Raw genomic sequence first — 103,448 nt, 5'->3', positions numbered from 1 at the left:
ATCCGCTCGTGTTGATTGAGATCTTGGTCGTGATCAATCAACAGGATACGCCACCCTTCCTACCTCCTCCCGTACACCAGAAATCACCATAGCTCCGCCGCATGGCCCTTGAAGCGCGTGATTATCCGACATACCGCCTTGGCCAACCCCAGCTCCGTCGTCTCCTGGAGCGTTACCTCACGCACCAGGTTGTATTCATGGAACTGCTGCAGGGAAAGCTGCCGGAGACGCAACAGGTTGCACACTCGGGCACTGAGTTCCGCCCGGGTGGTTGGGATACGCAATATATCGGCTGCCGTGGTGCCGAGTTCACGACTGATCTGGGTGGATGAGGTCAACTCACTCTTCGTCAACAACAATACCGGGAACACCACCGGCGAGGCCTCGGTGTGCAACTGGTCGATGCGTTGGCGCAGGCGATCCAGGGAGGGGGGATCGACGATCAACAGGTCGGCCTCGCGGCCGGCCGTGCCCTCGGCATCAAAGCCCTCGACCGCATAGCCTTCGGCCCCCAGGGAGCGTGCCAGAAGTTCGCGATCGGAGGCATTACCGACCGCAACCTCGATTCGCAGGCCGCTACCGATCACCCTGGCTGGAACATCGACCATCAGATCAACGAGCCTGCGTCCGTGGAGGAGTCGCCTCGGGCACGCCGCGCAGGATGCCCCGCAGGCCGGTCATTGGCTCCCCGACCCTCAGCCCCTGCGATGTGATCTGGAATTCGCGCAGGGTCTTCTCGAAATCACCGGTGCGCTTCTTTAACATGCCGATGGTCTTGCGCAGTTCACCGTCCAGTTCGATATAGCGCAGCAGCACCACCGAGTCGGCCAGGTAGCTGATGCCATGCTCGGACACGCGCAGCTCGCCTCCGGCGATGGAACCGACCTCGTTGACCAGTAGCACCGTGACGCCCATGTTGCCCAGATAGCGACACAGGGCGTGCACATGGGGCGCCACGTCCTGACCGAACACCGACTGGCGATAGCCGGCCAGGCTATCCAGCATGACGATTCGTGCCCCCTGGGTCTCTACTTCGTGCCGCACCAACCAGGCAAACTCGTCGGGGCCGTAGCGCAGCGGCTCGACCTCGCGAACCGCCAGCGTTCCCTGGTCGATCATGTCGTCGAGCGGAATGCCGATGCCCTGGCAGCGATAGCGCAGGGTCTCGAGTCGCTCCTCGAAGCTGAAGATCACTGACCGCTCGCCACGAGTGGCGGCCTCACGCATGAACTGCACCCCGAGCGATGTCTTGCCGACCCCCGTCGGGCCCGAGAAGATCGTCACCGTGCCCCGTTCGATGCCACCGCCCATCAGCGTATCGACCTCCGCCACACCGGAAGCGATCGACTCGGTGATGAAATCCCGGCGATGATCGGTGGGAATCAGCCGTTCATACACCCTCATGCCGTGATCACTCAAGCGCACCGAGTGCTTCCCCTCGGCGAAGCCGGAACCGCGATACTTGACTACCGACAGGGTCCGCCCGAACTCCGTCGCCTCCAGAGTCAGGATGCCATCGCCGAGGTACTGGAGATCTTCCTCGGCAGAGGACCCCCGTTCCGCGGAATACAGCACGGTAACTCCGCCACTCTTCAGGTACTCCATCAGGGCCATGACCTGCTTACGGAACTGGAAGGAGTCGGGGAACAGGTGCCGCAGCTGGCTCAAGGCATCGACAAAGACCCGCTTGGGCGGCCGATCCGGAAAGAGTTCATGGATCCGCGCATGCAGGTCCGGAGACTCGGCCTCCCACGGCTCCAATAGCGTGTATGCATCCGCTGTTCCGCTCGACTCTGCCGGTGACAGGTCGATGCTGACTACATCGCTGATATCGAGGCCGATACCGCGCGCGTCTTCGCCAATCGTCCGGCGTGCTTCACCGAGGCTGATCAGCAGGGCCTCGCCGGGCTCTGCCTCCGCCAGGAAGTGTAGCCCTAGCGTGGTCTTGCCCGCCCCCGGGCCACCGGATACCAGATAGGATCTGCCCGCCCGGAAGCCGCCATGGAGTATATGATCGAGACCCGGCACGCCACTCGTGACGCGGGTTGACTTGTCTTGACCATGATTCGGCAAAGGGAATATTTCCTTCTATTGAAACCACCATTTCAATCAGCATTTACATGCTGATAGTCTTGCGCCTCAGTGCACTGAAGGCGATTGGCGAAAGGGGTGCCCCTTTATCATTCATTACCGAACAGGTTGTCCTTCCGAAGAGAAGCGGCTGTTAATATCAGCCTATGGTGACCGTTGATATCAGACTATGGTAGTTGTCCCGTCGCCTCTTTTCCAATCGCTCACATCTGATCCTCCACTCAGACAAATGCTATACCACTGTAGGATATTTCTTACAAGGACCTCACCAGTCTGTTCATCTGCCCCCGCAAACCATCTTCTTGCGAGCTTGAAGAGCTGACACTTCGGACAAACGCCGTTCGTTGCCGCCCCTTGCGGCTTGCCAGCTCCCCCGACTTCAACAGAAAAAAGTGTAACCTACTGATTTTCATGAATACGCGTTGCCAAAACTGGCACTAGCAAGCGCGATGCGGCAGGTGCCGGCAGACCGATGGCCTCGAAGAGTGATCATGCCCAGCAGCATAGGTGAAGCATGGCAGGACGCTACGAGCTATCCGAGCACAGCTGGTCGCTGACCAAGGACATCGTCTCGCCGCCCAGACGATGGACCGGCCACGGCAAGTTGATCAGCAGGTCTTGAACGCGAGAGTGTCCTGACACGCCTGCTCCGAGCAGGCGGTTCTGCCCACCTCATAGTAAATCTATCGTTATGCTACCGCCGCAACTTTCTCCTCCCCTCGGCGATTGATAGCCGAGGGTCGAGGGAGTTCGGGCACCGGTCCCATTTATTTAAACCTATAGCTTAACTCAATCATGTGAAAATCGGCTCCGGTCGTGTCAGATCCATTAACCCCGGCATCGGAATAGTGAAGAAACCGATAGCCGATCCCCAGTTTTTTATATAACGGAACACCGACGCCCGCGGTCAGGGCAAACTGGAAAGGCCCGCCATAATCCTGCGTCCCGAATCGATGCCGACTGAACAGTGCTCCACCTGCTCCCAAATCCAGGATAAAGCGCCCGTCTTCACTCCCCAGCGTCAATTCAGGGATGAGAGAAACGACGAGAGCCTTTTCCCCCGCTCCCCGCAATATCCCGCTACTCGCCATCAAACGGGTGCCCATGCCCCAGCCTGAAGTGGAATAGCGCTGCCATGGCAACTCGAAGTTGGCCGACACGTCGTACTCCTGAAAATCTTCCGGCGCCTCTTCTCCAAGCAAGGTCTTCTCTGACACTCGTGCGCGCATGCTGAGACTCTGTAATCTCAAGTCTTCAGCGTAGCTCAGGTCAGGAGCGAGAAGGCCACAGATGACGATCGGCAACAGTCCGACATAAAACGAACGGTGAGAAAAACCGATGACTGTCAACATATATCCATTTAGAAGAAAGGTTTTCCGGTTATGCTCATGTCAATGCCAGCCATCACGCGCTTGTCGCGTGCGTGGCATGGTCATGCCATGATTCCCGTTGCTCGCAGGTCATTCGGTACAGCCTCACTGGACGGCCACGGAATTCGAGGGCATCAAACTTGGAGAGCCCAGCCTTGTCAACGACCTTCAGGGATGCCACATGCTCAGGCTCCATGATTACGAACACCGAATGGAACGATCTCTTCCCGAGAGCATAATCCAATACTGCTTTCGCCGCCTCAGACACCAGACCACTCTTCCGATACCGCGTGGCGAGTCGGTAGCAAGGTTGATTTCCTCGACATCATCGACCATTTCTGGCCCAACACCACACAACCCTATGAGGGCACCATCATTTTTTCGATGAGTACTATTGTATCGCAAACATCGCCAGGCGCTGGATAAGGCTTCCATGATTCCTTGGTAATATCTTCGGGAACTCGGTCACCGGCACACGACCCGGTTCCGCCCGGTGTCCTTCGCGCGGTAGAGGGCCTGATCGGCCGCTTCCACCAACTGTTGACCGGACAGCTCAGCAACCTCATCGAACTGATCGCTGCCGGCGACGCCAATGCTCATGGTTGGCGAGACCGTTTCGCGGCCAGCCGTGAACTCGAGTGCGGCGATTTCCCGCCGTAAACGCTTGGCGATCACTGTCGCGCCCGGCGCCGGGGTGTCGCGGAGAATCATCGCGAACTCCTCGCCGCCGTAGCGACAAGCCACGTCGCTTTCCCGGGAAAGGCGGTTGATCACCCGCCCAATTCGCTGGATGACCAGGTCCCCGAACGGATGCCCATGGGTGTCATTGATGGCCTTGAAATGATCGATGTCCATCATGAGCAGCGAGACGGGCTGCCCGTGTCTGTGCCACAGCGATAGCTCGGCACTCAACTGCTCGCTGAGGTAGCCCCGGTTCCAGAGCCCACTCAGGGCGTCGATACGGGCCTTGGTGGTGAGCAGGTCATGATACCCCTTGGTTTTCAGGGCCGCGCGAACCCGTGCCTTGAGCTCGATGGCGTCAAAGGGCTTGGTAACGTAGTCCACCGCGCCCAGTTCAAACGCCTTGACCTTCGTGTCCACGTCCAGCGTGGCGGTGAGGAAGATGACCGGGATATGCACCAGCTCGTCCTGGTTCTTCAGGAGGCGACAGAGCGTCAGGCCGTCGGTACCGGGCATGTCCAGATCCAGCAGAATGAGGTCCGGCAGATTCTCGCGGGCGATGTTGAGACCTTCCTCCGCGTCATAGGCATGCAGCAGGTTTACCCGTTCGGATTTGAGGCGGGCGCCGACCAGCGCATGGATATCCTGCGAGTCGTCGACCACCAGCACCGACTGCTGTTCGCTATTGACCACCATGACCTCACTCCGGCCCAGCATGCGTCACCCGGCGACAGACGCGGACCAACTGACTCACGGCCTCGGTGACCTCGCTGGCTTGATCGGCCTCCCGCACCTTGGTTTCGAGCTTCGCGGCGGCCCGGCTGACCGGTTGAAAGCCGTAGCCACCGGCCGCGCCCTTGAGCTGGTGCGCGAGCCGACGCAGGCGATCCAGCTCGCCGATGTCGGCCGCGGTACGGATATCCTGAACATGGATCGGCAGCCGCTCGACGAACTGATGCACCAGGTCTGCCATGTCCGGATCGTCGCTGTAGCTGCTGTAGATTCGACCTTCCCCGTCCGTCTCCCCGCTTTCACCCGCCGTCGTCGCGGCTTCCTCCACCGGCGGTGGCTCGCCGCCGCGGATGCGAAGCAAGTAGGACTGGACGGCCGTCAGCAGTACCGTCCGGGCAATCGGCTTGCTGAGGTAATCGTCGCAGCCTGCGGCCAGGCAGCGTTCTCGCTCGCCCGACATCGCATGCGCGGTCAATGCCACCACCGGTCCGGAGTAGCCCTTGCGGCGCAGCTTGGCGGTGGCCCCGTAACCGTCCAGCCGCGGCATCTGCATATCCATGAGGACCAGGTCATAGGGTGTCTCGGCGTTCATCGCGGTGAGCGCCTTGTCGACCGCCTCCTCGCCATCGCCGGCGATGTCCACCTTCAGCCCCTCGCGCTGTAGGATGGTCGAGACCAGAACCTGATTGTCATGGCCGTCCTCGGCCAGCAGGACCCGCCCCGACAGGTCTCGGGAAGTGAAGGGCTCCGCTTCGGCTTCCAGTTCGCTCTGGTGCAGCATATGGCTTTCAACCATCTCGGCCCGGTCATCGATCGGCTGATCCAGCACCAGGATGAAGGTGCTGCCCTGCCCCGGACTGCTGTCGACGCGGATATCGCCGCCGAGCGCGTCGGCCAGCGAGCGGCAGATCGCCAGACCGAGGCCGGTGCCGCCATATTCCCGGGTAGTCGCGGGATTCGCCTGATTGAATGGCTGGAACAGCCGGTCGATGTCATCCGGATGCATTCCGATGCCGGTGTCGGTGACCGCCAGTTCCAGCCTCGAGGATTCGGTACCTGGATCCAGGCAGCGGCAGGTGAGCACCACTTCGCCTTCTCGGGTGAACTTGATGGCATTGCCGAGCAGGTTGAGCAGGATCTGGCGAATCCGCATGACGTCGTTGTCGATCTCGCGCGGCATGGGCGTTGTGTAACGCACATCGAAATCCAAGCCTTTTTCGTAGGCACGAACCTGCATGATCGAGGCGACTTCGTGCAGCAACTGGTGCAGGGAGAAGGTCGCCCGCTCGATCTGAATCTTGTCGGCCTGGAGTTTCGAGAGATCGAGGATATCGTTGATCAGGCTGAGCAGATGCTGGCCATTGCGCCGGATGGCCTGGAGGTAGTTCAGACGATCGCTTTCGTTCAGCTTCGGATCCAGTAACAGGTCGGCAAACCCGAGCACTGCCGTTAACGGCGTGCGGATTTCGTGGCTCATGTTGGCCAGGAACTCACTCTTCGCCTGGGAGGCCTCTTCGGCCCGGTCGCGCGCTTCACGCAGCGCCCGATCCACCCTTCTGAAGCCGGTGATGTCGTGAAAGACCACCACGCCGCCGAGCTGCTGCCCGTCGGCCGCCCACAGCGGACGGGCATTGCCGCTGACGTGTATGGCTTCCTGGCGCTCGGGCGCAAGGATGACCACTTCCTGGTCATCCATGGCCTGGCCCTGCATGGCCCGAGTCAAGGCCAATTCTTCCGGTGGGAAGCGTGTCTTGCCATCCGGGTAGAACAAGCCATATTGATCACTCCAGCCTTCCGGGCCGCTATCGGTCTCGTCCTGGCCGAGCATCGCCCGGGCGGCGGCGTTGAAGACCAGGAACTGGCCATTCATGTCGGCGACGATCACCCCCTCGACCATGGACTCCAGGACCGTGCGGAAGATAGCCTCTTGCTGGAAGCCGTTGGACGCTTCCTGGCCGTGCCTCCCTTCTACGTGAAAGAGCGACTCGAGCGCTGATTCCAGCGACAGGATATCGGCATCGAGCCCGGCCAGAGTTCCGGACGCCGTTGGCGACGGGCTCGTACGCAGCCAGCGCCGGATCCGCTCCTGCATGTCGGCGATTTGCTGCTCGTATGGCATGTCAGCCTCCTGAAAGGGTGACTTTCGCCACCTATCAATCCCTGATTTGTGCCACCAGCGTAGCCGTTAACGGCCTGCCTCGCAGCGATCCCCGCGACGTCGGATCATCGTGGGCAGTCCCCGATCATGAAGACTCCGGCATGATCAAGACGGCCTGGTTCAGGCGGTGCTCGCAGTCGTCCAGCGCCTCCGGAGCCGTGATCGGCTCGCTGAAACGACAACGGTCGGTTTCGACCAACCCCGCGTCGCTCAGCATGATGGCGCTCACACTCGCCCGACGCCCGTCGGGCACCAATAGCTGCATGCACCCGTCGATCCGCGCGGGCCTCGACAGACCCAGCTCAGGGGAGCCATAGGCATGGTTCGAGAAGCCGCTCAGCGAGTGGATCTCCACCAGGCGCTCACCGCGGCGTCGGTAGACCCTCAGCACGCCACCCAGGTGGGGTGTCGTCACCGCGGCGATCTCCGCCTCACCGTTGCCGTTCAGGTCGGCGACGCCGACCGGGTTGAGCCAACGGTTCGGCCTACCGATCGGGGCCGACTGCGCCACGATCTCCAGCCGATTGCCCTCGAGGCCAACCAGCGCCAGCCGCGACCCGCCGTCACGCGAGCTGACGATGGCGAGCAATTCCGCCGGCGCCTGATCCGCCAGTCGCACGAGGCGCGGTGCAAGGTCCTCGAACACCTCCTCCCTGGGCAAGTCCAGCCCCACGTCTCGCGCGGCGTCGGTCGTCGCGACCAAGCGCGCGTACTCATGCGGCCGACCCAGGGCATAATGCCCGTACCGCTCGACCGGCTCGACATACCTGGCAGCGACGATCTGCTCCGCATGAGCGGCAGGCGCCATCATCACGAACAGGGCACACAGCGAGAGAAGGTGACGTTTCATCGTCCTGATCCTCTGAGGCGGTTGAGCGCTAGCCCGGATATGGTGGTGCATGGGGTGTGGGAGAAAAGGGAGCTGTTCGCGATTGCTGCTGGCAAACGGGGAGGACTCCATGTACAAACGGCGATCTCCCTTCGCGAGTGATCAATCACGGTTAGTGATCGCTGCTCGCTGACAGGATAGGTGTCTGAACTCAGCAGAGTCGCAACGTGAGGTTATCGATATTACCGAGGCTTCCTCGAACGCCAATAGCGAGCAATAGTGGGTTTTACGCTGACCCCGTGAACCACGATCGACAAGGCCACCACCACCAGGGTCAAGTGTATCAATTCCAGTGCTATATCCTCTGGCAGCCCGTGTTGGATGGCGTACATTAGATAGTACAACGAGCCAATACCACGGACACCAAACCAGCCCACGAGGTGGCGCATGCGCATGGGTGCCCTGCTTCCGAGCAGGCCAAGGTGCACGCTGATGGGGCGGGCGACAAAAAACAGAAACGCCGCGAAGCCAGCGGCTCGCCAGCTCCATGAGTCCCAGAACAGCGAACCGCCGATCAGTAAAACAAGTACGATTTCTGCCAGCCGCTCAAGGTGTTCGTTGAAGACCAAGGAACTTTCGCTCACGTGCACGTGCGCTATGGCTTTCGGCTCATCGTCCTGGCGAGTCTCGATACGTTCCGAGTACTCTTGCTTTAAACCGGCCAATTTCAGTTCGGTATGGCGTAGAGCCACCGCTGCACTAAACACAGCTAAAAAGCCCCAAGCATCCACTAACAAGCTGACCCCGTAGGCGAGCGCTATCAGTCCCAGGCCGAGAAAGCTCTCCAGAAAGGCGGTATCCAAAAAGGTAGTGCGTATCTTGTTTACCAGCCAACCTACACCATAGCCTGCCAGAATACCGATGCCGATACCTGCACCGCTGGCCCAGAACACATCCACTGCCAGCCAACGCCAACCGGCGTCGCCAAGATCGTGCAGACCCAGCAAGCCCAGGCCAAGCATCACGAACGGGAAGGCGCTGCCGTCATTCATTCCGGCCTCGCAGGTCAATGCAAAGCGTAGATGGTCAGGATCATCGGCATGGCGAACCTGAACTTCGGTCGCCAGAACCGGGTCTGTCGGTGCGACGACGGCACCCAGCAAGACGGCAGCCCCAAGGGGCAAAGCGAGCCAGTAGTAGCCGAACAGCGTCACCAATCCGACGGTAATCGCCATCGAAACAACCGCCAGTTGCAGGGGGTTCTGCCAGCGCTTGATGGTCACCGGCGCTGGCATTTTCACGCCGGCGCAATACAACGAAATAAGCACTGCTATCTCGGTGAGAAACTCCAATAAAGCCGATTCTTCCAATGAGTTAAAGTGAAACAACCCAAAGCCCATCGGTCCAAAAATGAATCCGATCATGAGATACAAAATGGCAGAGGTAGCGGGCACCCTCTTGAAATAGGAGAAGGTAAAGCCCACTACCAGCAGCAGCGTTCCAATCAATATGAACCAGGTCGCGGCAGTCATAGGTTACTCATTAACCTCCTCCCCGCCTGAAGCCGGGAGATTTCCACGGCGCTCAGGCGCGGCATTCAGCCGCTCCGGTGAGTTCCTTCTGCTGGCGGCATCAATGCGTATTTGAAGGCTTTCAGGCGTTGCATCACCATGACCTGTTCACTCAGACAGTTCAGGCATTATTGGACGGCTGCGACGTCCACGCTACTCATCTCCCCCCTGAATGAGGGCGCTGCTCGCGCAACTTGGTAAGCCTGCGTTCACTGGCAAGATCACAGTCAACCGCACGCGACCCGAAAGGATCGGACCAACGTGATCGCGCTCGTTCGTGAACTTGCCTCACCCCGCTAGCCTCGACCCCCTCCCTCGGATACCCAGCACGTCAACGTCCCTGCGCCCCCCGACGCAGCCAGTCATGCACGAAGGCGAGCTTACGGCGCGCGGCTTCCGACAGCACGAAGGGATAGAGGTCCGGCAACCCCATCGAGCGGTTGACATGATTGACCCCCACTGTGAGAGAGGCCGCAACATGGATCAGGCGCTCGGCATCCGCTTCCGAATACGGGTCCCAACCCCGGCTCGGCAGCTCAGGCGAGGACAGGCTCGTCGCGACGAAGCTGTCGGTAAGATCGGTCAGGTGCAACAGATGCGCGGCAGTTTCGGCCCAGTCCTCATGCGGATGCGAGGAAGCGTAGGTGGTCAGGAAGCGTTGCCGCCAATCGGGCGGAGGACCCTCATGGTAGTGGCGCTGGAGAGCGGTGGGATAATCCGCGCGTTCGTCGCCGAACATGGCGCGGAAGGCGTCGAGGAAATCGTCGCGCAGGCTGAGCCGCCACCAGAGCATATGTGCGATCTCGTGGCGCATATGGCCGATCATGGTGCGGTAGGGCTCGTGCAGTGCTTGGCGGCGAGTGGCGCGCAGGACCGGGTCCGCCTCAGCCACGCTGATCGTCACCACACCCTCGACATGCCCCATCAACACAGGCGTCGGACCCTCGGCGAGCAGGTGGAAAACGGGGGGCGCGCCCGGATCCTCCGGCCGGAACCAATGCCAGCGGCCGAGATTGTCAAGCGCCCAGCGCTTGGCGGCTTCAGTTTGCGCCCAGTTGGGGATGGCGCCGGGTATGGCGGGGTCTGGGGCCAGCGCCGTCATGGCGCAGGACCGGCAGAGGGCGCCCTGCGCAGGAGCAATCCAATTGCAACCGATGACTTCCCGGTTGGCGCAGAAGGGCGGCATCGGCAGGAAGGCCCGCGCCTGCGGGTCGTAAGCAACGGGGGTGCCGTCGGCGGTGGTGAGGTTGTCAAACCAGAGTGAGCCGGAACCGACTGGGTTTGCAAAAACGCGCATACAGTAGGGACTCCGGAAGAACAACGGGGCACAGGGCCCGAAACGTCACGAATTCATACTTCGCTTCTCCCGGTCGTGTGTCAACTCGTTTGGAGCGCGGCCGGATATTTGCCCCCCCCCCCCCCCCATGCTGACCACCCAATCCGGCGAGAGGCGTCGTGGCGGTGGCTTTCCGCAGAATCGCTTATCATGCATGTGGCTGAACCACTGGGGTGGAAGGTATGAGCTACATCGCGTTCCTGGCGGGACTCTGCTTCCTGCTGGTCGGTGCCGAGATGCTGGTTCGCGGCGCTTCACGGCTGGCGGCACGCCTCGGCGTCTCGCCGCTGGTCATCGGCCTGACGGTCGTGGCGTTCGGCACCAGCTCGCCGGAGCTGGCGGTCAGCATCAAGGCCGCGTTCGCGGACCAGGCGGGCATCGCCATGGGGAACGTGGTGGGCAGCAACATCTTCAACATCCTGTTCATCCTCGGGCTCTCGGCCATGGTCACGCCGCTGCTGGTCGCCCAGCAGCTGATCCGCTTCGATATCCCCTTGATGGTCGCCCTCTCGGCGGCCCTGTTGCTGCTCGTGCTGGATGGGCAGCTGAGCCGCCTGGATGGGTTCCTGCTGGCGGCGGGCCTCGTTGCCTACCTCGCCTTCCTGCTTTACCAGAATGCCCGGTCTCGCGCCCAGGCCGCCGCCGGCAGCGACAGCCTGCCTTCGGACAGCAATGCCTGGGGGATCAACCTGCTGCTGGTGGCGGCGGGGCTGGTCCTGCTGGTGCTTGGCTCGCGATGGCTGGTCGAGGGAGCGGTGGCCTTCGCCAGCTTCCTGGGGGTCAGCGAGCAGGTGATCGGCTTGACCATCATCGCGGCGGGCACGTCCCTGCCCGAGGTCGTGACCTCGCTGATCGCCGCCCTGCGCGGCGAGCGCGATATCGCCGTGGGCAACGTGGTCGGCAGCAACGTGTTCAACATTCTCGGCGTGCTGGGACTGAGCAGCCTGCTGGCGCCGTCCGGCCTCATGGTGACGCCCGCCATGATCAGCTTCGACATCCCCGTGATGCTGGCCGTCGCGGTGGCCTGTCTGCCAATCTGCTTCACCGGTGGCATCATCAATCGGTGGGAAGGGGCCCTGCTGCTGGGCTACTACGTCGCCTATACCCTCTACCTGATCCTGGCGACGGCGCAGCATGATGCGCTGGCCGGGTTCACTGGGGTCATGATGTACTTCGTGCTTCCCCTCACGGCCCTGACACTGGCGGTGCTGAGCCTTCAAGAGCAGAAGCGCCGCTCTGGCCGGGCCCGCTGACCCACCGCTCGCTATCGCTCGGCGCTACCGCTTTCTGGGCGACCACGGGAAGCCGCGGGCATCGTGCCGTCGGGCCACTGCCCGCGGGTTCCCTGCCCCAGGGCGAGGGGTGAGGGGCGAATCACACGCCAGCATCCGGGGCCGGCATCCCCTCCTCGGTTCGTTGGGCGATGGGCGGCACGGGCGTCGCCTGGCGGGTATCGCTGGCTCTATCGCCGAGGCGACGGTCGATATAGTGCAGTGCAGCCAACTGGGCGACGAGAAAGGCAAAGCAGAGAACAATGCCTGGGATCATGGTCGGATTCCGGGCGTGTGGCTGCCCATGTCGAAACTCGAGGCGCGATGGGGGGCCGATCAGGCATCACGCCCGTCGTCAGCTCACTTCGCTTGAGCCGCCAGAAACCCGGCGATGGCCTCGTTGACCTGGGCCGGCCGCTCGATGGCCGCCAGATGCCCGGCACCCGGGATCACCGTGAGGGTGGAATCGGGCAGCCGCGCATGAATCCGCCGGGAGAGCGCCACCGGCAGGGAGCGATCCTCCTCCCCCACGAGCACGAGCGCCGGCACGCCGATCTCATGCAGGCGATCGAGCACCGAATCCCGCCTGATCAGCGCATCCAGGCCCAACAGCATGGAGGGCACGTGGTTCTCGGCAACGCGCGCCTTCCATTCATCGACCAGGGCACGATTCTCGCGCCGAGTGGTGGCGCCGAACATCAGCCCCGCGATAGACGGCAGCAGCGGGCGAAAGCCGAAGGCGCGAGCCGTGGCGCCCATGGCGCGATACTTCACCTTGTGCCAGGCGGTTTCCGCGCCGGCATCCGTATCCATCAGGATGAGGCCGGCGACCCGATCCGGGTGGCACAACGCGCCGCGAAGCGCCACCATCCCGCCGATCGACAGGCCACACCAGATCGCCCGCTCGATGCCGAGCTCATCCAGCACGGCAATGACGTCGGACACGGCATCGTACAGCGTGAACGGCTCCGAGATGCGGCCGGACCGGCCATGCCCGCGGAAATCGGGATTGATGACCCGGTAGTGCTCGGCCAGCACGGGGACCTGCTCGCGCCACATCTCGCCCGAGCAGAGAAAGCCGTGGCCGAGGACGATGGGCAACCCCGCGCCGCTGTCTGCGAAGGCGATCCGGAGGCCCTGGTGGTCGACCACGGTCATGGGTGTCTCCAATGGATAAGGATGAATACGTTATGGCTCGTCAGGGCAACGCAGAGCTAAGCCGCTGACCGGAGCGACGCGTAGGCCAGTCGGCTTGAGCGCCGTGTTAGAGGATGGAGCCGGTCGCCGGTGCGTGCAATTGCCAGCAAAAGTTTCGATTTAGGCACCGCCGCCATCGCCACCGCCGCAGCCAGTTCCGTCGCCACCCCCACCGGATCCAGCATCCTCAGCATTGATCGCGAGAAGAATAGGACCACCTGCTAGTAGGTACTTGCCAAAATCGTGGAATCCCATTGCCAACAGAATACCTCCCGCGACAACTGCAGTGAGGGCCAATCGCTTCTTCCACGCGGCTACGTGTGGATCAAAAAGCCCTTTTATTGCAAGGAACAGTATCCACAGGCTAAGGAGAAACAAAAGAAATCGAGCTAACCCTTCGTCCATATATCCTCCTGCCTCTACCGTGCGGTCCAAATGGCCCGGGGCTTCGTCTTCTCGAAACGTGCCGCCTGCGTGTACGGGATATCGACTTCAAGCGTCAGATCCTTACGATCAGAGCCGGCAAAGGCGATAAGGATCGCACCACATTGCTGAGCCAGGGCACGGATATTCGCACGGTCCAGGAGTTGTTGGGGCACAAGAGCGTGGAAACCACTCGGATCTACGCGCACGTGCTGGGCAAGGGCTTTGCCGGCGTGCGCCGTCCGCTGGGGGAATGGACTGTCGGAGACGTCGGGCACGCTACCGCTCCTACCTGGCACACCGTGATGCTCCCTGCCATCCGTGCGGTAGTCCCTTCGTTCCGCGTTGCTGCGTTCCTCCCGGCTGTCTTCAGCGGCCTTTGGACAAGCCTAGGCAGGCGTAACGTTGGATGCAAAACGGCCGTTGGGCGAAGCCAGGAGAAGAGCGGCCACCAAGGGAACAGGAGTAGCGACATGTCGAGCCGCAGCAATCGCTTCTGGCTGGCCGAGGCGAGGGAGGCGGTCGCGGATCCCCATCACCTATGTCGACGGCATACACGCCCGCTGGGAGCCGGCGACGGCGTTCCATGCCCACCGGCAGCGTCGCCACGCACGGCAATTTCGTTCAATACCAGGCTCGGCCGTCAGCGCAGACTCCGGTCAACGTCTCGACCGGAGGATGACCATGAACCTGTCGCTGTTGCTGCCGATGTCGGCCTTCGCCCTCGCCGCCTCGATCTCGCCGGGGCCCGTGAACCTGGTGTGCCTGAGCAGCGGTACCCGCTATCCCCTCGTCCGGGGGCTGGTGTTCGTCAGCGGCGCCACCCTGGGCTTCATCGCCCTGTTCATCGCCGTGGGCCTGGGGCTCTATTCGCTGCTGGCGATGGCGCCGGGCATCAACGAGGCCCTGCGCTGGGCCGGGGTGGCCTTCCTGCTCTACCTGAGCGTACGGCTGTTTCGCGACGATGGTCGCCTGCCGGAGGGCGACGCCCAGCGTGCGCCGGGCTTCATGACCGGCGCGCTGATGCAGTGGCTCAATCCCAAGGCCTGGCTGGCCTCGGCCTCGGGGATCGGCGCCTACACCAGCGGCCATGACCTGCAGCAGGTGCTGCTGTTCGCCGCCCTCTACCTGCCCATCTGCTGGCTGTCGCTGGGGAGCTGGGTCTATGCCGGGGCCTTCCTGCGCCGCTACGTCCATCGCCCCGCGGTGCTGGTCACCCTCAACCGGAGCCTGGCGGTGCTGCTCGCCGCCAGCTGCGTCTACCTACTGCTCGGGTAACGAGCGCCGGTACTGGTTCGGCGTGGCGGCCACCCGCCGCCTGAAGGTGCGCTGGACGTGCGGCGGATCGCTGAAGCCGAGGTGCGGCTCCAAGGCATACGTTCCCCCGCAGGCCGCGAGCACCGCCTGGCACCTGTCCACTCGCGGCGAGCGAAGCGGACCGCAGGGCCAGAGCCTTCCACTCCCCCTGGCAGTGCTAGGCTAGTTAGCAAGTTCGAATGAAACGGTGTCATACCCAAGACGCATCAGCGTCGCGCAAGCCTGCCTGGGCAGGCGAGGCGCCCACCGCCGAGGATGCTGAAAATCAAGTCGCTTCCGCTTCGGGCACTGCAGTCTGTCAAACGCCCCCATCGTCTCGCCCTGGCGACGCTGGGCCCACGCGCCTTCGCCTTCTGGCATACCTTTGGGCTCACGGTATGGATCGCCCTGGTGGAGGGTAGCGGCTGGGCGCTGATTCTGCCGGGCCTGCTCCTGCTGCTGTGGCCAGGGGTGGCATACGCCCATGCCGCCCTGGCGATCGACTCGAAGCGCGCCGAGTTCAGGAACCTGCTTTTCGACAGCCTGCTGTACGGTATCTGGAGCAGCGTGCTGGACTACTACGTCTGGGCCACCCTGACCATCGGCCTGGCCTGCTTCATGAACAACATGGTCGTCGGCGGCCTGCGCCGACTGGGCCTCTCGGTTGCGTTGTTCACCGGCGGCAGCCTGGGGTGGGGGGCCTTGACGGGGTTCGAGTTTCGTCCCTACCTCGGCGTCGGGGTGGATATCTACCAGGGCGCCGGTGCGGTGATCTACTTCTTCGCGCTGGCCTACGTGATGCACGGCCAGAACCGGATGATCGGGCACAGCATCGCCGAGACCCAGTACAAGAACCGGGTCATTCATGCCCTGCTCGACCTCGGCGCTGTCGCCAATCGCGCCTCGAACATCAATACCCTGCTCGATGACTCCTTGAAGCATCTGCATGCCGACTTCCCCGAGTACGGGTTTGCCGTGTTCCTCCAGTTGCACCAGCGCCGCGAGGTAACGCGTTACGCCGCCGTCGCCGGCCTGCACCTCGGCCCTGAGGAGGAACGCCGCCTGGGCAGCCTGCTGGCCAGGCAACACGAGCCCTATGCCAGCACCATCAAGCTCAGCGAGAAGCCCGAGGGCGAGCAGCTGTATGCCACCTCCATGACGGGGCGCTTGAGCCGGTACGAAGGCTGGCTGATCGTGCGTGCCCCCAGGCTGGACGCCGCACTGGAAAGCATGCTGGCCCTGTTCGTCGACCAACTGGCGGCGGCCACCGAAAACAAGCTGCTGCACCTGGAGCTGAAGAAGACGGCCGAGCGCGACGGGCTGACCGGGCTTTACAATCGCGGCTTCTTCGAAGCGGCGCTTCAGTTGAGCATCGAGGGCAAGGCCCAGCCGCCGGGGCTGGATTTTGCTGTGCTGATGATGGATGTCGACGGGCTCAAGGAAGTGAACGATCGTTATGGGCACGTCGCGGGCGACCAGTTGATCACCACGGTCGCCGAGCGGCTGAGTGGGCAGTGCCGGGAAGAGGACATCCTCGCGCGCTACGGCGGCGATGAGTTCGTCATCCTGTTTCCTTCCGGGGACTTGTCGGCCCCCAACCGCATGGCCGAGCGGATCCGGACACGGCTGGAAGGCCAGCGCTGCGTGATCACCCCGGCACTCGGCAAGAATGTAGTGGTAGAGGTTCGCTTAAGCATGGGAAGCGCCAGTTCCACCGAAACGTCCGCCCAGGAGGTACTCAGCCTCGCGGACAAGCGCATGTATCACGACAAGACCCGGCGCCACCAGCAAGGGGCCCGCGGCTGAGCGTCCCCTACGGCTCGGGTAGCGAGCGCCGGTACTGGTTCGGCGTGGCGGCCACCAGCCGCTTGAAGGTGCGCTGGAAGTGCGGCTGGTCGCTGAAGCCGGCATTCAGCGCCGCCTCGGCGATGGGCGTGCCCTGCTTGAGCTCCCGCTGCCCGAGCTGGATGCGGCGATTGATCAGGTAGGCATGAGGCGTGAGGCCGAAGTGCTGCTTGAAGGCGCGGATGAGGTGGCCGGAGCTGTAGCCGGAGCGCCGGCACAGGGCGTCCAGCGAGACGTCTTCCGCGGCATGCGCGTCGAGGTAGGCGGCCAGTTCGCGCAGGAGGGCCGGGGGCATCGGCAGCGGCTGGGTCGGCTGGCCCGCCACGCTGTGCATCAGCGCCGAGAGGTACTCGACCACCTCGCTCTGCTTGTCCAGCAGGTCGCGCCGCGGATCCAGCAGGCAGGCGGCCATGCGGCAATAGCCGTCATACCAGGCGGGCTCGTCGATCACCGCGGTGGCGATGTCCTGCCAGCGCGGCGCCGCGAGCAGGCCCGCCGCGTAGCGCAGGCGCGTCAGCCAGTCGGCCGACACATACAGCATCAGGTAGGCCCAGGGCCGGTCGTCGATGGGATTGCAGGCGTGCACCCACTCCGGGTTCATCATCACCAGGCTGCCGGCACGGATCCGGTACTCGTCGTCACGATAGCGAAAGGTGCTCTCGCCCGCGGTGATGGCGCCCAGCGACCACTGGGTATGGCTGTGGGGCGCATAGCAGACCTTGCGGCCGTCCTCGACCTTGCGCAGCTCCACATGGGGCATGCGCGCATCGCGCCAGAACAGGGGCTTGCCGGGATCGGTCATGGCCGCGGTCCTCCGGAGTACGGGATCGGTCGATGGGAGGGGGCGCAGGCGCGCCGGGGCGAGGGCCGCGCGAGCGTCTCCCCCATGGTAGCGGAATGCCGCAGGCAGCGCTGCCGCCCCCCGTCCCCGCCGGTTTCCCGTTGCGGCACTCGAGGGTAGGGTGGGAACCACCGACCGAACCGGACGGGACACGCCATGACACGACCGCTCGATCGCCAGGCCCCCGCGCGGCAAGGCGAGCCCACCGATGACGACGCCGGCTCCTCGGCCCCCCGGCTGTGCCTTGTCTACGATGGCGCCTGCCCGATGTGCCGTCGCTATGTCCGCTTGCAACGCCTTCGCCGCGAGGTCGGCGAGCTCGAACTGATCGACGCGCGGCAGGATAGCGAGGTCCGCCGTGAACTCGCCGCGCGGGGCCTCGACCTGGACCAGGGATTCGCACTGCGGATCGGCGATCGCTGGTATCACGGCGGCGACGCCCTGCATAGGCTTACCCTGCTCAGCACCCGCAGCGGCATCTTCAACCGCCTGATGTATCGCCTGTTCGCCAATCCACGACGCACCGCCCGCCTCTACCCGCTGCTCAAGGCCTGCCGCAACGGCCTGCTGCGCCTGCTCGGCATACCGCCCATCGACAACCGTCGAGGCTGACCGGCCAGCGTGCGTCGCTCATGTCGTCGACGACCAGGCTGGCCATGCCCACCGGTTGCTCGCCTTGCAGGGTGGCGAACACAGAGGGCACTCCGGCCGGGCCGCAGTTGGCACGGAAGACCTCGATGGCGGCTTCGAGGCGGCGGCCAAGATGCAGGTGCCCCCACTCGTCATGGGCCCAGCCGGCCAGGGTGGCGACATGGGGAGAGTGAGCGTCGATGCGGCTGATACGGAGGCCGGTGTCCATGGCGCGGGTATCCCGTGTCGTAAGGTAGATGAAGCACCGAAGGGATAAGCGTGAGGGTATCGCCGTCGGTCATCGAGAAGGCAAGGTGCCATCTTCCTGATCCCCCGAGATCGGTGACTACTGCGCACCGTGCCTGCCTGAACCATACTGGACAGGCGCCTGATTCGTGAATATTGCGGGCTATTCGACTCATCCGATCGATCGTCGTGTCTCGACATGGGTGTCGCTCGCGACGATCGGTCGGGTCCGACAGGCACCTTTCGTGAATGGTGATCAAGGGACGCTATACAGTGTGGTTGCTGGTCATGGCGGTGTTGCTGTCGGCGGCACTGGCAGGCGGCTACCGGTGGATCATCCACATGCCGGGCAGCAGCTACCGGGGCACACCGCCGCCCCGGGATGCGCAGGGCGAGGCGCTGCGCGGACAGTTGCGGACACACGTGCGCGCGCTGGCGGAAGAGATCGGCGAGCGTCATGTCTGGCGCCCCGAGGCGCTGCGGGCGGCCGCCGACTACATCGAGCAGGCCTTTCGCGACGCCGGCCTCGAGCCGCGGCGCCTGCCGGTGCCCAGCGGCGGCCAGGTATTCCACAATCTCGAGGTGCGCTTGCCGGGCAGCGGGGCAACGGACGAGATCCTGGTGGTCGGTGCCCACTACGACACCGTGCGCGGGACGTCCGGGGCCGACGACAACGCCTCCGGCGTGGCCGTGCTGCTGGAGCTGGCGCGGCTCCTGCGGGGGGCCGAGTTCGCGCGGGAGATTCGCCTCGTCGCCTTCGTCAACGAGGAGGCGCCGCACTTCGGCAGCGACGCCATGGGCAGCCTGACCTACGCCCGCGAGGCCCGGGCGCGGGGCGATGCCATCCTCGGCATGCTCTCGCTGGAGATGCTCGGCCACTATAGCGATGAGCCCGGCAGCCAGGCGTATCCGCCGCTGCTTGGCCTCGTCTATCCCGACCGCGGCAACTTCGTGGCCTTCGTCGGCAACCTGCGTTCACGACGCCTGGTGCGTCGGGTGACGGGCGTCTTTCGTCGGCATGCCGAGATGCCCTCGGAAGGGCTGGCCGCCCCGGAATTGCTGCGCGATATCTTCCGCTCCGACCACTGGGCGTTCTGGGAGATGGGCTGGCCGGCGATGATGCTCACCGACACCGCCAATTTCCGCAATCCCCACTACCACGGCCCGGGCGACACCTGGGACAAGCTCGACTACGCCCGCATGGCGCGGCTGACCCCGGCGCTGGCCGAGACGCTGGCGCAGCTGGCGCGCTGAGCCGAGATAAGGTGACGTGGTGGATGCGCTAACGCTTATCCCCCCTACCTGTCATCCGGTTACACCGGCCACTTCCCGGTGAAATGCGATGAATCGAGAAAATGAGGGCCTGTCCCGGATGGCCGAACTCGCCTAGGGTGAAGGGAGACGCAGGCAACCGGGGGTAGTCGCCGACGGTGCACCGATGAGACGTCTGTTGCTGGTTGGCGCGACACTGATCCTGGTGGGCGTGGTCGCGGTGGCCCTGCGTCAACCGGCACCGTCGACCGCGCCGGCCATGGGCCAGGACAGCGCGGAGGCGGATCTCCGCTCCCGCCGCGGGGCGCTGGTGGATCAGGTCGTGTTCACCCGCGAGGACGAGGCGGGCCGGGTCACGGGGCTGATCGAGGCGGGCACCCATCAGGTCTTCACCCAGGGCATCTCCAACCCCGGCATCTTCCGCCGGCTGCGCGATTCGCTCGCCACCGGCTACGACCTCTCCTACGGCACCTCCAGCGAACTGACCCTGAACCCGGCCGGGCCGGAGCTGGCCGACGGCACCCTCAATCCCTTCCATGTGCCGGCCATTCGCGAGGCGCTCAACCGCCTGGTGGATCGCGAGTACATCGCCCAGGAACTCTATGGCGGCCTGGCCGAGCCGCGCTTGCTGCCGCTCTCCACCGCCTTTCCCGACTATGCGCGCCTGGCCGCCGTGGCCCGCGAACTGGAGCTGCGCTACGCCCATGACCCCGACGCCGCCCGCGAGGTCATCCACCGCGAGATGGCGGCGCTCGGGGCGCGTCTCCGCGGGGGCGTGTGGCACTACGAAAACGAGCCGGTGCGCCTGATCGTGCTGATCCGCACCGAGGACCAGCGCCGCCAGGTCGGCGACTACGCCGCCAACCTGCTGCAGGCGCTGGGCTTCGTCGTCGAGCGCCGCTATCGCACCGCCGAGGAGGCCTCGCGCATCTGGATCGCCACGGACCCCAGGGCCGGGCGCTGGCACCTCTATACCGGTGGCTGGATCAGCATCGTCATCCAGCGCGATCAGGCGGAGGTCTTCAGCTTCTACTACACCCCCCGCGGGCGTGCCGAGCCCCTATGGCAGGCTTACGAGCCGGCCCCGGCGTTCGACGAGCTCGCCGACCGCCTGCAGCGCCGTGACTACCGTAACTGGGAGGAGCGCCAGGCGATGATGGCGCGGGCGCTGGAACTGGCCATGCAGGATTCGGCGCGGATCTGGCTGGTCGACCAGCTCAACGCCTCGGCTCGGGCCGCCAACGTCGAGGTGGCCGTCGATCTCGCCGGGGGGCTCGCCGGCTCGGCGCTATGGCCCTACACCCTGCGCTATGCCGATCGGGTGGGCGGACGCATGGTGTTCGGCACGCCGGGGCTGCTGACCGAGCCGTGGAACCCGGTGGCGGGCAGCAACTGGATCTTCGACCAGATGATCATGCGCGCGACCCAGGACCCGGTGGCGCTGCCCGACCCCTTCACCGGGCTCTACCGTCCCCAGCGCATCGCGCATGCCGCGGTGACCGTGCAGGAAGACGTGACGATCGCGCGCACCCTCGACTGGTTGAGCGTCTCGACGGCGGAGGAAATCGTCGTGCCGGAAGCGGCCTGGATCGACTGGGACGGCGAGGCGGGGCGCTTCGTCAGCGTCGGCGAGGCGCACGACGCGCCCGTCACCGCCCGCACCCGGGTCCGGGTGCGCTACGACGAGGACCTGTTCGCGCAGCGCTGGCACGACGGCTCGCCGCTGTCGCTGGCCGACTTCGTGCTGCCGTGGATCCTGGCCTTCGCACGGGCCGACGAGGCGAGCCGGCTCTTCGACCCGGCCTACCTGCCCACCTTCGAGGTCTTCCAGCGCCACTTCCGCGGCTGGCGCATCGTCTCCCGCGACCCGCTGGTCATCGAGGTCTACAGCGACCAAGGCTTTCCCGATGCCGAGACCCTGGTGGCCAACCGTGCGCCCGCGCCGCAGCCGTGGCACACCCTCGCCCTGGGGATCTTCGCCGAGCGCCAGGGGGAGCTGGCGTTCTCCTCCAACAAGGCGGACCGACGGCGGGTGGACTGGATGAGCCTGGTGGCCGGGCCCAGCGTGCCGATCCTGGCGCGCCATCTCGAGCGGGCCCGCGAACGCACGGCGTCGCCCTTCCCCGGCGTGCTCGACGAGCTGCTCGACGAGGACGAGATCGCCGCCCGCTATCGGGCGCTCGCCGACTGGCATGCGAAGCGCGGTCATTTCTGGGTCGGCAACGGCCCCTTCCTGCTCGATTCGGTGCACCCCGTGGCGGGCAGCCTGGTGCTCGAGCGCTTCCGCGACTTCCCCGACCCCGCCGACAAGTGGCTGGGCTTCGCCCGTCCCGCCATTCCGGAACTCGACCTCGACGGCCCCCTGGTCACCGAGCTCGGCACGGCGGACGAGGGCGGTGCGGCGACGTTCCGCCTGGCGGTGACCCTCGAGGGCGAGCCCTACCCGCCGGCGGCGATCGACCGGGTGCAGTTCCTGCTCTTCGACGGCCGCGGGACGCTGGTCGAGCGCGGCGAGGCCGAGCCGCGCGCCTCCGGACATTGGCGGATCGCCCCGTCGCCGGCGACGCTCGCCGCCCTGGGCGTCGGCGCCAACCGCCTGGAGGTCGCCGTGACCAGCCACCGCGTGGCCCTGCCGGCCTTCGCCTCGCACGTCTTCGCCACGGTGCCGCCCGGCGGCACGGAGGCCTCGCCATGAGAGCCCGGCCGGCAGCGGCCGTCACCGAGCCCTCCGCCCGCCGCGGCGGGTGGCGCGACCTGCGCCGCCTGTTGCTCTACACGGTCAAGCGGCTGCTGGCGCTGTTCGTCACCGTGCTGGTCGGGGTCTACCTGACCATCGTCATCGCCAACATGGGGGGCCAGGTGGACGAGCTGCGCCGCGTGCAGATCCGCAGCGAGGCCGCTGAGGCCGTGCGGGCCGACCCCGCCTTCCAGGACATGCCCGCCGAGGAGCGCAACGCCCTGATCGAACGGCAGGTGGCGCTCGAGGTGGAGCGGCTGCGCCTCGACGAGCCCTTCCTGGTGCGCAGCGTCGACTACCTGCAGCAGGCGCTGCGCCTCGACCTGGGGCGTGCCGAGCAGATGCACAGCGACCGGGGGTCGCGCGACGTCTACGACATCATCGTCGAGCGCCTGCCGGCGACCCTGCTGCTGTTCGGCACCGCCAACCTGCTGGTCTTCTTCGTCTCGGTGTTCGTGGCGCTGTTCCTGTCGCGGCGCTACGGCAGCGCGCTGGACCGCAGCGTGGTCGCCCTGGCCCCGACCTCGGCGGCGCCAGGCTGGTTCTACGGCATCTTCCTGATCCTGGTCTTCGCCTTCGTGGCGCCCCTGCTGCCCGCCGGCGGCATGGTGGCCGTACCGCCGCCGGAAGAAGGCTGGGCCTACGCCGCCAGCGTGGTACGGCACATGTTGCTGCCGGTGGCGGCCATGTTCCTGTCGCAGATCTTCATCTCCATCTATTCCTGGCGCACCTTCTTCTTGATCCACGCCAGCGAGGACTACGTGGAGATGGCCCGCGCCAAGGGCTTGCCGTCAGAGCTCATCGAGCGGCGCTACATCCTGCGCCCGACCCTGTCGCCGATCGTCACCAGCTTCCTGCTGATGCTGATCGGGCTGTGGAGCGGCGCCATCATCCTCGAGCAGGTGTTCAACTGGCCGGGCCTCGGCTCGCTGCTCTTCCGGGCCATCGGCTACCGCGACACCCCGGTGATCATCGGCGGCGTGGTGATCTTCGCCTACCTGCTGGCCGCGACGGTGTTCGTGCTCGACATCCTCTACGCGCTGCTCGACCCGCGCGTGCGCCTGGAAGGAGGACAGCGATGAGCGGCGCACGCTGGCGGGAGGGGTGGCGGGAACTGCGCCGCTACCCCTCCGCGCTGCTGGGACTGACGATCATCGCCGCGCTGGTAGCGCTGGCGCTCTACACGCCGATCGCCATCCCCTACGGCGAGGCGCTGGCCAAGTGGCGCGGCAGCGAGGCGTGGCAGGGCAATCCCGTCAATGCGGCCCCCGTGTGGCTCGACCGCCTCACCGGCGGCGAGGCGCCGCGCACCCTGGTCGTCGAAAGCGAATCGGCGCCGGTCGAGGAGCACGCCTTCGAGGGCGGGCGCCGCCTGCGGATCCCGCTCGCCTTCGACTTCGATGCCGGCGGCTTTCCCAGCGAACTGAACCTCTTCCTGCGTGCCCCGGGCCATGCGCAGCCGCCCTTCGCGCGGCTGAGGTGGCAGACGCCCGACGGGCGCGAGCTGGCGTTGGGCGGGTATCGCATCGGCGCGCGGGAGCGCATCTCGCTGTCCCAGGACCGGGCGCTGGAGCGTCGGCTGGGCGGGCTGGTACCGCACATCGGGCTGCTGGCCGAGCCGGGCACGGCAAATGCGCCCGACGCCGAGCCGCGGGTGCTGCCCGGGCGTTATACGCTGCTGTTGGACGTGCTGGTCTTCGACGAGGAAGCGGCCTTCGACGCCGAGCTGGTGCTCTACGGCCGGGTGCACGGCATCGCCGGCACCGACCACCAGCGCCGCGACCTCAGCCTGGCGCTGATGTGGGGCATCCCGGTGGCGCTCGCCTTCGGCCTGCTGGCGGCCGTGGGCACCACCGTCACCACCCTGGTGATCGCCGCCGTGGGGGTGTGGTACCGCGGCTGGGTCGACGCCACCATCCAGCGGCTCACCGAGGTCAACATGATCCTGCCGATCCTGCCCATCCTGGTGATGGTCGGCACCCTCTACTCGACCAGCATCTGGCTGATGCTCGGCGTGGTGGTGGTGCTGGGCATCTTCAGCGCCGGCATCAAGATGTACCGGGCGATGCTACTGCCGATCCGCGAGGCGCCCTACATCGAGGCGGCCCAGGCCTACGGGGCGAGCAATGCGCGCATCGTGCTGCGCTACCTGATCCCGCGCATCCTGCCGGTGTTGATCCCCACCTTCGTCACCCTGATCCCCACCTTCGTGTTCCTGGAGGCCTCGCTGGCGGTGCTGGGCCTGGGCGACCCGCTGCTGCCCACCTGGGGCAAGGTGCTCAACGATGCCCAGTCGCAGAGCGCGCTCTACAACGGCTACTACTACTGGGTGGTGTCGCCGGCGGTGCTGCTGATGCTGACCGGGCTGGGCTTCGCCATGCTCGGCTTCGCGCTGGACCGTGTCTTCAACCCGCGGCTGAGGAGCCTGTGATGCGCGACCGGACGCTGCTGCGCGTGGAGGCGCTGGAGCTACACTACCAGACGCGGCGGGGCGCGGTGCATGCCGTCGACGGCGTGAGCTTCGACCTGTGCCAGGGCGAGGCGCTGGTGGTGCTCGGCGAATCCGGCTGCGGCAAGAGCTCGCTGGCCAAGGCGCTGATGCGCCTGCTGCCGCGCAACGTCCACCACACGGCGGGGCGGGTCACCCTGGACGGCGTCGACATCACGACGCTGCCCGACGAGCGCTTCCGCCGCGAGGTGCAGTGGTCGCGCATGGCGCTGGTCATGCAGGCCTCGATGAACGCCCTCAATCCCGTGGTGCGGGTCGGCGAGCAGGTCGCCGAGCCGTTGCGGGTGCTGCGCGGCTGGCCGCGGGGGAAGGCCCTGGCCAGGGCCGCGGAGGTGTTCGAACTGGTGGGGGTGCCCACGGACTTCCTGGCCCGCTATCCCTTCGAGCTCTCCGGCGGCATGCGCCAGCGCGCCGTGCTGGCCATGGCGCTGGTCGCCGAGCCGGCGCTGGTGATCCTCGACGAGCCCACCTCGGCGCTCGACGTGCTCACCCAGGCGAGCATCATGAACGCCCTGAAGCGGGTCAAGCGCGAGCTGGGCACCAGCTTCATCCTGATCACCCACGACGTGGCCACCTCCAGCGAGCTGGGGGACCGCGTGGCGCTGATGTATGCCGGCCAGTTCGTCGAGGTGGCCGATGCCGCGCGCTTCTTCACCGCACCGGCGCACCCCTATTCGCAGATGCTGATGGCCAGCGTGCCGCGCCTGCGCCAGCGGGCCCGCCCGGAGGCGATCCCCGGCGAGCCGCCGAGCCTGGTCGCCCCGCCCGGCGGCTGTCGCTACGCCGAACGCTGCCCGTATCGCTTCGCGCGCTGTGCCCAGGACCCGCCCGCCTTCCGGCTCGGCGAACGCCACCGGGCGCGCTGCTGGCTGCACGCCGACGACGCCCCGGCCGGAGGTGGCGCATGAGCTCGTCCCCCGCCCATGGCGCCGATGACAAGGCGCCGCTGATCGCCGCCCGCGACCTGCACACCTGGTTCGAGCTGCGCCAGTGGGGTTTCCTGCGGGTGGGCGCGGTGCGGGTAGTGGACGGCGTCGAGTTTGCCCTGGCGGCTGGCGAGGCGGTGGCCTTCGTCGGCGAGAGCGGCTGCGGCAAGAGCTCGCTGGCGCGCACCCTGCTCGGGCTGCACCGCCCCACCCGCGGCGAGGTGCGCTTCGCCGGCCGCTCGCTCGGCGACCTCCAGGGGCGCGCGCTCAAGGCCTACCGGGCCGAGGTGGGCTACGTGCAGCAGGATCCCTACGGGGCCCTGCCGCCCTTCCTGGACGTGCGGCGCATCCTCGCCGAGCCGCTGATCGTGCACGGCGTGCGCGACCGGGCCGAGCGTGAGCGGCGCATCCGCGCGGCCCTGGAGGAGGTGCGCCTGTCGCCGGCCGTGGCCTTCCTCGGCCAGTTCCCGCACATGCTTAGCGGCGGCCAGCAGCAGCGGGTGGTGATCGCCCGGGCGCTGATCCTCGCCCCGCGGCTGCTGATCGCCGACGAGCCGGTCTCGATGCTCGACGCCTCGGTGCGGGTGGAGATCCTCGAGCTGTTGCGGCACATCCAGCGCGAGCGCGGGCTGACCCTGGCCTTCATCACCCACGACCTCTCCACGGTGCGCCACTACGCCGAGCGGATCTTCGTGATGTACGCCGGGCGCGTGGTGGAGTGCGCGCCGGTGAACGACCTGCTCGATCACCCCCAGCATCCCTACACCCAGGCGCTGCTCGCCGCCATCGCCGACCCCGACGCCACCAACGCCACCCGGCAGCGCGAGGTGCCCGCCGGCGAGCCCCCGAGCCTGCTGCATCCGCCGGCGGCCTGCCGCTTTCACCCGCGCTGCCCGCACTTCATGGCCGGGCTGTGCGACGTCGAGGATCCCCCCGACTTCGAGCCGCGCCGCGACCACCGCTCGGCCTGCTGGCTGCATCGCTGAGCGTTGGAACCGGGATCGTCGCGGCGAGGCCGCCCCGTGGTCTGTGGCGACGACACGATAACATCGACAAGGGGCCAGCCGTTGTCGGAGATCTCGTAACGTCCTGCCATAGGCCACCTATGCGGATAACTTACTGGTGAGAATGACGATTTCGAGTTCTCAGACAAAACCGACACCACCTGACTATACTGGGGACTGGCCGGCAGCCTCGCTGATTGCGGCCGGCTATCAGGCAAGGATTGACAGCAAACCCACCAGTGACCGTTTTCGGAAGAATGGTACGAAAGACCAGGGCGTGAAGTGCCTGGGTCTGCCATAACACGCGATTGCGTGATTGAACGGTGACGTTGATTCGAGGTGTTGTCATGAAAAGGTTAAGAAAGGCTTCGCTGGTCGCGCTGATAAGCGTTTCGCTTCTGCCCGCCTCCTATGCCATGGCCCAATCTTCCATGGGAGGACACGGCACGATAGGCCCACAAGCAGGCGACCAGGAGTTTACTCTCTCCGGTACTGGCAGCAGCGACAAGGACTTCGATAACAGCAGCTTTGGTGCTTCCGTCGACTACGGCTGGTACCTGTCCGGTCGCACATTGGCAGGTGTTCGTCAGAGCGTCAACTTCGCTGACGTGGAGGGTGAGGGAATATCTGACGACTTTTGGAACGGCAGCACGCGTGGTTTTGCCGATTACCACTTCGGCCAGCGTGCGGCTCGGCCCTTCGTAGGCGCTTCGCTCGGCGCGATCTATGGTGACGGCGTCAAGGACACCGGCATCGCCGGCCTGGAAACCGGCCTCAAGTACTATCTGTTGCCCACTACCTTCATTCAGGCAAGGGCCGAGTACCAGTTTCTGTTCGAGGACAGTGACAGTGCTGAAGATAACTTCGATGATGGTGTCTGGGCCTATACCTTCGGCATGGGCGTTAACTTCTGAGAGGCCAGGCTGACTCCGTGAAGAACAAGCAGCCCCGTCGTCGGGGCTGCTTGTTTTTTTATTTGCTTTCAAAAGCCGATGCCTCGCCCATTAATGCCCCCTGGTTTCTGCACACCCCACGCGGCTAACGCTGAAGCTCAGCCGAAGCAAAACCGTCGGTGAAGCTCTTGGTTAGGATTCCCCTAATGCTACATAACTTGCCTGAGATCAGAGGGCTCCTTCCGTCGTTTTCCTGTCCCACCGGACGAGCTTATCCTCTGGCCAGCTCGTCGCGAATTCTTTGACCTTAGGCACATCATCGAGAGACGCCACAAGCATGTCCCAGCGCTCTTTCGTTAAGTCCCAGGCAGTAGAGGGCAAAAAGAAAACCTTTCGACCAAACGACGGCAATACAAATTCTGACACCCAGTAGGAAGGCACGATAAATACTCGCGGCTGTCGTTCTGTTTCGTCCCGTAGGTCAACCAATGCGTACCAAAAGTCTGGGTTGTGCTTACCAATTACTCCGGCTCCAACATCCCACTCGCACCCTTCCCTGCCGTACCGCTTGCGGCGATAAGCATTCCGCGAAGTCTTTACCTGTATGGAGATACTTCGTGGCCCATCGGCCTTAGCCGCAACAACATCAACTACCGGTGCGTTGCCCAAAGTGGGACTCGCATGAATATTTCGACGTGCAAGCGCGTAGGACACGTAGTACTGGCCAGTTGCGCCCACAAACTGACTTCTTCCCTTTGCCAAACTACCTCCTATGCTATTTCGCAGCTTCGTTTTGATTCCTAACGCCAGTGGTAATGCGCGCCAACGGAGCGCAGCGTAGTTGGCGTCGCGTTGACCACCTTGTTAAAACTCATAGCTCGTGGACCATAAGATGCTCGGGTTTGAAGATGTTGGATTGCCCGGTCTCATACTCTTTAAGTCTCCAGCGATAACCACCCTTCCGCATGTAGTCAATTGCCTCGGCAACTTCGGTGATTCCGGGAACTTTGTTCTCTGCTTTCTGAATCTTATCGCTTCCGTTTTTCCGATACAGTTCTTCAGAAAAAATGGGGAAGCTACCGTCTCGCTCCCGGTAAGGAACAAAGACTTTATCAATCACTTGGCCCTTCATGCCGAGAGCATAGATTATGTAGTTGATCGCCATACGCATCCTTGTGTTTTAACGCCGTTGTTAAAAATTCTCTCAATACCCGGTCGCATGTCGCTGTCGAATAGCTTCTTCCGGTTCCCCGATGATTTCGCTTAGGATCTGAAAATCCGGATCTGGTGACTTTTCAAGCAACTCGAGTATGAACGGATTTTCGTTGTTGGAATGCATCAGAATCGATCCATACCGCTTCAAACGCTTGGTTTGGATTTTAGTCTTCGCATATTTAGGAAATTCCATCAAAAAATTATCGAGTTCTTGAATAATGTCGTCGGTTAAACGAATCACACGCTCATTTAAGTCGGTAAATGTGGCCAAGAAAGCTTGGCCAACGGCCTGAAGAATCCCGTCTTTTGACAACATCATTCTCGCGTTATCTCCGTGCACTTCAAAGACGCGCGATTTAAATTGTTCATTGAGGGTGTTCCGTTGCTCCCATAGCTCTAGCAGATAATTGTAATTGGAAACCATGGTCCTAATCCTGGGGATCTGGCTCCACTTAGGGATCTCATCTTCCGTATCGATCCCCACAGGAACAATAAACGAAAGCCCCTGGAAATCTTCTGTCAAAGGTTTGGCTTTGAACAGAATACTTGGAATAGAGGTTATGCGCTGGAGGGGGTTTTCGTTAAGCTCGCCATGATAATTTCCCTTCACTGCAAATAGAGTACTTCGCGCTTCCTCGGCATTTAATGTCCACTTGTTCGTCGCATCCATTTTTTCTTTTTCGATCTGAACACCTTCCTGGTGCCTCAATGTCAAATAGGCTATTGCTGCACCAAGAATCGACGTAAAAAAAGCGCTTGCGATGGGAAAAGCATAGTCTTTGAAATAATTGGGCTCAGATTTCAGGCTGGCGATTGCCTCTACTTGTCGGGTCCCGCATGCTTGATAACACGTTTCTGGAATAGCGCCGGCCGCTTCGTCTGCCAGTCTTTCATCGCTGAGATGGGCGGCTGATGACCCAGTGCCTTTTGCGGGATGTGGTGATTATAAAGCCAACAATAGCGTTTCAGCGTCTGTTCCAGATCTTCACCGGACTCATACCTTCGGGTCGCCAGCACGTCGCTGATGCGGCCGTTGAAGCGCTCGACCATCCCATTGGTTTGTGGTCGCCCAGGCTTGATAAGTCGATGTTGGATGCCATGTGCTTGGCATTCCCGATCAAAGGGGTGACGACCACTCGGTTGCCGTTCTCCCGCGCGCGTGAAGCGATCGGTGAATGATTTCCCATTGTCGGTCAGGACCTTCTCGACCTTGAACGGCGCTTTCTCAACCAAGCGCTTCATGAAGGATCGCGCATCCTCGGCAGACTGGCTGTGTCGCACCTCCAGGTACACCCAGCGGGTCGCACGGTCGATGGCCACGTAGAGGTAGCGTTTCTGCTGCTCGTCAGGCATCTGCGGCAGGTGCTTGATATCGACATGCACGAAGCCAGGGTCATAGGCCCGGAATCGCTGATGTGTTGGTTGCTCGCGATCACCCGCGTCCTGTCGGGCCAGCTCCGCCAAGGTCGGAACTTCGCGTCGCTTCAACATGCGGTGCAGACCTGACCGGGACAGCCGGGGGTTCAGGAACTCACGAGCGACCACCAGCAAGTCATCCAAGCCCAGACGCAGGAACTCCCTCGCGGCGATCAATACGGCTTCCTGCTCGGAGGTCAGCGTCGCCAGCAGGTTGTGCCGGGTATGCGAGCGATCTTGCACATCATCCCGATACCGCCAGCGGCGAATGGTCGCGTCGGCGACGCCGTACTGGCGTGCCAGCTCGCTGTCGCTGATGCTGGAAGGCGCTGCCTGGATCTCGGCGCGAATCTTCGGTGTGGTGGTCGCCTGTTTATGTAGCTTGATGTCCATATCCCTGCTCCCGGATGAACTGCTGAAGAAGCTCCTTGGCGGCCAGCAAAGGATAACTCCTATAGCTCATCTGATCATCCGGGACCCTACATCTACTAAAAGCTCAGTCTCTTGATCCATGTGTGCCCTTGTGTTTTAACAGTGATTAAGTGGAACGCTCTGATATTGGATGAACGCGCCGGCGCGTTCAACAATGTTATCTAGCGTGCCATTCCTTACGTAACCCATTGATATAAAAAGGTCCTAAGAATAGATCGGCTATCTATGCAGGATTCGCGCGCTTGCGCGTTTTGCCGGCGCCAATAATACTGTACGCATATCCATGCATCGAGAGGACAACCGTATGGATACGCAGAGTAAGTCGCCGAAGCTGATGGATCGAGTGAAGGCTACCATGCGGGTGAAGCGCTATAGCCCACGTACCGAGAAGACCTACTGCTACTGGATACGCTACTTCATTCGCTTCCACGGCGTACGGCATCCCGGCAGCATGGGAGGCCCCGAGGTGCGCGCCTTCCTGGAACACCTTGCGGTGGAACGCCATGTGGCGTCGGCTACACAAAACCAGGCCCTGAATGCCCTCGTCTTTCTCTACCGCCATGTCCTCGAACAGCCCTTGGGAGACATCGGTGAATTCTCACGCGCCAGGCGCCCTTGCCGGTTGCCGGTGGTGCTGTCCCACGAAGAAGCAATGCGAGTGCTGAGCCAACTGTCAGGCCCTATGCGCTTGATGGGAGCCTTGATGTACGGTTCAGGGCTCCGGCTTCTCGAAACCTGCCGTCTGCGCGTACGAGATATCGACTTCGATCGCCAGATTGTCACGGTGAGAGCCGGCAAAGGCGATAAGGACCGCACTACCTTGCTCCCGGCCACTTGTATCCCTTGCTTACAGCAGCAGATTTCCTCGGCCCAGCGCCAACTTGACTACCGGCTCGCTCAGGGCCGCGTGCCGGTGACTCTACCCCATGCGCTTGATCGCAAGTACCCGAATGCGGGGGTCTCCCTGGCCTGGCAATGGCTCTTTCCAGCCAGCCGCCCCTGCTTCGATGACACTGGCAAGGTTGTTCTTCATCATATCCACCCATCCGCGGTACAGAAGGCCGTCAAGCATGCAATGAGAACGGCATCGCTGACGCGGCCCGGTTCCTGCCATACCCTGCGACACAGCTTCGCCACCCAGTTGCTGAGCCGAGGCACGGATATCCGCACGGTTCAGGAGCTGTTGGGGCACAAGAGCGTGGAAACCACGCAGATCTACACCCATGTGCTGGGAAATGGGTTCGCCGGTGTGAAAAGCCCTCTGGGTTAGCCACGGTATCGTCATGCGCGGGCACGCTACCGCCTGACCCACCTGCTTGAGGCGACGGCGCTCCGGCCATCTCCTGCGGTAGTCCCTGCGTAATCCCTTCGTGGCCATCTGTCGCGGCCTTATCAGGCCAGACTAATCAAGGACCGGCGCCAGCGCAAAAGTCGCCTGCAAAATGTGCCAAAAGGGGCGTGCGAGGCACGGAAGCGTGTCATTCATCTTCAACTTTCGGCGAATCCCTGCTGGCTCGGCCAGCCTAGGAAACGGGTGGGCGAGTGGTGATCGGGTATCCGGTATCCATTGGCCCCCGGGCAGCACGGAGCGCCTTTCGCGCAACAAGTTGCGCTCCCACGAAAACCGATTCGGTGACAGCGTCCCTCGCGTCGAGGTCAGGGCGAGGACGCGAGGTCGCGGTGCATGATGGTTACCGCCTCGCCGCGGTAGTGGCGATCCTCCAGGTCCTTCCAGCCCAGGCGCCGGTATAGGGCCTGCTGATCCGGCGTGTAGAGGTAGAAACGGCCATGGCCGTGGGCCAGGGCCTCTTCCTCCACGCGGCGCACCAGCCGCGAGGCGATGCCCCTCCCCCGCCACTCGGGGCGCACGTAGACCGAGGCCAGCCAGGGCGTCAGATCCCGGCGGTCGCTCATGTCGTCGGCCACCAGGCTGGCCATGCCCACCGGGCGCTCGTCGGCCATGGCGGCAAACACCGAGGGCACCCCGGCCGGGCCGCAGTCGGCGCGAAACGACGCGATGGCCGCCTCCAGGTCACGGCCGGGATGCAGGTGCCCCCACTCTTCATGGGCCCAGCCGGCCAGGGTGGCGACATGGGGCGAGGCGTCGTCGATGCGGAGGAGGCGAAAACAGCCGGTGTCCATGATGCGGGGTCCCGTGTCAAAGGTGGAGGGTCGATGCTGCACATCCTGGCCCAATATCGGGGCAGGCGCATCCCGTGAAATGGCCTTCCCCGGTTTTCAGCCGCCACCGGCGCGCCGGCGATGGCCGGCGGTGCGGCGCAGCCAGAGCTTCTCCAGTTCCAGCACCGCGAACAGGCCGACGCCGACCAGGACGATCTCGACGCCGTGGCGACATCCACCGGCCGGGTGTCGAAGAAGCGCTCCATGAAGGGCGTATAGGTAAACAAGAGTTGCAGCAACCACGGCGACGGCGACGGCGACGGCGATGACGCGGGCATACACGTCCCCGACGCGCCGGGCCAGCGCCGCTTCCTCGATCTGCAGGCCACAGGCGCATGTCGGCCGGCACCCGGTGCCGGCCTGCAGCAGCACGCAGTCACCGGGCACCAGCTCCTCCACCGGCACGGTGTACTGAAGCCCTTCGCGAACTACCATGGCCCGGGCAGAGAGCATGTCACGAATCGCGCGTAAGGCGTCCTCGCCCTTATCCATCCAGTGGCCCGAGCAGGGCCGTGATCAGGGCGGCCCTGCTCGGGCCAGGGTGACCGGTGAGACGAAACCCGGCGGCTTCAGCGCCAGCACCGAACACTGCAATTGATGGAGCACCGCCTCGGCCATGTTGCCGATGATGAAGCCGGGGATCCCGGTTCGCGCCACCGTCCCCATCACCACCAGATCCGCCTTCAGCTTCTCAACTAACTGGGGAATCTGTTTTCGCGCCGACCCCATGGGCAGGTGGACCCGGGGAGACAGGTAGTCATAGGCTTCCGAACCGATGCGCTCGCGAAGTCGAAACGTCAGTCTGTCCATACCGACCTGGTGACGGGACTCTTCCATCTCGACGATGTGTCGCTCCGTCGTGTCGGGATCGTTGGCCCAGATGCCCACGAAACCGGCTTCCGGCGCGTCCCAGGCATGCACGAGATGAAGCTCGGCGAAGTCCGACAGTGCCAGAGAGAAGGCGATATCCAGGATGCTGTCGTTCAGCGCCTGTTCGTCGGGCACGGTACGATGGACATCGACATCGACGGCCGCGACGATGCATCGGTAGTTGGGCTTGTTCTCCGGCTTCATCAGCCAGACTGGACAGGGACACTTGCGCATCAGGTGCATGTCATCGCTGCCGAATAGCAACCGGCTCCATTCCGGGTTTTCCGCCGTCTTGATCAAGAGATCATGGTCATCCCGCAGCACGGCCCGGGTGACCTCGATGAAGGTGACCCCGGTCAGCACCTCGATATGGCAGGCGACCCGGTCGGCATGGGGGACGATCAGCGGCTGGCGCAGCAACTGCGCCAGTGCGCCCCCTAGCACGGCCAGACCGAGAACCATCCCGATCTGGGCAAACACGCTGTCGAGCATCACGGTCGCCTTCGCAGTAAATCAAGCAACATGCTGATTGTGAAAGCTTTTCATGGAGCACCTTGGCCAGCACCCGCGAATACACTCTAGCTTCTCGGCAACGATTTAACCCGCAGCGAACGAGATAGCGGCGGAATGGCGCATCCAGGCCAACCCTTGCCGACGGCTCGTGGCGAGGGGCCCCTGCCGATCCGTCCCCTTGATTTGACCAGAAGCTCGCCACGAGCCAGATGACGGCGATCGTATCGATGACTTACTCCTCGACGAAGGGAATGCCTTCCACCTCGAGGAAGTCCGCGGCGAGCTCTCGAAGCGCCCGATCCCGATAGTCGTACCAGTCCTGCGCGATGCCTTGGATCTGAATCGCATCCTTGAAGCGGCGAAACGCCCCCCGGCCGCGGATGGCAGTGAGCAACTCGTGTTGGAGCTCCATATCCTCCTGCTGCCGGCAGAAGTCTTCCATGACCCGATATTCATGGAAGTCGAATTGCCCTGGCAGCTGAACGTAAGCCTCGGAGTCGAGCACTTCCCTCACCTTGGGCAGAAACTCCTCTAGCCACTCGGGCGCATCCTCCGCGCCTTCCTCGGCGAACTGCGCCTCTTCCTCGGTGAAGCTCACCAGCTCCCCGGTATGCCGATGGATAAAGGCCTGCCACTCTTCGCTGAGTGGCTGCATCGCCTCGACGACCTCTTTCAACGACACCGGAAGCGGCATGGCTACCTCCCTATCATGTTTTCGAGAAAGCTAATGACGTCACAGAGCCGATGCAAGCCCGCGCAGCCGCTGAGCGACCGGCAAGCCCCACCGATCAGACGAGTCCACGCCGGCATCGTGACCACGCCTCCTCCAGGCTCGAGGCGCCGGTCCTGCGGAGGATCTCGCGTTCGTAGCCTGGCATCAGAGGGGTCGTGATGCCTTGCTGCTTGAGGGACATCAGATAGCTGATGCCGTCCCTGCCGATGCGCCCGGCCCCGGCTCGGGCGCTCTGGATGGCCAGGTCCGCCAGGGTCGCGGCGCCAGGGTCCGTGAGATTCGCGCCGAACCTCGCATAGAGCACCACCTCGATGCCCTGGAAGCGGCTCAGCCTCTCCACCACCATCTGGTCTGGGTGTGGCCGAGCGGGAGGAGAGTAGCGCTTTCCCGACGCCTCGTTCCGGGTCTCTCGCCGCCACAGCATGTCTTTGGCCGTCGCCAGACTCACCCCCACTTCCAGGACGAGAAGCGCCCCATCGACGGGACAGCCACCGCTCTCGACGGGAACCACGGTGGGGGCGCCATCCCGTGTGGGGCTCGAACGGGCAAACTCGATGGAAAATGGTGTTCTGACCCTTGGTCGCCGCTCGCTAATGAGTGGCGCCAGTTCTTTTCCTGGATCTTCTATCAACGATCCGTAGGCGAGAATCCCGACGCGGCTCATCGAACGGCCCTCTTCCGCTATTGCCTCAAGGATAGCGCCTGTGCCGAGGCGCCTCGCTCGGCTTCGGTGGCAGCGTCGAGGATGACGTCTCCGGTCACCTGCCCGCCCCTCGCCCTCGCCCTCGCCCGAGAAATGTGGCTAGACTCGAGGCTTCGGTCATCAGGGAAGATCGCCATGTCCGCCGCCCTCGAACAGCGTGCCTTGAAAGTCTCCATCGCCATGACCCTGGTCGTGGCGGGCCTCGGCGTGGTCTTCGGCCTGCTCGCCGGCTCCCGCTCGATCCTCTTCGATGGGGTCTTCTCCAGCCTGGATGCGGCGATGTCGGGGCTCGCGTTGGGGGTCTCGCGGCTGGCGGGGCGCGAGGCCAGCCGGCGCTTCCAGCACGGCTACTGGCACCTGGAGCCGCTGGTGGCGGCGCTCAACGGGTCCATTTTGCTGTTGCTGTGCTTCTATGCCTTCCTCAACGCGGTGCAGGGCCTGATCGACGGCGGCCAGGACCTGGCCTTCGACGTGGCCATCGGCTATGCCGTGGTGGTCACCCTGGTGTGCACGGCGATGACGCTCCATCAGCGGCGGCTCAACCGCGAGGCGGACTCGGAGTTCGTGCGCATCGACATGCACGGCTGGCTGATGGCGTCGCTGATCACCGGCGCCCTGCTCGTCGCCTTCGCCATCGCCCTGGGCCTGCAGCGCACAAGCTATGCCCACCTCACCCCCTACGTGGATTCGCTGCTGCTGGCGGTGCTCACCCTGGGGTTCCTGCCGGTGCCCGTCGGCATCGTGCGCCGCGCCATGCGGGAGGTGTTCCTGATCGCGCCGAGCGCCGTCGACCGCGAGGTGCAGGCCGCCATGGCCCCAGTGATGCGCCGCGAGGGGCTGCTCGACTATAACAGCCACGTTGCCAAGGCCGGCCGCGGCCACTTTATCGAGATCCATATCGTCACCCGGGGGGATTTCGCCGCCGGGCGCGGCATGGCCGAACTCGACGAGATCCGCGAGGCGATCGCCGCGGGGCTGAGCATCCCGCCGGAACGGCGCTGGTTCACCGTGTCGTTCACCGCCGATCCGCGCTGGGCCTGAGCCGACCGGAACCATGCCTGGAACATCGGCGCCGCCAAGCCTGTCGCAAGAAGTGACGGCCAAGCGACAAGGAGGACGTCGATATGCCGAAGTTCCACAATGATTCGACCCTGCCCACCCCCAACTTTCCCGGCAGCCACGTGGTGCTCGACGAGGACTACGTGTACCTCTCGGGCCTCACCGCGGCGGATATCCAGGGCGGCGAGGCTGTGCTCGGCGATGTCGCCGAGGAGACCCGCTGGGTGATGCGCCGCCTGGTGCATATCCTCGAACAGGTGGATTGCCGGGCCCAGGATGCGGTGCGTGTCGACGTGCACCTCACCGACATTGATCTGGTGGAGGAGATGGACGCGGCCTACGCGGAATTCTTCACGGCGCCGGACTTCCCGGCCCGCACCTGCACCGAGGCGCCGCGGCTGCTCGGCGGTGCCAACGTGGAGATCACCCTGGTGGCGCGTCGCCCGCCCAGCCCCGAGGCCGAGGACGGCGACTGAGCCCCCCGGGCCGACACCCGGGCCTACTGCAGGCGCAGCCGCAGGCTGCGAAAGCGCCGACGATACTGGCTCGGCGTCAGGCCCACCCGGCGGCCGAACAGCCGCCGGAAGAAGCTCGGGTCGGTATAGCCCACCTCCTCGGCCACCGCGTCGATGAGAGCATCATTGCTCTCCAGGCACTGCTTGGCCTCCTCGAGGCGCAGGGTATGCACATAGTCCATCGGCGTCATGCCGGTGGCCGCCTTGAAGCGCCGCTTGAAGGAACGCTCGGTCAGGCCGCTGACCGCCACCATGCCCGCCACCGGCGAGGACGTGTCGTAGTGCTCGGCCACCCACACCTGGCAGCGGGCGATGCAGGCATCCTCCACCTGGCGCGAGCTGGTCAGGGTGGCATAGGGCTGCTGGCCCTCCCGGTGCCAGTCGATCAGGTTGAGCCGCGCCAGGTGCATGGCCTCGTCCACGCCCACCAGCCGCGCCACCAGGAACAGCGCCAGGTCCTGCCAGGTGGTGCCGCCGCCGGCCATGATCAGCCGCTGCCCCTCGCCGCTGACCACCAGGGAGCGATGGGCATGTACCCGCACCCGGGGGAAGCGCTTTGCCAGCACCTCGCAGTAGGCCCAGTGGGTGGTGGCGTCCTGGTCGTCGAGCAGCCCCGCCTCGGCGAACAGCAGGGCCCCGGTGCAGGCCGCCGCCATCAGCGCCCCGCCTGCCTGGCAGTCGCGCAACCAGGCCATCTCGGGCACATAGCTCGCCAGGCTGGCGCCGGGGGCGATCATCAGGTCCGGCACGCACACCGCCAGCGGCATGGGGCAGTCGGCCAGGGCGACATCCGGGGCAATCCAGGCGCCATTGGCGGTGCGAAAGCCCTGGCCGTCCCGGGAGACGATCAGCGGGTCGAGCAGCGGCTCGCCCGGCCGGCCATGCATCAACAACTCCCAGTCGCGGCCCGCCGAGCCGAAGATGTCGTACATGCCGAAGAGGGTCGAGGCGGTCACGTCGGGACCGGCCAGCAGCGCGATGGTCGCCTTGTTTCGTGTCTCGGGCTCACCCATGGCAGAAACCCCTCGTTTGCGGCGCGATGCGCCTGAGTGTCGGCGGGGCCCCGGTCGTATCGTGACCCTGGCCCCAACGCCGACACGACAACGACAGGAGGAGCCCGCTCATGTGCGATATCGACATCCCAACACGCCCGACGACCCACGCCGATGACTTCGAGTCACGGATGGTCCAGGCCCTCAACCACGGCGGCCTGCTGCTGCTGACCTCGATCGGCTACCGCACCGGGCTGCTGGAGGCCCTGGCCGGCCAGCCGCCGCTCACCAGCCAGGCCCTGGCCGAGCGCACCGGCCTCCAGGAGCGCTACGTGCGCGAGTGGCTCGGCGGCATGGTGGCGGCCGAGGTGGTCGAGACCAACCCGGCCGAGGCCAGCTACTGGCTGCCGGACGAGCGCGCCGCGCTGCTCACCGACCGGGGCGAGGCGAACCTGGCCGTCTATGCCCAGTTTATGCCCTTGCTGGGCAGCGTGGAGGACGAGGTGCTGCGCTGCTTCCACGAGGGCGGCGGCGTGCCCTACTCCCGCTATCCGCGCTTCCAGGAGGTGATGGCCAGCGACAGCGGCCAGACGGTGCTGCCGGCGCTGTTCGACCACATCCTGCCGCTCGCCCCGGGGCTCACCGAGCGCCTGGCGGCCGGCATCCGGGTGCTGGACTGCGCCTGCGGCCGCGGCCGAGCCCTGCTGGCCATGGCCGAGCGCTTCCCGGCCAGCCGCTTCATGGGCTACGACCTCTCCGAGGAGGCCATCGGCTGGGCGCGCGACCAGGCCGAGCGAGCCGGGCTGAGCAACCTGACCTTCGAGGTGCGCGACCTCAGCGACTTCGACGCCACCGCCGAGCCCGGCGCCTTCGAGCTGGTCACCACCTTCGACGGCATCCACGACCAGGGCCAGCCGCGCCGGCTGCTCAAGGGGATTCACCGCAGCCTGACCGCCGACGGCGTCTACCTGGTGCAGGACATCCACGCCTCGAGCCACCATCACCTGGACCGCGAGCACCCGCTGGGCGCGATGCTCTATGCCGTGTCGCTCAGCCACTGCATGACGGTCTCGCTGGCCCAGGGCGGCGAGGGGCTGGGCACCATGTGGGGTCGCGAGCGTGCCCTGGCCTACCTGGAAGACACCGGGTTCCGCGATATCCATGTCCACCAGTTGGAGCACGATATCCAGAACGACTACTTCGTCTGCCGGCCCTGATCCGCTGCAGCAACGCCCGAACTTCCGGCCCGGAGACGCCTGAGGCGCCTCCGGACCGGCATCGATGCGCCCTGAACAGCCACCGGCTCAGCCGCCATCCGCCGCTTACTACCGATCGGCAATGCTGGCCGCTCGGTCGCTTCTGCCGGGATTCACCGCCAGCACGCAGTAGCCCTCCTCCAGGTCCACCACGCGTGGATCGGCGAACCCCGCCGTGGTGAGCGCTGCCGTCACATTCTCCTTCGTTTGTCCCGATTGGGGAGTAAACCCGAGTACCACTCTCCCCCCTGGCCTCAACACACGCCGTGCCTCCCGCAACCCTGCGACGGCATCGGGCCAGACCTGCAGCGAATTGATCGCCATGACGCCGTCAAAGGTCGCATCCTCGTAGGGCAAGGCGTCGGCAGCGCCGCGCCGAAGCTCGACCCTGCCGGCCCGAATGTCGGCTGCGTTGCGCGTCCTGGCCTGTTCAAGCATCTTTTCCGAGGGGTCGATTCCGGCGATCCACCCCGAGGCAACGGCACGGGCCAGCAGTTGAATCCCCACGCCCGGCCCAAAGCCCACCTCCAACGTTTTGTCGCTCGGCTGAATGTCGAGCAATTCGCTGGCCCGCTGGGCCATCCGCCGGTTCATGCGCGCCATGAGGGTGCCACCGAGGCTTCCCAGGACGCCCTGTGGACACCCGAATGCACGCATCAGGATGCGCTTTACGACGTTCATTCCCCTTACCTGTTGATTAATCCAAGGTGATGCCGCCACCTCGAATAGCGAGTCGTCCGTACGTGCGAGTACCGGGGCATCGTGCCGGCTCGCCTGCCCCCGAGGGATCATGGACGACCATGACGTCTGCCAGCCGGGGCGGAGCGCCACGGTCCTCCAGGGCGGGCACCGGCTCAGCCGCCATCCGCGGCGCGCTCCAGGTCGGCGATGACGAGCTTGGTCATCCCCATCATCGCCTCCATGGCCCGTCGGGCCCGCTCGGGATCGGGGTCGCGCAGCAGCTCGTGCATGCGGGTGGGCACCACCTGCCAGCGGAGCCCCCAGCGGTCCTGGAGCCAGCCGCACTGGATCTCGCGGCCGCCCTCGGCCAGGGCCGCCCAGTAGCGATCCACCTCGGCCTGGTCCGCGCAGTCGATGTGCAGCGATACCGCCTCGGTGAAGGGCACGCCGGGGCCGCCGTTCAGGCCGACGTAACGCGACCCGGCGAGGGTGAACTCCACCAGGAGCACCGCGCCGACCGGCACGCTCGGCGTGTCGGTCGGCGCGTGCACCACCCGCTCGATGCGCGAGTCGGGGAACAGGGAGACGTAGAAGCGGGCCGCTTCTTCCGCCTGGCCATCGAACCACAGGAAGGGGGTGATCTTCTGCATGGGACTTCCTCCCGGCAGGGGGTGCCTGCCGCCGCCTGGGGAACCTGGCCGGCGTCCGCGGCACGCCATTGCGCACCGCGGGCGTCGGCCACCGTCGGGTGGCTACTCGTCCACCACCGTCTCGAAACCCCCGTAGATCAGCCGCTTGCCGTCGAAGGGCATGGGATTGACCTCCGGCGACAGGCGCGGGTCCTCCATGATCCGGGGCATGGCCTGGTCACGCACCTCCCGGGAGGGCCAGACCAGCCAGGCGAAGATCACCGTCTCGTCGGGGCGGCACTGCACGGCCATGGGAAAGGAGGTCACTTCGCCTTCCGGGACGTCGTCGCCCCAGCACTCCACCACCTTGAGGGCACCGTATTCCTTGAAGACCTCCGCCGCCTGTCGGGCGTGCTCGATATAGGCCTGCCGGTTGGCGGTGGGCACGGCGGCCACGAAACCATCCACGTAGCTCATGATGTCTCTCCGGTATCGTCTCTGGGAGGCAACTCCCGCACCGGGCGCACCTCGATGGTGCCGAAGCGCGCCGGGGGGATGCGGCCGGCCAGCCGCAGGGCCTCGTTGAGGTCACGGGCCTCCAGCAGGTAGAAGCCCGCCAGCTGCTCCTTGGTCTCGGCGAAGGGGCCGTCGGAGACCAGCAGTTCGCCGTCGCGCAGGCGCACGCTGGTGGCGCTCTCCACGGGTTGCAGGGCCCGGCCGGTCACGAAGTGCCCGGCGTCCGTCAGGCGCTCCACCCCGGCCACGCACTCCTGGTTGAGCGCATGCCACTCCGCCTCGCTCATGGCGTTGATCAACTGCTCCTGGTAGTACACCAATGCAACGTACTGCATGCTTCCCTCCTCCCTGGTATCAGGGGCACTGGTCGTTCGGGGTGGCGACCATCCAGTGCACGCCGAAGCGGTCGGTGGCCATGCCGAAGCCCTGCGCCCAGAAGGTGGCCTCGAAGGGCATCAGCACCTGGCCGCCCTCGGCCAGCCGCCGGAACACCGCCTCGGCCTGGTCGACATCCGCATAGTCGAGGAACACCTGGGCCCCCTGGGGCGCCCGGTAACAATCGCCCAGCATGTCGGCGCCCATCAGCCGATGGCCGCGGATATTGAGCGAGGCGTGGATGACCCGGTCATGCCAGTCGGGCGGCGTGTCCTCGGCGGCGGGGGTCTCGCCATAGGTCAGCACCGCCTCCAGGTGGCCGCCGGTGACCTCGGCGTAGAAGGCCATCGCCTCCCGGCAGGTGCCGGGAAAATTGAGGTGCACCTGCAGTGCCCGGGGCAGGCGCTGCTGGTCGATGTGCCGCTCCAGGCCGGCGCCGGGGTCGAAGTCCTCCATGGTGAAGTAGCGCCGCAGCTCCAGGGTGACGTTGCCCTCGCCATCCTCGCGAGGCCAGCCCTTGGCCCATTCGATGGCCTCCTCGAGCGACTCCACCTCGAGCACGCTGTAGCCCGCCAGCAGCTCCTCGGTGGCCGGGAAGGGTCCCTGGATGACCCGGGGCTCGCCGCCGCGAAACTCGAGGCGACAGCCCTCCCGGCTGGGGCGCAGGCCATCGCCGTTGACGAAGACTCCGGCGCGGATCAGCCGCTCGTTGTAGTCGCCCATGGCCTGCAGCAGTTCCTGGCTGGGCAGTATGCCCTGCTCGGTGTCCGCATCGGCCTTGCGCATCAGCATGTATCGCATGACATCACTCTCCTTGGTGGGGGGTATTCAGGAGTCGTGCGGCGCCGACGGGAATCGACAGGCCGAGACGATTTTTTTCATTCGGCGGCCGCCAGTCCGGCGTAGGCCGGATAAACGAGCCTGCGAGTGCATCCGGCAGGCCTCGAGCCGGGACTACTGCGGACATGTCTACGTGACTCATTTCCCGGTAACAATGTGATGCACCATGTTTTCAGTCGGCGTCCTCCAGTTCCGCCAGGCGGCGCGCCAGGAAGCGGCGCTCCGGGGCCTGAACGGTCAGCGCCAGGGCCCGCTCGTAGGCCTGCCGGGCCGCCTCAAGGTGGCCGGCGCGCCGGTGCAGGTCGGCCAGGGCGGCATGGTAGAGGTGGTAGTTGACGATGGCCTTCTGCCCGGCGAGTTCCTCGAGCAGCGCCAGGCCGGCCTCCGGCGAGTCGCGCATGGCCACGGCGACCGCCCGGTTGAGAGCGATCACCGGGGTGGGCTGCCGGCGATAGAGGCCTTCGTAGAGCACCACGATGCGCCGCCAGTCGGTGGCCCCGGCGCTGGGGGCCTGGGCATGGACGGCGGCGATGGAGGCCTGCAGGGTGTAGGGGCCGGTGGGGCTCTGCGCCAGGGCCCGTTCCAGGCAGGCCACCCCGGCCTCGATCTGAACTTGATCCCAGAGCCGGCGGTCCTGCTCCTCCAGGGGCACCAGCTCGCCCCGGGCGTCCTGGCGCGCCGCGCGGCGGGCGTCGTGGAGCAGCATCAGCGCCAGCAGGCCGAAGGCCTCGCCCCGGGGCAGCAGGTCCGTCAGCGCCTCGGCCAGGCGGATGGCCTCCTCGGCCAGGCGCACGTCCACCACCGTCTCGCCGTCGCTGCGGGAATAGCCCTCGTTGAAGATCAGGTAGATCACCCCGAGCACGCCGGGCAGGCGCTCCGGCAACTCACGGGCATCGGGAACCTCGTAGGGAATGCCGGCCTCGCGCAGCCGTCGCTTGGCCCGCACGATCCGCTGGGCCAGGCTGGCCGGGCGCTGCAGCAGCGCGCTGGCGACCTGCTCGGTGGTCAGCCCGGCCATCTCGCGCAGGGTCAGGGCGACGCGATCGGTCATCGCCAGGTGGGGATGGCAGCAGGTGAACAGCAGCCGCAGCGGGTCGTCCTCGATGCCCGAGTCCGCCGGATCGGCGGCGTCCTCGGCGGCGAGCAGATGGGCATGCTGGCGGGCGGTCTGCCGACGGCGGATCTGGTCGATGCCCCGTCGGTGGCCGACCCGGATCAGCCAGGCCACGGGGTCGTCGGGCACCCCTTCCGCCGGCCAGCGGCTCACCGCCGCGGCGAAGGCCTCGTGCAGCGCCTCCTCGGCCGGGTCGAAGTCGCCGAGCAGGCGAATCAACGTCGCCAGCACGCGCGGGGCGTGCTGGCGATAGAGTGTCGAGATGGAGACCTGGACCTGCATGGCGATAGCGCTCCCGGGCCGTTCCCTGGCATGACGCGCCGGGCGTCAATCTCCAGCATAGTCGCTGGGACACGCGGCGCGAGTCGCCACGGGACGTCACTGCCGGTGCGCCTGCCGTCAGGCGGCGAAGGCGAGATCGGCCACCTTGATGACATCGCCGCTGACCCGGACATCCGCCAGCTCCATGCCGTCGATGACCAGCTCCACCTCGATGCGGCTCGGCCGGCCCACGAAGCGTCCCTGCGCGATCGACAGCGTCTTGCCGAGCGCGATCCCATGCTTGTGGAGATAGGCCGCCGCGGGGCCGGCGGCGCTGCCCGTGGCCACATCCTCGACCCGCCCGCGGTTATCCCAGGTACGCCCCTCGAAGCCCTGCACATCGAGGACATAGATGAACTTGGCCCCGTGCGAGGCGAGCAGCGGCGACAGGTCCGCCACCTGGAAGGCGACCCGCTCCAGGCCGCCGGCAACCGGCAGGATCAGGTAGGGCAAGCCGGTGGAAACCACCTCGGCCGGATAGTTGCGTCGCCCGCCGGCGTCCAGCCCCAGCGCCGCATAGACCTCCCCGGCTTCGTCACGCGTCAGCGTCCGAAGGAAGGCGGGACGCCCCTGAGCCAGGGTCGCCGTGAAGCGGCCGTCCCGCCAGGCGCTGGTCAGCTCGACCGTGCGCCGGTTCAGCCTCACCCGCCATGCGTGCCGATCCCGATCGCCGAACGTCTGGTGCAGGTAATAGGCCAGCCCCAGCAGCGGGTGCCCGGCGAAGTCCAGTTCCTCTTCCATGGTGAAGATCCTCGCCGTGAACCCGTTGGCTTCCCGGAACACGAAGATGGACTCGAACTGACCCGCCTCCCGCGTCAGCGCCTGCATTTCCCCCGTCGACAGGCCATCGGCCTCGGGGAAGACCGTCAGGCCGTTGCCGCCGAAGCGCTCGGCGCTGAACACATTCACCAGCTTGGCTTTCATGTCACCCTCCCGATTCTTGACTGTGAGCTCCCGGGTCGTCGCCGCGCCTGGCGTCAGCCGAGGATGAAGATCACGCAGGCCGCGGTCAGCGCGCCCATGGTGCCGTTGAACACCCGCCAGGAGCGCGGCCCCTTCAGCCAGCGGCCGATGGCCATGCCGAAGCCCGCCCACAGCGAGATGCAGGGCAACGCCACCAGCTCGGCCACGCCGGCCAGCACCAGGGCGTTGACGAAGGTGTTGCCCTCCTCGGGCAGGAAGCTCGCCATCAGCGTCAGCCCCATCACCCAGGCCTTGGGGTTGGCGAACTGGAAGGCGGCGGCCTGCCAGAAGCTCAGCGGGCGTCCCTCGGCGTTGCCGAACTCCGGCGGCGGCGCCGTGGCGATGCCCCAGGCCAGGTACAGCAGGTAGAGGCTGCCGACGATGCGCAGCAGGATCTGCACGATCGGGAAGCGCTCGAAGACCATGCCCAGGCCCAGCGCGATGGCCCCGAACAGCAGGAAGCAGCCGCCCATGATGCCCAGCAGGTGCGGCAGGGTGCGGCGGAAGCCGTAGTTGGCCCCGGAGGCGGTGAGCATCACGTTGTTGGGCCCGGGAGTGAGGGTCATGGAGATCATGAACAGGGACGCGGGTCCGAGGAAGGCCAGGGTTTCCATGGTATTGTATCCCTACAATTTTGGATTGATCGCTGGATATTGCGCGTCTTTCAGAGCATAATAGGTACAATACCGGCGTCAAAGGTTTTATTGTCACCATGACAATCTGGACACCGACCCTCCCCGACGATGGTCCCCGCTATCGCCGCATCGCCGAGGCCATGGCCGAGGCGATCGGCCGCGGCGAGCTGGCCCCGGGCGAGAAGCTGCCGCCCCAGCGCCAGCTCGCCGACCGCCTCGGCGTCACCGTCGGCACCATCACCCGCGCCTATGCCGAGGCCCAGCGCCAGGGCTGGGTGGCGTCCCGGGTCGGCAGCGGCACCTATGTGCGCCGCTCGGCCGAGGATGACCACGTGCCCTTCTTTCGCGCCGGCCAGCCGGCGGGCGACGGCGTCATCGACATCAGCATGAGCCTGCCGCCGCCCCACCCGCTTCGCGCGCAGGGCCTGCAGCGGGCGCTGCGCACGATCACCGAGGATCCCGAGGCCCTGCAGGCCGCCACCGACTACCAGCCGGAGGCGGGCAGCGAGACCCAGCGCCGGCGGATCGCCGCCTGGCAGGGCAGCCTCGGCCTCCCCGACGACCCCTCGCGATTGCTGATCACCCAGGGGGGCCAGCACGGCATTCACCTGGTGGCGCGCACCCTCGCCCAGCCGGGCGACCTGGTGGCAGGCGACGCCCTGACCTATCCCGGCTTCGTCTGCGCCGCCCAGCAGGCTCACCTGCGCCTGGCGGCGGTGCCGATGGACGAGGACGGCATGGACGTCGAGGCCCTGGCCCGGCTCTGCGCCCGCCAGCCGCCGCGCCTGCTCTATGTCACCCCGGACCTCAACAACCCCACCGGCGTGCGGCTCAGCGAGGCCCGCCGCGAGCGCCTGGCGGCCCTGGCCCGGGAACACGACATCTGGCTGGTCGAGGACGCGGTGCAGTACCTGCCCGAGGCCGAGCGCGGCACGCCGCTGATCGAACTGGCGCCGGAGCGCACCCTGCATATCTTCAGCACCTCCAAGGTGATGGCCGGCGGGCTGCGCATCGGCAGCCTGACGGTGCCTGAGCAGTTGCAGGAACGCCTCTGCTCGGCCCTGCGCTCCCAGAGCTGGATGGTGCCGCCGCTGATGGTGGAGGCGGCCTGTCGCTGGATGGAGGATCCCGGCAGCCGCGAGCTGCTGCGCTGGCAGGTCGAGGAGCTCGCCGCTCGCCGCGCCCTGGCGCTGGAACGCCTGGCCGCCTACGGGCCGCTGAGCCGCGAGGGCTCGTCGCTGATATGGCTGCCGCTACCGGCGGGGCGACGCAGCAGCGAGGTGCAGGCACTGCTCGCCCGGCGAGGGGTCAAGGTCTCGACGCCGGAGCCCTTCTGCATGGGCAGCGAGCCGGCCCCCCAGGCCGTGCGACTATGCCTGGGCCCGGCCGAGACCCGCGAGATCCTCGATCGAGCGTTGACGATCGTCGACGAGCTATTATCGGAGCCGCCCACCTCGCCCTGGCAGACCCTCTGAGGGCCTGTCCGCGAAGCGTGCACAATGGCGCCGGCCGGCACCACGACGGTGCGCCGGCGCCGACCTGAGCATCCACCGCATCGGCGCCACCTCGCTGGACTGATCCCGCCCGCGGGGCATTTCGTGCCCCGCTATTAACCTGGCAATCCAATAGGTCGTCCTGACCTATTGGATTATCGCCCGCGCCACACTGGCGCAGATGCGTGAATCTGCTGGTGTGGCACGGGCTCGCGCCGGCCTGGCGGCCGGCGGCGGCACCTCCCTGTGCCGCTATTCTTGCAGGCGCTCCCCGCCGCACCTACACCTTGAACATGGGCATGCCACAGGCAGGGGACCGCGCGGTGCAGGGTCCGGGGGGCGTCATTCGCTTCCTGGGCCTGGTGCTGCTGGGCGCCCTCATCGGCGGCCTGGCGGCACTGGCGGCCGTGGGGTTCGTGGCCGCCGTGCTGTGGCTCAACGACCTGCTGCTGATCTCGCCCCGCGGGCGCATGATGTTCGCCCACCCCGAGTGGCTCGTCGTGGCCACCGTGCTGGTGCCGGCCCTGGGCGGCCTGGTGGTCGGCCAGCTGCACCGGGCCATTCCCGAGCGTCGCCCCCATACCCCCGCCGACGTGATCGCCGCGGTCCAGACCCGGCGCGGCCGGCTGCCCGCCCGGGCCGGGGTGCTCTCGGCGCTCTCCGGGCTGGTCTCCCTGGGCGCCGGGGCCTCGGTGGGCCAGTACGGCCCGCTGGTGCACATGGGCGCGAGCCTCGGCTCGGCGGCGGCGCGGCTGCTGCGCCTGGGCCGCTCGGAGGACAACATCACCATCGCCTGCGGCGTCGCGGCGGCCATCGCCACCGCCTTCAACGCGCCCCTGGCGGGCATCGTCTTCGCCCACGAGGTGGTGCTGCGCCACTATGCCCTGCGCGCCTTCGCCCCGGTGGCCGCGGCGGCCCTGGTCGGCCACGTGATCGCCACCAACGTGCTGGCCCGCGGGGCCCTCTTCCACGTGGCCGAACCCGCCCTGCCCCGGCCCTGGGAGTTCGCCGTCTTCCTCGCCATCGGCGGCCTCGGCGCCCTGGTGGCCGGCGCCTACATGCGCAGCATCCTGGCCGTGGGCCGCCTCGCCGGGCGCCTGCCTTTGGCGCCCCCGCTGCGCCCGGCGCTGGCCGGGGCCATGCTCGGCGTGGTCGCGCTGTGGGTCCCCGACATCCTGGGCATGGGCCAGGAGACCCTGCGCTTCGCCACCATCGCCGGGGCCTTCGGCGGCTTCGAGTTGGGCGTGGTGCTGGTGCTCAAGCTGGCGGCCACGGCGCTGTGCCTGGGGATGGGCTTCGGTGGCGGGGTGTTCAGCCCGGCGCTGGTGATCGGCACCCTGTTCGGTGCGCTGTGCGGCACCCTGGTGGCCGCGGCCGGCGGCGCCCAGGACACCTTCGTCTTCTACGCCGTCTGCGGCATGGTGGCGGTGACCGCGCCGGTGATCGGTGCCCCCCTGACCAGCCTGCTGATCGTCTTCGAGCTCACCGGCAGCTATGCCCTGACCACCGCGGCCCTGGCCAGCGTGACCCTGGCGAGCCCCATCGCCGCCCAGCTGTTCGGTCGCTCGCTGTTCGACATCCAGTTGGCCGGGCGCGGGCTCGACCTCTCCTCGGGGCGCAGCCGCGCCGTGCTCGAGGACGCCCGGCTCGAGCAGCTGATGAGCCAGGAGGGCGTGACCCTGCGCCCCGATGCCAGCGTGGCCGAGGCCGTGGCTCGGCTGGGCCGGGCCGGCCACGGCGAGGCCTACCTGGTCGACGCCGAGGGCCGCTACCGGGGCAGCGTGACCCTGGCCGACCTGGAGGTGATCCGCGAACAGGGCGAGGAGGCGCGCACGGTGGACGACTGCCCGCAGACACCGCGCCCGGTGCTCGGCCCGCAGACCTCGGTGTGGACGGCGATGCGCCAGCTGCAGGAGATGACCGGCGAGGCCATCGCGGTGGTGGACGACGACGACACCTTCCTGGGCGTGGTCTTCGAGGCGAGCATCGCCCGGGCCTTCCTGCGCTACAGCGACGAGCTGCGGCGGGAGGAACACGGTGCGGGCTAGCGGCCTCTGCCGGGCGTGCGCCCTGGCACTGGGGCTCTGGGCGGCCTTGCCGGCCGCCGCCGCCGCCGAGGGCATCACCGTGCTGAGCTGGGGGGGCGCCTACGAGCGCGCCCAGCAGCGCGCCCTCTTCGCGCCCTTCACCGCGGCCACCGGCACCCCGGTCAACGTGGCCCGCTACGATGGCGGGCTCGCCGACCTGCGCCGGGCCGTGGCCACGGGCGAGGTGCCCTGGGACGTGATGGACATGACCCGCAGCGAGGCCATGGCGGCCTGCCGCGAGGGGCTGCTCGTTCCGCTGTCGACGTCGCTGGCCGAGCCGGCACCGGATGGCACCCCGGCCGAGCGCGACTTCATCGACGGCGCCTTCGGCCCCTGCAGCATCACCCACTCGGTGTTCGCCACCGTGGTGGCCTATCGCCGCGACGCTTTCCCCGGCCGGCGGCCCACGCGGATCGCCGATCTCTTCGACCAGCGGCGCTTCCCCGGCCCGCGGGCCCTGCAGCGCACCCCCTCGGTCAACCTGGAATGGGCCATGCTGTCCTACGACGTGCCCCGCGAGGAGCTCTACCGGCTGCTCAGCACCCGGCGCGGACTGTCGCTGGCCCTGGAGCGCCTGGCCGGCCTCGAGGACCTGCGCTGGTGGGCGGCCGGCAGCACCCCACCCGAGCTGCTGGCCGAGGGCGAGGTGGTGATGGCCTCGGGCTACAACGGCCGCTTCTTCGATGCCATGGTCAACCGCGACGTGCCCATCGACATCCTCTGGGACGGCCAGGTCCAGGAGCACGAGGTATGGGCGATCCCGCGCCAGGCGCCGCATCCCGAGGCGGCCCGGGCCTTCATCCGCTTCGCTACCGCCACCGAGCGCCAGGCGGCGCTGACCCGCTATATTCCCTACGGGCCCTCGCGGCACAGCGCCGCCCTGCGCATCACCACCCACGCGGACAGCGGCATCGACATGCGCCTGCATATCCCCACCCATCCGCTCAACGCCGAGCGGTCGGTGACCAAGGATGAGGCCTGGTATGCCCGGACCCGGGAGCGCATCGGCGACTACTTCCGCGCGGCCCTGTTCCCCGACGCCGACGAGACGCCGCCCGACGACTGACCCTCACAGGAGACCCCATGCTCGATATCGCCACCCTTCGCGAGGCCCGGGCGCGCCTGGGCGACACCCTGCCCGTCACGCCCCTGGTGCCGGACCATGGCCTCTCCGAGCGCCTCGGCCGGCGGGTCTGGCTCAAGGCCGAGTCGCTGCAGCGCACCGGCTCCTTCAAGGCTCGCGGGGCGCTGAACTGGCTGCGCACCGCGAGCCCCGACGAGCTGGCCGGCGGCCTGGGGGCGGTCTCGGCCGGCAACCATGCCCTGGGGCTGGCCTGGGCTGCCCGCCAGGCCGGGGTGCCGGTGACCATCGTCATGCCCGAGGACGCCAGCGCCTTCAAGGTCGCCGGCAGCCGCGAGCTGGGCGCCGAGGTGATCCTCCACGGCGACATCAACGCCGCCTGGGCGCTCATGCACCGGCTGGTGGACGAGCGCGGCCTGACCCTGGTGCACCCCTACGACGACGAGCGCATCATCGCCGGCCAGGGCAGCGTCGGCCTGGAGCTGCTCGACCAGGCCCCCGAGGCCAGTGCCGTGCTCTGCCCCATCGGCGGCGGCGGGCTGATCTCGGGGATCGGGGTGGCCACCGCGGCCCTGCGGCCGTCGCTGCGCCTCATCGGCGTGGAGCCCATCGGCGCGGCCAGCATGGCCCATGCCTGGGCCGAGGGCGGCCCGACCCGGCTCGACCGGGTCGAGACCGCCGCCAAGAGCCTCGCCGCGGCCATCGTCGGCGAGCACACCTACCCGCTGTGCCGGGCCCATGTGGCCGCCCTGGCCCAGGTCGGCGAGGCCGACCTCGCGCGCGCCATGCACCACCTGCTCTACGGCGCCAAGTTGGTGGTCGAGCCCGGCGCCGCCGTGGGGGTCGCCGCCCTGCTGGCCAGGCACGGGCCCGACCTGCCGCCGGACGGCGATCTGGTGGTGGTGATCACCGGCGCCAACCTCGGCCCCGACGAGCTGCGCGACTTCACCTGATAGTGAGATCGCGGGCACTGCCGCCAAGCATCACGCAGCGCCACAGCGAGGACACCCGGCGCAGGCCGGGTGTCGGAGAGGGGGACGGGGTACGGCGAGGCGAAGGGCTAACGCCGGCCGATCCGCTCCAGCTGCCGCTCCAGCTTGCCCATGGCATTGAACAGGTCGCGATACTCGCCAACGCTCAGGGTGGCCACCAGTTCGGCCTCCCAGGCCTGCGCATCGGGGACCAGGCTCGCGAGCAGCTCCTCGCCCGCCGGGGTCAGGTGCAGGTCATGGACGCGCTGGTCGTGGACCGACGGCTCCCGATGGATCAGGCCGCGATCCTCCAGCGCCTGGACGGCGCGGGAGACGCGTGCCTTGTCCATGTTCGTGTAGCCGCAGATCTTCTTCGCGGTCAGCTCGTCGCAATGGCTGAGCCAGGCCAGCACCCGCCACTGGGCGACATTGATGTCGTAGCGCTCGGCGTACATGCGCTCCAGCTCGTCGCTGATGCGATCGGCCAGCCGGTTGAGCCGATAGGGCAGGAACTGGGACAGATCCAGCTCCGCACGGGGCAGGGAGCCGGATCCGGCATCCCCCTCCTCGCCCGCGGAGGCCCCATGCTCACCGCTTGATCGCTCGTCTACCTCCATGGGCCCTCCTCGTAAAGTCGTGTCGCCGGGAAGAGTACGACAGCGGGCAGGGCCGACACCCGCCAGCCCCTGGCCCCGCCGATCCACCCCAACCAGTCTCATCTTCAACCAAAAAGCGGACAATCATGCATCAGACTTAGGTCTATACCCTGGATAACCAGTTGTTTTTCCTACTCTACCATACCCGCCTGCCGTATTTCCCGGCAGGAAGCACGCCGCCCCTCTGGACAAATGGTTTCACAAGAAACTATATTGCCGCCAGTGGGCCACGCCGACCGGGAAGGCCCAGGGCCCAGATGCCCACGGTCAGGGGCACCGCCGTCGACCGCCTGACCCGGCATTCGGCGTCCCGGCCGAGGCCGAGGCCGCCGAATCGCCAGGCCCGACAGGCCAACAGGAACAGCGCCGATTTCCAGAGGAGTCCGAGATGGTCACCGATACCCTTGAGTATCAAAGCGGTTTTCGCAATCACTTCGCCACCGAGGCGTTGCCCGATGCCTTGCCCAAGGGTCAGAACTCCCCCCAACGCTGCGCCTATGGCCTCTATGCGGAACAGCTGACCGGCTCGGCTTTCACCTCGCCGCGACCGCAGAACCTGCGCAGCTGGCTGTACCGCATCCGCCCCTCGGTGGTGCAGGGGGCCTATCAGCCGCTGGACAACCGGCGCGTGGCCACCGCGCCGCTGGCCGAGCCGGCCGCCGACCCCAACCAGATGCGCTGGGACCCGGCCCCCCTGCCCGAGGCCCCCACCGACTTCGTCGACGGCCTGCTGACCATCGCCGTCAACGGCGACGCCGGCGCCCAGTCGGGCTGCGGGGTGCATGTCTATGCCTTCAACGCCGACATGACCGAGCGCTTCTTCTACGACGCGGACGGGGAGCTGCTGATCGTGCCCCAGCTGGGCACCCTGCGGCTGCGCACCGAGCTGGGCGAGCTGGAGGTGGCCAATGGCGAGATCGCGGTCATCCCGCGGGGCATCAAGTTCCAGGTGCGGCGCGGCGACGGGGTGGATGCGGCCCGGGGCTATGTCTGCGAGAACTACGGCAGCCCCCTGGAACTGCCGGGCCTGGGTCCCATCGGCGCCAACGGCCTGGCCAACCCCCGGGACTTCCTGAGCCCGGTCGCAGCCTACGAGGACCGCCAGGGCGACATCACCCTGGTGGCCAAGTTCTCCGGCCGCTTCTGGCGGACGCGCCTGGATCACTCGCCGCTGGACGTGGTGGCCTGGCACGGCAACTACGCGCCCTACAAGTACGACCTTGCCAACTTCAACACCATCAACACCGTGAGCTTCGACCACCCGGACCCGTCGATCTTCACGGTGCTCACCTCGGCCTCGGATACCCCGGGCATGGCCAACCTGGACTTCGTGATCTTCCCGCCGCGCTGGATGGTGGCCGAGAACACCTTCCGTCCGCCCTGGTTCCACCGCAACCTGATGAGCGAGTTCATGGGCCTGGTCCACGGCGCCTACGATGCCAAGGCCGAGGGCTTCGTGCCGGGGGGCGCCAGCCTGCACAACTGCATGTCGCCCCATGGGCCGGATGCCGAGACCTTCGACAAGGCCGCCGCGGCGGAGCTGACACCGCAATATCTCGGCAACACCCTGGCCTTCATGTTCGAGAGCCGCTATGTCTATCACCCGACCGGCACCGCGCTGGACGCCGACTTCCGCCAGCGCGACTACGTCGATGTGTGGTCGACGCTGCGCTCGCACTTCGACCCGACCCAGCCCTGAAACGCTGACTTCCGGACGGGGCCGCCACGGCCTCGCCCCCTGACGAAAGGATCAAGAGACGATGAAACTCGCTACCCTCAAGACCGGTCGTGACGGCGAACTGATCGTGGTCTCCCGCGACCTCGGCCGCGCCGTTCGCGCCACCGAGATTGCCCTCACCCTGCAGCAGGCCATCGAGAACTGGGACGAGCTCAGCCCACAGCTGGAGGCCCTCTACACCCGGCTCAACGAGGACCATGTCGAGGGCGCCTTCGATCTCGACATGGCGAGCCTGCACTCGCCGCTGCCGCGCACCTACCACTGGGCCGATGGCTCGGCCTACCTCAACCATGTGCAGCTGGTGCGCCGGGCGCGCAATGCCGAGATGCCGGAGACCTTCTGGACCGATCCGCTGATGTACCAGGGCGGCGGCGACAAGTTCCTGGCGCCCACCGAGGACATCGAGGCGATCAGCGAGACGCATGGCATCGACTTCGAGGGCGAGATCGCGGTGATCACCGACGACGTGCCCATGGCCGTCACCCCCGAGCAGGCCGCCGAGCACATCAAGCTGGTCATGCTGGTCAACGACGTCAGCCTGCGCGGCCTGATCCCGGGCGAGCTGGCCAAGGGCTTCGGCTTCTTCCAGGCCAAGCCGGCCTCCGCCTTCTCGCCGATCTGCGTGACGCCGGACGAGCTGGGCGACGCCTGGCAGGACGGCAAGGTCCACCTGCCGCTCACCGTGCACCTCAATGGCGAGAAGTTCGGCGAGCCGGAGGCGGGCCCCGACATGATCTTCAGCTTCCCGCAGCTGGTGGCCCATGCGGCCAGGACCCGCTGCCTGGGCGCCGGCGCCATCATCGGCTCCGGCACGGTCTCCAACCCCGACGCCGATGGCGGCCCCGGCAAGCCGGTCGCCGACGGCGGGGTGGGCTACAGCTGCCTGGCCGAGGTGCGCATGGTGGAAACCATCCTCCACGGCGAGGCGAAGACGCCCTTCATGCGCTTCGGCGATCGCGTGCGCATCGAGATGTTCGACCGCCAGGGCCAGAGCCTCTTCGGCGCCATCGACCAGCAGGTCGTGCAGTACGATCCCCAGTGACGGCCCCGAGGAGGCAACCATGACGACGCTGTATGGCTACTTCCGCTCGTCGGCCGCCTACCGGGTGCGCATCGCGCTGAACCTCAAGGGCCTGGCCTATGACCAGGCCCCGGTCAACCTGGTCAAGGGCGAGCAGCGCGGCGACGACTTCCTGGACCGCAACCCTCAGGGCCTGGTCCCGGTGCTCGAGACCGACGATGGCCAGCGCCTGACCCAGTCGCTGGCGATCTGCGAGTACCTGGAGGAGCGCCATCCCGACCCCGCCCTGCTGCCGGCGGACGCCGCCGGGCGGGCCCGGGTGCGCGCCCTGGCCCAGTTGGTGGCCAGCGAGATCCATCCCCTCAACAACCTGCGCGTGCTCAAGTACCTGGTCCACGAGCTCGAGGTCGACGATACGGCCAAGCGGGCCTGGTACCACCACTGGATCCATGAAGGCTTCGCCGCCCTGGAGGCCAGGCTGACCCGGGAGGCCGGCACGGGCGAGTTCTGCCACGGCGACACGCCGAGCCTGGCGGACATCTGCCTGGTGCCCCAGGTCTTCAATGCCGAGCGCTTCGACTGCGACCTCTCGGCCTACCCGACGATCAGGCGGATCGTCGCCAGCTGCCGGGCGCTGCCGGCCTTCCAGCAGGCCGCCCCGGAGGCGCAGCCGGACACCACCTGAACCGCCACCTCCAGACGACGTGACGGGCGCGGTTGTCACCGCGCCCGTCTCGGTCAGACACGCCGTCCCTCGGCACCCGGGCAGGGTGTCGAGGGGCTCATACTCCCTTTATGCTGGCCGCAACCGACGACCAAGGGAGACCCACCGATGAGCTGGCATCAACAGGAGATCCGCCTCGCCCCCCGCGCCCGGGGCTTTCACCTGATCACCGACGAGATCACCGCCGCCCTGCCGGCGCTCGCCGACCTGGAGGTCGGCCTACTGCACCTGCAGCTGCTGCATACCTCGGCCTCGCTGACCCTCAACGAGAACGCCGACCCCGACGTGCGCCACGACATGGACGCCTTCCTGCGCGACCTGGTACCCGGCGACCTGCCCTACTTCCGGCATACGTTAGAGGGGCCGGACGTACGGGTTATATGAGAGCGCCTACTCGGCACCCAGTTGACCCTGGCGGTGCGCGGCGGCCGGCTGGCGCTCGGCACCTGGCAGGGCCTCTGGCTCGGCGAACATCGCGACCAGGGCGGCGGCCGACGGATCCTCGCCACCCTCAACGGGCGCTGAGCAGGGACATCACGTCAAGACGCCCCGCACGAAGGCGGGGCGCGGGCCATCAGAAGGTGGCGGCCGGCGAGGTGCGGCCGCAGATCCCGGCAGGCCTCAGCCCTTCCAGGCGTAGTCGCCGAAGGCCTCGTCCAGCTCGGGATGGTTCAGGTGGTTGGAGTAGTTGCTGAGCGTCTTCACCGCCAGGGCCAGCACCACCTGTAGCATGTGCCGCTCCTCGAAGCCGGCGTCCAGGAAGGCGCTGGCCTCTGCCTTCGAGGGATTGCCGCGGGTCTCGAACATCACCCGGGTGAAGCGGCTCAGCGCCGACAGGCGGGCGTCGGGGATCTCGCGGTCCTCGCGCAGGGCCTGGATGGCGGCCTCAGGGACCTGGGAGACCTTGTCGGCGAGCATGCTGTGGGCGGACATGCAGTACTCGCAGCCGTTGAGCCGGCTGATGGTCAACAAGACCACCTCCTGCTCGGCCGGCGAGAAGCCGGAGTTCTCGCGGAACAGCTGATAGCCATGCAGGTAGGTGTCGAGCACCCCCGGCACCTTGGCCATGCCGGCATACATGTTGGGCACGAAGCCCAGCTTCTCCTTGGCCTGCTCGAGCAAGGGCCGGGCCTTGTCGTCGGCGTTATCGAGGGTCTGGGGCGCCAATTCGATGCGATAGTCGGCAGTCATGGTCTTGCCTCCTCTGTGGATGCGCCTTTTTGTATCGATCGTTCCATAAAAGGCGCAGGAAATTCACTCCAGGGCCTCGAGGACCAGCGCCGCCGCCTGGCGGGCCTCCTCGGGGCCGGTACCGCTCTTGATCAGGGTGCGCAGCCCGGCCATGCCCAGGGTCAAGTAGCGGGCCAGCTGGTCGGGATCGCGCCCCGGGGCGATGCTGCCCTCCGCCTGGCCGCGTTCCACGGCACGGCGGAAGACCCCGGTGATCGCCGCCACGCCGTCGCGAGCCTCGCGGGCCGGGACGTCGTCGCGGCGACCGAGCTCGGTGGCCGAGTTGAAGATCAGGCAGCCCAGGGCGGCGCGTTCGGTGGCCGCCTCCCGGGCGGTCTCGAGGAACAGCGTCTCGAGGAAGTCACCCGCCGTGGGGGCGGCCTCCAGGCGCCGATCGAGGCGCTCGATCAGGCGTTCCCGATAGCGGGACAGGGCCGCGAGGAACAGCTGCTCCTTGCTGCCGAAGGCCTGGTACAGGCTACTGCGGGAAAGCTGCATGGCCTCGAGCAGTTGCCGCGTCGAGGCGGCCTGATAACCGCTGGCCCAGAACACCTGCAAAGCAGCGGCCAGGGCGTCGTCGGGGCTGAAGGCGATGGGGCGTCCTCGTGTCATGCCCTCACTTTGGTATCGATCGTTCCATAAATCAAGGCAATCGCCTCACGAGACTCCCCCAATTCATTCGATATACATGAAAATCACCGCATAACAACGACCTATGTCCAGCACAAAGCTTTACTTCCCGCGGCGCCATTGATACAAGTCAAGGGACCACATCCGCTGCTGGGCTAGCCTGAAACCACGCGGGTTCCGCGCACTTTGCACGGGCGGACCGCGGGGCAACCACCGATCGATGCTGACCCAAGCGGGCCTCGGGCCCGTCAGGAGACACACCATGCAACGTCGCAGCTTCCACCTCTCCCTCGGCACGGCCCTGGCCATCGCGGTGCTTGCCAGCCCGGCCGCCATAGGGCATGGCGGTGCGCATACGGACCCCGATGGTCAGGGCCAAGGCCCTGGCATGATGGGCGGCTATCATGGCCAGGGCATGGGGCCCGGCATGATGGGCGGCTACCCCGGCGGGGGCATGGGCCCCGGCATGATGGGCGGCTACCCCGGCGGGGGCATGGGCCCCGGCATGATGGGCGGCTACCCCGGCCAGGGCATGGGGCCCGGCATGATGGGCGGCTATCCTGGCCAGGGCATGGGGCCCGGCATGATGGGCGGCTATCCTGGCCAGGGCATGGGGCCCGGCATGATGGGCGGCTATCATGGCCAGGGCATGGGCCCCGGCATGATGGGCGGCTATCCTGGCCAGGGCATGGGGCCCGGCATGATGGGCGGCTATCATGGCCAGGGCATGGGGCCCGGCATGATGGGCGGCTATCCTGGCCAGGGCATGGGCCCAGGCATGATGGGCGGCTATCCCGGTCAGGGCATGGGGCCCGGTTTCTGGACCCTGCTCACCCCGGAACAGCACCAGCAGGCCCGGCAACTGATGGCGGAACACCAGGCCGCCCAGTATGAGCGCCGCGGCGAGATGATGCGGCTCCGGCAGTCCCTGATGGCGGAACTCCATGCCGAGGACGCACCGGATGCCGAGGCCCTCGCGGAGACCCAGACCCGCCTGGCCGAGCTGCAGCGCCGGATGTGGCTCGAACGTCGTGCCCTGCATGATGCCCTGCAGGGCCTGCTCGACGAGGAGCAGCGCCAGCGACTCACCCCCGGGGACCAAGCCTCCCCCGAATGACCCGCGACCCGGCCGGCGCCCCGCCGGCCATCCATCACCGGAGACCCACGATGAAAGCCAGCCTGGCCCCCCTGCTGACCACCGGCCTGCTGCTCACCGGCGGCATCGCCCACGCCGATGCCCTCGAGGCGCGGCTCTACAAGAATCCCTCCTGCGGCTGTTGCACGGCCTATGCCCGCCAGATGGAGGCCCACGGCTTCGACGTGGAGGTCATCGAGACCCAGGATATCGGCAGCGTGAAGCAGGCCGCCGGCATCCCCTACGGGGAAGGCGCCTGCCACACCATCGAACTCGAGGGCTATGTGATCGAGGGCCACGTGCCCTTCGCCGCCATCGATCGCCTGCTCGAGGAACGCCCCGACATCGACGGCATCGGCCTGGCCGGGATGCCGACGGGTACCCCGGGCATGCCCGGCCCCAAGCAGGCCCCCTATGAGGTGAAGCAGTTCACCGACCGTGAGGCCTCGCCCTGGATGACGATCTGATCGCATCCGTGGCCAGCCGCGCTATGCTGGAAGGTGTGGAGTCCTACATGCCAAGAAGGGAGACACGGTAACCCGACGTTTCGGCCCTGGCGGCCGAAGGAGGCAATGTCATGGCCATGCCGATGACGATACGGGAATACCTCCGCGCCTGTGATATCGACTACGAGGAAGTTCCCCACCCACGCGAGGTCTCGACCAGCCGCATTGCGCAGATGTCGCATGTCGGCGGCAACCAGATGGCCAAGGCGATCATGCTGCATGGTGACGCCGGCTATCGCGTCGCCGTGGTGCCCAGCACCTGCGATGCCGACCTGGAGAAGCTCTCGCAGCTCTTCCACGAGAAGCTGGAACTGGCCTCGGAGGACGAGATCCGGCGGGAGTTCGAGGACTGCGATCCCGGGGCCACCATCGCGGTAGGCCAGGCCTACGGGCTGCAGGTCTATCTCGACGACCAGCTGCGTCACCAGCCGGATATCTACTTCGATGCCGGCGACCATGAGACCCTGGTACACATGAGCGGCAGCGAGTTCGACCGCCTGATGGCCGACAGCCGCCACGGCGAGTTCAGCCGTCACCACTGACGCCAGGCGTCTCGACCTCGACCGGCCATGCGGATACCCGCATGGCCGGTATTCTATGGGGGCGTGGCCTCGATCAGCAGGTTGCGTGGGGTGAGCTCCCGCTCGCAGAAGGTGGCCAGGGTGACGCGGAAGCCGGCCTCCTCCAGCAGGCGCACGCGATCCAGGGCCAGCCAGATCTCCAATGGGCGCCGGAACAGGTGGCGGACCAGCTCCAGCCGCGTGACCGCGGCCAGACGCCGCCAGCCGGCGGCCTCATGGGCGGACCAGTCGAGCCCCGCCGGCAGGGCCAGGCCCTTGCGCTCCGCCGCCCAGTGGCAGAAGCCGGCGAAGTCGTCCGGCAGCTTGCCATAGGCCAGGCTGGGCACCGGCAGGTAGGCATCGCGCCGGCGCACCTCCCGCTGCAGCAGATCGAACCCCAGCCGCCAGGCATTGGCCCGCTCGCGGTGACGGCGCACGCCGCGCGGCGCGGTGACCGTCTCCTGCACCGCCATGGCCAGGTCCTCGCGGCTCGGCGTCCAGTCCCGGGCCGCCAGCAGCTCCCGGCCCTGGCGGGACAGCGGCCGGTAGTCCGCCGCGGCGATGCGATGGTAGCAGCAGGGGGCCAGGCTCACGGCGCTACCGGTCTCGGCGGCCAGGGTCAGCAGCCGCCCGTGCAGGTCGCCGCAAGCATGCAGGGCCGCGACCCGCATGCCGGGCGCCAGCCAGCGCGCGGCGTCGGTGGCCATCACGTCCTGGGGCTGCAACCGCACCGCCAGGCCCTGCCGGTCGGCCTGGTCCTGGCCCGCCTCGCAGAGGCTCGGCTGCCGCTCCAGCCCCGTCACCGGTCGCCGATGCAGCCGTGCCAGGGTCCGGCCCAGGTGGCCCTTGCCGGCACACCACTCCACCAGCTCACCCTCATCCACGGGCACCCGGGACGCGAAGGCCTGGATCTGTCGCCACTTGCGTGCGCCGATGCCCTCGCCCCAGCCGTCCGGCAGCGCGGCGGCGGGCGACACGCCCGACGGCAGGGCCACCAGCGCGGCCAGCTCGTCCACCGGCAACCAGGCCGCCAGCGGCGAATCCGCGAAGGGTGCGGCCTGCCGCCGTTCCACCTCGTCGTCGGGCAGTGCCAGCAGGGTGTCCACGAGGCCGGCGACGCGATTCCCCCAGGGCATCTCGCGATGCTGAAAGGGCAGCGGACGCCACAGGGCCCGCCACTCGGCCAGCAGGGCAGTCAGGCACTGGAAGCGTTGGGCATGGGACGGGGACATGATGCCTTCCGGGGATGGCTCGCGGGAGGCGCAGGGTAACGCATTCCCCGCCCCGGAGCATGGCCCGCTTTGCTCACGCCTCGCCTGGGGGTAGGGTGAGATACCCAGTCGCCGCTCGCGAGGAAGCCCCATGTCTCGCCCCTCCCGTCTCGCCGTCCTCGGGTCCCGCCTGGCCCTGGTGGCGGGGCTCGCCCTGCCGCTCGCCGGTCTCGCCGCCCCCTGCCCGCTGCCCGGCCAGTGGCTGGCCGCCGATGGCACACCGGTGGCCGCCGACGCGCTGATGCGGAACCTGGCCCGCCAGTCGGTGGTGCTGCTCGGCGAGGAGCACGACCGGCCGGCCCATCATCGCTGGCAGCTGCATACCCTCGCCGGCCTGCATGCCCTGCGCCCCGACATGGTGATCGGCCTGGAGATGCTGCCCCGGGAGGCCCAGCCGGCCCTGGATGCCTGGGTGGCCGGTGAGCTCGACGAGGCCGCGTTCCTCGAGGCCAGCGACTGGGCGACGGCCTGGGGCCTCGACCCGGCCCTCTACCTGCCGATCCTGCACTTCGCCCGCATGCACGGCGTGCCGCTCAGGGCGCTGAACGTCGCCCCCGCCCTGCGTCGCCGGCTGGCCGGCGACGGCTGGGCGTCGGTCCCCGCCGGGGAGCGCTTCGATATCCCCCCTCCCGCCGCCCCCTCGCCGGGCTATCGTCGGTCCCTGGCCGAGGTCTTCGACCAACATGCCGGAGGCGACGATCCCGCCGCGCAGGAGCGCTTCGTCGCCGCCCAGCTGGTCTGGGACCGGGTCATGGCCAGCGCCCTGGCCGAGGCCGCCGAGGACGGCGCCCTGGTGGTGGGCCTGATGGGCCTGCGCCACCTGAGCTTCGGGCACGGCGTGCCTCACCAGTTGGCCGACCTGGGCGTGACCGATCAGCAGAGCCTGATGCCGCGCCCGCAGCAAGCGGACTGCCAGGCGCCGCCCGAGGGGCTGGCCGATGGCTACTTCACCCTCGGCGACGAGGCCTCCTTCGCGCCCCCGGCGCCGCCGCGCCTCGGCGTGATGATCGGCCCCCGCTCGGCCGGGGTGGTGATCCAGTCGGTCGAGCCGGACTCGGTGGCCGCGGCGGCCGGCCTGCGGGAAGGCGACGTGATCCTCGCCGCGGCGGGGCGGCCGCTGGACGCCCCCGCGGAGCTGTCCGCCCGGGTCCGCGAGCAACCTCCGGGGACGCTGCTGCCCCTCGTGATCCGTCGCGACGACGACGTCCGGGAGGTGCTGGCCCGCTTCCCGGCCACGGCACCATGAGGCGGTGCCACCCTGCGCCACCATGGTCGGCACAGCCCTAGGCAATGTCCGAAAAGTGCCTGCGCTCGGCTATACGGCGTTAAAAATCGGCTCAAAGTGCTCATTTACTACCTGTAAACTCCGCCTTTTCACCGATTTTTGCCTTGTCTAGCCTTCGCTCGTCGACTTTCCAGACAAAGCCTAGGTCCTGGATGCCGGCGGCAGGACGCAGGTACCTGGCCGGCGCCCCCGCCACGCCCGGAACGAGGGTCCCGAGGGCCCGCGACCCGCCCTTCCTTAAGAAAGCCTTAAGCTTTTTCGCTCAGACTGCCGCCGCCACGCACGCCCCGCCGGCATCAGGATCCTCGGCCATGCAGGACGGGAAAGCCCGTCGATGACGGCATTTCATACGTCGATCAACCAGCCCCATTAGTGATATCTCCGGCCCTGCTGTAGAATCTTGCGCGCTTCCACCCCCTCCTCCCCTCTTTCCCAGGATGTTTTCGTTCATGCTGACTCACCGACATTCGCCCCACTGGCTCCGGCACAGCGCCCGATGGCCAGGGATTCTCGTGCTCGTCGTTCTGGCGCTGTTCAGCCCACCGCTGCTGGCCGCCGGCGCCGGCGAGCTCGACCTGACCTATTCGCTGAGCGGCTTCACCGCGGTGATGCTGTTCCTCGTCGCCTACGGCCTGGTGATGGCCGAGGAACAGCTGCACATGCGCAAGTCGAAGCCGGTGCTCGTGGCGGCGGGCCTTATCTGGATGTTGATCGGTTGGATCTATGTCCAGGAAGGCCTGCCGGACGCCGTCGAGCACGCCTTCAGCGCGACCCTGCTGGAGTACACCGAGCTGCTGCTCTTCCTGCTGGTGGCGATGACCTACGTCAACGCCATGGAAGAGCGCCGGGTCTTCGACAAGCTGCGCGCCTGGATGGTGGAAACGGGGTTCAGCTACCGCACCCTGTTCTGGATCACCGGCGTGCTGGCCTTCTGGATCTCGACCGTCGCCAACAACCTGACCACCGCCATGCTGATGTGCGCGGTGGTGCTCAAGGTGGCCGAGGGCGACAAGCGCTTCATCAACCTGTGCTGCGTCAATATCGTGGTGGCTTCGAATGCCGGTGGCGCCTTCAGCCCCTTCGGCGACATCACCACCCTGATGGTGTGGCAGGCCAAGCTGGTCGAGTTCCAGGAGTTCTTCGAGCTGCTCGGCCCGTCGCTGGTCAACTACCTGCTGCCGGCCCTGGTGATGAGCGCCTTCATCAGGAACCGCAAGCCCGGCTCCCTCGAGGAGGCGGTCTGGCTCAAGCGCGGCGCCCGGCGCATCGTCTTCCTGTTCCTGCTCACGGTGGTGATCGCCGTGCTCTGCCATACCGTGCTGAACCTGCCGCCGGCCCTGGGCATGATGATGGGCCTCGGGTTCCTGCAGTTCTTCGGCTACTACCTGCGCCGCAGCCTGCCGCGCTCCCTGGCGCGCAAGCGCACCCGCTACAGCCAGCGCGGCGACTGGCGCAAGCTCGAGTCGCTGGGCAGCGTGGTGCCCTTCGACGTCTTCACGCGTATCGCCCGTTCCGAGTGGGATACCCTGCTGTTCTTCTACGGCGTGGTGATGTCGGTGGGCGGCCTGGGCTTCATGGGCTATCTGGCGCTGCTGTCCGAGTCCCTCTATGCCGGCTGGGATCCCACCTGGGCCAATATCGTGCTGGGCGTGGTCTCGGCGGTGGTCGACAACATTCCGGTGATGTTCGCGGTCATCTCCATGGAGCCCGACATGTCCATGGGCAACTGGCTGCTGATCACCCTCACCGCCGGTGTCGGCGGCAGCCTGCTCTCCGTGGGGTCCGCGGCCGGGGTGGCGCTGATGGGCCAGGCCCGGGGCATCTACACCTTCGGCGGCCACATGCGCTGGGCCCCGGTCATCGCCCTGGGCTATGTCGGCAGCGTACTCATGCACCTGTGGCTCAATGCCGAGAGCTTCAACGTCTTCCACTGATCCTGCCCCGCCCCGGCGCCTCGTCGCCGGACCCGCCATGGCCCGCCGAAGCGGGCCATCTCCCTCTCCCGCCGCTTTCGGTGACGGCCACGTTCGTGTCCCTCGGCCCGGAGAGGGTGACGGCACTGCTATGCTGTTCGGCAAGCACAGCCAGAGCCGCTCCGGCCCCCTGACCCATGACACTCTACCGTTTCGTCACCTGCTGGCGGCTCGAGGCGCCCATCGACCGGGTCTACCAGGCCTTGAGCCATCCGGCGCAGTGGCCGGACTGGTGGCCGGGGCTGGTCGAGGTGGAACCCCTGGCCCGGGGCGATCGACGGGGCATCGGCAGTTGCTACCGCTATACCTGGCGAAGTCGCCTGGGCTACCGATTGTGCTTCGCGATCCGCGTGACCCGGGTGCGCCCGCCGACGCTGATCGAGGCCGAGGCCCAGGGGGACCTGGAGGGCGTGGGCCGCTGGGAACTCCGCGAGACCCGGGACGGCACCGAGATTCGCTACCACTGGCAGGTGCGCACCCGACGGCGCTGGATGAACCTGCTCGCCCCCCTCGCCCGGCCCCTCTTCACCTGGAGCCATCACGCCATGATGCGACGGGGCGCGCTCGGTCTGGCCGGCTTCCTGCGGGTCCGGCTGCTGGCCAGCGCCCCCGCTCGGGAATGACACTCGCGACGGACCGGTTCAGCGCACCAGGCCGAGGCGCTCATGCCACTCGGCGATGCTCTCGTCCGGGTAGCCGGCGAAGCACTGGTCGGTGTCCCTGGCCTCGAGTTCCACCCAGCTCGGCTTGCTCGCCAGCATCAGGTGCACCCGTTCGGGCGGCACCGGCAGCTCGCTATCGATGGCCGAGGCGAAGGGATGCACCAGCTCGGGCCAGTCCGGATCATAGACCCAGAGGGCACTGCCGCAGCGCGCGCAGAAGTGCCGTTCACCGCGGCTGGTCACGCCATCGATCACCGCGTGGTAGATCGAGGTGAAGGCCTCGCCCTGCACCTCCAGCGTCTCCGCCCGGCCGCTCAGGTTGATGGCATAGCCGCCCCCGCCGGCCGTCTTGCGACAGATCGAGCAGTAGCAGCGATTGAAGGGATAGGGATGCGGCGATTCCACGCGAAAGGTGACCGCCCGGCAGTGACAGGATCCCTCGAGCAGCATGGTGGCTTCCTCCAATGCCGATGATGATCCCCAGCCTAGCAGACCGGGATCGCCGTCCCGCCCGGCATCGCCAACGAGAGGGCCGGGGCGCGAGGCCCCGGCCCGGGACATGCTGTCACCGGCTTACCGCCACCAGGGAGTCTCTTCCCTGACGCTGCGCCGCTGCATCTGGTGCTGGTCCTGGGGGACCACCGCCTTGTGCAGGCGGGCACTGCGTTGTTCCCAGTAAGCGGAATCGTTGGCCAGGACCGGAAGATCACCGGCCTGCATCATGCTGGCACCACCGCCAGCGTTGAGACCTGCACCGTGCTGCTGCAATGCCGACGAATCCATGGCCAGTGCCGATGCGGGGGCCAGCAAGCACAGGACGAGCGAGGTCGTGAGAAGCGTGCGTTTCATGGGACACCTCGAACTGCCGTGAAGCCATCAATGTCGTTCCGCGGAGGGTCTGACCCAAGGGTCGCGGCCATCCACAGACGACCCTGCCAGGTCCGGCCGGTCCTGGTGTGAGAGAGAAGAGGAATCGCATGAAGAAGATGAGGTCGCACATGGGGTACAGAGGCCCAGGTTCTTTGCGCTTAGCCTTCTGGCCGCCTGGGGTGGGCGTCCGGCCTGGCCTATTCACTATAGTTCCTGGCGGAGCCGAGGGTATCGGCAACCCAGGGGAAAAGGCGGTGGCCGATGCAAAATCAGGCTTTCGACTGCCGAGAGACCCGGCCATGGGCCGGCGCCCTCGATGGGCGCGCTGTTCTCGGGACAGAGCGCCCGGGGCCGGCCCCTGGGCACCGACCGATACCCGCATGGTTAGCGTGCCGCCGCCAGATCACCGAGCAGGGTCGACGGACAGGCGGGCCAGCCAACGCGCCTGAGCCCCGCCCAGAGGCTGACCTGGTTGGCGGTCAGCACCACGCTGCCGGCCTCCCGGCCCACCGCCGCCAGCCGGGCGAGACTGTCGACGGCGGTGTCGGGCACCAGCAGGGGCCGAGAGGTATCGGGATACTGGTCGCGGAAGCGGCGGATCTCCGCCAGGAGATCGGCCCGGTGCGAATCGGCGGCATAGGGACAGTCCAGCGCCTTGGCATGGTGCACCGTGACGCCCCCCTCACGCAGGAAGCTCACCAGCCGCAGCGTCACGTCATCGGGATAGGGGCTCAGCAGGTCGACATGGTCGCGTCCCAACGCCTCGAGGGCCTCGAGGAAGGCCAGCGCCGTGCTCGTGACCGGCACGCCCAGTGCGGCCTGCAGCGCGGCGGCCTGCTGCCGGGCCCAGTCCAGGCCCCCGACGAAGCTGGCGCTGGTACAGGCCCAGACCACCGCCTGGGCACCCTCCCCCACCAGCGCGATCCCCGCCGGGGCGAGCCGTTCGGGGGCGCCGAGGGCCAACAGCGCCGGCGGGGCATGGTGGCCATCGCTGGGGATCCTGCCCACCTCGATGGCGGGCAGCTCGCCCGGGGCACGAGCGGACAGGTCGTACCACTCATAGTCATCCGGGCCATCATCGGGCAGCAGGATGCCCAGGCGGTGCTCCGGCGTCATGGTCGGCCTCTTTCGGTCACAACGGCACGCTTCGATCTCGTCTGACCTTACGCTGGCACATGGCATGTCCCTGGGCAATGCCGTCGGTCACGCAACGCCAACCTTCTCGGTGCTTTCCGTCGTCTGGAGCGAGGCAACACCTCCTGGGGGCGAGCCGGCATCAGTCTGCCGCGCAACGTGCCACGCCCTCCGCCAGGTCGCGGACGACGCCGGCATAGAGGTCGGGACCGGGGGTGTGGCCCACGCCCAGGGGGTCGATGACCACCGAGGTGTCTACCCCCATGTCGCCGAAGACGCTGCGTACCAGCTCGGGGTTGTACTGGGGTTCGGAGAACACGCAGTCGATGTCGAGCGTCTCGACCCGGCGCTGGATTTCCCTCACCCGCGCCGGGCTCGGATCGGAGGCGTCCCCCAGGGAGATGGCGCCGGCGGCCGGCACGCCGAAGCGGTGCTCGAAGTACTGGTAGGCGTCGTGGAAGACGATGAAACGGGCCTCCCCGGCCGCCGCCAGGCGCTGCTCGACGTCCTCGATCAGCCGCTCCAGGTCGGCCTGGCCCTGCCGGGCGTTCTCCCGATAGGTCGCGGCGTGGGCCGGGTCCGCCTCGGCCAGCGTCTCGGCCATGGCACCCAGCCAGACCTGGGCGTTGCGGGGATCGAGCCAGGCATGGGGATCGCGGCCCTCATGGCCATGCTGACGGCCACGCTCAGCCTGGTGGTCATGGTCATGGTCATGGTCATGGTCATGGTCATGGTCATGGTCATGGTCATGGTCGTCAGTATCGTGGTGACCATGCCCCGGTTCCTCGCCAGGCTCATGGGCCTCGAAGGTGGCCCCGTGGCGGTAGTCATGGCGGACCAGGCCGGGCACGTCCAGCAGCTCGACCGTGGTGGCGTCGCCGGCCAATGACGCGAGCGAGCGCTCGAGCCAGGGCGTCAGCGACTCCCCGACCCAGAACACCACCTCGGCCCGGTCCAGGCTGGCGGCCTCGGAGGGGCGCATGGAATAGCCATGGGGCGAGGCGCCGGGCCGGATGACCAGCTCGGGCGCACCGAGGTCCCCCATGACCCGGGAGGCCAGGGCATGCACCGGCGGGATGTCCACCGCTACCGTGGGCACCTCGGCGGCCGCCAGGGCGGGGGTGGCGAGCAAGGGAAGCAGTAGCGAGCGGGAACTGACGAGCATGCGATATCTCCGAGAAGGCCCGTTGCCGGACACGAAATGTAATGATATAACATTACTAAAATTACCAAGCGTCTCATGAGCATGCAAGGCAATACCACGGTCCTTCCCCCACCGCCCACCCCCCGGCTGCTGGCCGAGGCGGATCGCCTCTGCCGGCGACGGCGCCTGCAGTTGACACCCGGCCGTCGGCGGGTCCTGGAAATCCTGCTCGACCGCCGGCGGGCCATGAAGGCCTACGACATCCTCGACTGCCTGGCCGAGGAAGGCGCGGGCGCCCAGCCGCCGATCGTCTATCGCGCGCTGCGCTTCCTGGTCCGACATGGCTTCGTCCATCGCCTGGAGAGCGCCAACGCCTTCGTCGCCTGCTGCGCACCGGAAGCGCGCCATGAGGCGGCCTTCACCCTGTGCCGGCGTTGCGGGTCGGTCGAGGAGATCCTCCTCGAGCCGGGCACCACCGGGAGGGTGGCGCCGCCCGGGGGAACCGGCTTCCGGGTCGACGCCACCATGATCGAGATGCACGGACTCTGCGCCACCTGCCGTCACGAGGACACTCCATGCCCCTGCTGACCCTGCACGACATCGGCGTCACCCGGCGCGGCAACACCATCCTGGCGGGCATCGACCTGGCCCTGCAGGCGGGCGAGATCGTGACCGTCGTGGGACCGAACGGCTCGGGCAAGACCACCCTGCTGCGGGTGATCATCGGTGCCCTGACGCCGACCCGGGGCGAGATCGAGCACCACTCGGCGCTGACTCTCGGCTATGTGCCGCAACGCCTGCACATCGATCCGACGCTGCCCATGACCGTGGCCCGCTTCATGGCCCTGCCCCGGCGCCGGCCCGCCGATGCCCTGCACCGGGCACTCGAGCAGGCCGGCGCCGAGGGGCTGGCCGACCGGCAGATGGCCACGCTCTCGGGGGGCCAGTTCCAGCGCGTGCTGCTGGCCCGCGCCCTGCTCGGGCGGCCCGACCTGCTGATCCTCGACGAGGCCAACCAGGGGCTCGACCATCGCGCCACGGCGGCCTTCTATCGCCAGATCGACCGCGTGCGCCGGGAGCTCGGCTGCAGCGTGCTGATGGTCAGCCACGAGTTGCACGTGGTGATGAAGGCCTCGGACCGGGTGATCTGCCTCAACGGCCACATCTGCTGCCAGGGCCGGCCCGAGGCGGTAGCCAGCTCCCCGGCCTACCGCGACCTGCTGGGCGTCGACGAGCGGGACGCGGTGGCCTTCTACCGACACGATCATGACCTCGCGGAGGCCTTGCCATGATGCTCGACGATTTCCTGGTCCGCGCGGCCCTGGGCGGTACCGGCGTGGCCCTGGCGGCCGCGCCGCTGGGCTGCTTCGTGGTCTGGCGACGCATGGCCTATTTCGGCGACGCCACCGCCCATGCGGCCATCCTCGGGGTGGCGCTCTCCCTGGTGCTGTCCACCTCGCTGTTCGCCGGGGTGCTGACGGTCTCCTTGCTGATGGCGATGACCGTGTCGGTGCTGAGCGGCCGGGGCTACGCCATGGATACCCTGCTGGGCGTCACGGCTCACTCGGCGCTGGCCTTCGGGCTGGTCGCGGTGTCCTTCGTGTCGGGCGTGCGCATCGACCTCATGGGCTATCTCGTCGGCGATATCCTGGCCGTGAGCCGGGCGGACCTGGCGATCATCTGGGGCGGCGCGCTGCTGGTGCTGGCCCTGCTCGGCCTGCGCTGGTCGGCCCTGCTGACCGCCACCCTGAGCCCGGACCTGGCCCATGCCGGCGGCATCGACCCGAAGCGCGAGCAACTGGTGCTCACGCTGTGCCTGGCGATGGTGGTGGCCGTAGCCATCAAGGTGGTGGGCGTGCTGCTGATCGCCGCCTTGCTGATCATCCCCGCCGCCGCGGCCCGGCCCTTCAGCCATACCCCGGAACGCATGGTGCTGGTCGCGGCGGCGATCGGCGTCCTCTCGGCCAACGGCGGCCTGGCCGCCGCCTATCGCCTGGACACTCCCACCGGCCCCACCATCGTCTGCCTGGCGACGCTGCTGTTCCTGGCGGCCAGCCTGGTCGGACGGCGGCTCGGGCCCACGGCCTCGCGGGCCACCGGGCCACGCCAATAGGCGGGCGGGCTTTCTCGTCGCGCCCTCTCGGCCGGTGGAGCGAGGCGTCAGATCGACCCTGCCTCGCGCCAGTTCCACTGGCTGCGCGCCACGGCGTCATGGGCGTGCAGGCTCTCGGCGTGCACCACCCGCAGCCGGAAGCCGATCACGCCGGGCTGATCGCGCAGGACGCGATCCAGCCGACGGGCGGCGTCCTCGCAGAACATCAGGTTCTGGCCGTTGGCCAGGGCGAAGGCCTGCTCATCGACCCGCTTGACCGCCGTCTGCAGGGCGGTGCCCAGGGCGCTCTCCACCCGGTCGATGACCTCGACCACGGGCAGGGTCTCGGTCTCGGGATCCAGCCGCAGCTGGAGATGTGCCTGGCTGCGCTGGCTGTGCGGCGTGGCGACGATGCCCTGCTCGCTGCCCAGCCAGGCCCGCACGGCCTCGCGGTCAACGGTCTGCCCCTCGGCGAAGTCGCGGTCGAAGCCTTCCTGAATGAGCTGGCGCGCCAGGGCCGCGGAGCAGGGACAGGTCGAGGAGTAGCCGATGGCGAGCTCCAGCCGCGCCTCGACCCCCTCATGGGTGAGGCGGCTGCGGACGACCAGGGGGTAGGCCTTCCAGCCCGCCAGGGGGCTGACCAAGGCGGGCCGGCGCAGCAGGACATCCCCCTGGAGATCGAGGAAGGCGCCCTGCGAGAGCCCGTGGTGGCTGTCGAGGAAATGCGCCAGCACCTCGCGCAACCGGGTCGGGGTGAGGTCCTGGCCCGCCAGGCGCTCGAGGGCCAGGTAGAGCCGCGACATGTGGATGCCCCGGGCCCCGGGGTCGTCCAGGCTGACGCCCGCATCGGCCCGCCCCGCCATGGGCTGCCCGGCCACCTGCAGCGGCAGGTCGATGCCCTCCATGCCGACCCAGGCCAGGCGGGCGGGCTGATGGGCGCTGCCCTCGGCGATGTCGATGAGTGAGGTATGCGTCATGCGTCCTGGTCCTCGGCAACCTGGGGAGCGAAGTCGGCGAAGGGGTCGGGCAGGGGCTGAGACTGGCTCATCGGGTGTCTCCTCTCGCCTTGTGATAATGGTGTTCCCGCTGTTCCTGACGCGCCTTGGCCTCGACGCAGAGCCGCGCCGTGGGACGAAACATCAAGCGGGCCAGGCCGATCGGCAGGCCCGTTTCCTCGCAAAAGCCGTACTCGCCCTCGTCGAGGCGTCGCAGTGCCGCCTCGATGTTGCGCAACAGGCGTGTCTCACGATCCGCCTGACGCAGCGACAAGCGGATCTCTTCCTCACTGGCGGCCTGATCGAGCTCATCGCCGCCACGCTCATGGTGGGCGATCGACTCGCGCACCTCCTGGAGGCGCGCCTCGATGATCCCGCGCTCGTCGAGCAGACGGCGCCGAAAGAAGGCCCGCTGCTCGTCGTCCATGTAGGCCTCGTCGGGCATCGCCAGCAGGCGACGCTCCTCTGCGCTGTACGCCATCTCGGGGGCTCTCCTGAGCCGCGGGGTGGGATGCGGCTTCAAACGGCGAAAAAGATACGTTATAACATATCAAACATGCAAGTCACCCGGTCGCTCCGGTGACGCCACCGAGGAGTTCCCGATGCCGATGACCGCCGCCGTCTCGTCCCTTCCCGCTTCCCCCACCGCGGCCACTCACTGGGCCGAGGGAGGCGGCATCGAGGTGCTGCCGCGCATCTTCGAGGACGCCATCACCCTGGCCGTGCTGCGCCGTCCGCTACCCTACGATGTGCTGGCCGGCGCCCTGGCCCAGACGCAGGCCAGGCATCCCCTGTCCTTCGCCTGGCGGGGCGAACCCGGCGACGCCTTGCGTGCCGCGCTGAGGGAGGCGCTGCACTGCCCCGTTGTCTGCGGCCCCCTGGTGGAGGACATCCAGACCCTGGCCGAGGCCATGGCGTTCCTGTTCGACACCGATGAGGTGGGCCTGCGGCTGCGCCGGCTGGACGCGCCCATGTGCCCGCGCTTCCATTGCGACAACCTGCCGGTACGCCTGGTGACCACCTACCTGGGCCCGGGCAGCGAGTGGCTGCCCGAGACGGCGGTCGACCGCGCCGGACTCGGGGCACCGCACCCCGACAAGCCGGACATCGTCCTCGCGGATGCCGCCATCCAGCGGTTGGAGGCCGGCGACGTGGCCCTGCTCAAGGGCAGCGGCTGGATCGGCAACGAGGGGCGAGGGCTGGTGCACCGCAGCCCGGCGATGGAGTCGAGCCAACCGCGGCTGCTGCTGACCATCGACCCCGCCTAGTCGAACATCCAGTGGGCCACCAGGCGCACCACCCGGGGCATGACCAGGTAGACCACCAGCGCCACCACGGTGGCGGCGACGATGCCGTGTCGCAGCCCCCAGGTGTCGAGCAGGGGGAACACGGAGAAGACCGGCTGCCAGAGCAGCGGCACCAGTATGGTCAGCGGCCAGATCACCGCGGTGGTGACCAGCCACTGCTTCCAGCGCACGGGCTGCTTGCTGGTGGCCGTCGGCGGCGTGAACCAGTAGTCGATGCCGGAGAGGATCTCGACCGCCTCCTCCTGCTGCAGGGCATCGCGGATGTCATCCAACAGCTCGCGGCGGTCATCGGAGACGCGCCAGCGCTCCGCCTGGGCCTCGGAGGCGAAGCGCACCGCGATCTCGTAGTCCTGGCCGCCCTCGGGAGGCCTGAGGATATGCACGCCCTGGTGGCCGGCATAACGAGAGGCGACCTCGATGATCCGGCGCAGCCAGGCCTCGTAACGGTCCTTGGCCTCGGGGCGGACCCGATGATGGATGCGAATGGTGACGCCATCGCCACCCGACGACGATGACGCTGCGGAGTGGAGCTCGGTCATGCGCTGTCCTTCGCGGTGGGGAACCTTGGCGTCTCGCTATGCCTGCCAGGGCAACGGCGGCGGCATCAGGGGCTCCCCGTCATAGTCGGGAATGCGGCCGAAGCGCTCGCTGCCGGCTTCCCAGTCCCGCTGCGCCTCGGCGATCTCGGCCTTGCTGTGGCCGACGAGGTTCCACCAGATGAGGATCTCCTCGTCCAGCGGCTCGCCGCCGATCAGGATGGCCCGGCCGCCTTCGGACAGCTCGAGGGTGACGCTCTCGCGGCCACGGCCCAGATAGGCCAGTTCGTTGGGGGCGAAGCGGTCGCCCTCGATGACCAGCTCGCCCTCCAGGGGCAGCACGCCGTACTCGAAGTCCTGGCGCAGCGACAGCCGCAGGCTGCTCGCCTCCCGGCTGGCCAGATCCAGCCCCACCAGCGGCGAGAAGGCCAGGGTCGGCGCCCGCCGGCCGGCGAACTCGCCGGTGAGCAGGGTGAAGGCGACGCCCTGCTCCTCCCAGGACGGCAGATCCGGGTAGTGATCGAAGCGCGGGTCGGTGCGGCGGTCGGCCTCGGGCAGGGCGATCCATAGCTGGGCGGCATGCAGTCGGGTCTCGCCGGACACCGATTCCTCGGTGTGGCTGATGCCGCGTCCGGCGGTCATCAGGTTGACCTGGCCGGGGCGGATCACCTGCCGGTTGCCCAGGCTGTCGCGGTGCAGCACCTCGCCCGCGATCATCCAGGTGAAGGTCTGCAGGCCGATATGCGGATGGGGCCCGACCCGCAGGCCACGGGCGTCGCCCTTGAAGACGGCCGGGCCGGCATGATCGAGGAAACACCAGGCGCCCACCAGGCGCCGTTGCCGCGACGGTAGCACCCGATTGACGGGGATGCCGCCGACATCGGCGGTACGCGGCGTCACGTGCTGGACCAGCCGCCTGCCCTCGACGACCGGGCAGTCCAGCGACGAGGCCAGGTCGCGATCATCGACGAGTGTGCTCATGTGCATCTCCTTCCGAAGGGGGCGAACGGGGCTCGGCCCCGAGGGGGCCACCTTCAGCATAGGCGCCCCCCTGGACCGTCGCTCGGGACCGAGCCGGCCGCGCTTAGCCCTGGCTCTGCTGGGCGTAGCTCTGCATCAGGTTGGCATAGGCCGGCAGGTGGCCGGCCAGCAGGCCGCCGAAGCCTTCGATGTCGTTGCGCCAGTCACGATGCAGCTCGCAGCCGACGCCGAACCAGGTCATCAGTTGGGCACCGGCCTGGGACATGCGATCCCAGGCGGCGTCCCGCGTGATCGGGTTGAAGGTGCCGGAGGCATCGGTGACCACGAAGACTTCAAAGCCTTCCTCCAGGGCGGAGAGCGCCGGGAAGGCCACGCAGACCTCGGTGACCACCCCGGCGATCAGCAGCTGCTTCTTGCCGGTGGCCTTGACGGCGGCGACGAATTCCTCGTTGTCCCAGGCGTTGATCTGGCCCGGACGGGCGAAGTATGGCGCCTGCGGGAAGGTTTTCTTGAGCTCCGGCACGATGGGGCCGTTGGGGCCGGTTTCGAAGCTAGTGGTGAGGATGGTGGGGATATCGAAGAACCTGGCGATATCCGCCAGCGCCAGGACGTTGTTCTTGAACTCGTCCGGGCTGTAGTCGCGCACCAGGGACAGCAGGCCGGCCTGATGGTCGACCATCAACAGGGCGACGTCATCCTTGTCCAGTCGGTTGTAGGTAAAGGACATGGTGGTACTCCTTTCATCGGGTTGGAAAGGCCCGGCAGCCCAGCTGCCGGGTAAGCACGCCAGCGGAAGCCCCCCGCTAGTCGTTCAGGGCGCCGTACTTCCCGCGCTGGAAGTCGGCGAAGGCTTGGTGGATCTCCTCCACGCTGTTCATCACGAAGGGCCCGTGGCCGACGACCGGCTCCTCGATGGGTACTCCGCTCAGCAGCAGCAGCTTGGCGCCGTTGTTGGCCTCGAGGTGCAGCTCCTCGCCGTGACGCTCGAAGCTCACCACGGCCTCGTCGCGCACGACGGTCTCGCCATTGACCTGGACGGTGCCCTCCAGCACCACCAGCAGGGTGGTATGGCCGTCCGGCACCGGCAGCACGGCGTCCCGTCCCGAAGCCAGCCGGAGGTCCCACAGGTTGATCGGCGTGAAGGTACTGGCCGGTCCCGCGTGGCCAAGATAGTTTCCCGCCACCACGCGCACCCGGCCGGCCTCGTCGTCCAGCGGCACGCTGGGAATGTCGGCATCGAGCAGCGTCTGGTAGGCCGGCGGGGTATCCTTGTCCCGGGCCGGCAGGTTGACCCAGAGCTGCACCATCTCCAGCCTGCCGCCTCGCTCGGTGAAGGCTCGGGAGTGGAACTCCTCGTGGAGGATGCCGGCCCCGGCGGTCATCCACTGCACGTCCCCCTCGCCGATCTTGCCGCCGCTGCCGGTGGAATCGCGGTGCTCGAGCTCCCCTTCGTAGACCAGGGTCACCGTCTCGAAGCCCCGGTGAAGATGCTGCCCCACGCCGCGCGGCCGCCTGGCCGGCTTGAAGGTGTGGGGGCCGGCATGGTCCAGCATCAGGAAGGGGCTGAGGTGCTCGGCGCCCATGCGGTCATAGGTGAACAGGGAACGCACGGGGAAGCCGTCACCGACCCAGTGGCCGTGGGGGGCGCCGTATACCGCCTGGATCTGTTTCATGGTCGGGCTCCAGAGTGTGGCAGGGAGGGCACGTGGGCCCCGATGCAGCAAGCCTAGAAAAGGAACGCCGCCCACAGTAGATGGTAGAATTCAGACGGACCGTTCCACTCACAGGACAATCGATGCGGGACCTCAACGACCTCTACTACTTCGTTCAGGTGGTGGATCACGGAGGGTTCGCGCCCGCCGGCCGGGCCCTGGGCATTCCCAAGTCCAAGCTGAGCCGGCGCATCGGCCAACTGGAGGAACGATTGGGGACCCGACTGCTCCAGCGCTCGACGCGGCATGTCTCGGTGACCGAGCTCGGCCAGGCCTACTACCGCCACTGCGTGGCGATGCTGGTGGAAGCGGAGGCCGCCGAGGAACTGATCGCGCGCCACCGCGCCGAGCCGCAGGGCACCGTACGGCTGAGCTGCTCCCCCAGCGTGCTGCATTACCTGATCACCCCCCTGCTGGTTCGCTTCATGGCCCGGTGTCCGAAGGTGGAGGTGCAGGTCGAGGCCACCAGCCGGCGCGTCGACGTGGTCAGGGAAGGCTTCGACATGGCGATCCGCATCCGCTTCCCGCCCCTGGAGGACAGCGACCTGACCATGAAGGTCCTGTCGCGCAGCCCCCAGCGGCTGGTGGCGGCCCCCGGCCTGTTCGCGGACCGTCCGCGCCCCCGCACGCCCGCCGACCTGTGCCGGCTGCCCAGCCTGGATTTCGAGCAATACCACAAGCAGCACGCCTGGGACCTGGTGGGCCCCGACGGTGCCACCGCCCAGGTCCACCACCGGCCGCGCCTGGTGACGGACAGCGCCGAGACGCTGCATGAGGCGGCCCTGGCCGGGATGGGCGTGGTCAAGCTGGGCCTGCTGGTCGCCGGGCGCGACCTCCAGGCCGGCCGGCTGGTGGACGTGCTGCCGGGGTGGGCGCCCCGCGGCGGCATCCTGCATGCCGTCTTTCCCTCCCGGCGCTGCCTGCTGCCCTCGGTGCGGGCGCTGCTGGACTTCCTCGCCGTGGAGATCGCCGAGGAGGATTTCACCCTCTAGTGAGAGCCCCCACCGCGGGGCCGGTAGAAGGCGAAGCCGCCGACGTCGACGGTCTTGGCGTATTCCGCCGCCCAGGGAGGGAGCACCGAGCGATGGTGGAAGTAGAGGGCGCCGTCGGTGCGGTCGCTGAGCTGCTGGTTGAGGGCGCGCCGGGCGATCTCCTTGGCCGCCGCATAGGCGGCGTCTTCTTCGGCCTCGTCCACACGGCCGTCACACCACCAGGAGAACTGGCAGGCGCCCTGCTCGGCCCCCTGCCTGACCACACCGCAGACCGTGTCGGGAAAGCCCTCGTGGGCGAGACGGTTCATCACCACATTGGCCACGGCCTCCATGTCGGCGAGCGCCTCGCCCCGGGCTTCCCAGTAGATGCTGCGGGCCAGGCAGGTGATGGCATCGTCCAGCGGCGCTTCACCGCCCGGGTCGACCGCCTGGGCCTCCGGCTTCTCGATGGCATCGGCCGGCGTGGCGGGGCCATCCTCGCCCGCCTCCACGGCGCTCTGCTCCAGCTCCGCCGCCTTGCGCTCGGCCGCCTCGGCCGGCTCAGCAGACTCGTCCGCCATGGCCAGGGACACCAGCAGGCAGGCGGCCAGCCAACACACGAAGAACCGCCAAGACTGGCGCATGCCATGTCTCCGGGCGTCTCTCGCCGGGCCAACTCCCTCGACAGTCGCCGGGACGCCGACGACACCCGGGTCGGCGGGCCCGGACAGCGGCTGGCGAGACCTATCGCGCCGCCCCGCAGGGCGAGTCGATACCGTCTCAGTGTAGCCTGAAGCCGGCCATGGCGGGCGCCGCCAGGGAGCGAGCCAAGGGGGCCAGGAGGCTAGTCGAAGGAGCGAATATGCGCGGCGAGTGCGGCGAGCCGCTCGTCGTCGGCCCGGCGGTAATCGTGGGAGGACAGGTAGCCCTCGTAGCGCGTGAAGTACTTGTCCACCCGCGACTCCACGGCCTGGAAGGTCGGGTCGCTGCCCGTGCCATGCATGGGGAACAGCTTGCCGTGCAGGTGATCGACACCGTAGCCCTCGAAGAACATGCCGGTGCGGGCGACGCCTTCCAGCGCCCGGTCCAGCAGCAGGGCCACGCGCTTGGTGGCGAGCATCAATTGGCACAGCACTTCGTCCGGCTGGGCGAAGGCATAGCTCGAGTGGTGGGCCTTGGGAATCACCACGGTGAAGCCCGGCGTATTGGGGTAGATGGAGAGGAAGGCCAGGTGCGCCTCGTCTTCCCATACCCGATGACAGGGCGAGCGCCCCGCGACGATGTCACAGAAGATGCAGCTCATGGGTGGTTCCTCCTTGAGCCGGCTGATCAGCGCGGCCAAGCGCGCCGTTGTGGCGTCCCACCGCGGGGCCGGCGTGGTATCCTTGTCCCCTCACCCCCACCCTACCATGCCCCATCGAGGAGATTCCCATGGCTCAGGCATCCGCCCGTCACATCCTGGTCAGCAGCGAACAACAGTGCCAGGCCCTCAAGGCCGAGATCGAAGGCGGCCGCGACTTCGCCGAGGTCGCCCGCGAACATTCCCAGTGCCCGTCCGGCCAGCAGGGCGGCGATCTCGGCAGCTTCGGCCCGGGCCAGATGGTGCCGGAGTTCGACAAGGTCGTGTTCTCCGCTGAGCTCAACAAGGTCCAGGGTCCCGTGAAGACCCAGTTCGGCTACCACCTGCTGGAGGTCACCAGCCGCACCTGATCCGCGGCGAGGACGCGCGATCCCCGGCGTCCTCCGGGGAGCACCCTGACCGACGAAAGCCGCGTGTGGGCCACCACCGCGGCTTTCGTCTTTGGTGGGCGATGTTCCATGGCGCCAGCCGCGCTAGGATGGGGAAGGATTCACTCCATGAGGAGATCACGATGAATGACGAGACCTTCCATCACAGCATCCGCAAGCTGCTCAAGACCGTCGGGGTACAGTCCCAGCAGCACATCGAGGAGGCCGTGGCCCAGGCGCTGGCCGAGGGGCGACTGGCGGGCGACGAGTCGCTGCCGGCCAGCGTGACGCTGGAGGTGGCCGGGCTCGAACTGAAGGTGACGTTCCAGGGAGATATCGAGCTTGAGTGAGGACACCGTGATCCACGTCGAGGACCTGTCGAAGACCTATGACAGCGGGTTCCAGGCGCTCAGCGATGTGGACCTCGAGATTCGTCGCGGCGAGATCTTCGCCCTGCTCGGCCCCAACGGCGCCGGCAAGACGACCCTGATCAGCGTGATCTGTGGCCTGGTCAATGCCAGCCAGGGCCGCGTGCTGGTGGATGGCCACGACAACGTCCGCGACTTCCGCCGCGCCCGGGAACGCATCGGCCTGGTCCCCCAGGAACTGACCAGCGAGGCCTTCTCCACGGTCTGGGACACGGTGAGCTTCAGCCGCGGGCTGTTCGGCAAGCCGAGGGATCCCGCCCATATCGAGAAGGTGCTGCGCTCGCTGTCGCTCTGGGACAAGCGCCGCAACCGACTGATCACCCTCTCCGGCGGCATGAAGCGCCGGGTGCTGATCGCCAAGGCCCTGGCCCACGAGCCCGAGATCCTGTTTCTCGACGAGCCCACCGCCGGCGTCGATGTCGAGCTGCGCCGCGACATGTGGGAGGTGGTGCGGGGCCTGCGCGACAGCGGGGTGACCATCATCCTGACCACCCACTACATCGAGGAGGCGGAGGAGATGGCCGACCGCATCGGGGTGATCCGCGGCGGCTCGCTGGTGCTGGTGGAGGACAAGCGCGAGCTGATGCGCGAGCTCGGCCGCAAGGAACTGACGCTGCACCTGCGCGAGCCGATCTCGCGGGTGCCCGCCGCCCTGAACGGCCATCGGCTGACACTGGCCGATGACGGCCATGCGCTGGTCTACACCTACGACGGCCGCCACAACGGCGAGGACGACCAGGCCGGCATCGCCGAGCTGCTGGCCGACCTCGATGCCGCCGGCATCCGCTTCAAGGACCTCCACACCCGACAGAGCTCGCTGGAGGAAATCTTCGTCAACCTGGTCAGGGAGAGCGCATGAACCTGCAGTCCGTGAAGACCATCTACCTCGCGGAGATGGCCCGCAGCCTGCGTACGGTGCTGCAGAGCATCGTCTCGCCGGTGATCTCCACCTCGCTGTACTTCGTGGTGTTCGGCGCGGCCATCGGCACCCGCATCAGCGAGGTGGACGGCGTCAGCTACGGGGCCTTCATCGTGCCCGGCCTGATCATGCTGATGCTGCTGACCCAGAGCGTTTCCAATGCCTCCTTCGGGATCTTCTTCCCGCGCTTCTCGGGGTCGATCTACGAGATCCTCTCCGCCCCCATCTCGTACTTCGAGGTGGTGCTCGGCTTCGTCGGCGCGGCGGCCACCAAGTCGGTGCTCCTGGGGTTGATCGTGCTCGGCACGGCCAGCCTCTTCGTGCCCTTCTCCATCGCCCACCCGCTGGTGATGCTGCTGTTCCTGGTGCTCACGGCGCTGACCTTCAGCCTGCTCGGCTTCATCATCGGCATCTGGGCCGACGGCTTCGAGAAGCTGCAACTGGTCCCCCTGCTGGTGATCACCCCGCTGACCTTCCTCGGCGGCACCTTCTACTCCATCGACATGCTGCCGCCCTTCTGGCAGGCGGTGACGCTGGCCAACCCGGTGGTCTACCTGGTCAGCGGCTTCCGCTGGAGCTTCTACGGCCTGGGCGACGTCAGCATCTGGGCGAGCCTGGGCATGATCGCGCTGTTCCTGGCGGTCTCGCTGGCGGTGGTCAGCTGGATCTTCCGCACCGGCTATCGCCTCAAGCCCTGAGGGGCAGCCGAGCCCGGGGTGGCTGCGGTATCATCGCCGCCTTTCCACCGCGAGTCGCGAGGTCCCCCATGCCGATCCTGCACAGCATCATCCACCGCATCGACAAGGGCGACGGCGAGACGCCGGCGCGTCTCGCGCCCGCCCAGGCGGAACTGGCCGCCTCCCCGGCGCTCGACGACCTGCTCGCCAGGCTGGGCGACGCCTACCACGCCAAGACCAAGACCTGGGGCCGCTTCGCCGACGACGCGGAGGCCGCCGGCCCCTTTCCCGTCGCGCTGGCCCGCTACCTGGAAGACGGCCTCGACTTCGCCGAGCTGACCCGGGCGCTGGCCGAGCGCCTCGCCCCGCTGATCGATGCTCACCTGCCGGTGGGCGGCCACTTCCTGGTCATCGACCACCGCCAGGGCGAGGCCCGCTACCTGATCATGGCGCTGCTGCACCATCGCCAGGGCTTCGGCATCAGCGAGACGCTGGAGGTGGTGCCGAGCCACCAGCTCAACCTGACCCAGATGACGCTGGCCGCCCGGCTCGACATCGGCCAGTGGCAGGGCGGCTCGTCCTCGCATCCCTACCTGTCCTGGACACGGGACCGCGGCGGCAGGAAGCTGGCCGAGGGCTTCGCCGAGGTGCTGGGAGCACGGGAGCAGGTCGATGCCACCCAGGAGACTCGCACCCTGCTCAAGGCCTTCAGCGACTACGTGGAGCAGGAGGACCTGCCCGAGGAGGCGAGCCGCGAGAAGACCGACGCCCTGATCGACTACGCCAGTGACCAGGCGAGCCGTGGCGAGCCGATCACCCTGGAGGAACTCTCCGAACTGGTCGACGAGCAGCAGCCCAAGGCCTTCTTCGATCACATCCGCAACAGCGACTATGGCCTGGCCCCGGAGATCCCGCCGGACAAGCGCACCCTCAAGGCGTTCCGGCGCTTCACCGGGCGCGCGGCGGGCGTGTCGATCAGCTTCGACTCCCACCTGCTGGGGGCCGCCGTGGAGTACGACGAGGAGCAGGATCGCCTGATCATCAAGAAGGTGCCCAACGGGCTGCGTGACCAGCTCAAGCGGCGCCAGGAGTGACGCGTCCGCATCCGCGTATCGCCAGGGACGCCGAGCCGGGCTAGTCTGTCGAAAGGGGTCTCCTGGAGCCACCTCGCCGTGATTGCACCCGACCGTCATGCCCTGACGCCGTGGACCGCGGAGTTTACCGATGCTCGGCTGGAAGCCGACTATCGGCGTTCCGTGCTGCCCCGTACCGCCGGCCAGCTGCAGACCGCGCTGCTGGTCATCGCCCTGCTGTTCACCCTGCTGGGCCTGGCCGACTATGCCCTGCTCGGCGCATCGCCGACCTTCTTCCTGCTCTTGACCCTGCGCGTGCTGGTGGCGATCGCCTGCCTGCTGACCTGCCTCGCCGTGCGCCGGCAACCCGCCCGGGTGTTTCGCTTCCTGCCCCTCAACCCGGTGCTCTGGCTCGGCTGCCTGGTGATCATCCTGATCGTGCCCCTGCGCGCGGAATCCATCGGCATCCATGCCCCCGCCACGGCCGTCGCCGTGATGGCCCTCTACCTCTTCGTGCCCAACCGCCTGCCCTGGATGATCACGGCCAGCCTGCTGCTGAGCCTGGGCTTCCTGTCGGCGATGGTGATCTGGGCCGCGGTGCCCGCCGGCGTCACCCTCATCCAGGCGGTCGTGCTGCTGTTCGCCAACACCGTGGGGCTGATCACCGCCCGGCGCCTGGCGCGCCTGCAGCGCGAGCAGTACGCCTCGCTGCTCGACGAGCACGCCTTCAACGAGCGGCTGAGAAACGAGATCGGCGATCACCTGCACCTCGAGGAGCGGCTTCGCCAAATGGCCGGCACCGATGAGCTCACCGGCCTCGACAACCGTCGGCGCTTCTTCGAGCGTGCCGACCAGGAACTGCGTCGCGCCCTTCGCCATGGCTCGCCACTGAGCTTCTGCATGGTCGATATCGACCGCTTCAAGGCCATCAACGACCAGCATGGCCACTCGGTGGGCGACCTGGTACTGACCCAGGTGGCGACCCGCCTGCGCGAATACCTCCGCGGGGTCGATTTCATCGGGCGTTTCGGCGGCGAGGAATTCGTCATCGCCCTGCCCGGTGCCGACCTGGCCGCCGCCCGGGAAGTGGCCGAACGCTTGCGCGGCTGCATCGCCGAGCTGCCCCACCCCGACCCGGGCATTCCTCGCCGGTTGAGCGTGACCATCGGCATCGCCCGGCTGGCGCCCGGCGAGACGACCCTGGCCCCGGTGCTGAAGCGCGCCGACCAGGCGCTGTATCGCGGCAAGGCCCGCGGCCGCAACACCGTGGTGCTGGCCGACGAGCGGGAGGAACCCGGGCTGGCGGCGGTGGATGGCTGAGCGAGCGACGCCGGGATGACGGCGGGTCGCCGCCGCGACGGGCTATGCTGATAGCACCTCGTTGCCAACCGGAGCCCCGCCATGCCCCGCCGCATCCTGCTCCTTCAGGGCCACCCCGACCCGGCGGCGCCCCACCTCTGCCACGCCCTGGCCGAGCACTACGCTGCCGGTGCCCGGGAGGCCGGCCACGAGGTCCGCCAGGCGGTCCTCACCCGCCTGGATTTTCCCCTGCTGCGCAGTGCCGAGGACTGGAAGGAAGGACGCCTCCCCGAGAGCCTCGAGGCGGTGCAGCAGAATATCGCCTGGTGCGACCACCTGGTGCTCGTCTTCCCCCTGTGGCTCGGCGACATGCCGGCGCTGGTCAAGGCCTTCCTGGAGCAGGTGATGCGCCCCCACTTCGCCTTCGAGTACGAGGCGGGCAATCCCCTGGGGCGCAAGGGACTCACGGGGCGCTCGGCGCGGGTGGTCGTCACCATGGGCATGCCGGCGGCGATCTATCGCCATGTCTACCGGGCCCATAGCGTGAGGGCGCTGGAGCGTAACGTGCTGGGCTTCGTCGGCTTCGCCCCGGTCCGCGAGACGCTGATCGGGTCGGTGGAGGGGCTGGAGACCCGCGCCCGCCAGCGCTGGCTCGACAGGCTGCGACGGCTCGGCACGAAGGCCATGTAGCGAGGCGACTTGACCTCGACCCTGCGACGGTTGGCCTGGCTCTGCTTGGGCAGGGTCAGTTCCAGCAGGCCATTCTTCCTGGCCATCCCCTGCTCCCGCTGGCTCAGACCCCGAAGGGATAGGTCTCAGGCATGTCTTCCTTGTCCCAGGGGCCGCCGGTCTCGAAGGGGGTCACAGCCGTCGTCTCGTCGAGATGGAAGACGGCATCGAACTGCCGGGCCAGACAGGCATGGAAGTAGTGGCTGGCCCGTTCCGTGTCGGGGCGATAGATCACGCCGATGGCCCGCTGCAGGCGTCGCTCCTCGAGCGGCTCGGCATCCGGACTGACGAGCGGCAGGTAAAAGCGATCCAGTCCGCTCTGGTGGAACAATCCCTCGACGCTGTCCTCACGGGACGGGCGAACCCAACGACGCTCGACCGGGCCGTCCCACTCGTTGGCGGCGGCGACACGACCGGTATGGGTGGTAAAGCCGACCAGCAGTACCCGGTCGACGCCGAACCGCTGGCGGGCCAGCTGACCGATGTTGTGCTGCCCGCGAGCCCAGTGCATCTCGGTGGCCCTGGCGTCGCCCAGGTGGGAATTGTGCGCCCAGACCACGATCTTGCCCTGGCCGCCCTGGCAACGCAGGTGGGCATGCAGGGCCGCCAGGGTCTCGGTCATGTGGCCATCGCGCAGGTTCCAGGTATCGACCCGGGAGCCGAACATGGCGCGATAGTATTCCTCGGCATTGACCACCACCCGGGCGTTCTGCTCGGCGAAGAACTGCTCGTCGGCGGCTCGCCGGCCATCGGCTCGGAGATAGGCCGGTGCCTTGTGCAGCAGGTCGAGCAACAGCCGAATGGACGCCTGCTCGCAGGAGGGGGTCAGACCGAAGGCGACGTTGCGCCCGTAGTGGAAGGGATCGCCGCGGTGATCCAGGCAGGCATAGCCCCGCCGGGCGAGGGCGGCCTGGTCGGGGTCGACGCCCTCCAGATAGGCGATGACTGCATCCGCACTGCGGTGCAGGCTGTAGAGGTCCATGCCATGGAAGCCCACCGGGCGCCGGTCGGAGCCGGGCGTCGAGGCGGCATGATGGTCGGCCAGCCAGGCGATGAAGTCGCGGACCTGCTCGTTGCGCCACATCCACTGGGGGAAGCGCTGGAAATCGTCGAAGGCCTGCTGCAGCGAGTCCCGACGATCGCCGCGCACGTAACGGTTGAGGCGCAGGGCGTCGGGCCAGTCGGCCTCGACCAGCACCGCCTCGAAGTCACGCTCCTCGATCAGCCGGCGAGTGATCTCGCCGCGCAGGCGATAGAACTCGGCGGTGCCGTGGCTGGCCTCGCCGAGCAGCACGAAGGGCCGACTGCCCACCCGCTCGAGCAGTGCATCATAGTCGGCGGGACGCTCGTCGAGCCGCGTGGCGAGCCGACGCACACAGGCAAGCGACGTTTCCACGAGAAGCCCCTCCGGACGCTGACAGCCTTACCCATCAGTCTAGCCCCACCGCCCCGCCCGGGCCGGTCGACGTCGGCCCGGTTCCCTATCGCGGGGGCGTGACGCCGTTCACCCCGGCTCACCGGCCAGGTGCGGCATCAGCCATTGCCGCAGCTGCGGCCCCTGCAGCAGCCCCGGCTGGCGCGCCGCCTCCTGGCCGCCCCGGAACACGATCAGGGTGGGGATACTGCGGATGCCGAAGCGGGCGGCGAGCCCCTGCTCGGCCTCGGTGTCGAGCTTGGCGAAGCGCATGCGCGGCTCGAGCTCCCGGGCCGCCTCGGCGAAGATCGGCGCCATCGTCTTGCAGGGGCCGCACCAGCTGGCCCAGAAGTCCACCACCACCGGCAGCTCGCTGCGCCCCACCAGGGCATGGAAGTTGGCGCCGGTCAGCTCGACGGGTTCGCCGGAGAACAGCGGCAGCTTGCACTTGCCGCAGCGGGGACCGGCCGCCAGGCGGCCGGCGTCGACGCGGTTCAGGGCGGCACAGTGGGCACACCCCAGGACGAGGGATTCGGGCATCATGCGGCTCCGCGGGCAGGGATCACTGCCGACGACTATGGCCGCTCGGCGGTCCCCCATCAAGCCCATGCAGCCTCGCCGGTGGGCTGGTAACGTGCCGTGAGAGACGCCCGCTCCAACCGCTCCCGGAGAACCCCATGGGTCCAAGGTCTGATCCGCGTGTCCTGCTGCGCCTGCTGGGGCTGCTGCGCCCCTACCGCGCACGGCTGCTGCTGGCGGGACTCGCCCTGCTGGTGGCGGCCGGCTGCGTGCTGCTGCTCGGCCAGGGCCTGCGCCTGGTCATCGACCAGGGCTTCCTGGCCCGCGATGCCCGGCAGCTCAACCAGACCCTGATGGGCATGATCGCCGTGGTGGCGGTGCTGGCCGGCGCCTCCGCCCTGCGCTACTACCTGGTGACCTGGATCGGCGAGCGGCTGGCCGCCGACCTGCGCCGCCGCGTCTTCGACCGCCTGCTCGACCTCGAGCCCGGCTTCTTCGAGAGCGCGCAGGAGGACGAGCGCGGCGCCGGCGAGATCGCCTCGCGGCTGACGGCGGACACCACCGTGCTGCAGAGTCTGTTCGGGTCCTCGGTATCGCTGGCCCTGCGCAACCTGCTGCTGCTGATCGGCGCCGCGGGCCTGATGCTGGTGACCCAGCCCTGGCTCTCGGCGCTGGTGCTGCTGGGGATTCCCGCCACCCTGGCCCCGATCCTCTGGTACGGGCGCCGGGTGCGCCGCCTCTCGCGCCATAGCCAGGACCGGGTGGCGGAGCTGGGCCGCTACGCCGGCGAGGCCCTGTCGGGGATTCGCACCATCCAGGCCTTCAACCACGAGGAGGCCGACCGCCGCGACTACGGCCGTCGTGTCGAGGAGGCCTTTGACACGGCGATGGCGCGCAGCCGCCAGCGGGCCTGGCTGACCGGGGCCGCCCTGCTGGTGGTGTTCGGCGCGGTGGGCGTGATGCTGTGGCAGGGTGGCCGGGCGGTCCTCGCCGGCGACCTCACCGCCGGGGAGCTCTCGGCCTTCATCTTCTACGCCGTGCTGGTCGCCGGGGCCGTGGCCACCCTGGCCGAGGTGGCCGGCGACGTGCAGCGCGCCGCCGGGGCCGCCGAGCGCCTGCTGGAGCTTTGGGACACCCGGCCACGGATCGCCGCCCCGCCGACGCCCATCCCCCTGCCCCGGCCGATCGCCGGCGCGATCCGCCTCGAGGCGGTGGACTTCACCTACCCGGGCCGGGAACGCCCGGCGCTGGCCGGGCTGGACCTGACGATCCAGCCCGGCGAGCGGATCGCCCTGGTCGGCCCCTCCGGGGCCGGCAAGAGCACCCTGCTCGCCCTGCTGCTGCGCTTCCACGACCCCGACCACGGTCGGCTGACCCTGGACGGCATCGACCTCCGCGACCTCGACCCGCATGCGCTGCGCGCGATGATCGGCCTGGTGGCCCAGGAGCCGGTGCTGTTCACCGGTTCCGCCGCCGAGAACCTGCGCTTCGGCAAGCCGGACGCCAGCGACGAAGAGCTGCGCCAGGCCGCCCGCGATGCCAATGCCCTGGACTTCCTCGAGACGCTGCCCCAGGGCCTCGACACGCCCCTGGGCCCGGGCGGGGTGCAGCTCTCCGGCGGCCAGCGCCAGCGCCTGGCCATCGCCCGGGCCCTGCTCAAGTCACCCGCCGTGCTGCTGCTCGACGAGGCCACCAGCGCACTGGACGCCGAGAGCGAGCGGCTGGTCCAGCAGGCCCTGGACCGACTGATGGCCGACCGCACCAGCGTGGTCATCGCCCATCGCCTGGCCACGGTGGTGGCCGCCGATCGCCTGCTGGTGATGGACGAGGGACGGCTGGTGGCGGCCGGACGCCACGACGAGCTGCTCGCCTCGAGCCCCCTCTACCGACGGCTGGCCGACCTGCAGTTCGGCCCGCCGCCAGGGACCAGGGCCGCCGGCGCCTGAGGCGACCGGGCCGGACGCCGGCTCAGAACAGGCCGAGCTGGCGATCGATCAGGGCCGCGAAGTCGTCGCCCACGAAGGGCAGGATGGCATCCGCCACCGGCCGCAGCTGGTGGTTCAGGTAGTGGTCGGTGTCGATGGCCGAGCGCCGGCGCTCCAGGGGCTCCGGCCCGGCCACCGTCATCACGTAGCGGATCCAGCCGCCCTGCTGGTACTGGCGCGGCCGCCCCCGCCGGTCGTTGACCGCGTCGGCGAGCCGGCCGGCCCGCACATGGGGCGGCACGTTGCGCCGGTAGTCGGAGAGCCGCCGGCGCAGGCGCTTGCGATAGACCAGCCGGTCGTCGAAGTCGCCGGACAGGGTGCGACGCACATAGTCGCGCACGAAGTCCCGGTAGGGCTCGCCGATGAAGATGCGCCGAAAGAGCTCCTGCTGGAACTCCTTGGCCAGGGGCGTCCAGTCGCTGCGCACGGCTTCCAGGCCCTTGAAGACCACCCGCTCCTCTCCCTCCGCGTCCCGCACCAGCCCGGCATAGCGCTTCTTGCTGCCCGCCTCGGCACCACGGATGGTGGGCATCAAGAAGCGGCGGTAATGGGTCTCGAACTGCAGCTCCAGCGCGCTCTGCAGGCCGTACTCGTCGGCCAGGTGCGCCCGCCACCAGTCATTCACCTTAGCCACCAGCCGGCGGCCGATCGCCGCCGCCTGCGCCTCGGGATGCGTGCCGCCGAGCCAGACGAAGGTGGGGTCGGTATCGCCGTAGATAACGGTATATCCCTCGGCCTCGATCAGCGCCCGGGTGCGGCGCATGATGGCGTGGCCGCGCAGGGTGATCGACGAGGCCAGGCGCGCATCGAAGAAGCGACAGCCCCTCGAGCCCAGCACCCCGTAGAAGCTGTTCATGATGATCTTCAGCGCCTGAGCGAGCGGCGCGTTGCCGGCGGCCTTGGCCGCCTCCCGGCCGGCCCAGACCCGCTCGACGATGGCCGGCAGGGCGTGGCGGGTGCGCGAGAAGCGCGCCTCCTCGAAGCCCGGCACCGAGGCCTCGTCGGAGGGATCGACGAGCCCCTCCACCAGCCCCACCGGATCGATCAGGAAACTGCGGATGATCGCGGGATAGAGGCTCTTGAAGTCGAGCACCAGCACCGAGTCGTAGAGTCCGGGCCGGGAGTCCATGACGAAACCGCCCGGACTCTCGGCCACCCGCCCCTCGCCCAGGTTGGGCGCCACGAAGCCCAGGCGATGCATGGGCGGCAGGTAGCGGTGAGTGAAGGCCGCCACCGACCCGCCGCTGCGGTCGGCGGGCAGGCCCGTCACGCAGGCCCGCTCGAGCAGGAAGGCCAGCAGCTCGGCCTTCTCGAAGATCCGCGTCACCAGTTCGCAGTCCTTGAGGTTGTAGCGCGCCAGCGCCGGCTTGTCCTCGGCGAACATGCACAGGATCTCCTCCAGGCGCTGGTAGGGATTGTCGATGGCCTTGCCCTCGCCGAGCAGCGCCTGGGCCACGCTCTCCAGGCTGAAGGAGGGGAAACTCCAGGTGGCCGAGCGCAGCGCCTCGATGCCGTCGATGACCAGCCGCCCGGCCGCCGAGGCCAGGTAGCGGTTGGTCTGGTGGCCCTGGGCACGCCACTCCAGCGCTTGGCCGCCGCGGCCCAGCCGCAGCACCACGCCGCAGCGCCGGGCATGCTCGTGGAGGATCCGCAGGTCGAACTGCACCAGGTTCCAGCCGATGATGGCGTCCGGGTCGTATTCGGCGAACCAGGCGTTGAGCCGCTCGAGCAGCTCGGCGCGGCTGTCGCAATAGGAGAGGTCGAAGTCGAGTTCCCGGTCGTGGCCAGTGGCCGGCCCCAGCATATAGACCTGGCGCTGGCCGCAGCCCTCCAGCGCGATGGAGAAGAGCTCGCCGTGTTCGCTGGTCTCGATATCCAGGGAGACCGTACGCAGTCGGGGGCGATAGTCCGGCGCCGGCTGGAGGCGGGCCTCGGCCAGGCCACCTTCGCTATCCGGCTCACCGGCCACCCACACCGGCGCGGTGATAAAGCGCTCCATCAGGTAGCGCTCCGGCGGGCGGATATCGGCCTCGTAGACCACCACGCCGGCGTCCTTCAGGCGGCGCTCCAGGGCAATCAGCCGGCGGTGCTGCCGGCAGTAGAGCCCTAGCACCGGGCGCCGCTGGAAGTCGCGGAGCGACAGCGGCCGCAGCTCGGCGTCCGGCGCGTCGCGCAGGACGGCCGCCACCCGCTCGCGCTGCTCCGCCGGCAGGAAGGCCACCGACGGCCGGGGCGGCAGGCGCACCCTGAGCGGGCCGGCGTCGGTCGCCAGCCAGAACGCGACCTCGATGCCCTCGGGCGTGTCCTGCCAGTGCCGGGTCAGGATGAACCCCTGTCGTGACTCCACCGCCGTTCCTCGCCCGCTGCCCTCGACGCCTCGATCTTACCGGCGCCCGCCCCGCCTCACACCTCGATCACCAGCTCGGGCCTGAACAGCGGCGGGGCGAACTCGTCCGGGTAGCCGCCGGGATTGGCGACGACCCGGGTGCCGGCGAAGTGCTCCAGATGCGGCTCGGAGCGTCTCCCGAGTCGCATGTCCCCTCCACGGCGTCAGCGTTCACTCAGGGCCAGACGCACCCCCAGGGACACGAACACCGCCCCCAGCCCCTTCTCCAGCCAGGTCCCCAGGCGATGCCGGCCGCGCAGCGCCCCGGCCAGCCTGGCACCGGCCAGCACCAGCGGCGGCTCGATGACGGCGGCCACGGCGATGATCAGCAGGCCGTGGAAGGCCAGTTGGAGGCTGGCCGGGCCCGCCGCCGGCACCACGAACTGGGGCAGGAAGGCCAGGAAGAAGACCGCCACCTTGGGATTGAGCAGCGAGACCAGGATGCCCTGGCGATAGATCGTGCGCGCCCCGGGGGCGACGCCGGTGGGCGGGGCCTCGGCGGCCCCGGGACGTGCCAGCAGGGCCTGGAGTCCCAGCCAGACGAGGTAGGCGGCGCCGACCCACTTGACCAGCGAGAAGGCCAGCGCCGAGGTGGCCAGGATCGCCGAGAGCCCGAACGCCGCCATGGCCACGTGCAGACCGGCACCGCTCCACACGCCGAGCATGGCGGCCACGCCACCGCGGCGGCCATGGCGCGCCGTCTGGCCGAGGATGAAGGCCATGTCGGGCCCCGGGGACAGGTTCAGCAGGACCGCCGTGGAGAGGAAGGCCATCCAGTGGGCCAGGGAATAGGTCAACATGGCATGCGGGGCTTCGCGAGACGAGGGGAACCACTTACGCTAGGCGATGGCCGCGCCGCCGTCCAGCCAGCCATGGCCCGACAGGCCCCATCGGCAGCCATAAAAAAGGCCTCCCGAAGGAGGCCAGGTGGAGCACGCCAGCTCACTGGTGATGTCGTCCGCCGTGCAGTGAACCACGCCGGACGGCCCGGTGACCGGCGGGGAGCCAGCGGCGCTTGCCGCCTCCCCGGTGTGGCCGGCCACCCTTGCCCATCTCCTTACAAGCGTCGTGCCACTTTTTCTGGCTTTCATTCAATATCAGCTATTTAAGCTATTCCTGATGATATCCCGGTGAGATGTCGCCTCGCGCCGGCGACGGTAGGCCGCACCATCGCGATCCGCCTGGATGCCGCACTGCATCATGGCGGGGCATCGAGCGCCGGCCAGACTTGATGGAAATCCCTTCCATCAAGCATGCTGTGGGCTTTCCCGACCCTGCGGAGAGCCCCCATGTCCCACCCTCGTCTCGGCATCATCGGCATCGGCCTGATGGGCGACCCCATGACCCGCCGCCTGCTGGCCGCCGGCTTCGACGTCAGCGTCTGGAACCGCTCCCCGGACAAGACCGCGGGAGTGGCCGCGGCCGGTGCCCGGGTGGCCGGTTCCATCGGTGAGCTGGTGGCCGACGTCGACGTGATCCTCTTGTGCCTGGCCAATACCGCGGTCGTCGAGGCGGTGGTGTTCGGCGAGGACGGCGTGGCGGCCCATGCCCGCGCCGGCCAGCGGCTGGTCGATCTCTCCAGCAGCGACCCCGAGGCCACCCGTCGCTTCGCCGCCCGCCTGGCGGCCGAGCACGGCGTGCCCTGGGTGGATGCCCCGGTCTCCGGCGGCGTGGCCGGCGCCGAGGCCGGGGCGTTGGCCGTCATGTGCGGCGGTGACCCGGAGGATGTCGAGGCCGTGCGGCCCCTGCTCGCCCCCCTGGCCGCCCGGATGACCCATATGGGCCCGGTGGGCAGCGGGCAGGTGACCAAGGTGTGCAACCAGATGATCGTCGGCTGCCAGGCGGCGGTGATCGCCGAGATGGTGGCCCTGGCCGAGGCCAGCGGGGTCGACGCCCACCGGCTCACCGAGGCGCTCGCCGGCGGCTTCGCCGACTCCAGACCCTTTCGTATCCTGACCCCGCGCATGGCCGCCAGCGACTTCGCCACGCCCCCCTGGCACCTGCGCACCCTGCTCAAGGACCTGGACATGGCCGTGGCCCAGAGCGGGCGGGTCACCAGCGCCACCCCGATGAGCGCCCTGGCCGCCCAACTGATGCGCGGCCATGCCGGCCGCGGCCACGCCGATGCGGACCCGGCGAGCCTGGTCGAGGCCTACCGCAAGCCCTGAGGGCACGCCCGGGCGACCCGGACAGCGTGCGGCCGCCGCCTGGCGACACGGAACGATAAGGGCCATCCTTCCCCTGCGCCCTCCCCTTCCCATCCACCGGCGAGGGCGTGGGGGAGCGGCATGCAGGCATCGGGACGCGCGCATATCGGCACCTCGGGGTACCAGTACGACCACTGGCGGGGTGTCTTCTACCCGGGCGCCCTGCCCCGGGAGCGCTGGCTCGCCCACTATGCCGAGCACTTCGCGAGTGTGGAGATCAACAATACCTTCTACCGGCTGCCCGGCGAGGCCACCTTCCGGACCTGGCGCGACAGCGTACCGGCGGGGTTTCGCTATGCCGTCAAGTTCAGCCGCTACGGCAGCCACATGAAGAAGCTCAAGGAGCCGGAGGCGACCATCGGCCACTTCCTGGAACGGTTGGCCCCGCTGGGCGACCGGCTCGGGCCGATCCTGGTCCAGCTGCCGGGGCGCTGGCGGGTCGATGCCGGGCGGCTGGCGGCCTTCCTGGCGGCGGCACCGCCCGGCTATCGCTGGGCGATCGAGGTTCGCGACGCCTCCTGGTGGTGCGAGGCGGTCTATCGGGTGCTGGAGGCACATCGCGCCGCCCTGTGCTGGCACGACATGCTCCCCGACCACCCCCGGCGGCTCACCGCCGACTGGACCTACCTGCGCTTCCACGGCGATCACTACCGCGGCAGCTACTCGCCCCAGTACCTCACCGCCCAGGCCAGACGGCTCCGCGCCCTGCTCGACGATGGCACGGATGTCTACGCCTACTTCAACAACGACGCCGCCGGGCACGCCGTGGCCAACGCCCGCCAGCTGCGTCGCTACCTGGACCGCCGCTCTCCGGGCTAGCCCTGGCACGCCGACCTTGATAGCCCACATGATCTATATTGATATTTTATAGCCATTATTGGATATAAAGTGAAAAAATAGCCATTTATAGCTATCATGGAGGCGAGATCCTCGACCGGAGAGCGCCCCATGCGGCAGCCCATCGCCGTGCTGACCGGCGACGTCATCGCGTCGCGTCGGATCGCCGACACCCCGGCCCTCTACCGGGTGCTCGATGCCGCCCTGGGCCGCCTGGCCGACCATTATGGCGGCCGCTTCGAGCGCTACCGGGGGGATGGCTTCCAGCTGGCCCTGCCCACGGCCGGGGCGGCCCTGGATGCCGCCGTGGCCCTGCGCGCCGCGCTGATCATGCACTCCGACGAGCGGCGCTGGGATGCCCGGGTCGCGATGGCGGTGGGCAGCGACGCCTGGCAGGCCGACCGGGCCCTGGCCTCCGCCGACGGCCCGGTGTTCGTGGCCTCCGGCCGAGCCCTGGATGCGCTGGCCGAGGGGTCGGCGCACCTGGCCCTGACCCGCCCCGGCACGCCCCGGGACGCGGCCCTGGCCCTGCTGGTCCGCTATGTCGACGAGCTGGTCGATGGCTGGTCCCGCTACTCCGCCGAGATCGCCTGCCTGAGCCTGTGGCATGATGAATCCCAGCAGGCCATGGCCGAGCGCCTGGGCATCCGCCAGCCCAGCGTGCACAAGCGCCTGCGCACCGCCCGCTGGGCGCTGCTGGCCGACACCCTCGACTTCTTCCGACACCGCCTGGCCACGGAGGGCCCCGCCCCATGACCGCCCCGGAACTGGCGACCCTGCTGGGCCTGCTGCTGGCCCACCTGAGCGGCGACTTCCTGCTCCAGCCGCGACGCTGGGTCGACTCGCGACAGCGCCACAAGCGACGCTCGCGGGCCCTCTACCTGCACGCCGGACTGCATGGCCTGCTGGTACTGCTGGTGCTCGGCATCGCCGGGAGCGAACCGGCCCTCGCCCTGGCCGGCGCCCTGCTGGTGGCCACCAGCCATGCGCTGATCGACCTGGGCAAGGCGCACCTGGACCCACGCCGCCTGCGCTGGTTCCTGCTCGACCAGTTGCTGCACCTGGCGGTGCTGCTCGGGCTGTGGCTCGCCTGGCTGGGCAGCCTGCGGCCGCTGGCCGAGATCGCGGCGTGGCTGGCCAGCCCTCAGACACTGACCCTGGCCGGCGCCTACCTGCTGGTGACCCGGCCGATGGCCATCGCCATCGCCCTGGCCATGCGCCCCTGGAGCGACGAGGTCAGCGACCCCGGCACCCTGGTCGCGGCCGGGGCCCGCATCGGCATGCTCGAGCGTTTCCTGGTGCTGACCCTGGTGCTGCTGGACGAGCTGACCGCCGTGGGCTTCCTGCTGACGGCCAAGTCGGTGCTGCGCTTCGGCGACCTCCGCGAGCATCGCGACCGCAAGCTCACCGAATACGTGCTGCTGGGCACCCTGCTCAGCGTGTCGGCCACCCTGGCCCTCGGCCTGCTGGTGCGCTCCACGCCCTGGGGAGGCTGAGGCCATGCCCGCGCGCCTGCTGATCGTGCTGCTGCTGGGCCTGGCGATGGGCGGCTGCGCCCGCCAGGGGGGCATCACCCCCCAGGCCGGCTATGCGGTCGACACCCGCCACGTGGCCTCGTCGCACTCCAGCCGGGTGCACCACCTGGTCCTCCACTACACCGACGCCGACGAGGTCGAGTCCCTGGCCATCCTGACCGGCCCGCGGGTCAGCGCCCACTACCTGCTGCCCCGGCCGGCACGCCATCACCGCGGGAAACCGCTGGTCTACCGGCTGGTGGCGGAGTCGCGGCGCGCCTGGCATGCCGGCGCCAGCGCCTGGGCGGGCCACCATCACCTCAACGACACCTCGATCGGCATCGAGATCGTCAACCCCGGGCCCAGCCGCTCCTTCACCGCGCTCGAGGCCGGCGAGCCGGTCCGCTGGGCGCCCTTCCCCGACGCCCAGATCGCGGCGCTGATCCCGCTGCTGCGCGACCTGATCGCCCGCCACGACATCGCCGCCACCGATATCCTGTCCCACGCCGAGATCGCCCCCACCCGCAAGATCGACCCGGGCCCCGCCTTTCCCTGGCGCCGGCTCTTCGCCGCCGGCATCGGCACCTGGCCGGACGCGGTCCGCGTCGCCCGCCATCGCCGGGCGCTGGCCGACCGCCCCCCGGCGCTTGCCACCCTGCAGCGAGCGCTGGCCGCCTGGGGCTATGCGGTGACGCCCGACGGCAGCCTGGATGCCGAGACCCGCGGGGCCTTGCGGGCCTTCCAGATGCGCTACCGGCCCACCGACTATCGCGGCGAACCGGATCTCGACACCGCCGCGCGGCTCTGGGCGCTGCTCGAGCAGTACCGGCCCGAAGCGCTCGAGCAGTTGGACAAGACTTCCGCCGACCTCGAGGGTTGAACGAGATCCGCCTCAGCCGGCGATCTTCTCCCTGGTGGTGCGATAGACGCTGTCGAGGTGGGCGAGCATGGCGCGCTCGGCAGCGTCGGGGTCGCCGCGTTTCAATGCTTCGACGATATGTCGATGCTCATGGTAGCTGCGCTCGATGGCGCCCTCCTCCACCATGACCTGGCGGCGGATGTTCAGGCCATAGGCGTAGAGCTCCTCGGCATAGCGCAGCAGGATCTCGTTGCCGGCATACTCCGAGATCAGCTTGTGGAAGTTCTGGTCGGAGAGCTGGAAGTGCACCGGCGAGTCGAATAACCGGCTCTGCGCTTCGAGCAGGCGTTCCAGGTCATCGATCCCCTTGGCATCGATGTTGATGGCGGCCCGCCGGGCGATGGCGGCTTCCACCACGATGCGGCTCTCGAACACGCTGTCCACGTCGAAGCGGTTCATCTCGGGGGTGGCGCTTTCCGGGTGCGCGGCACGAAAGCGGCTCAGCGCCTCGTCGTCGGCACGGATGCGCGTCTTGCTGCCATGGGAAACGCTGATCAGGCCATAGGCGGCAAGCTGCGACAGGGCCCCGCGCACGGTCTCCCGGCTGACGCCGAACAGCTGGGCCAGTTCGCGTTCACTGGGCAGTTCGTCCCCATCCCGCAGCAGGCCGGTAAGGATCATATCGATCAGCTTGTCGGCCAGGATGTCCTTCTTGGTGCGATTCTTGAGTGTCTTCTCGAAGGCGAATACCGGATTGTCCATGGCGCCATTCCTCTAGCTCTAGCGTAACTGGTCTATACTCTAGACCAGAAAGACTACAGGCGCTAGATGCCCCATCCATTCGTTACGACGAAAGTCGCAAATCCAGGGTCTTCCCTTGACGGATTCTCACACGGGCAACTAACTTCTGACCCTACTGGTATGGTCAACCAACCACCAGACCAGTAAGTCACCATCGATTACAACAAGGAGTGCATCATGCTCAAGAAGCTGCTCGGTCTTTCCGCCCTCACCCTCGCCGTGGCCTCGACGAACGCTCAGGCGGACAAGATCGTCTTCGCGATCGGCGGCACGCCCAACAGCCTGCAAGGACAGACCGCTCAGGAGTTCAGCGATCGCCTGCAGGAACGCCTCGGCGACGCCCACCAGGTGGAGTACTACCACAGTGGCCAACTGGGTGACGAACGACAGCTCATCCAGAAGCTGCGACTGGGCACCGTGGACCTCGCCGCCATCTCCTCGATCATGTCCTCCGTCTCCCCCGAGTTCGCCCTGTTCGACATGCCGTTCCTGGTCAAGGACCGTGACCACCTGAAGCGCATCGATCGCGAGATCGTGATGCAGGACCTGGCCCAGAACGCCGACGAGAAAGGGTTGAACATCATTTCCACCTGGGAAAACGGCTTTCGCCACATCACCAACAGCGAGAGGCCGATCAACGCCCCGGCCGACCTGGAGGGCCTGAAGATCCGCACGCCGCAGAGCGAGTGGCGCACCCTGATGTTCGAGACCTGGGGCGCCAACCCGACCCCCATGGCCTTCTCCGAGGTCTTCGTCGGCCTGCAGACCGGCGTGGTCGATGGCCAGGAGAACCCGCTCAGCAATATCAATGGAGCCAAGTTCCAGGAGGTGCAGGACTATCTGTCGCTGTCCAACCACGTCTATTCGCCGATCTGGCTGACCGCCGGCAAGGGCGGCTGGGAGAAGCTCCCCGAGGACGTGCGCACCGCCATCGCCGAGGTCGCCGCGGAGACCCAGGGCTGGGCACTGGCCAAGGGCGCGGAACTCGATGACTCGCTCCTCGAGGACATGCGCGGGGAAGGCATGGAGGTCAATCGGGTGGATCGAGATGCCTTCGTCGAGGCCAGCAACCCCGTCTATGCAGAGTTCGCCGAACAGGTAGAGGGAGGCCAGGAACTCGTCGACCGCGCCATGGCACTGGCCGAGGAGTAACGCAAGATGTCATCCCGTTCGGGCGCCGTCGAGGCGCCCTTTCCCACGAGATCGCAGGAGGTCCACGCCATGAGCTCACTGGCCCGTGTCAATCTGCTGCTGGAACGGCTGCTGGAGGTGCTGACCGTGTTCCTCCTCCTGGCGTTGACCACCATTGTCATCGCCGCAGTGGGCTTTCGCATGGTGGGCAACTCGTTCTCCTGGTATGACGAGGTCGCCTCCATCGGTCTGGCATGGCTGAGCTTCTACGGGGCGAACCTGGCCGCCCTCAAGCGGACCCATATGGGCTTTCCCGGCCTGGTCAGCCGCGCGCCGGCAGCCCTTCGCGCCACCCTGTTCATCCTCTCGGAAGTGATCGTGATCGGCTTCTTCCTGGTCATTGCCTACTACGGCTACCTCGTCCTCGACATCCTCGCCTGGGACAGCCTGGTATCCCTGCCGTGGATCGGGCTCGATGTCACCCAGTCGGTGATCCCGATCAGCGCCGTGCTGTTCATCCTCTGTGAACTGCTCAGCATGCCCATGGCCTGGCGCAAGATGCGCGGCGGTGTGAACAGTGAGTCGGAAGAAATCGAAGCCGCCATCCGGCAAGCCGAGGAAGACCTCAAGGAGCACCGCGCATGACACTCCTGATCATCATCGCCGCCCTCTTCGCCCTGGTATTGATCAACGTGCCCATCGCCGTTGCCATCGGCGTGGTGGGCGTGGTCGGCGTCTACCTGAACATGGGGGCCGACGCCTTGGTCAATGTGCCGCTGACGCTGTTCAACGGTGCCACCAAGTTCCCCCTGATCGCCATTCCGCTGTTCATCTTCGCCGGGGCACTGATGAACACCTCGGGCATCTCCGTGCGCCTGATCAACCTGGTCACCGCCATCGTCGGCTTCGTGCGAGGCGGGTTGGCGATGGTCAATGTCGGGGTCTCGCTGTTCTTCGCCGAGATCTCCGGCTCGGCCGTCGCCGACGTGGCGGCTACCGGCTCGGTGCTGATCCCGGAGATGAAACGGCGCAAGTACAACCCCAACTTCTCGGCGGCCATCACCTCGTCCTCGGCGTCGTTGGCGATCATCATTCCGCCGTCGCTATCGATGATCCTGTACGGGGCCATCGCCGACACCTCCATCGTCAAGCTGTTCGTCGCCGGCATCGTGCCCGGGCTGATCGGCGCCGCCGGTCTGGCCGGCGCCTGCTACTACTATGCGGTGAAGTATGACCTGCCCCGAGAGGACTCCTTCTCGCTGGGCACCCTGCGCAAGGCATTCAGGGAAGCCTTCTGGGCACTGCTGCTGCCAGTGATCATCCTCGGCGGGATCTTCGGTGGCTTTGTCACCGCCACCGAGGGTGCCGGCATCGCTGTGCTCGCCGCCCTGCTGATCGGGGGCCTCGTCTACCGCGAACTGAACGTCAAGATCCTCTATCGCGCGGTGATCGAGGGTGTCATCCAGACCGCGGTGGTGATGCTGCTGGTGGCCACCTCCGCCGTCCTCGGTCTCTTCCTGACCGAGATGCAGCTGCCCCAGCAGTTGGCCAGCGAAATCACCGCGATTACCGAGAATCCGGTTTTGGTGCTGGCGCTGCTCAACATCCTGCTACTGCTGCTGGGCATGTTCCTGCACGGGGCCGCCGCCATCATCCTGGTCGTCCCCATCGTGATGCCGTTGGTCCAGCAGATCGGCATCGACCCGATCCACTTCGGCCTGATCCTGACCCTCAACCTGGCCATCGGACAGCAGACGCCGCCGGTCGCCTCGGTGCTGGCCACCTCCTGCTCCATCGCCAAGACCGATATGTGGGAAACCACCAAGACCAACCTGCCGATGATCCTGGTTCTGTTCGTGGTGCTGATGCTGGTCACCTATGTCCCGGCCATCCCTATGACGCTGGTCAACCTCTTCTATTGATACGGAGTTCCCATGACCGATTCACGCCCCCTCATAGCCGTTACCCTGGGTGACCCCGCCGGTGTCGGCCCGGAGCTGATCGCCCGACTGCTCGCCGAGCCGGCGCTGTTCGAGAACGTGCACACGGTACTGGTCGGGGATCGCTGGCTGTGGCAGGAGGGCCAGCGGGTGGCCGGCCTGACCCACCGGCTACCCGAGGTCGAGGACTTCGCGGCCGCCCGTCGCCACGACGAGCCGGTCTTCCTGCCGGTCGACAGCGTCGCCGAGGGCGCGGTCGGCGTCGCCGAGGAGACCGCCGCCGGCGGCGCCTCGGTGCTGGCCGTGCTGACCCGCTGCCTGGAGGCCGCCCAGGCCGGCGAGGTCGACGCCATCTGTTTCGCCCCGCTCAACAAGCTGTCGATGAAGAAGGGCGGCCTGGCCCACGAGGACGAACTGCACTTCTTCGCCGAGAAGCTCGGGGTGACGGGCTATTTCTGCGAGTTCAATACCCTGGGCAGCCTCTGGACCTCGCGCATCTCCTCCCACATCCCGCTCAAGGACGCTGCGAGCTACGTGACCGAGGAGCGCATCGTCGCCGCCAGTCGGCTGATCTACGACTCACTGAAACTGGCCGGCATCGAGGCACCGCGCGTCGCCGTGGCGGCCTTCAATCCCCATGGCGGAGAGGGCGGCACCTGTGGCCGCGAGGAAATCGAGGTCATCGAGCCCGCCGTCAAGGCGTGCCAGGCCCAGGGCTACCCCGTCGCCGGCCCCTTCCCCGCCGACACCATCTTCCTCAAAGCCAAGGACGGCGAGTACGACGCCATCGTCACCATGTATCACGACCAGGGCCAGATCGCGATCAAGCTGCTGGGCTTCAAGCAGGGCGTCACCGTCCAGGGTGGCCTGTCGATTCCCATCACCACCCCCGCCCACGGCACCGCCTTCGACATCGCCGGTCAGGGCAAGGCGGACGTGGGCCCGACCCGCAGCGCCTTCACCATCGCCTGCCGCATGGGCGAGAACCTGAGACACCGGCGTCTCGAGACCGCCACCAGCGCCTGACTACACCACGCATCCACACGCCTGCAAGGAAACCAACACATGAAGATCACCCAGGTCAGAACCCGCGTCTTCGAATGGAAGGGCCACACCGTGCCCCCCACCCCCCACTTCTGCTCCAACGCCATGGACGAGCTGTGGGACAGGGGCGATTCCATGGGCACCTTCCGCTTCCATGGCTGGACCACGGTCGAGATCGAGACCGACACCGGCCTGGTGGGCCTGGGCAACGTCGCCCTGGCGCCGCGGATTGCCAAGGCGATCATCGACCAGTATCTGGCGCCGTTGGTGATCAACCAGGATCCCTTCGACTACGAGTACCTGTGGCAGCGCATGTACCGCGCCACTCATGCCTGGGGTCGCAAGGGCATCGGCATGGCGGCCATATCCGGGGTCGACATCGCGATCTGGGACGTCATGGGCAAGGCGGTAGGTAAGCCGGTGTTCAAGCTGCTCGGCGGGCGCACCAAGGAGAGGATCCCCTGCTATGCCTCCAAGCTGTACCGCACCGACCTCAAGAGTATGCAGGAGGAGGCCCAGTCCTACCTCGACCAGGGCTTCACGGCGATGAAGATGCGCTTCGGCTATGGGCCCAAGGACGGCCCGGCCGGCATGCGCGCCAACCTCGACAGCGTCGCCGCGGTGCGCGAGGTGATCGGCGAGGACCTCGACCTGATGCTCGAGTGCTACATGGGTTGGAACCTGGAGTACGCCAAGCGCATGCTGCCGCGTTTGGAGCGCTATCAGCCGCGCTGGCTGGAGGAGCCGGTGCTGGCCGACGACATCGACGGCTACGCGGAACTGAACCGGCTGACCAGCATCCCGATCTCCGGTGGCGAGCACGAGTTCACCCACTACGGCTTCCGCCAGTTGCTCGAGAAACGCGCCGTCTCGGTGGTGCAGTACGACACTAACCGAGTCGGTGGCATCACCGCGGCGCGCAAGATCAACGCCATCGCCGAGTCGTTCAGCGTGCCGGTGATCCCGCACGCCGGGCAGATGCACAACTACCACCTGACCATGTCGACCCTGGCCTCGCCGATGTCCGAGTTCTTCCCGGTCCACGACGTGGAGATCGGCAACGAGCTCTTCTACTACCTGTTCAAGGGCGACCCCGAGCCAGAGAACGGCTTCATCGACCTCGACGACGACGAGCCGGGTCTCGGCCTGTCGCTCAACGATGACTACTTCGACCAGTTCCATATCATCGAGTGAGGCCGAGCATGCGACTGATCCAATGTAAACATCAGGGCCAGGTGCTGGCCGCGCTGGTGGAAGACGAACGCACGGTCCGCCTGCTGGAGGCCGACACCTACACCCTGGCCCGCCGCGCCATCGCCGACGGCCGGTCGCTGGCCGAGGTGGTCGAAACGGCGCTGACCGAGACGCGCCTCGACTACCCCCAACTGGTCGACGAGCGGCGCCTGCTGCCGCCGCTGACCCATGCCGACCCGGCCCACTGTCTCGTGACCGGCACCGGCCTGACCCATCTGGGCAGCGCCGACACCCGCTCGGCGATGCACGCCCCGTCTCAACGACAGGCGCAGGCCGACGAGGCCGAGCTGACCGACTCGATGCGCATGTTCCGGCTCGGCGTCGAGGGCGGCAAGCCCGCCGCCGGCGAGACCGGCGCCCAGCCGGAGTGGTTCTACAAGGGCGACGGCGACTGCGTGGTGGCTCCCGAGGCGCCGCTGCCGGTGCCGGCCTTCGCCGCGGACGCCGGCGAGGAGCCGGAGCTCGCCGGACTCTACGTGATCGGCGACGACGGCCAGCCCTGGCGGGTCGGCTACGCCATCGGCAACGAACTCTCCGATCACGTCACCGAGCGCTTCAACTACCTGTGGCTGGCCCACTCCAAGCTGCGCCACTGCAGCTTCGGCCCGGAGCTGCTGATCGGCGAGCTGCCGGAGCACCTGGAGGGCACCAGCCGCATCGTGCGCGACGGCGAGCCCCTGTGGGAGAAGCCCTTTCTCACCGGCGAGGCCAACATGGCCCACAGCCTGGCCAACCTCGAGCACCATCACTTCAAGTACCCCGGCTTCCGGCGCCCCGGCGACGTCCACGTGCACTTCTTCGGCACCGCGACGCTGAGCTTCGCCGACGGCATCCAGCCCCGCGACGGCGATCGCTTCGAGATCAGTCTGCCGGCCTTCGGCCGGACGCTGCGCAACCCGCTGGCGTTCGAGTCCGAGGCCGCCGATACCCCCGTTCATTCCCTGTGACCTCAGGAGGTTCCATGACCCTGGAAGGCAAGCAACTCATCGGCCAGCAGGCCGTGACCAGCGACGGCGCCGCCATTCACGCCATCGACCCCGCCACCGGCGAGACCCTGTCCCCGGCCTATGCCGCGGGCGGCAAGCCCGAGGTCGAGAAAGCGTGCGAGCTGGCCTGGGCGGCCTTCGCGACCTACCGGGAGAGCGGTCTCGAGGAACGCGCCCGTTTCCTGGAGACCGTGGCCGAGGAGATCGAAGCCATCGGCGATGACCTGATTGAGCGCGCCATGGCCGAGTCCGGCCTGCCCCGGGCGCGGCTGGAGGGCGAGCGCGGCCGTACCTGCGGCCAGCTGCGCCTGTTCGCCAATGTCGTGCGCGCCGGCGAGTGGCTCGACGTGCGCCTCGACCCGGCCCTGCCGGAGCGGGCGCCGATGCCGCGGGTCGACCTGCGCCAGCGCCATATCGCCCTGGGCCCGGTGGCGGTGTTCGGCGCCAGCAACTTCCCGCTGGCCTTCTCGGTGGCCGGCGGCGACACCGCCTCGGCGCTGGCCGCCGGCTGCCCGGTGGTGGTCAAGGCGCACGCCGCCCACCCCGGCACCTCCGAGCTGGTGGGCCGCGCCGTGCAGCGCGCCGTGGCCCAGTGCGAGCTGCCCGAGGGCGTGTTCTCGCTGCTCTACGGCGCCGGCCGCGAGGTGGGCCAGGCGCTGGTGCGCGATTCGCGCATCAAGGCGGTGGGCTTCACCGGCTCGCGCGGCGGCGGCACGGCGCTGCTGAAGGCGGCCCAGGAGCGCCCCGAGCCGATCCCGGTCTACGCCGAGATGAGCTCGATCAACCCGGTATTTCTGCTGCCCGAAGCCCTGAAGGCTCGTGGGCAGGCACTCGGCGAGGCCTTCGTCGCCTCGCTGACCCTGGGCGCCGGCCAGTTCTGCACCAACCCCGGGCTGGTGATCGGCGTCAAGGGCGAGGGCCTCGATGCCTTCGTGGCCGCCGCCGGCGAGGCGGTGACGGGCGCCGCGGCCCAGACCATGCTGACCCCGGGCATCCATGCGGCCTACACCCAGGGCGTCGATGGCCTCATTCAAAGCCACCAGGCCCGCGAGGTGGCCCGCGGCCCGGCCGGCGAGGGCCCCCACGCCTGCCAGGCCGGGCTGTTCGTGGCCTCGGCCGAGGACTTCCTGCGTGAG

General features: G+C 67.6%; 104 protein-coding genes and 3 pseudogenes. 55 read left to right on the top strand and 52 right to left on the bottom strand.

Annotation, left to right across the window (positions count from 1 at the left end; genetic code table 11):
• Positions 1–83 precede the first annotated feature (83 nt).
• The 9 genes and pseudogenes from FHR97_RS18310 to FHR97_RS18270 all read right to left on the bottom strand — a co-directional run bounded on the left by FHR97_RS18310 (position 84) and on the right by FHR97_RS18270 (position 10,729).
• A complete protein-coding gene (locus tag FHR97_RS18310; RefSeq protein ID WP_183385237.1) occupies positions 84–608 on the bottom strand; it encodes a response regulator transcription factor in 525 nt (174 codons plus the stop codon).
• A gap of 4 nt (positions 609–612) precedes the next feature.
• Entirely contained in the window at positions 613–2,028 is a 1,416-nt protein-coding gene (locus FHR97_RS18305) for an ATPase domain-containing protein (protein ID WP_221187861.1), read from the bottom strand.
• Between the two features lie 830 nt (positions 2,029–2,858).
• Complete coding sequence (locus FHR97_RS18300; RefSeq protein ID WP_183385235.1) at positions 2,859–3,440, bottom strand: acyloxyacyl hydrolase; 582 nt, start codon at positions 3,438–3,440, stop codon at positions 2,859–2,861.
• 55 nt (positions 3,441–3,495) lie between these two features.
• A pseudogene (locus tag FHR97_RS20765) lies at positions 3,496–3,753 on the bottom strand (GNAT family N-acetyltransferase); the annotation flags it as partial.
• A gap of 173 nt (positions 3,754–3,926) precedes the next feature.
• On the bottom strand, positions 3,927–4,838 hold the full coding sequence (locus FHR97_RS18290; RefSeq protein WP_183385234.1) for a diguanylate cyclase: 912 nt from the start codon (positions 4,836–4,838) through the stop codon (positions 3,927–3,929).
• 4 nt (positions 4,839–4,842) lie between these two features.
• Positions 4,843–6,993, bottom strand: coding sequence for an ATP-binding protein (locus FHR97_RS18285; protein ID WP_183385233.1), 2,151 nt, complete (start codon positions 6,991–6,993; stop codon positions 4,843–4,845).
• A gap of 124 nt (positions 6,994–7,117) precedes the next feature.
• The gene (locus tag FHR97_RS18280; protein ID WP_183385232.1) at positions 7,118–7,882 is read right to left on the bottom strand and encodes a VCBS repeat-containing protein; all 765 of its coding nucleotides are present in this window, start codon (positions 7,880–7,882) and stop codon (positions 7,118–7,120) included.
• A gap of 221 nt (positions 7,883–8,103) precedes the next feature.
• Positions 8,104–9,393, bottom strand: a complete 1,290-nt coding sequence (locus tag FHR97_RS18275; RefSeq protein ID WP_183385231.1) for a cation:proton antiporter — start codon at positions 9,391–9,393, stop codon at positions 8,104–8,106.
• A 370-nt stretch (positions 9,394–9,763) separates the two neighbouring features.
• Positions 9,764–10,729, bottom strand: coding sequence for a zinc-binding metallopeptidase family protein (locus FHR97_RS18270; RefSeq protein ID WP_183385230.1), 966 nt, complete (start codon positions 10,727–10,729; stop codon positions 9,764–9,766).
• A gap of 221 nt (positions 10,730–10,950) precedes the next feature.
• Here FHR97_RS18270 and FHR97_RS18265 point away from each other — a divergent pair, with 221 nt between their 5' ends.
• On the top strand, positions 10,951–12,021 hold the full coding sequence (locus FHR97_RS18265; RefSeq protein WP_183385229.1) for a calcium/sodium antiporter: 1,071 nt from the start codon (positions 10,951–10,953) through the stop codon (positions 12,019–12,021).
• Positions 12,022–12,142: 121 nt separating this feature from the next.
• Here the strand turns inward: FHR97_RS18265 and FHR97_RS18260 are convergent, their stop codons facing one another.
• The 3 genes from FHR97_RS18260 to FHR97_RS18250 form a co-directional block, all read right to left on the bottom strand.
• The gene (locus FHR97_RS18260; RefSeq protein WP_183385228.1) at positions 12,143–12,316 is read right to left on the bottom strand and encodes a hypothetical protein; all 174 of its coding nucleotides are present in this window, start codon (positions 12,314–12,316) and stop codon (positions 12,143–12,145) included.
• A gap of 83 nt (positions 12,317–12,399) precedes the next feature.
• Positions 12,400–13,197 (bottom strand): alpha/beta fold hydrolase, encoded by a 798-nt coding sequence (locus FHR97_RS18255; protein WP_183385227.1) that lies wholly within the window; start codon positions 13,195–13,197, stop codon positions 12,400–12,402.
• A gap of 159 nt (positions 13,198–13,356) precedes the next feature.
• Positions 13,357–13,641, bottom strand: a complete 285-nt coding sequence (locus tag FHR97_RS18250; protein WP_183385226.1) for a hypothetical protein — start codon at positions 13,639–13,641, stop codon at positions 13,357–13,359.
• 143 nt (positions 13,642–13,784) lie between these two features.
• On the opposite strand from FHR97_RS18250, the pseudogene FHR97_RS20760 reads away from it, so the two are divergent.
• From FHR97_RS20760 to FHR97_RS18235, 3 genes and pseudogenes are all read left to right on the top strand, one after another.
• A pseudogene (locus tag FHR97_RS20760) lies at positions 13,785–13,829 on the top strand (hypothetical protein); the annotation flags it as partial.
• A gap of 514 nt (positions 13,830–14,343) precedes the next feature.
• Positions 14,344–14,937, top strand: a complete 594-nt coding sequence (locus FHR97_RS18240) for a LysE family translocator (RefSeq protein WP_183385225.1) — start codon at positions 14,344–14,346, stop codon at positions 14,935–14,937.
• Positions 14,938–15,231: 294 nt separating this feature from the next.
• Positions 15,232–16,761, top strand: a complete 1,530-nt coding sequence (locus tag FHR97_RS18235) for a sensor domain-containing diguanylate cyclase (protein WP_183385224.1) — start codon at positions 15,232–15,234, stop codon at positions 16,759–16,761.
• 7 nt (positions 16,762–16,768) lie between these two features.
• Here the strand turns inward: FHR97_RS18235 and FHR97_RS18230 are convergent, their stop codons facing one another.
• Entirely contained in the window at positions 16,769–17,602 is an 834-nt protein-coding gene (locus FHR97_RS18230; protein ID WP_183385223.1) for an AraC family transcriptional regulator, read from the bottom strand.
• 195 nt (positions 17,603–17,797) lie between these two features.
• Here FHR97_RS18230 and FHR97_RS18225 point away from each other — a divergent pair, with 195 nt between their 5' ends.
• From FHR97_RS18225 to FHR97_RS18190, 8 genes are all read left to right on the top strand, one after another.
• Positions 17,798–18,253, top strand: coding sequence for a DCC1-like thiol-disulfide oxidoreductase family protein (locus tag FHR97_RS18225; protein WP_183385222.1), 456 nt, complete (start codon positions 17,798–17,800; stop codon positions 18,251–18,253).
• Between the two features lie 513 nt (positions 18,254–18,766).
• Positions 18,767–19,771 carry a M28 family peptidase gene (locus FHR97_RS18220; protein ID WP_183385221.1) on the top strand — a complete coding sequence of 335 codons (1,005 nt, stop codon included), beginning with the start codon at positions 18,767–18,769 and terminating at the stop codon, positions 19,769–19,771.
• Between the two features lie 184 nt (positions 19,772–19,955).
• The gene (locus tag FHR97_RS18215; protein WP_183385220.1) at positions 19,956–22,484 is read left to right on the top strand and encodes an ABC transporter substrate-binding protein; all 2,529 of its coding nucleotides are present in this window, start codon (positions 19,956–19,958) and stop codon (positions 22,482–22,484) included.
• Positions 22,481–23,608 (top strand): ABC transporter permease, encoded by a 1,128-nt coding sequence (locus FHR97_RS18210; RefSeq protein ID WP_183385219.1) that lies wholly within the window; start codon positions 22,481–22,483, stop codon positions 23,606–23,608. The genes FHR97_RS18215 and FHR97_RS18210 overlap by 4 nt, the downstream gene beginning before the upstream one ends.
• Complete coding sequence (locus tag FHR97_RS18205; RefSeq protein WP_183385218.1) at positions 23,605–24,957, top strand: ABC transporter permease; 1,353 nt, start codon at positions 23,605–23,607, stop codon at positions 24,955–24,957. The genes FHR97_RS18210 and FHR97_RS18205 overlap by 4 nt, the downstream gene beginning before the upstream one ends.
• Positions 24,957–25,943, top strand: coding sequence for an ABC transporter ATP-binding protein (locus FHR97_RS18200; protein WP_183385217.1), 987 nt, complete (start codon positions 24,957–24,959; stop codon positions 25,941–25,943). The genes FHR97_RS18205 and FHR97_RS18200 overlap by 1 nt, the downstream gene beginning before the upstream one ends.
• A complete protein-coding gene (locus tag FHR97_RS18195; RefSeq protein WP_183385216.1) occupies positions 25,940–26,947 on the top strand; it encodes an ABC transporter ATP-binding protein in 1,008 nt (335 codons plus the stop codon). Before FHR97_RS18200 ends, FHR97_RS18195 begins: the two co-directional genes overlap by 4 nt.
• 365 nt (positions 26,948–27,312) lie before the next feature.
• On the top strand, positions 27,313–27,879 hold the full coding sequence (locus tag FHR97_RS18190) for a hypothetical protein (RefSeq protein WP_221187859.1): 567 nt from the start codon (positions 27,313–27,315) through the stop codon (positions 27,877–27,879).
• An 850-nt stretch (positions 27,880–28,729) separates the two neighbouring features.
• Here FHR97_RS18190 and FHR97_RS18185 read toward each other — a convergent pair.
• The 3 genes from FHR97_RS18185 to FHR97_RS18175 form a co-directional block, all read right to left on the bottom strand.
• Positions 28,730–29,023, bottom strand: coding sequence for a hypothetical protein (locus FHR97_RS18185; protein ID WP_183385215.1), 294 nt, complete (start codon positions 29,021–29,023; stop codon positions 28,730–28,732).
• 39 nt (positions 29,024–29,062) lie between these two features.
• Positions 29,063–29,743 carry a hypothetical protein gene (locus FHR97_RS18180; RefSeq protein WP_221187858.1) on the bottom strand — a complete coding sequence of 227 codons (681 nt, stop codon included), beginning with the start codon at positions 29,741–29,743 and terminating at the stop codon, positions 29,063–29,065.
• A 149-nt stretch (positions 29,744–29,892) separates the two neighbouring features.
• Positions 29,893–30,882, bottom strand: a complete 990-nt coding sequence (locus tag FHR97_RS18175; protein ID WP_183385214.1) for an IS481 family transposase — start codon at positions 30,880–30,882, stop codon at positions 29,893–29,895.
• A 343-nt stretch (positions 30,883–31,225) separates the two neighbouring features.
• Between FHR97_RS18175 and FHR97_RS18170 the strand changes: the two genes are divergently transcribed.
• The gene (locus tag FHR97_RS18170; protein ID WP_183385213.1) at positions 31,226–32,191 is read left to right on the top strand and encodes an integron integrase; all 966 of its coding nucleotides are present in this window, start codon (positions 31,226–31,228) and stop codon (positions 32,189–32,191) included.
• 386 nt (positions 32,192–32,577) lie between these two features.
• Here the strand turns inward: FHR97_RS18170 and FHR97_RS18165 are convergent, their stop codons facing one another.
• The 5 genes from FHR97_RS18165 to FHR97_RS18145 all read right to left on the bottom strand — a co-directional run bounded on the left by FHR97_RS18165 (position 32,578) and on the right by FHR97_RS18145 (position 35,882).
• The gene (locus FHR97_RS18165) at positions 32,578–33,063 is read right to left on the bottom strand and encodes a GNAT family N-acetyltransferase (protein ID WP_183385212.1); all 486 of its coding nucleotides are present in this window, start codon (positions 33,061–33,063) and stop codon (positions 32,578–32,580) included.
• 96 nt (positions 33,064–33,159) lie between these two features.
• Positions 33,160–33,594: a hypothetical protein gene (locus FHR97_RS18160; protein ID WP_183385211.1), complete on the bottom strand. Its 435-nt coding sequence runs from the start codon at positions 33,592–33,594 to the stop codon at positions 33,160–33,162.
• Between the two features lie 24 nt (positions 33,595–33,618).
• Positions 33,619–34,464, bottom strand: coding sequence for a universal stress protein (locus FHR97_RS18155; RefSeq protein WP_183385210.1), 846 nt, complete (start codon positions 34,462–34,464; stop codon positions 33,619–33,621).
• 253 nt (positions 34,465–34,717) lie between these two features.
• Entirely contained in the window at positions 34,718–35,179 is a 462-nt protein-coding gene (locus FHR97_RS18150) for a UPF0158 family protein (RefSeq protein WP_183385209.1), read from the bottom strand.
• A 94-nt stretch (positions 35,180–35,273) separates the two neighbouring features.
• A complete protein-coding gene (locus tag FHR97_RS18145) occupies positions 35,274–35,882 on the bottom strand; it encodes a hypothetical protein (protein ID WP_183385208.1) in 609 nt (202 codons plus the stop codon).
• Positions 35,883–36,056: 174 nt separating this feature from the next.
• On the opposite strand from FHR97_RS18145, the gene FHR97_RS18140 reads away from it, so the two are divergent.
• Both FHR97_RS18140 and FHR97_RS18135 read left to right on the top strand, forming a co-directional pair.
• On the top strand, positions 36,057–36,962 hold the full coding sequence (locus tag FHR97_RS18140; protein WP_183385207.1) for a cation diffusion facilitator family transporter: 906 nt from the start codon (positions 36,057–36,059) through the stop codon (positions 36,960–36,962).
• A gap of 83 nt (positions 36,963–37,045) precedes the next feature.
• Positions 37,046–37,456, top strand: a complete 411-nt coding sequence (locus tag FHR97_RS18135; protein WP_183385206.1) for a RidA family protein — start codon at positions 37,046–37,048, stop codon at positions 37,454–37,456.
• A 23-nt stretch (positions 37,457–37,479) separates the two neighbouring features.
• Here the strand turns inward: FHR97_RS18135 and FHR97_RS18130 are convergent, their stop codons facing one another.
• Positions 37,480–38,508, bottom strand: coding sequence for a GlxA family transcriptional regulator (locus FHR97_RS18130; RefSeq protein WP_183385205.1), 1,029 nt, complete (start codon positions 38,506–38,508; stop codon positions 37,480–37,482).
• A gap of 110 nt (positions 38,509–38,618) precedes the next feature.
• On the opposite strand from FHR97_RS18130, the gene FHR97_RS18125 reads away from it, so the two are divergent.
• Positions 38,619–39,704 carry a methyltransferase domain-containing protein gene (locus FHR97_RS18125; RefSeq protein WP_183385204.1) on the top strand — a complete coding sequence of 362 codons (1,086 nt, stop codon included), beginning with the start codon at positions 38,619–38,621 and terminating at the stop codon, positions 39,702–39,704.
• Positions 39,705–39,812: 108 nt separating this feature from the next.
• Here the strand turns inward: FHR97_RS18125 and FHR97_RS18120 are convergent, their stop codons facing one another.
• From FHR97_RS18120 to FHR97_RS18085, 8 genes are all read right to left on the bottom strand, one after another.
• Positions 39,813–40,424, bottom strand: coding sequence for a class I SAM-dependent methyltransferase (locus FHR97_RS18120; protein ID WP_183385203.1), 612 nt, complete (start codon positions 40,422–40,424; stop codon positions 39,813–39,815).
• Between the two features lie 173 nt (positions 40,425–40,597).
• A complete protein-coding gene (locus FHR97_RS18115) occupies positions 40,598–41,074 on the bottom strand; it encodes a VOC family protein (RefSeq protein ID WP_183385202.1) in 477 nt (158 codons plus the stop codon).
• Positions 41,075–41,176: 102 nt separating this feature from the next.
• The gene (locus FHR97_RS18110) at positions 41,177–41,530 is read right to left on the bottom strand and encodes a DUF1428 domain-containing protein (RefSeq protein WP_183385201.1); all 354 of its coding nucleotides are present in this window, start codon (positions 41,528–41,530) and stop codon (positions 41,177–41,179) included.
• Positions 41,527–41,904: a YciI family protein gene (locus FHR97_RS18105; RefSeq protein WP_183385200.1), complete on the bottom strand. Its 378-nt coding sequence runs from the start codon at positions 41,902–41,904 to the stop codon at positions 41,527–41,529. Before FHR97_RS18105 ends, FHR97_RS18110 begins: the two co-directional genes overlap by 4 nt.
• Positions 41,905–41,923: 19 nt before the next feature.
• A complete protein-coding gene (locus FHR97_RS18100; RefSeq protein ID WP_183385199.1) occupies positions 41,924–42,745 on the bottom strand; it encodes a YciI family protein in 822 nt (273 codons plus the stop codon).
• Positions 42,746–42,956: 211 nt separating this feature from the next.
• Positions 42,957–44,180 carry an RNA polymerase sigma factor gene (locus tag FHR97_RS18095; RefSeq protein ID WP_183385198.1) on the bottom strand — a complete coding sequence of 408 codons (1,224 nt, stop codon included), beginning with the start codon at positions 44,178–44,180 and terminating at the stop codon, positions 42,957–42,959.
• 117 nt (positions 44,181–44,297) lie between these two features.
• Positions 44,298–45,143, bottom strand: a complete 846-nt coding sequence (locus FHR97_RS18090; protein ID WP_183385197.1) for a PhzF family phenazine biosynthesis protein — start codon at positions 45,141–45,143, stop codon at positions 44,298–44,300.
• Between the two features lie 53 nt (positions 45,144–45,196).
• A complete protein-coding gene (locus FHR97_RS18085) occupies positions 45,197–45,796 on the bottom strand; it encodes a LysE family translocator (RefSeq protein ID WP_183385196.1) in 600 nt (199 codons plus the stop codon).
• Positions 45,797–45,894: 98 nt separating this feature from the next.
• Here FHR97_RS18085 and FHR97_RS18080 point away from each other — a divergent pair, with 98 nt between their 5' ends.
• The 4 genes from FHR97_RS18080 (at position 45,895) to FHR97_RS18065 (ending at position 51,431) form a co-directional block, all read left to right on the top strand.
• Positions 45,895–47,292 carry an aminotransferase-like domain-containing protein gene (locus FHR97_RS18080; RefSeq protein ID WP_183385195.1) on the top strand — a complete coding sequence of 466 codons (1,398 nt, stop codon included), beginning with the start codon at positions 45,895–45,897 and terminating at the stop codon, positions 47,290–47,292.
• Positions 47,293–47,609: 317 nt separating this feature from the next.
• Positions 47,610–49,358, top strand: a complete 1,749-nt coding sequence (locus FHR97_RS18075) for a chloride channel protein (protein ID WP_183385194.1) — start codon at positions 47,610–47,612, stop codon at positions 49,356–49,358.
• Entirely contained in the window at positions 49,348–50,463 is a 1,116-nt protein-coding gene (locus tag FHR97_RS18070) for an extracellular solute-binding protein (RefSeq protein WP_183385193.1), read from the top strand. Before FHR97_RS18075 ends, FHR97_RS18070 begins: the two co-directional genes overlap by 11 nt.
• Before the next feature lie 17 nt (positions 50,464–50,480).
• Positions 50,481–51,431: a threonine ammonia-lyase gene (locus FHR97_RS18065; RefSeq protein ID WP_183385192.1), complete on the top strand. Its 951-nt coding sequence runs from the start codon at positions 50,481–50,483 to the stop codon at positions 51,429–51,431.
• Positions 51,432–51,538: 107 nt separating this feature from the next.
• On the opposite strand, the gene FHR97_RS18060 is transcribed toward FHR97_RS18065, so the two are convergent.
• Positions 51,539–52,066 (bottom strand): MarR family winged helix-turn-helix transcriptional regulator, encoded by a 528-nt coding sequence (locus FHR97_RS18060; RefSeq protein WP_183385191.1) that lies wholly within the window; start codon positions 52,064–52,066, stop codon positions 51,539–51,541.
• Positions 52,067–52,493: 427 nt separating this feature from the next.
• On the opposite strand from FHR97_RS18060, the gene hmgA reads away from it, so the two are divergent.
• From hmgA to FHR97_RS18040, 4 genes and pseudogenes are all read left to right on the top strand, one after another.
• Entirely contained in the window at positions 52,494–53,804 is a 1,311-nt protein-coding gene (hmgA, locus tag FHR97_RS18055) for a homogentisate 1,2-dioxygenase (protein WP_183385190.1), read from the top strand.
• 61 nt (positions 53,805–53,865) lie between these two features.
• Positions 53,866–54,885, top strand: coding sequence for a fumarylacetoacetate hydrolase family protein (locus FHR97_RS18050; RefSeq protein ID WP_183385189.1), 1,020 nt, complete (start codon positions 53,866–53,868; stop codon positions 54,883–54,885).
• A gap of 19 nt (positions 54,886–54,904) precedes the next feature.
• On the top strand, positions 54,905–55,549 hold the full coding sequence (maiA, locus tag FHR97_RS18045) for a maleylacetoacetate isomerase (RefSeq protein WP_183385188.1): 645 nt from the start codon (positions 54,905–54,907) through the stop codon (positions 55,547–55,549).
• A 147-nt stretch (positions 55,550–55,696) separates the two neighbouring features.
• Positions 55,697–56,113, top strand: a pseudogene (locus FHR97_RS18040) (secondary thiamine-phosphate synthase enzyme YjbQ).
• 96 nt (positions 56,114–56,209) lie between these two features.
• Here FHR97_RS18040 and FHR97_RS18035 read toward each other — a convergent pair.
• Together FHR97_RS18035 and FHR97_RS18030 are read right to left on the bottom strand one after the other, a co-directional pair.
• Positions 56,210–56,779 carry a carboxymuconolactone decarboxylase family protein gene (locus FHR97_RS18035; protein WP_183385187.1) on the bottom strand — a complete coding sequence of 190 codons (570 nt, stop codon included), beginning with the start codon at positions 56,777–56,779 and terminating at the stop codon, positions 56,210–56,212.
• A gap of 63 nt (positions 56,780–56,842) precedes the next feature.
• Complete coding sequence (locus tag FHR97_RS18030; protein WP_183385186.1) at positions 56,843–57,430, bottom strand: TetR/AcrR family transcriptional regulator; 588 nt, start codon at positions 57,428–57,430, stop codon at positions 56,843–56,845.
• A gap of 280 nt (positions 57,431–57,710) precedes the next feature.
• Between FHR97_RS18030 and FHR97_RS18025 the strand changes: the two genes are divergently transcribed.
• The 3 genes from FHR97_RS18025 to FHR97_RS18015 all read left to right on the top strand — a co-directional run bounded on the left by FHR97_RS18025 (position 57,711) and on the right by FHR97_RS18015 (position 59,631).
• Positions 57,711–58,565 (top strand): hypothetical protein, encoded by an 855-nt coding sequence (locus FHR97_RS18025; RefSeq protein ID WP_183385185.1) that lies wholly within the window; start codon positions 57,711–57,713, stop codon positions 58,563–58,565.
• Positions 58,566–58,615: 50 nt separating this feature from the next.
• Positions 58,616–59,050 (top strand): DUF411 domain-containing protein, encoded by a 435-nt coding sequence (locus tag FHR97_RS18020; RefSeq protein WP_183385184.1) that lies wholly within the window; start codon positions 58,616–58,618, stop codon positions 59,048–59,050.
• A gap of 110 nt (positions 59,051–59,160) precedes the next feature.
• Complete coding sequence (locus FHR97_RS18015; protein WP_183385183.1) at positions 59,161–59,631, top strand: aminoacyl-tRNA deacylase; 471 nt, start codon at positions 59,161–59,163, stop codon at positions 59,629–59,631.
• Between the two features lie 53 nt (positions 59,632–59,684).
• Here FHR97_RS18015 and FHR97_RS20565 read toward each other — a convergent pair whose 3' ends face one another.
• Positions 59,685–60,881 (bottom strand): methyltransferase, encoded by a 1,197-nt coding sequence (locus tag FHR97_RS20565; protein ID WP_183385182.1) that lies wholly within the window; start codon positions 60,879–60,881, stop codon positions 59,685–59,687.
• Between the two features lie 130 nt (positions 60,882–61,011).
• On the opposite strand from FHR97_RS20565, the gene FHR97_RS18005 reads away from it, so the two are divergent.
• From FHR97_RS18005 to FHR97_RS17995, 3 genes are all read left to right on the top strand, one after another.
• Positions 61,012–62,166: a ChaN family lipoprotein gene (locus tag FHR97_RS18005; RefSeq protein ID WP_183385181.1), complete on the top strand. Its 1,155-nt coding sequence runs from the start codon at positions 61,012–61,014 to the stop codon at positions 62,164–62,166.
• 488 nt (positions 62,167–62,654) lie between these two features.
• Positions 62,655–64,139: a sodium:proton antiporter NhaD gene (gene nhaD / locus FHR97_RS18000; protein WP_183385180.1), complete on the top strand. Its 1,485-nt coding sequence runs from the start codon at positions 62,655–62,657 to the stop codon at positions 64,137–64,139.
• 176 nt (positions 64,140–64,315) lie between these two features.
• On the top strand, positions 64,316–64,801 hold the full coding sequence (locus FHR97_RS17995; protein ID WP_183385179.1) for an SRPBCC family protein: 486 nt from the start codon (positions 64,316–64,318) through the stop codon (positions 64,799–64,801).
• 18 nt (positions 64,802–64,819) lie between these two features.
• Here FHR97_RS17995 and FHR97_RS17990 read toward each other — a convergent pair whose 3' ends face one another.
• The 4 genes from FHR97_RS17990 to FHR97_RS17975 form a co-directional block, all read right to left on the bottom strand.
• Entirely contained in the window at positions 64,820–65,290 is a 471-nt protein-coding gene (locus tag FHR97_RS17990; RefSeq protein WP_183385178.1) for a GFA family protein, read from the bottom strand.
• Between the two features lie 123 nt (positions 65,291–65,413).
• Entirely contained in the window at positions 65,414–65,689 is a 276-nt protein-coding gene (locus FHR97_RS17985; protein ID WP_183385177.1) for a hypothetical protein, read from the bottom strand.
• A gap of 405 nt (positions 65,690–66,094) precedes the next feature.
• Positions 66,095–66,826 carry an aspartate racemase/maleate isomerase family protein gene (locus FHR97_RS17980; RefSeq protein ID WP_183385176.1) on the bottom strand — a complete coding sequence of 244 codons (732 nt, stop codon included), beginning with the start codon at positions 66,824–66,826 and terminating at the stop codon, positions 66,095–66,097.
• A 160-nt stretch (positions 66,827–66,986) separates the two neighbouring features.
• Positions 66,987–68,009, bottom strand: a complete 1,023-nt coding sequence (locus tag FHR97_RS17975; protein WP_183385175.1) for a zinc ABC transporter substrate-binding protein — start codon at positions 68,007–68,009, stop codon at positions 66,987–66,989.
• Positions 68,010–68,084: 75 nt separating this feature from the next.
• On the opposite strand from FHR97_RS17975, the gene FHR97_RS17970 reads away from it, so the two are divergent.
• From FHR97_RS17970 to FHR97_RS17960, 3 genes are read left to right on the top strand one after another with little or no spacing between them, the layout of a single operon-like run.
• Positions 68,085–68,576 (top strand): Fur family transcriptional regulator, encoded by a 492-nt coding sequence (locus FHR97_RS17970; RefSeq protein WP_183385174.1) that lies wholly within the window; start codon positions 68,085–68,087, stop codon positions 68,574–68,576.
• Positions 68,564–69,280, top strand: a complete 717-nt coding sequence (locus tag FHR97_RS17965; RefSeq protein ID WP_183385173.1) for a metal ABC transporter ATP-binding protein — start codon at positions 68,564–68,566, stop codon at positions 69,278–69,280. Before FHR97_RS17970 ends, FHR97_RS17965 begins: the two co-directional genes overlap by 13 nt.
• On the top strand, positions 69,277–70,101 hold the full coding sequence (locus tag FHR97_RS17960) for a metal ABC transporter permease (RefSeq protein ID WP_221187856.1): 825 nt from the start codon (positions 69,277–69,279) through the stop codon (positions 70,099–70,101). The genes FHR97_RS17965 and FHR97_RS17960 overlap by 4 nt, the downstream gene beginning before the upstream one ends.
• Positions 70,102–70,148: 47 nt before the next feature.
• Here the strand turns inward: FHR97_RS17960 and folE2 are convergent, their stop codons facing one another.
• Both folE2 and FHR97_RS17950 read right to left on the bottom strand, forming a co-directional pair.
• On the bottom strand, positions 70,149–71,057 hold the full coding sequence (gene folE2, locus FHR97_RS17955) for a GTP cyclohydrolase FolE2 (protein WP_183385172.1): 909 nt from the start codon (positions 71,055–71,057) through the stop codon (positions 70,149–70,151).
• Between the two features lie 67 nt (positions 71,058–71,124).
• Positions 71,125–71,556, bottom strand: a complete 432-nt coding sequence (locus FHR97_RS17950) for a TraR/DksA family transcriptional regulator (RefSeq protein ID WP_183385171.1) — start codon at positions 71,554–71,556, stop codon at positions 71,125–71,127.
• A 121-nt stretch (positions 71,557–71,677) separates the two neighbouring features.
• On the opposite strand from FHR97_RS17950, the gene FHR97_RS17945 reads away from it, so the two are divergent.
• Positions 71,678–72,343: a DUF1826 domain-containing protein gene (locus FHR97_RS17945; RefSeq protein WP_343065626.1), complete on the top strand. Its 666-nt coding sequence runs from the start codon at positions 71,678–71,680 to the stop codon at positions 72,341–72,343.
• On the opposite strand, the gene FHR97_RS17940 is transcribed toward FHR97_RS17945, so the two are convergent.
• From FHR97_RS17940 to FHR97_RS17925, 4 genes are all read right to left on the bottom strand, one after another.
• On the bottom strand, positions 72,340–72,921 hold the full coding sequence (locus tag FHR97_RS17940; protein ID WP_183385170.1) for an antibiotic biosynthesis monooxygenase: 582 nt from the start codon (positions 72,919–72,921) through the stop codon (positions 72,340–72,342). The two genes, FHR97_RS17945 and FHR97_RS17940, sit on opposite strands and share 4 nt — an antisense overlap.
• Before the next feature lie 36 nt (positions 72,922–72,957).
• Positions 72,958–73,899 carry a pirin family protein gene (locus FHR97_RS17935; RefSeq protein WP_183385169.1) on the bottom strand — a complete coding sequence of 314 codons (942 nt, stop codon included), beginning with the start codon at positions 73,897–73,899 and terminating at the stop codon, positions 72,958–72,960.
• 103 nt (positions 73,900–74,002) lie between these two features.
• Positions 74,003–74,626, bottom strand: coding sequence for an isochorismate family cysteine hydrolase YcaC (ycaC, locus tag FHR97_RS17930; RefSeq protein ID WP_183385168.1), 624 nt, complete (start codon positions 74,624–74,626; stop codon positions 74,003–74,005).
• Between the two features lie 76 nt (positions 74,627–74,702).
• On the bottom strand, positions 74,703–75,572 hold the full coding sequence (locus FHR97_RS17925) for a pirin family protein (protein ID WP_183385167.1): 870 nt from the start codon (positions 75,570–75,572) through the stop codon (positions 74,703–74,705).
• Positions 75,573–75,694: 122 nt separating this feature from the next.
• On the opposite strand from FHR97_RS17925, the gene FHR97_RS17920 reads away from it, so the two are divergent.
• The gene (locus tag FHR97_RS17920) at positions 75,695–76,603 is read left to right on the top strand and encodes a LysR substrate-binding domain-containing protein (RefSeq protein ID WP_183385166.1); all 909 of its coding nucleotides are present in this window, start codon (positions 75,695–75,697) and stop codon (positions 76,601–76,603) included.
• Here FHR97_RS17920 and FHR97_RS17915 read toward each other — a convergent pair.
• Positions 76,600–77,226, bottom strand: coding sequence for a cell wall hydrolase (locus FHR97_RS17915; RefSeq protein WP_183385165.1), 627 nt, complete (start codon positions 77,224–77,226; stop codon positions 76,600–76,602). The two genes, FHR97_RS17920 and FHR97_RS17915, sit on opposite strands and share 4 nt — an antisense overlap.
• Before the next feature lie 200 nt (positions 77,227–77,426).
• Positions 77,427–77,885 carry an HIT family protein gene (locus tag FHR97_RS17910; protein ID WP_183385164.1) on the bottom strand — a complete coding sequence of 153 codons (459 nt, stop codon included), beginning with the start codon at positions 77,883–77,885 and terminating at the stop codon, positions 77,427–77,429.
• Between the two features lie 128 nt (positions 77,886–78,013).
• Between FHR97_RS17910 and FHR97_RS17905 the strand changes: the two genes are divergently transcribed.
• The 7 genes from FHR97_RS17905 to FHR97_RS17875 all read left to right on the top strand — a co-directional run bounded on the left by FHR97_RS17905 (position 78,014) and on the right by FHR97_RS17875 (position 83,396).
• Entirely contained in the window at positions 78,014–78,292 is a 279-nt protein-coding gene (locus FHR97_RS17905) for a peptidylprolyl isomerase (RefSeq protein ID WP_183385163.1), read from the top strand.
• Positions 78,293–78,453: 161 nt separating this feature from the next.
• The gene (locus tag FHR97_RS17900; protein WP_183385162.1) at positions 78,454–78,660 is read left to right on the top strand and encodes a DUF6494 family protein; all 207 of its coding nucleotides are present in this window, start codon (positions 78,454–78,456) and stop codon (positions 78,658–78,660) included.
• Positions 78,653–79,597: an ABC transporter ATP-binding protein gene (locus tag FHR97_RS17895; protein ID WP_183385161.1), complete on the top strand. Its 945-nt coding sequence runs from the start codon at positions 78,653–78,655 to the stop codon at positions 79,595–79,597. The genes FHR97_RS17900 and FHR97_RS17895 overlap by 8 nt, the downstream gene beginning before the upstream one ends.
• Positions 79,594–80,355, top strand: a complete 762-nt coding sequence (locus FHR97_RS17890) for an ABC transporter permease (protein WP_183385160.1) — start codon at positions 79,594–79,596, stop codon at positions 80,353–80,355. Before FHR97_RS17895 ends, FHR97_RS17890 begins: the two co-directional genes overlap by 4 nt.
• Before the next feature lie 68 nt (positions 80,356–80,423).
• Positions 80,424–81,428 carry a nucleoid-associated protein YejK gene (gene yejK / locus FHR97_RS17885; RefSeq protein WP_183385159.1) on the top strand — a complete coding sequence of 335 codons (1,005 nt, stop codon included), beginning with the start codon at positions 80,424–80,426 and terminating at the stop codon, positions 81,426–81,428.
• 78 nt (positions 81,429–81,506) lie between these two features.
• Positions 81,507–82,727, top strand: coding sequence for a diguanylate cyclase (locus tag FHR97_RS20655; RefSeq protein ID WP_183385158.1), 1,221 nt, complete (start codon positions 81,507–81,509; stop codon positions 82,725–82,727).
• An 81-nt stretch (positions 82,728–82,808) separates the two neighbouring features.
• Positions 82,809–83,396, top strand: a complete 588-nt coding sequence (locus tag FHR97_RS17875) for an NAD(P)H-dependent oxidoreductase (protein ID WP_183385157.1) — start codon at positions 82,809–82,811, stop codon at positions 83,394–83,396.
• A gap of 103 nt (positions 83,397–83,499) precedes the next feature.
• Here the strand turns inward: FHR97_RS17875 and FHR97_RS17870 are convergent, their stop codons facing one another.
• Together FHR97_RS17870 and trxC are read right to left on the bottom strand one after the other, a co-directional pair.
• Positions 83,500–84,831: an erythromycin esterase family protein gene (locus FHR97_RS17870; RefSeq protein WP_183385156.1), complete on the bottom strand. Its 1,332-nt coding sequence runs from the start codon at positions 84,829–84,831 to the stop codon at positions 83,500–83,502.
• A gap of 108 nt (positions 84,832–84,939) precedes the next feature.
• On the bottom strand, positions 84,940–85,389 hold the full coding sequence (gene trxC / locus FHR97_RS17865; protein ID WP_183385155.1) for a thioredoxin TrxC: 450 nt from the start codon (positions 85,387–85,389) through the stop codon (positions 84,940–84,942).
• Between the two features lie 137 nt (positions 85,390–85,526).
• On the opposite strand from trxC, the gene FHR97_RS17860 reads away from it, so the two are divergent.
• The gene (locus tag FHR97_RS17860) at positions 85,527–87,314 is read left to right on the top strand and encodes an ABC transporter transmembrane domain-containing protein (RefSeq protein WP_183385154.1); all 1,788 of its coding nucleotides are present in this window, start codon (positions 85,527–85,529) and stop codon (positions 87,312–87,314) included.
• Positions 87,315–87,336: 22 nt separating this feature from the next.
• Here the strand turns inward: FHR97_RS17860 and FHR97_RS17855 are convergent, their stop codons facing one another.
• From FHR97_RS17855 to FHR97_RS17845, 3 genes are read right to left on the bottom strand one after another with little or no spacing between them, the layout of a single operon-like run.
• Positions 87,337–89,700, bottom strand: coding sequence for a DNA polymerase II (locus FHR97_RS17855; protein ID WP_183385153.1), 2,364 nt, complete (start codon positions 89,698–89,700; stop codon positions 87,337–87,339).
• A 56-nt stretch (positions 89,701–89,756) separates the two neighbouring features.
• Entirely contained in the window at positions 89,757–89,888 is a 132-nt protein-coding gene (locus tag FHR97_RS20560; protein WP_281380507.1) for a hypothetical protein, read from the bottom strand.
• A 15-nt stretch (positions 89,889–89,903) separates the two neighbouring features.
• Positions 89,904–90,539: a LysE family translocator gene (locus tag FHR97_RS17845; RefSeq protein ID WP_183385152.1), complete on the bottom strand. Its 636-nt coding sequence runs from the start codon at positions 90,537–90,539 to the stop codon at positions 89,904–89,906.
• A gap of 489 nt (positions 90,540–91,028) precedes the next feature.
• Between FHR97_RS17845 and FHR97_RS17840 the strand changes: the two genes are divergently transcribed.
• From FHR97_RS17840 to FHR97_RS17820, 5 genes are all read left to right on the top strand, one after another.
• A complete protein-coding gene (locus FHR97_RS17840) occupies positions 91,029–91,907 on the top strand; it encodes an NAD(P)-dependent oxidoreductase (protein ID WP_183385151.1) in 879 nt (292 codons plus the stop codon).
• A gap of 120 nt (positions 91,908–92,027) precedes the next feature.
• Positions 92,028–92,765 carry a DUF72 domain-containing protein gene (locus tag FHR97_RS17835; RefSeq protein ID WP_183385150.1) on the top strand — a complete coding sequence of 246 codons (738 nt, stop codon included), beginning with the start codon at positions 92,028–92,030 and terminating at the stop codon, positions 92,763–92,765.
• A 129-nt stretch (positions 92,766–92,894) separates the two neighbouring features.
• Positions 92,895–93,539, top strand: a complete 645-nt coding sequence (locus tag FHR97_RS17830; protein ID WP_183385149.1) for a hypothetical protein — start codon at positions 92,895–92,897, stop codon at positions 93,537–93,539.
• Complete coding sequence (locus tag FHR97_RS17825; protein WP_183385148.1) at positions 93,536–94,279, top strand: DUF3307 domain-containing protein; 744 nt, start codon at positions 93,536–93,538, stop codon at positions 94,277–94,279. Before FHR97_RS17830 ends, FHR97_RS17825 begins: the two co-directional genes overlap by 4 nt.
• Positions 94,280–94,283: 4 nt before the next feature.
• Complete coding sequence (locus FHR97_RS17820; protein WP_183385147.1) at positions 94,284–95,177, top strand: N-acetylmuramoyl-L-alanine amidase; 894 nt, start codon at positions 94,284–94,286, stop codon at positions 95,175–95,177.
• 12 nt (positions 95,178–95,189) lie between these two features.
• Here FHR97_RS17820 and FHR97_RS20555 read toward each other — a convergent pair whose 3' ends face one another.
• Complete coding sequence (locus FHR97_RS20555; RefSeq protein ID WP_183385146.1) at positions 95,190–95,918, bottom strand: FadR/GntR family transcriptional regulator; 729 nt, start codon at positions 95,916–95,918, stop codon at positions 95,190–95,192.
• Positions 95,919–96,134: 216 nt separating this feature from the next.
• Here FHR97_RS20555 and FHR97_RS17810 point away from each other — a divergent pair, with 216 nt between their 5' ends.
• From FHR97_RS17810 to FHR97_RS17780, 7 genes are all read left to right on the top strand, one after another.
• Complete coding sequence (locus tag FHR97_RS17810) at positions 96,135–97,109, top strand: TRAP transporter substrate-binding protein (RefSeq protein ID WP_183385145.1); 975 nt, start codon at positions 96,135–96,137, stop codon at positions 97,107–97,109.
• Between the two features lie 69 nt (positions 97,110–97,178).
• Positions 97,179–97,733 carry a TRAP transporter small permease gene (locus FHR97_RS17805; RefSeq protein ID WP_183385144.1) on the top strand — a complete coding sequence of 185 codons (555 nt, stop codon included), beginning with the start codon at positions 97,179–97,181 and terminating at the stop codon, positions 97,731–97,733.
• Entirely contained in the window at positions 97,730–99,010 is a 1,281-nt protein-coding gene (locus FHR97_RS17800) for a TRAP transporter large permease (RefSeq protein ID WP_183385143.1), read from the top strand. Before FHR97_RS17805 ends, FHR97_RS17800 begins: the two co-directional genes overlap by 4 nt.
• Before the next feature lie 12 nt (positions 99,011–99,022).
• Entirely contained in the window at positions 99,023–100,054 is a 1,032-nt protein-coding gene (locus FHR97_RS17795) for a 4-hydroxythreonine-4-phosphate dehydrogenase PdxA (RefSeq protein ID WP_183385142.1), read from the top strand.
• A 39-nt stretch (positions 100,055–100,093) separates the two neighbouring features.
• Positions 100,094–101,266, top strand: a complete 1,173-nt coding sequence (locus tag FHR97_RS17790) for an L-rhamnonate dehydratase (protein ID WP_183385141.1) — start codon at positions 100,094–100,096, stop codon at positions 101,264–101,266.
• A gap of 8 nt (positions 101,267–101,274) precedes the next feature.
• On the top strand, positions 101,275–102,273 hold the full coding sequence (gene araD1, locus FHR97_RS17785) for an AraD1 family protein (RefSeq protein ID WP_183385140.1): 999 nt from the start codon (positions 101,275–101,277) through the stop codon (positions 102,271–102,273).
• 14 nt (positions 102,274–102,287) lie between these two features.
• The coding region (locus tag FHR97_RS17780) for an aldehyde dehydrogenase (NADP(+)) (protein WP_183385139.1) at positions 102,288–103,448 on the top strand (1,161 nt) is incomplete at its 3' end.

This window comes from Halomonas stenophila (genome assembly GCF_014192275.1).
Taxonomy (GTDB): Bacteria; Pseudomonadota; Gammaproteobacteria; order Pseudomonadales; family Halomonadaceae; genus Halomonas; species Halomonas stenophila.
The sequence above is the reverse complement of the archived record's forward strand: the minus strand, read 5'-3'. Positions and strand labels throughout refer to the sequence as shown.

Coding starts and splice junctions, on each gene's coding strand:
- FHR97_RS18265 (WP_183385229.1), top strand. CDS start 10,951: ATGAGCTACATCGCGTTCCTGGCGGGACTCTGCTTCCTGCTGGTCGGT.
- FHR97_RS18280 (WP_183385232.1), bottom strand. CDS start 7,882: ATGAAACGTCACCTTCTCTCGCTGTGTGCCCTGTTCGTGATGATGGCG.
- FHR97_RS18220 (WP_183385221.1), top strand. CDS start 18,767: ATGGTGATCAAGGGACGCTATACAGTGTGGTTGCTGGTCATGGCGGTG.
- FHR97_RS17915 (WP_183385165.1), bottom strand. CDS start 77,226: ATGCGCCAGTCTTGGCGGTTCTTCGTGTGTTGGCTGGCCGCCTGCCTG.
- FHR97_RS20560 (WP_281380507.1), bottom strand. CDS start 89,888: ATGCGACTCGGGAGACGCTCCGAGCCGCATCTGGAGCACTTCGCCGGC.
- FHR97_RS18285 (WP_183385233.1), bottom strand. CDS start 6,993: ATGCCATACGAGCAGCAAATCGCCGACATGCAGGAGCGGATCCGGCGC.
- FHR97_RS18100 (WP_183385199.1), bottom strand. CDS start 42,745: ATGCGATACATGCTGATGCGCAAGGCCGATGCGGACACCGAGCAGGGC.
- trxC (WP_183385155.1), bottom strand. CDS start 85,389: ATGCCCGAATCCCTCGTCCTGGGGTGTGCCCACTGTGCCGCCCTGAAC.
- FHR97_RS18120 (WP_183385203.1), bottom strand. CDS start 40,424: ATGAACGTCGTAAAGCGCATCCTGATGCGTGCATTCGGGTGTCCACAG.
- FHR97_RS17845 (WP_183385152.1), bottom strand. CDS start 90,539: ATGTTGACCTATTCCCTGGCCCACTGGATGGCCTTCCTCTCCACGGCG.
- FHR97_RS18170 (WP_183385213.1), top strand. CDS start 31,226: ATGGATACGCAGAGTAAGTCGCCGAAGCTGATGGATCGAGTGAAGGCT.
- FHR97_RS18140 (WP_183385207.1), top strand. CDS start 36,057: ATGTCCGCCGCCCTCGAACAGCGTGCCTTGAAAGTCTCCATCGCCATG.
- FHR97_RS17975 (WP_183385175.1), bottom strand. CDS start 68,009: ATGCTCGTCAGTTCCCGCTCGCTACTGCTTCCCTTGCTCGCCACCCCC.
- FHR97_RS18225 (WP_183385222.1), top strand. CDS start 17,798: ATGACACGACCGCTCGATCGCCAGGCCCCCGCGCGGCAAGGCGAGCCC.
- FHR97_RS18035 (WP_183385187.1), bottom strand. CDS start 56,779: ATGACTGCCGACTATCGCATCGAATTGGCGCCCCAGACCCTCGATAAC.
- FHR97_RS18110 (WP_183385201.1), bottom strand. CDS start 41,530: ATGAGCTACGTGGATGGTTTCGTGGCCGCCGTGCCCACCGCCAACCGG.
- FHR97_RS17810 (WP_183385145.1), top strand. CDS start 96,135: ATGCTCAAGAAGCTGCTCGGTCTTTCCGCCCTCACCCTCGCCGTGGCC.
- FHR97_RS18130 (WP_183385205.1), bottom strand. CDS start 38,508: ATGGGTGAGCCCGAGACACGAAACAAGGCGACCATCGCGCTGCTGGCC.
- yejK (WP_183385159.1), top strand. CDS start 80,424: ATGCCGATCCTGCACAGCATCATCCACCGCATCGACAAGGGCGACGGC.
- FHR97_RS17875 (WP_183385157.1), top strand. CDS start 82,809: ATGCCCCGCCGCATCCTGCTCCTTCAGGGCCACCCCGACCCGGCGGCG.
- nhaD (WP_183385180.1), top strand. CDS start 62,655: ATGCTGACTCACCGACATTCGCCCCACTGGCTCCGGCACAGCGCCCGA.
- FHR97_RS18135 (WP_183385206.1), top strand. CDS start 37,046: ATGCCGAAGTTCCACAATGATTCGACCCTGCCCACCCCCAACTTTCCC.
- FHR97_RS17995 (WP_183385179.1), top strand. CDS start 64,316: ATGACACTCTACCGTTTCGTCACCTGCTGGCGGCTCGAGGCGCCCATC.
- FHR97_RS18025 (WP_183385185.1), top strand. CDS start 57,711: ATGCAACGTCGCAGCTTCCACCTCTCCCTCGGCACGGCCCTGGCCATC.
- FHR97_RS18150 (WP_183385209.1), bottom strand. CDS start 35,179: ATGCCGCTTCCGGTGTCGTTGAAAGAGGTCGTCGAGGCGATGCAGCCA.
- FHR97_RS18075 (WP_183385194.1), top strand. CDS start 47,610: ATGCCACAGGCAGGGGACCGCGCGGTGCAGGGTCCGGGGGGCGTCATT.
- FHR97_RS18250 (WP_183385226.1), bottom strand. CDS start 13,641: ATGGACGAAGGGTTAGCTCGATTTCTTTTGTTTCTCCTTAGCCTGTGG.
- FHR97_RS18060 (WP_183385191.1), bottom strand. CDS start 52,066: ATGGAGGTAGACGAGCGATCAAGCGGTGAGCATGGGGCCTCCGCGGGC.
- FHR97_RS17805 (WP_183385144.1), top strand. CDS start 97,179: ATGAGCTCACTGGCCCGTGTCAATCTGCTGCTGGAACGGCTGCTGGAG.
- FHR97_RS18050 (WP_183385189.1), top strand. CDS start 53,866: ATGAAACTCGCTACCCTCAAGACCGGTCGTGACGGCGAACTGATCGTG.
- FHR97_RS17920 (WP_183385166.1), top strand. CDS start 75,695: ATGCGGGACCTCAACGACCTCTACTACTTCGTTCAGGTGGTGGATCAC.
- FHR97_RS18275 (WP_183385231.1), bottom strand. CDS start 9,393: ATGACTGCCGCGACCTGGTTCATATTGATTGGAACGCTGCTGCTGGTA.
- FHR97_RS17965 (WP_183385173.1), top strand. CDS start 68,564: ATGCCCCTGCTGACCCTGCACGACATCGGCGTCACCCGGCGCGGCAAC.
- FHR97_RS18160 (WP_183385211.1), bottom strand. CDS start 33,594: ATGGATAAGGGCGAGGACGCCTTACGCGCGATTCGTGACATGCTCTCT.
- maiA (WP_183385188.1), top strand. CDS start 54,905: ATGACGACGCTGTATGGCTACTTCCGCTCGTCGGCCGCCTACCGGGTG.
- FHR97_RS17940 (WP_183385170.1), bottom strand. CDS start 72,921: ATGACCGAGCTCCACTCCGCAGCGTCATCGTCGTCGGGTGGCGATGGC.
- FHR97_RS18185 (WP_183385215.1), bottom strand. CDS start 29,023: ATGGCGATCAACTACATAATCTATGCTCTCGGCATGAAGGGCCAAGTG.
- FHR97_RS17825 (WP_183385148.1), top strand. CDS start 93,536: ATGACCGCCCCGGAACTGGCGACCCTGCTGGGCCTGCTGCTGGCCCAC.
- FHR97_RS18240 (WP_183385225.1), top strand. CDS start 14,344: ATGAACCTGTCGCTGTTGCTGCCGATGTCGGCCTTCGCCCTCGCCGCC.
- FHR97_RS18080 (WP_183385195.1), top strand. CDS start 45,895: ATGACAATCTGGACACCGACCCTCCCCGACGATGGTCCCCGCTATCGC.
- FHR97_RS17890 (WP_183385160.1), top strand. CDS start 79,594: ATGAACCTGCAGTCCGTGAAGACCATCTACCTCGCGGAGATGGCCCGC.
- FHR97_RS17970 (WP_183385174.1), top strand. CDS start 68,085: ATGAGCATGCAAGGCAATACCACGGTCCTTCCCCCACCGCCCACCCCC.
- FHR97_RS17985 (WP_183385177.1), bottom strand. CDS start 65,689: ATGAAACGCACGCTTCTCACGACCTCGCTCGTCCTGTGCTTGCTGGCC.
- FHR97_RS18030 (WP_183385186.1), bottom strand. CDS start 57,430: ATGACACGAGGACGCCCCATCGCCTTCAGCCCCGACGACGCCCTGGCC.
- FHR97_RS17910 (WP_183385164.1), bottom strand. CDS start 77,885: ATGAGCTGCATCTTCTGTGACATCGTCGCGGGGCGCTCGCCCTGTCAT.
- FHR97_RS18145 (WP_183385208.1), bottom strand. CDS start 35,882: ATGAGCCGCGTCGGGATTCTCGCCTACGGATCGTTGATAGAAGATCCA.
- FHR97_RS17795 (WP_183385142.1), top strand. CDS start 99,023: ATGACCGATTCACGCCCCCTCATAGCCGTTACCCTGGGTGACCCCGCC.
- FHR97_RS18255 (WP_183385227.1), bottom strand. CDS start 13,197: ATGACCGTGGTCGACCACCAGGGCCTCCGGATCGCCTTCGCAGACAGC.
- FHR97_RS18205 (WP_183385218.1), top strand. CDS start 23,605: ATGAGCGGCGCACGCTGGCGGGAGGGGTGGCGGGAACTGCGCCGCTAC.
- FHR97_RS18200 (WP_183385217.1), top strand. CDS start 24,957: ATGCGCGACCGGACGCTGCTGCGCGTGGAGGCGCTGGAGCTACACTAC.
- folE2 (WP_183385172.1), bottom strand. CDS start 71,057: ATGACGCATACCTCACTCATCGACATCGCCGAGGGCAGCGCCCATCAG.
- FHR97_RS17960 (WP_221187856.1), top strand. CDS start 69,277: ATGATGCTCGACGATTTCCTGGTCCGCGCGGCCCTGGGCGGTACCGGC.
- FHR97_RS18215 (WP_183385220.1), top strand. CDS start 19,956: ATGAGACGTCTGTTGCTGGTTGGCGCGACACTGATCCTGGTGGGCGTG.
- FHR97_RS17925 (WP_183385167.1), bottom strand. CDS start 75,572: ATGAAACAGATCCAGGCGGTATACGGCGCCCCCCACGGCCACTGGGTC.
- FHR97_RS18190 (WP_221187859.1), top strand. CDS start 27,313: ATGAAAAGGTTAAGAAAGGCTTCGCTGGTCGCGCTGATAAGCGTTTCG.
- FHR97_RS18180 (WP_221187858.1), bottom strand. CDS start 29,743: ATGGATGCGACGAACAAGTGGACATTAAATGCCGAGGAAGCGCGAAGT.
- FHR97_RS18125 (WP_183385204.1), top strand. CDS start 38,619: ATGTGCGATATCGACATCCCAACACGCCCGACGACCCACGCCGATGAC.
- FHR97_RS18270 (WP_183385230.1), bottom strand. CDS start 10,729: ATGCGCGTTTTTGCAAACCCAGTCGGTTCCGGCTCACTCTGGTTTGAC.
- FHR97_RS17980 (WP_183385176.1), bottom strand. CDS start 66,826: ATGACGCCGGAGCACCGCCTGGGCATCCTGCTGCCCGATGATGGCCCG.
- FHR97_RS18065 (WP_183385192.1), top strand. CDS start 50,481: ATGCTCGATATCGCCACCCTTCGCGAGGCCCGGGCGCGCCTGGGCGAC.
- FHR97_RS17990 (WP_183385178.1), bottom strand. CDS start 65,290: ATGCTGCTCGAGGGATCCTGTCACTGCCGGGCGGTCACCTTTCGCGTG.
- FHR97_RS18290 (WP_183385234.1), bottom strand. CDS start 4,838: ATGGTGGTCAATAGCGAACAGCAGTCGGTGCTGGTGGTCGACGACTCG.
- araD1 (WP_183385140.1), top strand. CDS start 101,275: ATGCGACTGATCCAATGTAAACATCAGGGCCAGGTGCTGGCCGCGCTG.
- FHR97_RS20565 (WP_183385182.1), bottom strand. CDS start 60,881: ATGTCCCCGTCCCATGCCCAACGCTTCCAGTGCCTGACTGCCCTGCTG.
- FHR97_RS18210 (WP_183385219.1), top strand. CDS start 22,481: ATGAGAGCCCGGCCGGCAGCGGCCGTCACCGAGCCCTCCGCCCGCCGC.
- FHR97_RS20555 (WP_183385146.1), bottom strand. CDS start 95,918: ATGGACAATCCGGTATTCGCCTTCGAGAAGACACTCAAGAATCGCACC.
- FHR97_RS18105 (WP_183385200.1), bottom strand. CDS start 41,904: ATGCAGTACGTTGCATTGGTGTACTACCAGGAGCAGTTGATCAACGCC.
- FHR97_RS18195 (WP_183385216.1), top strand. CDS start 25,940: ATGAGCTCGTCCCCCGCCCATGGCGCCGATGACAAGGCGCCGCTGATC.
- hmgA (WP_183385190.1), top strand. CDS start 52,494: ATGGTCACCGATACCCTTGAGTATCAAAGCGGTTTTCGCAATCACTTC.
- FHR97_RS18020 (WP_183385184.1), top strand. CDS start 58,616: ATGAAAGCCAGCCTGGCCCCCCTGCTGACCACCGGCCTGCTGCTCACC.
- FHR97_RS18090 (WP_183385197.1), bottom strand. CDS start 45,143: ATGAAAGCCAAGCTGGTGAATGTGTTCAGCGCCGAGCGCTTCGGCGGC.
- FHR97_RS18310 (WP_183385237.1), bottom strand. CDS start 608: ATGGTCGATGTTCCAGCCAGGGTGATCGGTAGCGGCCTGCGAATCGAG.
- FHR97_RS18085 (WP_183385196.1), bottom strand. CDS start 45,796: ATGGAAACCCTGGCCTTCCTCGGACCCGCGTCCCTGTTCATGATCTCC.
- ycaC (WP_183385168.1), bottom strand. CDS start 74,626: ATGTCCTTTACCTACAACCGACTGGACAAGGATGACGTCGCCCTGTTG.
- FHR97_RS17820 (WP_183385147.1), top strand. CDS start 94,284: ATGCCCGCGCGCCTGCTGATCGTGCTGCTGCTGGGCCTGGCGATGGGC.
- FHR97_RS18115 (WP_183385202.1), bottom strand. CDS start 41,074: ATGCAGAAGATCACCCCCTTCCTGTGGTTCGATGGCCAGGCGGAAGAA.
- FHR97_RS18155 (WP_183385210.1), bottom strand. CDS start 34,464: ATGCTCGACAGCGTGTTTGCCCAGATCGGGATGGTTCTCGGTCTGGCC.
- FHR97_RS17790 (WP_183385141.1), top strand. CDS start 100,094: ATGAAGATCACCCAGGTCAGAACCCGCGTCTTCGAATGGAAGGGCCAC.
- FHR97_RS17835 (WP_183385150.1), top strand. CDS start 92,028: ATGCAGGCATCGGGACGCGCGCATATCGGCACCTCGGGGTACCAGTAC.
- FHR97_RS17905 (WP_183385163.1), top strand. CDS start 78,014: ATGGCTCAGGCATCCGCCCGTCACATCCTGGTCAGCAGCGAACAACAG.
- FHR97_RS17900 (WP_183385162.1), top strand. CDS start 78,454: ATGAATGACGAGACCTTCCATCACAGCATCCGCAAGCTGCTCAAGACC.
- FHR97_RS17840 (WP_183385151.1), top strand. CDS start 91,029: ATGTCCCACCCTCGTCTCGGCATCATCGGCATCGGCCTGATGGGCGAC.
- FHR97_RS17830 (WP_183385149.1), top strand. CDS start 92,895: ATGCGGCAGCCCATCGCCGTGCTGACCGGCGACGTCATCGCGTCGCGT.
- FHR97_RS18235 (WP_183385224.1), top strand. CDS start 15,232: ATGCTGAAAATCAAGTCGCTTCCGCTTCGGGCACTGCAGTCTGTCAAA.
- FHR97_RS17860 (WP_183385154.1), top strand. CDS start 85,527: ATGGGTCCAAGGTCTGATCCGCGTGTCCTGCTGCGCCTGCTGGGGCTG.
- FHR97_RS18005 (WP_183385181.1), top strand. CDS start 61,012: ATGTCTCGCCCCTCCCGTCTCGCCGTCCTCGGGTCCCGCCTGGCCCTG.
- FHR97_RS17950 (WP_183385171.1), bottom strand. CDS start 71,556: ATGGCGTACAGCGCAGAGGAGCGTCGCCTGCTGGCGATGCCCGACGAG.
- FHR97_RS18015 (WP_183385183.1), top strand. CDS start 59,161: ATGGCCATGCCGATGACGATACGGGAATACCTCCGCGCCTGTGATATC.
- FHR97_RS18165 (WP_183385212.1), bottom strand. CDS start 33,063: ATGGACACCGGCTGTTTTCGCCTCCTCCGCATCGACGACGCCTCGCCC.
- FHR97_RS18095 (WP_183385198.1), bottom strand. CDS start 44,180: ATGCAGGTCCAGGTCTCCATCTCGACACTCTATCGCCAGCACGCCCCG.
- FHR97_RS18175 (WP_183385214.1), bottom strand. CDS start 30,882: ATGGACATCAAGCTACATAAACAGGCGACCACCACACCGAAGATTCGC.
- FHR97_RS18260 (WP_183385228.1), bottom strand. CDS start 12,316: ATGATCCCAGGCATTGTTCTCTGCTTTGCCTTTCTCGTCGCCCAGTTG.
- FHR97_RS17935 (WP_183385169.1), bottom strand. CDS start 73,899: ATGAGCACACTCGTCGATGATCGCGACCTGGCCTCGTCGCTGGACTGC.
- FHR97_RS17800 (WP_183385143.1), top strand. CDS start 97,730: ATGACACTCCTGATCATCATCGCCGCCCTCTTCGCCCTGGTATTGATC.
- FHR97_RS17945 (WP_343065626.1), top strand. CDS start 71,678: ATGCCGATGACCGCCGCCGTCTCGTCCCTTCCCGCTTCCCCCACCGCG.
- FHR97_RS18230 (WP_183385223.1), bottom strand. CDS start 17,602: ATGACCGATCCCGGCAAGCCCCTGTTCTGGCGCGATGCGCGCATGCCC.